The organism is Arthrobacter sp. TJ-238, assembly GCF_058269215.1.
In genome coordinates this window covers 1-107,960 of sequence record NZ_JBZCNH010000008.1, presented here as the reverse complement: position 1 = coordinate 107,960, position 107,960 = coordinate 1, and the positions used below count along the sequence as shown (strand labels likewise).

111 protein-coding genes, 1 tRNA gene and 1 pseudogene (1 of these 113 running past the window's edge) are annotated in these 107,960 nt (G+C 70.1%); 57 read left to right on the top strand and 56 right to left on the bottom strand.

Annotated elements, in window-relative coordinates:
• The 4 genes from AC4D2O_RS16560 to AC4D2O_RS16545 all read left to right on the top strand — a co-directional run.
• Window positions 1-745, top strand: partial view of an ABC transporter permease gene (locus tag AC4D2O_RS16560; protein WP_490908447.1) — the 3' portion only. The gene continues 344 nt to the left of window position 1, outside the view; 745 of the gene's 1,089 nt are visible here — the last part of the coding sequence; its start codon lies off the left edge, out of view; its stop codon occupies window positions 743-745.
• Between the two features lie 60 nt (window positions 746-805).
• Entirely contained in the window at window positions 806-1,873 is a 1,068-nt protein-coding gene (gene rhaS / locus AC4D2O_RS16555; protein ID WP_490908446.1) for a rhamnose ABC transporter substrate-binding protein, read from the top strand.
• Between the two features lie 112 nt (window positions 1,874-1,985).
• Window positions 1,986-3,452, top strand: a complete 1,467-nt coding sequence (locus AC4D2O_RS16550) for an arabinose isomerase (RefSeq protein WP_490908445.1) — start codon at window positions 1,986-1,988, stop codon at window positions 3,450-3,452.
• A gap of 10 nt (window positions 3,453-3,462) precedes the next feature.
• Entirely contained in the window at window positions 3,463-3,804 is a 342-nt protein-coding gene (locus tag AC4D2O_RS16545) for an L-rhamnose mutarotase (RefSeq protein WP_490908444.1), read from the top strand.
• On the opposite strand, the gene AC4D2O_RS16540 is transcribed toward AC4D2O_RS16545, so the two are convergent.
• The gene (locus tag AC4D2O_RS16540; protein WP_490908443.1) at window positions 3,764-4,216 is read right to left on the bottom strand and encodes a hypothetical protein; all 453 of its coding nucleotides are present in this window, start codon (window positions 4,214-4,216) and stop codon (window positions 3,764-3,766) included. The two genes, AC4D2O_RS16545 and AC4D2O_RS16540, sit on opposite strands and share 41 nt — an antisense overlap.
• Window positions 4,217-4,424: 208 nt before the next feature.
• On the opposite strand from AC4D2O_RS16540, the gene AC4D2O_RS16535 reads away from it, so the two are divergent.
• From AC4D2O_RS16535 to AC4D2O_RS16515, 5 genes are all read left to right on the top strand, one after another.
• A complete protein-coding gene (locus AC4D2O_RS16535) occupies window positions 4,425-4,754 on the top strand; it encodes a PadR family transcriptional regulator (RefSeq protein ID WP_490908442.1) in 330 nt (109 codons plus the stop codon).
• Between the two features lie 2 nt (window positions 4,755-4,756).
• Window positions 4,757-5,116 carry a DUF1048 domain-containing protein gene (locus tag AC4D2O_RS16530; protein WP_490908494.1) on the top strand — a complete coding sequence of 120 codons (360 nt, stop codon included), beginning with the start codon at window positions 4,757-4,759 and terminating at the stop codon, window positions 5,114-5,116.
• Window positions 5,113-5,910, top strand: a complete 798-nt coding sequence (locus AC4D2O_RS16525; RefSeq protein ID WP_490908441.1) for an ABC transporter ATP-binding protein — start codon at window positions 5,113-5,115, stop codon at window positions 5,908-5,910. Before AC4D2O_RS16530 ends, AC4D2O_RS16525 begins: the two co-directional genes overlap by 4 nt.
• Window positions 5,907-6,668: an ABC transporter permease gene (locus tag AC4D2O_RS16520; RefSeq protein WP_490908440.1), complete on the top strand. Its 762-nt coding sequence runs from the start codon at window positions 5,907-5,909 to the stop codon at window positions 6,666-6,668. The genes AC4D2O_RS16525 and AC4D2O_RS16520 overlap by 4 nt, the downstream gene beginning before the upstream one ends.
• 68 nt (window positions 6,669-6,736) lie before the next feature.
• Window positions 6,737-7,108, top strand: coding sequence for a helix-turn-helix domain-containing protein (locus tag AC4D2O_RS16515; RefSeq protein WP_490908439.1), 372 nt, complete (start codon window positions 6,737-6,739; stop codon window positions 7,106-7,108).
• 26 nt (window positions 7,109-7,134) lie between these two features.
• Here the strand turns inward: AC4D2O_RS16515 and AC4D2O_RS16510 are convergent, their stop codons facing one another.
• From AC4D2O_RS16510 to AC4D2O_RS16470, 9 genes are all read right to left on the bottom strand, one after another.
• Window positions 7,135-7,746 (bottom strand): ClpP family protease, encoded by a 612-nt coding sequence (locus AC4D2O_RS16510; protein WP_490908438.1) that lies wholly within the window; start codon window positions 7,744-7,746, stop codon window positions 7,135-7,137.
• Window positions 7,743-8,357: a ClpP family protease gene (locus AC4D2O_RS16505; protein WP_490908437.1), complete on the bottom strand. Its 615-nt coding sequence runs from the start codon at window positions 8,355-8,357 to the stop codon at window positions 7,743-7,745. The genes AC4D2O_RS16510 and AC4D2O_RS16505 overlap by 4 nt, the downstream gene beginning before the upstream one ends.
• A 131-nt stretch (window positions 8,358-8,488) precedes the next feature.
• Window positions 8,489-9,292, bottom strand: coding sequence for an HpcH/HpaI aldolase family protein (locus tag AC4D2O_RS16500; RefSeq protein ID WP_490908436.1), 804 nt, complete (start codon window positions 9,290-9,292; stop codon window positions 8,489-8,491).
• Window positions 9,277-10,062, bottom strand: a complete 786-nt coding sequence (gene hpaH, locus AC4D2O_RS16495; RefSeq protein WP_490908435.1) for a 2-oxo-hept-4-ene-1,7-dioate hydratase — start codon at window positions 10,060-10,062, stop codon at window positions 9,277-9,279. Before hpaH ends, AC4D2O_RS16500 begins: the two co-directional genes overlap by 16 nt.
• Window positions 10,063-10,081: 19 nt before the next feature.
• Complete coding sequence (hpaD, locus tag AC4D2O_RS16490) at window positions 10,082-11,161, bottom strand: 3,4-dihydroxyphenylacetate 2,3-dioxygenase (protein WP_490908434.1); 1,080 nt, start codon at window positions 11,159-11,161, stop codon at window positions 10,082-10,084.
• 32 nt (window positions 11,162-11,193) lie between these two features.
• Window positions 11,194-12,732 carry a 5-carboxymethyl-2-hydroxymuconate semialdehyde dehydrogenase gene (hpaE, locus tag AC4D2O_RS16485; RefSeq protein WP_490908433.1) on the bottom strand — a complete coding sequence of 513 codons (1,539 nt, stop codon included), beginning with the start codon at window positions 12,730-12,732 and terminating at the stop codon, window positions 11,194-11,196.
• Window positions 12,733-12,778: 46 nt separating this feature from the next.
• A complete protein-coding gene (locus AC4D2O_RS16480; RefSeq protein WP_490908432.1) occupies window positions 12,779-13,468 on the bottom strand; it encodes a GntR family transcriptional regulator in 690 nt (229 codons plus the stop codon).
• Window positions 13,461-14,927 carry a fumarylacetoacetate hydrolase family protein gene (locus AC4D2O_RS16475; protein WP_490908431.1) on the bottom strand — a complete coding sequence of 489 codons (1,467 nt, stop codon included), beginning with the start codon at window positions 14,925-14,927 and terminating at the stop codon, window positions 13,461-13,463. Before AC4D2O_RS16475 ends, AC4D2O_RS16480 begins: the two co-directional genes overlap by 8 nt.
• An 86-nt stretch (window positions 14,928-15,013) precedes the next feature.
• On the bottom strand, window positions 15,014-15,271 hold the full coding sequence (locus tag AC4D2O_RS16470; RefSeq protein ID WP_490908430.1) for a hypothetical protein: 258 nt from the start codon (window positions 15,269-15,271) through the stop codon (window positions 15,014-15,016).
• A 263-nt stretch (window positions 15,272-15,534) separates the two neighbouring features.
• Here AC4D2O_RS16470 and AC4D2O_RS16465 point away from each other — a divergent pair.
• Window positions 15,535-15,636: pseudogene (locus AC4D2O_RS16465) on the top strand (RidA family protein); the annotation flags it as partial.
• 40 nt (window positions 15,637-15,676) lie between these two features.
• Here AC4D2O_RS16465 and AC4D2O_RS16460 read toward each other — a convergent pair.
• Window positions 15,677-17,338 carry a catalase gene (locus tag AC4D2O_RS16460; protein ID WP_490908429.1) on the bottom strand — a complete coding sequence of 554 codons (1,662 nt, stop codon included), beginning with the start codon at window positions 17,336-17,338 and terminating at the stop codon, window positions 15,677-15,679.
• Window positions 17,339-17,606: 268 nt separating this feature from the next.
• Between AC4D2O_RS16460 and AC4D2O_RS16455 the strand changes: the two genes are divergently transcribed.
• A complete protein-coding gene (locus tag AC4D2O_RS16455) occupies window positions 17,607-19,253 on the top strand; it encodes an HNH endonuclease (protein ID WP_490908428.1) in 1,647 nt (548 codons plus the stop codon).
• A 243-nt stretch (window positions 19,254-19,496) separates the two neighbouring features.
• Here the strand turns inward: AC4D2O_RS16455 and AC4D2O_RS16450 are convergent, their stop codons facing one another.
• Window positions 19,497-19,883: a nuclear transport factor 2 family protein gene (locus AC4D2O_RS16450; RefSeq protein ID WP_490908493.1), complete on the bottom strand. Its 387-nt coding sequence runs from the start codon at window positions 19,881-19,883 to the stop codon at window positions 19,497-19,499.
• An 88-nt stretch (window positions 19,884-19,971) separates the two neighbouring features.
• Here AC4D2O_RS16450 and AC4D2O_RS16445 point away from each other — a divergent pair, with 88 nt between their 5' ends.
• Genes AC4D2O_RS16445 through paaK form a run of 3 tightly spaced genes read left to right on the top strand, consistent with a single transcriptional unit; the run spans window position 19,972 to window position 23,987 of the window.
• Window positions 19,972-21,885, top strand: coding sequence for an FAD-binding monooxygenase (locus AC4D2O_RS16445; protein WP_490908427.1), 1,914 nt, complete (start codon window positions 19,972-19,974; stop codon window positions 21,883-21,885).
• A 1-nt stretch (window position 21,886) separates the two neighbouring features.
• Window positions 21,887-22,603, top strand: coding sequence for an IclR family transcriptional regulator (locus AC4D2O_RS16440; protein WP_490908426.1), 717 nt, complete (start codon window positions 21,887-21,889; stop codon window positions 22,601-22,603).
• A gap of 52 nt (window positions 22,604-22,655) precedes the next feature.
• On the top strand, window positions 22,656-23,987 hold the full coding sequence (gene paaK, locus AC4D2O_RS16435) for a phenylacetate--CoA ligase PaaK (RefSeq protein WP_490908425.1): 1,332 nt from the start codon (window positions 22,656-22,658) through the stop codon (window positions 23,985-23,987).
• Window positions 23,988-24,006: 19 nt separating this feature from the next.
• On the opposite strand, the gene AC4D2O_RS16430 is transcribed toward paaK, so the two are convergent.
• On the bottom strand, window positions 24,007-25,197 hold the full coding sequence (locus tag AC4D2O_RS16430; RefSeq protein ID WP_490908424.1) for a glycosyltransferase: 1,191 nt from the start codon (window positions 25,195-25,197) through the stop codon (window positions 24,007-24,009).
• 168 nt (window positions 25,198-25,365) lie between these two features.
• Here AC4D2O_RS16430 and AC4D2O_RS16425 point away from each other — a divergent pair, with 168 nt between their 5' ends.
• The gene (locus tag AC4D2O_RS16425; protein WP_490908423.1) at window positions 25,366-26,049 is read left to right on the top strand and encodes an LmeA family phospholipid-binding protein; all 684 of its coding nucleotides are present in this window, start codon (window positions 25,366-25,368) and stop codon (window positions 26,047-26,049) included.
• Here AC4D2O_RS16425 and AC4D2O_RS16420 read toward each other — a convergent pair.
• Entirely contained in the window at window positions 26,033-26,509 is a 477-nt protein-coding gene (locus AC4D2O_RS16420) for a VOC family protein (protein WP_490908422.1), read from the bottom strand. The genes AC4D2O_RS16425 and AC4D2O_RS16420 overlap by 17 nt on opposite strands.
• Window positions 26,510-26,617: 108 nt before the next feature.
• Here AC4D2O_RS16420 and AC4D2O_RS16415 point away from each other — a divergent pair, with 108 nt between their 5' ends.
• A complete protein-coding gene (locus AC4D2O_RS16415; RefSeq protein ID WP_490908421.1) occupies window positions 26,618-27,571 on the top strand; it encodes a helix-turn-helix transcriptional regulator in 954 nt (317 codons plus the stop codon).
• A 101-nt stretch (window positions 27,572-27,672) separates the two neighbouring features.
• Here the strand turns inward: AC4D2O_RS16415 and AC4D2O_RS16410 are convergent, their stop codons facing one another.
• From AC4D2O_RS16410 to AC4D2O_RS16400, 3 genes are all read right to left on the bottom strand, one after another.
• Window positions 27,673-28,782 (bottom strand): SDR family oxidoreductase, encoded by a 1,110-nt coding sequence (locus tag AC4D2O_RS16410; protein WP_490908420.1) that lies wholly within the window; start codon window positions 28,780-28,782, stop codon window positions 27,673-27,675.
• Between the two features lie 149 nt (window positions 28,783-28,931).
• Complete coding sequence (locus AC4D2O_RS16405; RefSeq protein ID WP_490908419.1) at window positions 28,932-30,578, bottom strand: thiamine pyrophosphate-binding protein; 1,647 nt, start codon at window positions 30,576-30,578, stop codon at window positions 28,932-28,934.
• Between the two features lie 292 nt (window positions 30,579-30,870).
• Window positions 30,871-32,235, bottom strand: a complete 1,365-nt coding sequence (locus AC4D2O_RS16400) for an MFS transporter (RefSeq protein WP_490908418.1) — start codon at window positions 32,233-32,235, stop codon at window positions 30,871-30,873.
• A 229-nt stretch (window positions 32,236-32,464) separates the two neighbouring features.
• Between AC4D2O_RS16400 and AC4D2O_RS16395 the strand changes: the two genes are divergently transcribed.
• Window positions 32,465-33,313, top strand: a complete 849-nt coding sequence (locus AC4D2O_RS16395) for an HpcH/HpaI aldolase/citrate lyase family protein (protein ID WP_490908417.1) — start codon at window positions 32,465-32,467, stop codon at window positions 33,311-33,313.
• Window positions 33,314-33,331: 18 nt separating this feature from the next.
• Here AC4D2O_RS16395 and AC4D2O_RS16390 read toward each other — a convergent pair whose 3' ends face one another.
• The gene (locus AC4D2O_RS16390; protein ID WP_490908416.1) at window positions 33,332-33,562 is read right to left on the bottom strand and encodes a zinc-ribbon domain-containing protein; all 231 of its coding nucleotides are present in this window, start codon (window positions 33,560-33,562) and stop codon (window positions 33,332-33,334) included.
• A gap of 225 nt (window positions 33,563-33,787) precedes the next feature.
• On the opposite strand from AC4D2O_RS16390, the gene AC4D2O_RS16385 reads away from it, so the two are divergent.
• From AC4D2O_RS16385 to AC4D2O_RS16370, 4 genes are all read left to right on the top strand, one after another.
• A complete protein-coding gene (locus AC4D2O_RS16385) occupies window positions 33,788-34,606 on the top strand; it encodes a DUF4397 domain-containing protein (RefSeq protein WP_490908415.1) in 819 nt (272 codons plus the stop codon).
• Between the two features lie 91 nt (window positions 34,607-34,697).
• Window positions 34,698-35,411: a class F sortase gene (locus AC4D2O_RS16380; protein WP_490908414.1), complete on the top strand. Its 714-nt coding sequence runs from the start codon at window positions 34,698-34,700 to the stop codon at window positions 35,409-35,411.
• A 134-nt stretch (window positions 35,412-35,545) separates the two neighbouring features.
• Window positions 35,546-36,115 (top strand): RNA polymerase sigma factor, encoded by a 570-nt coding sequence (locus AC4D2O_RS16375; protein WP_490908413.1) that lies wholly within the window; start codon window positions 35,546-35,548, stop codon window positions 36,113-36,115.
• On the top strand, window positions 36,102-36,902 hold the full coding sequence (locus AC4D2O_RS16370) for an anti-sigma factor (protein WP_490908412.1): 801 nt from the start codon (window positions 36,102-36,104) through the stop codon (window positions 36,900-36,902). The genes AC4D2O_RS16375 and AC4D2O_RS16370 overlap by 14 nt, the downstream gene beginning before the upstream one ends.
• 51 nt (window positions 36,903-36,953) lie before the next feature.
• Here AC4D2O_RS16370 and AC4D2O_RS16365 read toward each other — a convergent pair whose 3' ends face one another.
• From AC4D2O_RS16365 to AC4D2O_RS16355, 3 genes are all read right to left on the bottom strand, one after another.
• Window positions 36,954-38,036, bottom strand: coding sequence for a fatty acid desaturase family protein (locus tag AC4D2O_RS16365; protein ID WP_490908411.1), 1,083 nt, complete (start codon window positions 38,034-38,036; stop codon window positions 36,954-36,956).
• 115 nt (window positions 38,037-38,151) lie between these two features.
• Window positions 38,152-38,781: a flavin reductase family protein gene (locus tag AC4D2O_RS16360; RefSeq protein WP_490908410.1), complete on the bottom strand. Its 630-nt coding sequence runs from the start codon at window positions 38,779-38,781 to the stop codon at window positions 38,152-38,154.
• The gene (locus AC4D2O_RS16355) at window positions 38,774-39,631 is read right to left on the bottom strand and encodes an SDR family oxidoreductase (RefSeq protein ID WP_490908409.1); all 858 of its coding nucleotides are present in this window, start codon (window positions 39,629-39,631) and stop codon (window positions 38,774-38,776) included. Before AC4D2O_RS16355 ends, AC4D2O_RS16360 begins: the two co-directional genes overlap by 8 nt.
• Window positions 39,632-39,746: 115 nt before the next feature.
• Between AC4D2O_RS16355 and AC4D2O_RS16350 the strand changes: the two genes are divergently transcribed.
• On the top strand, window positions 39,747-40,550 hold the full coding sequence (locus tag AC4D2O_RS16350) for an SGNH/GDSL hydrolase family protein (protein WP_490908408.1): 804 nt from the start codon (window positions 39,747-39,749) through the stop codon (window positions 40,548-40,550).
• 325 nt (window positions 40,551-40,875) lie between these two features.
• Window positions 40,876-41,793: an SDR family oxidoreductase gene (locus AC4D2O_RS16345; protein ID WP_490908407.1), complete on the top strand. Its 918-nt coding sequence runs from the start codon at window positions 40,876-40,878 to the stop codon at window positions 41,791-41,793.
• A 99-nt stretch (window positions 41,794-41,892) separates the two neighbouring features.
• Here the strand turns inward: AC4D2O_RS16345 and AC4D2O_RS16340 are convergent, their stop codons facing one another.
• The gene (locus AC4D2O_RS16340) at window positions 41,893-42,930 is read right to left on the bottom strand and encodes a YrzE family protein (RefSeq protein WP_490908406.1); all 1,038 of its coding nucleotides are present in this window, start codon (window positions 42,928-42,930) and stop codon (window positions 41,893-41,895) included.
• A 128-nt stretch (window positions 42,931-43,058) separates the two neighbouring features.
• Here AC4D2O_RS16340 and AC4D2O_RS16335 point away from each other — a divergent pair, with 128 nt between their 5' ends.
• Window positions 43,059-43,559: a DUF456 domain-containing protein gene (locus tag AC4D2O_RS16335; RefSeq protein WP_490908405.1), complete on the top strand. Its 501-nt coding sequence runs from the start codon at window positions 43,059-43,061 to the stop codon at window positions 43,557-43,559.
• A gap of 15 nt (window positions 43,560-43,574) precedes the next feature.
• Here AC4D2O_RS16335 and AC4D2O_RS16330 read toward each other — a convergent pair whose 3' ends face one another.
• From AC4D2O_RS16330 to AC4D2O_RS16315, 4 genes are read right to left on the bottom strand one after another with little or no spacing between them, the layout of a single operon-like run.
• The gene (locus AC4D2O_RS16330; RefSeq protein WP_490908404.1) at window positions 43,575-45,350 is read right to left on the bottom strand and encodes a glycoside hydrolase family 15 protein; all 1,776 of its coding nucleotides are present in this window, start codon (window positions 45,348-45,350) and stop codon (window positions 43,575-43,577) included.
• Window positions 45,351-45,378: 28 nt separating this feature from the next.
• Window positions 45,379-45,501, bottom strand: a complete 123-nt coding sequence (locus AC4D2O_RS16325) for a hypothetical protein (protein ID WP_490908403.1) — start codon at window positions 45,499-45,501, stop codon at window positions 45,379-45,381.
• A gap of 58 nt (window positions 45,502-45,559) precedes the next feature.
• The gene (locus AC4D2O_RS16320; protein WP_490908402.1) at window positions 45,560-47,047 is read right to left on the bottom strand and encodes a S10 family peptidase; all 1,488 of its coding nucleotides are present in this window, start codon (window positions 47,045-47,047) and stop codon (window positions 45,560-45,562) included.
• Window positions 47,048-47,083: 36 nt separating this feature from the next.
• Window positions 47,084-48,637 carry a DHA2 family efflux MFS transporter permease subunit gene (locus AC4D2O_RS16315; RefSeq protein ID WP_490908401.1) on the bottom strand — a complete coding sequence of 518 codons (1,554 nt, stop codon included), beginning with the start codon at window positions 48,635-48,637 and terminating at the stop codon, window positions 47,084-47,086.
• 112 nt (window positions 48,638-48,749) lie between these two features.
• Here AC4D2O_RS16315 and AC4D2O_RS16310 point away from each other — a divergent pair.
• Window positions 48,750-48,822, top strand: a tRNA-Ala gene (locus tag AC4D2O_RS16310).
• Between the two features lie 65 nt (window positions 48,823-48,887).
• On the opposite strand, the gene AC4D2O_RS16305 is transcribed toward AC4D2O_RS16310, so the two are convergent.
• The 6 genes from AC4D2O_RS16305 to AC4D2O_RS16280 form a co-directional block, all read right to left on the bottom strand.
• Entirely contained in the window at window positions 48,888-49,388 is a 501-nt protein-coding gene (locus AC4D2O_RS16305; protein ID WP_490908400.1) for a DUF5684 domain-containing protein, read from the bottom strand.
• Between the two features lie 62 nt (window positions 49,389-49,450).
• Window positions 49,451-49,711, bottom strand: coding sequence for a hypothetical protein (locus AC4D2O_RS16300; protein WP_490908399.1), 261 nt, complete (start codon window positions 49,709-49,711; stop codon window positions 49,451-49,453).
• A 94-nt stretch (window positions 49,712-49,805) separates the two neighbouring features.
• Complete coding sequence (locus AC4D2O_RS16295) at window positions 49,806-51,143, bottom strand: alpha-amylase family protein (protein WP_490908398.1); 1,338 nt, start codon at window positions 51,141-51,143, stop codon at window positions 49,806-49,808.
• Window positions 51,144-51,216: 73 nt separating this feature from the next.
• Entirely contained in the window at window positions 51,217-51,651 is a 435-nt protein-coding gene (locus tag AC4D2O_RS16290) for a hypothetical protein (RefSeq protein WP_490908397.1), read from the bottom strand.
• A 138-nt stretch (window positions 51,652-51,789) separates the two neighbouring features.
• Entirely contained in the window at window positions 51,790-52,623 is an 834-nt protein-coding gene (locus AC4D2O_RS16285; RefSeq protein ID WP_490908396.1) for a cytochrome c oxidase assembly protein, read from the bottom strand.
• Entirely contained in the window at window positions 52,616-53,050 is a 435-nt protein-coding gene (locus AC4D2O_RS16280; RefSeq protein WP_490908395.1) for a DUF2243 domain-containing protein, read from the bottom strand. The genes AC4D2O_RS16285 and AC4D2O_RS16280 overlap by 8 nt, the downstream gene beginning before the upstream one ends.
• A gap of 300 nt (window positions 53,051-53,350) precedes the next feature.
• Here AC4D2O_RS16280 and AC4D2O_RS16275 point away from each other — a divergent pair, with 300 nt between their 5' ends.
• Complete coding sequence (locus AC4D2O_RS16275) at window positions 53,351-53,656, top strand: DUF4193 domain-containing protein (protein WP_490908492.1); 306 nt, start codon at window positions 53,351-53,353, stop codon at window positions 53,654-53,656.
• Here the strand turns inward: AC4D2O_RS16275 and AC4D2O_RS16270 are convergent.
• Together AC4D2O_RS16270 and AC4D2O_RS16265 are read right to left on the bottom strand one after the other, a co-directional pair.
• Window positions 53,653-53,967: a hypothetical protein gene (locus AC4D2O_RS16270; protein WP_490908394.1), complete on the bottom strand. Its 315-nt coding sequence runs from the start codon at window positions 53,965-53,967 to the stop codon at window positions 53,653-53,655. The genes AC4D2O_RS16275 and AC4D2O_RS16270 overlap by 4 nt on opposite strands.
• Window positions 53,968-54,070: 103 nt before the next feature.
• A complete protein-coding gene (locus AC4D2O_RS16265; protein WP_490908393.1) occupies window positions 54,071-55,420 on the bottom strand; it encodes an alpha-hydroxy acid oxidase in 1,350 nt (449 codons plus the stop codon).
• Between the two features lie 258 nt (window positions 55,421-55,678).
• On the opposite strand from AC4D2O_RS16265, the gene AC4D2O_RS16260 reads away from it, so the two are divergent.
• The gene (locus tag AC4D2O_RS16260; protein WP_490908392.1) at window positions 55,679-56,173 is read left to right on the top strand and encodes a GNAT family N-acetyltransferase; all 495 of its coding nucleotides are present in this window, start codon (window positions 55,679-55,681) and stop codon (window positions 56,171-56,173) included.
• Window positions 56,170-56,676, top strand: coding sequence for a mycothiol transferase (locus AC4D2O_RS16255; protein WP_490908391.1), 507 nt, complete (start codon window positions 56,170-56,172; stop codon window positions 56,674-56,676). Before AC4D2O_RS16260 ends, AC4D2O_RS16255 begins: the two co-directional genes overlap by 4 nt.
• On the opposite strand, the gene AC4D2O_RS16250 is transcribed toward AC4D2O_RS16255, so the two are convergent.
• Window positions 56,673-57,335, bottom strand: coding sequence for an alpha-ketoglutarate-dependent dioxygenase AlkB family protein (locus AC4D2O_RS16250; RefSeq protein ID WP_490908390.1), 663 nt, complete (start codon window positions 57,333-57,335; stop codon window positions 56,673-56,675). The two genes, AC4D2O_RS16255 and AC4D2O_RS16250, sit on opposite strands and share 4 nt — an antisense overlap.
• 240 nt (window positions 57,336-57,575) lie before the next feature.
• Here AC4D2O_RS16250 and AC4D2O_RS16245 point away from each other — a divergent pair, with 240 nt between their 5' ends.
• Both AC4D2O_RS16245 and AC4D2O_RS16240 read left to right on the top strand, forming a co-directional pair.
• Window positions 57,576-59,090 (top strand): glycosyltransferase family 2 protein, encoded by a 1,515-nt coding sequence (locus AC4D2O_RS16245; RefSeq protein WP_490908389.1) that lies wholly within the window; start codon window positions 57,576-57,578, stop codon window positions 59,088-59,090.
• A gap of 3 nt (window positions 59,091-59,093) precedes the next feature.
• The gene (locus tag AC4D2O_RS16240; RefSeq protein WP_490908388.1) at window positions 59,094-59,324 is read left to right on the top strand and encodes a hypothetical protein; all 231 of its coding nucleotides are present in this window, start codon (window positions 59,094-59,096) and stop codon (window positions 59,322-59,324) included.
• Between the two features lie 72 nt (window positions 59,325-59,396).
• Here AC4D2O_RS16240 and AC4D2O_RS16235 read toward each other — a convergent pair whose 3' ends face one another.
• The gene (locus tag AC4D2O_RS16235; protein ID WP_490908387.1) at window positions 59,397-60,212 is read right to left on the bottom strand and encodes a DUF1684 domain-containing protein; all 816 of its coding nucleotides are present in this window, start codon (window positions 60,210-60,212) and stop codon (window positions 59,397-59,399) included.
• 220 nt (window positions 60,213-60,432) lie between these two features.
• On the opposite strand from AC4D2O_RS16235, the gene ppk2 reads away from it, so the two are divergent.
• Entirely contained in the window at window positions 60,433-61,569 is a 1,137-nt protein-coding gene (ppk2, locus tag AC4D2O_RS16230) for a polyphosphate kinase 2 (RefSeq protein ID WP_490908386.1), read from the top strand.
• A 40-nt stretch (window positions 61,570-61,609) separates the two neighbouring features.
• On the opposite strand, the gene AC4D2O_RS16225 is transcribed toward ppk2, so the two are convergent.
• The 5 genes from AC4D2O_RS16225 to AC4D2O_RS16205 form a co-directional block, all read right to left on the bottom strand.
• Window positions 61,610-62,095 carry a DUF4190 domain-containing protein gene (locus AC4D2O_RS16225; protein ID WP_490908385.1) on the bottom strand — a complete coding sequence of 162 codons (486 nt, stop codon included), beginning with the start codon at window positions 62,093-62,095 and terminating at the stop codon, window positions 61,610-61,612.
• Between the two features lie 132 nt (window positions 62,096-62,227).
• A complete protein-coding gene (locus AC4D2O_RS16220) occupies window positions 62,228-63,709 on the bottom strand; it encodes an APC family permease (protein ID WP_490908384.1) in 1,482 nt (493 codons plus the stop codon).
• 143 nt (window positions 63,710-63,852) lie between these two features.
• A complete protein-coding gene (locus AC4D2O_RS16215) occupies window positions 63,853-65,313 on the bottom strand; it encodes an amino acid permease (RefSeq protein WP_490908383.1) in 1,461 nt (486 codons plus the stop codon).
• Window positions 65,314-65,391: 78 nt separating this feature from the next.
• Window positions 65,392-66,039 (bottom strand): TetR/AcrR family transcriptional regulator, encoded by a 648-nt coding sequence (locus tag AC4D2O_RS16210; protein ID WP_490908382.1) that lies wholly within the window; start codon window positions 66,037-66,039, stop codon window positions 65,392-65,394.
• The gene (locus AC4D2O_RS16205; protein WP_490908381.1) at window positions 66,023-66,817 is read right to left on the bottom strand and encodes a phosphatase PAP2 family protein; all 795 of its coding nucleotides are present in this window, start codon (window positions 66,815-66,817) and stop codon (window positions 66,023-66,025) included. Before AC4D2O_RS16205 ends, AC4D2O_RS16210 begins: the two co-directional genes overlap by 17 nt.
• Window positions 66,818-66,925: 108 nt before the next feature.
• On the opposite strand from AC4D2O_RS16205, the gene AC4D2O_RS16200 reads away from it, so the two are divergent.
• Window positions 66,926-67,588, top strand: coding sequence for a pyridoxine/pyridoxamine 5'-phosphate oxidase (locus AC4D2O_RS16200; protein WP_490908380.1), 663 nt, complete (start codon window positions 66,926-66,928; stop codon window positions 67,586-67,588).
• Window positions 67,589-67,603: 15 nt separating this feature from the next.
• On the opposite strand, the gene AC4D2O_RS16195 is transcribed toward AC4D2O_RS16200, so the two are convergent.
• From AC4D2O_RS16195 to AC4D2O_RS16185, 3 genes are all read right to left on the bottom strand, one after another.
• On the bottom strand, window positions 67,604-68,623 hold the full coding sequence (locus tag AC4D2O_RS16195) for a zinc-binding metallopeptidase family protein (RefSeq protein ID WP_490908379.1): 1,020 nt from the start codon (window positions 68,621-68,623) through the stop codon (window positions 67,604-67,606).
• 50 nt (window positions 68,624-68,673) lie between these two features.
• Window positions 68,674-69,450 (bottom strand): sulfite exporter TauE/SafE family protein, encoded by a 777-nt coding sequence (locus AC4D2O_RS16190; RefSeq protein ID WP_490908378.1) that lies wholly within the window; start codon window positions 69,448-69,450, stop codon window positions 68,674-68,676.
• A gap of 102 nt (window positions 69,451-69,552) precedes the next feature.
• Complete coding sequence (locus AC4D2O_RS16185; RefSeq protein WP_490908377.1) at window positions 69,553-70,380, bottom strand: aldo/keto reductase; 828 nt, start codon at window positions 70,378-70,380, stop codon at window positions 69,553-69,555.
• A gap of 145 nt (window positions 70,381-70,525) precedes the next feature.
• Between AC4D2O_RS16185 and AC4D2O_RS16180 the strand changes: the two genes are divergently transcribed.
• Window positions 70,526-71,446: an alpha/beta hydrolase gene (locus AC4D2O_RS16180; RefSeq protein WP_490908376.1), complete on the top strand. Its 921-nt coding sequence runs from the start codon at window positions 70,526-70,528 to the stop codon at window positions 71,444-71,446.
• On the opposite strand, the gene AC4D2O_RS16175 is transcribed toward AC4D2O_RS16180, so the two are convergent.
• Complete coding sequence (locus AC4D2O_RS16175; RefSeq protein WP_490908375.1) at window positions 71,443-71,715, bottom strand: hypothetical protein; 273 nt, start codon at window positions 71,713-71,715, stop codon at window positions 71,443-71,445. The genes AC4D2O_RS16180 and AC4D2O_RS16175 overlap by 4 nt on opposite strands.
• Window positions 71,716-71,878: 163 nt before the next feature.
• Here AC4D2O_RS16175 and AC4D2O_RS16170 point away from each other — a divergent pair, with 163 nt between their 5' ends.
• Window positions 71,879-72,511, top strand: a complete 633-nt coding sequence (locus AC4D2O_RS16170; protein WP_490908374.1) for a GNAT family N-acetyltransferase — start codon at window positions 71,879-71,881, stop codon at window positions 72,509-72,511.
• Window positions 72,512-72,602: 91 nt separating this feature from the next.
• Here the strand turns inward: AC4D2O_RS16170 and AC4D2O_RS16165 are convergent, their stop codons facing one another.
• Complete coding sequence (locus tag AC4D2O_RS16165; RefSeq protein WP_490908373.1) at window positions 72,603-73,604, bottom strand: NADP-dependent oxidoreductase; 1,002 nt, start codon at window positions 73,602-73,604, stop codon at window positions 72,603-72,605.
• Between the two features lie 134 nt (window positions 73,605-73,738).
• Between AC4D2O_RS16165 and AC4D2O_RS16160 the strand changes: the two genes are divergently transcribed.
• Together AC4D2O_RS16160 and AC4D2O_RS16155 are read left to right on the top strand one after the other, a co-directional pair.
• Complete coding sequence (locus tag AC4D2O_RS16160) at window positions 73,739-74,281, top strand: acyl-CoA thioesterase (protein WP_490908372.1); 543 nt, start codon at window positions 73,739-73,741, stop codon at window positions 74,279-74,281.
• A gap of 46 nt (window positions 74,282-74,327) precedes the next feature.
• Window positions 74,328-74,543: an AsnC family protein gene (locus AC4D2O_RS16155; protein WP_490908371.1), complete on the top strand. Its 216-nt coding sequence runs from the start codon at window positions 74,328-74,330 to the stop codon at window positions 74,541-74,543.
• A 70-nt stretch (window positions 74,544-74,613) separates the two neighbouring features.
• On the opposite strand, the gene AC4D2O_RS16150 is transcribed toward AC4D2O_RS16155, so the two are convergent.
• Window positions 74,614-75,939 carry an APC family permease gene (locus AC4D2O_RS16150; protein ID WP_490908370.1) on the bottom strand — a complete coding sequence of 442 codons (1,326 nt, stop codon included), beginning with the start codon at window positions 75,937-75,939 and terminating at the stop codon, window positions 74,614-74,616.
• A gap of 178 nt (window positions 75,940-76,117) precedes the next feature.
• Here AC4D2O_RS16150 and AC4D2O_RS16145 point away from each other — a divergent pair, with 178 nt between their 5' ends.
• The 6 genes from AC4D2O_RS16145 (at window position 76,118) to AC4D2O_RS16120 (ending at window position 80,738) form a co-directional block, all read left to right on the top strand.
• Entirely contained in the window at window positions 76,118-77,506 is a 1,389-nt protein-coding gene (locus AC4D2O_RS16145; RefSeq protein WP_490908369.1) for an OFA family MFS transporter, read from the top strand.
• A 1-nt stretch (window position 77,507) separates the two neighbouring features.
• Window positions 77,508-77,612, top strand: coding sequence for an MFS transporter small subunit (locus tag AC4D2O_RS16140; RefSeq protein ID WP_490908368.1), 105 nt, complete (start codon window positions 77,508-77,510; stop codon window positions 77,610-77,612).
• A gap of 99 nt (window positions 77,613-77,711) precedes the next feature.
• Complete coding sequence (locus tag AC4D2O_RS16135) at window positions 77,712-78,548, top strand: alpha/beta fold hydrolase (protein ID WP_490908367.1); 837 nt, start codon at window positions 77,712-77,714, stop codon at window positions 78,546-78,548.
• Window positions 78,541-79,161, top strand: coding sequence for a TetR/AcrR family transcriptional regulator (locus AC4D2O_RS16130; protein ID WP_490908366.1), 621 nt, complete (start codon window positions 78,541-78,543; stop codon window positions 79,159-79,161). The genes AC4D2O_RS16135 and AC4D2O_RS16130 overlap by 8 nt, the downstream gene beginning before the upstream one ends.
• Window positions 79,158-80,195 (top strand): MBL fold metallo-hydrolase, encoded by a 1,038-nt coding sequence (locus tag AC4D2O_RS16125; protein ID WP_490908365.1) that lies wholly within the window; start codon window positions 79,158-79,160, stop codon window positions 80,193-80,195. The genes AC4D2O_RS16130 and AC4D2O_RS16125 overlap by 4 nt, the downstream gene beginning before the upstream one ends.
• A 69-nt stretch (window positions 80,196-80,264) precedes the next feature.
• Window positions 80,265-80,738: a MarR family winged helix-turn-helix transcriptional regulator gene (locus AC4D2O_RS16120; RefSeq protein WP_490908364.1), complete on the top strand. Its 474-nt coding sequence runs from the start codon at window positions 80,265-80,267 to the stop codon at window positions 80,736-80,738.
• A gap of 4 nt (window positions 80,739-80,742) precedes the next feature.
• Here the strand turns inward: AC4D2O_RS16120 and AC4D2O_RS16115 are convergent, their stop codons facing one another.
• The gene (locus AC4D2O_RS16115) at window positions 80,743-81,057 is read right to left on the bottom strand and encodes a hypothetical protein (protein WP_490908363.1); all 315 of its coding nucleotides are present in this window, start codon (window positions 81,055-81,057) and stop codon (window positions 80,743-80,745) included.
• 182 nt (window positions 81,058-81,239) lie between these two features.
• Here AC4D2O_RS16115 and malQ point away from each other — a divergent pair, with 182 nt between their 5' ends.
• Together malQ and AC4D2O_RS16105 are read left to right on the top strand one after the other, a co-directional pair.
• Window positions 81,240-83,408 carry a 4-alpha-glucanotransferase gene (gene malQ / locus AC4D2O_RS16110; protein WP_490908362.1) on the top strand — a complete coding sequence of 723 codons (2,169 nt, stop codon included), beginning with the start codon at window positions 81,240-81,242 and terminating at the stop codon, window positions 83,406-83,408.
• 55 nt (window positions 83,409-83,463) lie between these two features.
• On the top strand, window positions 83,464-84,429 hold the full coding sequence (locus AC4D2O_RS16105; RefSeq protein ID WP_490908361.1) for an NAD(P)/FAD-dependent oxidoreductase: 966 nt from the start codon (window positions 83,464-83,466) through the stop codon (window positions 84,427-84,429).
• Between the two features lie 103 nt (window positions 84,430-84,532).
• Here the strand turns inward: AC4D2O_RS16105 and AC4D2O_RS16100 are convergent, their stop codons facing one another.
• Together AC4D2O_RS16100 and AC4D2O_RS16095 are read right to left on the bottom strand one after the other, a co-directional pair.
• Window positions 84,533-84,979, bottom strand: a complete 447-nt coding sequence (locus AC4D2O_RS16100; RefSeq protein WP_490908360.1) for a YtxH domain-containing protein — start codon at window positions 84,977-84,979, stop codon at window positions 84,533-84,535.
• Window positions 84,980-85,078: 99 nt separating this feature from the next.
• Window positions 85,079-85,330: a hypothetical protein gene (locus AC4D2O_RS16095; protein WP_490908359.1), complete on the bottom strand. Its 252-nt coding sequence runs from the start codon at window positions 85,328-85,330 to the stop codon at window positions 85,079-85,081.
• 202 nt (window positions 85,331-85,532) lie between these two features.
• Between AC4D2O_RS16095 and AC4D2O_RS16090 the strand changes: the two genes are divergently transcribed.
• Window positions 85,533-86,333: a DNA-formamidopyrimidine glycosylase family protein gene (locus AC4D2O_RS16090; protein ID WP_490908358.1), complete on the top strand. Its 801-nt coding sequence runs from the start codon at window positions 85,533-85,535 to the stop codon at window positions 86,331-86,333.
• Between the two features lie 163 nt (window positions 86,334-86,496).
• The gene (locus AC4D2O_RS16085) at window positions 86,497-87,168 is read left to right on the top strand and encodes a peroxiredoxin-like family protein (RefSeq protein WP_490908357.1); all 672 of its coding nucleotides are present in this window, start codon (window positions 86,497-86,499) and stop codon (window positions 87,166-87,168) included.
• A gap of 4 nt (window positions 87,169-87,172) precedes the next feature.
• On the opposite strand, the gene AC4D2O_RS16080 is transcribed toward AC4D2O_RS16085, so the two are convergent.
• The 3 genes from AC4D2O_RS16080 to AC4D2O_RS16070 form a co-directional block, all read right to left on the bottom strand.
• Window positions 87,173-88,114 (bottom strand): glycoside hydrolase family 26 protein, encoded by a 942-nt coding sequence (locus AC4D2O_RS16080; RefSeq protein WP_490908356.1) that lies wholly within the window; start codon window positions 88,112-88,114, stop codon window positions 87,173-87,175.
• A gap of 48 nt (window positions 88,115-88,162) precedes the next feature.
• The gene (locus AC4D2O_RS16075) at window positions 88,163-89,377 is read right to left on the bottom strand and encodes an ROK family protein (RefSeq protein ID WP_490908355.1); all 1,215 of its coding nucleotides are present in this window, start codon (window positions 89,375-89,377) and stop codon (window positions 88,163-88,165) included.
• A gap of 74 nt (window positions 89,378-89,451) precedes the next feature.
• On the bottom strand, window positions 89,452-90,051 hold the full coding sequence (locus tag AC4D2O_RS16070) for an SGNH/GDSL hydrolase family protein (RefSeq protein WP_490908354.1): 600 nt from the start codon (window positions 90,049-90,051) through the stop codon (window positions 89,452-89,454).
• Between the two features lie 74 nt (window positions 90,052-90,125).
• On the opposite strand from AC4D2O_RS16070, the gene AC4D2O_RS16065 reads away from it, so the two are divergent.
• Together AC4D2O_RS16065 and AC4D2O_RS16060 are read left to right on the top strand one after the other, a co-directional pair.
• The gene (locus tag AC4D2O_RS16065) at window positions 90,126-92,255 is read left to right on the top strand and encodes an alpha-galactosidase (protein WP_490908353.1); all 2,130 of its coding nucleotides are present in this window, start codon (window positions 90,126-90,128) and stop codon (window positions 92,253-92,255) included.
• An 88-nt stretch (window positions 92,256-92,343) separates the two neighbouring features.
• Window positions 92,344-92,802, top strand: coding sequence for a GNAT family N-acetyltransferase (locus tag AC4D2O_RS16060; RefSeq protein ID WP_490908352.1), 459 nt, complete (start codon window positions 92,344-92,346; stop codon window positions 92,800-92,802).
• 79 nt (window positions 92,803-92,881) lie between these two features.
• Here the strand turns inward: AC4D2O_RS16060 and AC4D2O_RS16055 are convergent, their stop codons facing one another.
• Together AC4D2O_RS16055 and AC4D2O_RS16050 are read right to left on the bottom strand one after the other, a co-directional pair.
• On the bottom strand, window positions 92,882-93,349 hold the full coding sequence (locus AC4D2O_RS16055; protein ID WP_490908351.1) for an aminoacyl-tRNA deacylase: 468 nt from the start codon (window positions 93,347-93,349) through the stop codon (window positions 92,882-92,884).
• 56 nt (window positions 93,350-93,405) lie between these two features.
• Entirely contained in the window at window positions 93,406-95,487 is a 2,082-nt protein-coding gene (locus AC4D2O_RS16050) for a glycosyl hydrolase (protein WP_490908350.1), read from the bottom strand.
• 168 nt (window positions 95,488-95,655) lie between these two features.
• Between AC4D2O_RS16050 and AC4D2O_RS16045 the strand changes: the two genes are divergently transcribed.
• The 7 genes from AC4D2O_RS16045 (at window position 95,656) to AC4D2O_RS16015 (ending at window position 104,761) form a co-directional block, all read left to right on the top strand.
• On the top strand, window positions 95,656-97,356 hold the full coding sequence (locus tag AC4D2O_RS16045; protein WP_490908349.1) for an ABC transporter substrate-binding protein: 1,701 nt from the start codon (window positions 95,656-95,658) through the stop codon (window positions 97,354-97,356).
• 98 nt (window positions 97,357-97,454) lie between these two features.
• A complete protein-coding gene (locus AC4D2O_RS16040) occupies window positions 97,455-98,444 on the top strand; it encodes an ABC transporter permease (protein ID WP_490908348.1) in 990 nt (329 codons plus the stop codon).
• Between the two features lie 8 nt (window positions 98,445-98,452).
• On the top strand, window positions 98,453-99,412 hold the full coding sequence (locus tag AC4D2O_RS16035) for an ABC transporter permease (protein WP_490908347.1): 960 nt from the start codon (window positions 98,453-98,455) through the stop codon (window positions 99,410-99,412).
• Window positions 99,413-99,543: 131 nt separating this feature from the next.
• Complete coding sequence (locus AC4D2O_RS16030; RefSeq protein WP_490908491.1) at window positions 99,544-100,386, top strand: ABC transporter ATP-binding protein; 843 nt, start codon at window positions 99,544-99,546, stop codon at window positions 100,384-100,386.
• A complete protein-coding gene (locus tag AC4D2O_RS16025; protein ID WP_490908346.1) occupies window positions 100,383-101,174 on the top strand; it encodes an ABC transporter ATP-binding protein in 792 nt (263 codons plus the stop codon). The genes AC4D2O_RS16030 and AC4D2O_RS16025 overlap by 4 nt, the downstream gene beginning before the upstream one ends.
• A gap of 66 nt (window positions 101,175-101,240) precedes the next feature.
• Window positions 101,241-103,847 carry a glycoside hydrolase family 2 protein gene (locus tag AC4D2O_RS16020; RefSeq protein ID WP_490908345.1) on the top strand — a complete coding sequence of 869 codons (2,607 nt, stop codon included), beginning with the start codon at window positions 101,241-101,243 and terminating at the stop codon, window positions 103,845-103,847.
• Window positions 103,844-104,761 (top strand): ROK family protein, encoded by a 918-nt coding sequence (locus AC4D2O_RS16015; RefSeq protein WP_490908344.1) that lies wholly within the window; start codon window positions 103,844-103,846, stop codon window positions 104,759-104,761. Before AC4D2O_RS16020 ends, AC4D2O_RS16015 begins: the two co-directional genes overlap by 4 nt.
• A gap of 16 nt (window positions 104,762-104,777) precedes the next feature.
• Here the strand turns inward: AC4D2O_RS16015 and AC4D2O_RS16010 are convergent, their stop codons facing one another.
• Entirely contained in the window at window positions 104,778-105,800 is a 1,023-nt protein-coding gene (locus AC4D2O_RS16010; protein WP_490908343.1) for a LacI family DNA-binding transcriptional regulator, read from the bottom strand.
• 112 nt (window positions 105,801-105,912) lie between these two features.
• Here AC4D2O_RS16010 and AC4D2O_RS16005 point away from each other — a divergent pair, with 112 nt between their 5' ends.
• Together AC4D2O_RS16005 and AC4D2O_RS16000 are read left to right on the top strand one after the other, a co-directional pair.
• Window positions 105,913-106,647 carry a sugar phosphate isomerase/epimerase family protein gene (locus AC4D2O_RS16005; protein WP_490908342.1) on the top strand — a complete coding sequence of 245 codons (735 nt, stop codon included), beginning with the start codon at window positions 105,913-105,915 and terminating at the stop codon, window positions 106,645-106,647.
• Complete coding sequence (locus AC4D2O_RS16000) at window positions 106,644-107,771, top strand: Gfo/Idh/MocA family protein (protein WP_490908341.1); 1,128 nt, start codon at window positions 106,644-106,646, stop codon at window positions 107,769-107,771. Before AC4D2O_RS16005 ends, AC4D2O_RS16000 begins: the two co-directional genes overlap by 4 nt.
• The last annotated feature ends 189 nt before the right edge of the window (window positions 107,772-107,960 follow it).

Here is a 107,960-nt window from a genome sequence, read left to right as displayed (position 1 = left end):
GCTCTGGCAGGGTGGCATGCCGATCGCGCTGGTCCTCGTGATCTGCGTCCTCGCGGGCCTCGTGGCCGGCGCGTTCAACGGGGTGCTCATCGCCTACCTCGGGTTGCCGTCACTCGCCGTCACCATCGGCACGCTCGCCCTGTTCCGGGGCCTCGCCCTCGTGGTGATCGGAGACAACGCGGTGGCGAACTTCCCGCCGGGGCTCACGTCCTTCGTCACCTCGAAGATCGGCGGCACGGGCATCCCCACAGTGATGGTCGGCGTGGTGGCGCTCATCATCGCGTTCGCCGTCGTGCTGCACTTCACGCCGTTCGGGCGCGGGCTCTTCGCCCTCGGCTACAGCAGGGAGGCCGCCACCTTCGTGGGGATCGACGTCGCCCGCTCGAAGTTCCTGCTCTACCTGGCCACCGGGACCGTGTCGGCGCTCGCCGGCATCTACTGGACGCTCCGGTATTCGAGCGCCCGGAGCGACAACGCGAGCGGACTCGAACTCGCGGTCATCGCCGCTGTGCTGCTGGGCGGCGTCTCGATCTTCGGCGGCAAGGGATCGATCCCCGGCGTCCTCGCGGGCGTGCTGCTGATCGGCACCATCAACTACGCCCTGAAGCTGGACCGCGTCTCCGAAGTGGTCCTCATCATCGTGACGGGTTCCCTGCTCATCCTCTCCGTGGTGGCACCGACCATCGGTGCCGCCGTCCAGCGGGCCCGCCATGCGAGGCAGGTCCGCGCAGCACCACTTCCTTAGGCCGTCCCCCTGAGGTCGAACCCGGCGTCTGGTCTCCAGCGCCCTTCGAAAGGAAAAACAATGAGGTTCATTCATTCCGGATCCACCCGGCGCCGGGCGGCGTTCGCGGCTCTCGCGACGAGCGCCGCGCTGGTCCTCAGTGCATGCGGTGGCGGTGCGGCCACCGACGGCGGCGGCGGCGCTGAAGGCGGCAGCGGGTCGGACGGCGAGCAGACGATCACGTTCATCCCCAAGCAGCTCAACAACCCCTACACCGACGTGGTGCTGGGCGGTGGCGAGGACGGTGCAACGGAGGCCGGCTTCGCCTCGTCGGAGGTGGTCGGCCCGCTCGACGCCAGCGCGTCCAGCCAGGTGTCCTTCATCAACGCCGAGACGCAGCGCGGCACCAACGTGATCGTGATCGCCGCCAACGACCCCGATGCCGTCGGCCCCGCCCTCGAGGAGGCCCGCACCGCGGGCTCCAAGATCGTCGCGTTCGACTCCGACACCAACCCCGACTACCGCGATGTCTTCGTCAGCCAGGTCAACGCCAAGGACGTGGCCCTGATCCAGCTCGAGCTCATCTCGAAGCAGATCGGAGGGGAGGGCGAGGTCGCGATCCTCTCGGCCACCGCCAACGCCACCAACCAGAACGAGTGGATCAAGTTCATGGAGGAGGAGCTCGCCTCCAACCCCGAGTACGCGAACATCGAGCTCGTCGCGAAGGTCTACGGCGACGACGACGACACCAAGTCCTTCCAGGAGGCCCAGGGCCTGCTGCAGGCCTACCCGAACCTGAAGGGCATCATCTCGCCCACGACGGTCGGCATCGCCGCGACGGCGCGGTACCTCTCCACGTCGGAGTACAAGGGCAAGGTGGCACTGACGGGGCTCGGGCTGCCCAACGAGATGCGGCCGTTCGTGGAGGACGGCACCGTCACCGAGTTCGCCCTCTGGGACCCGGCACAGCTCGGCTACGTGGCGGCCTTCGCCGGCAAGGCACTGGCCGACGGCTCGATCACCGGCGAGGTCGGCGACACCTTCGAAGCCGGCGAGCTCGGCGAGCGCGAGGTGACGGAGGGCGGGATCGTGCTGGTCGGTCCGCCCACCGTGTTCAGCGCCGAGAACATCGGCGACTACGACTTCTAGTCACCCGGGCGGGGCGCTCCTGGCGGGCGCCCCGCCCGCGTGTGACCCCCGTCCTTGCTGCTCCTCCTTCATTCCTCCTTCATTCCCTGTTCCGACTGCCCCAGGAGCACCCATGACCACCGACTCCCCGGTCTCGTCCGCGCCGCTCGCCCTACCCGGCCTGCTCGAACCGGTCCGCCGGCGTCCCACGCGCCTCGGACTCGTCTCGGGCGGCCTCGGTGCGTACTGGCCGCAGTTCCCCGACCTCCTGCCGCAGCTGCAGGAATCGGCGCGGTACGTCACCTCCCGCTTCGACGCGCTCGACGCCGACGTGACCGACGTCGGGTTCGTGTCGGACGCCCGCGAGGCGGCACGGGCCGCCGAGGAGCTCCGGCGGGCGGACTGCGACCTGATCGTCATCTTCCTCACCACCTACCTGACCTCCTCGATGGTCCTGCCGATCGCTCAGCGCTCGCAGACGCCGGTCCTCGTGATCGATCTGCAGCCCACCGAGGCCATGGACCACGCGAACTTCGACACCGGCAAGTGGCTCGCGTACTGCGGGCAGTGCCCCGTGCCCGAGGTCGCCAATGTGTTCAAGCGGGCGGGCATCCCGTTCCGCTCGGTCTCCGGGTACCTCACGCAGGAGTCCGCGTGGGAGCGCATCAACCAGTGGGTCCACGCCGCCGGTGTCCGCGGCAGGCTGCGGCACGCCTGCCACGGCCTCATGGGGCACGTGTACCCGGGCATGCTCGACGTCTCGACCGACCTCACCACCGTCTCGACGACATTCGGCTCGCACGTGGAGGTGGTCGAGTTCGACGACCTGCGCGAGTTCGTCGGCGAGGTGACGGACGAGCAGGTCCGCGAACGCATGGCGCTCGCCCGGACCCTGTTCACCGTGGACCGCTCCGTGGACGACGACGACTTCGCGTGGGGCGCGAAGGTCTCCGTGGGGCTCGACCGGCTCGTCACCGAGTTCGACCTCGACTCCCTCGCCTACTACCACCGCGGGCTCGCGGGGGAACAGCACGAACGCCTCGGTGCGGGCATGATCCTCGGCGCCTCGATCCTCACGGCCCGCGGTGTCCCGATGGCGGGCGAGTACGAGCTGCGGACCTCGATCGCGATGGTCGCCGCGCAGGCGATGGGGGCCGGCGGCTCCTTCACCGAGATCCAGGCCCTCAACTTCCTCGACAACGTGGTGGAGATGGGCCACGACGGTCCGGCCCACCTCGCCGTGAGCGCCGCCGACCCGCTGCTGCGGGGACTCGGGGTCTACCACGGCAAGCGCGGCTGGGGCGTCTCGGTGGAGTTCGACGTCCGCCACGGTCCCGTCACCACCTTCGGCATCGGCCAGGACCCGGACGGCTCCTACGTCTTCGTCACCTCGGAGGGCACCGTGGTGCCCGGCCCGCTGCTCGCCATCGGCAACACGACGTCGCGCGTGGACTTCGGGGGCGACCCCGGGTTGTGGGTGGACGAGTGGAGCCAGACGGGCATCGGTCACCACTGGGCCCTCTGCGTCGGCCACCGCGCAGCAGATGTCAGGGCCGCGGCATCCCTCCTCGGCGTCGAGCACCGCCACGTGGCGCTCTGAGGCCCCGGACATGGAGAGGAGAACCATGGAACGCGTGTGCTTCCAGCTGCAGGTCCGGCCCGAGCGCATCCCCGAGTACCGCGAACGCCATGCGGCCATCTGGCCCGAGATGGCGCGGGCGCTCAAGGACACCGGGTGGACCAACTACTCGCTGTTCCTGCGCCCGGACGGCCTGCTGATCGGATACGTGGAGTGCGAGGATTTCGCCGCGGCCCAGGCCGCGATGGCGGACACGGAGGTCAATGCGCGGTGGCAGGCGGAGATGGCGCCGTTCTTCGTGGCCCTCGAGGGCCGTCCCGATGAGGGCATGCTCAGGCTCGACGAGGTCTTCCACCTCGAGGACCAGCTGTAGGGCGGGCATCCTCCGTCGGGGTGCTGCGTGCCGTCCGCAGCAGGGTGACGGCGAGCGTCCCTGCCACGGGCGTCCACAGCGCCCGTTCCAGGCGGGACCGTGACGCGAGGTTCATGGCGGTGCCGAGCATCATGAGGGCCGAGGCTCCCGAGAGGATCCGGCGCCTCGCCGTCGAGCCCGGCCCCCTGCCCAGCGTGATGAGGGTGAGCGCGCCGTAGGCCAGGGAGGCGACGGCGCTCGATGCGCGGTGCTTCGCCGGCAGCGCACCCCGGTGAGCGCCTCCGTACGCCGCTTCTCCCCACGGTGCGCCGAGGGCGAGGGCGGCCTGGAATGCTGCGACGACGGCGAGGAGGGCGGCCGCCAGGGTTGCCGGCCGCTGGTGGGTTGCCGGCGGGAGGTGGGTTCGGGTCATGGTCGGATCGTAGCGAGTCCCGCGACCCCGAGGCCAGGGTCGGAGCCGCGGAGCAGGCCGGACGGCCGAGGCCCCGGCCCGGACGGCTGTTATGCGTCCGCCCGGCAGCAGCCGCTGATCATCGCTCTACTACTCCCTCTTGCTAGCTACCGGTACCCAGTGTTACTTTGTACCAGTATCAAGCACCACTAGGTAGCGGGAGGGGCCCATGGGCAAGCAGGCGACGGAGATGCTGAAGGGCACCCTCGAAGGGATCGTCCTCGCCCTCCTGGCCGGCAGGGCGGCCTACGGCTATGAGATCACTGCGTGGCTGAGGGATCAGGGCTTCACGGACATCGCCGAGGGCACCATCTATGCACTCCTGATCCGCGCGGAACAGCGCGGACTCGTCGATGTCGAGAAGGTCCCCTCCGAGAAGGGGCCTCCGCGCAAGGTCTACTCCCTCAATGCGCGGGGGCAGGAATACCTCGACGAGTTCTGGAGGACCTGGAGCTTCCTCTCCGAACGGCTCGAACAGCTCCGCGAAGGAGGACGGTGACCATGTGGATCGAGAAGATCGTCGGGGATCTCGGCGACAAGAAGCGGTACCGGGAGTACAGGGAGCGCGTGCGGCAGTTGCCCGACGGCTACCGGGAGGCGGCCCTCGCGCTGGAGCGCTACCTGCTCCACCTCGGACCGAGCAGTGACGGCAACAGCCTCATCGCGATGGTCACCGACCTCGCGGACCTCTTCGAGCAGAGCGTCGCCGCAGGCATCCCGCTGCGCGACGTCGTCGGGACCGACCCCGTGGAGTTCGCCGAGGAGTTCATGCAGAATTACGGCGGCGGGAGCTGGATCCGGAAGGAACGGGACCGGCTCGCGAAGGCCATCGACCGCGCCGAGGCGGAGGAACGGGGATGACCGCCGAGGCTCCGGCGATCCGCGTGACGGCCCTCGCCAAGTCCTACAAGGACCTGCACGTCCTCCGCGGCGTCGACTTCGAGGTGGCCCGCGGCAGCATCTTCGCGCTGCTCGGCTCGAACGGCGCCGGCAAGACGACCCTGGTGAGGATCCTGTCCACGCTGCTCGCCCCGGACACCGGGACGGCCGCCGTCAACGGCTTCGACGTCGCCGCCCAGGCGCCGGACGTCCGGGAATCCGTCAGCCTCACGGGACAGTTCGCCGCCGTCGACGAGATCCTCAGCGGCCGCGAGAACCTCGTGCTCGTCGCGAGGCTACGGCACCTGGAGGATCCGCGGCAGATCGCGGAGGACCTGCTGCGGCGCTTCGCCCTCACCGACGCGGGGGACCGGAAGGCGGCCACCTACTCGGGCGGGATGCGCCGCCGCCTGGACATCGCCATGAGCCTCATCGGCCGCCCGCCGGTCGTCTTCCTCGACGAACCGACCACGGGCCTCGACCCGGAGGCCCGGCTGGAGGTGTGGCGTGCCGTCCGGGAACTGGCAGGGCAGGGCACCACCGTGCTGCTGACCACGCAGTACCTGGACGAGGCCGAGCAGCTCGCCGATCGCATCGCCATCCTCCACGAGGGCCGGATCATCGCGAACGGTACGCTCGCGGAGCTCCGGCAGGTCCTCCCGCCCGCCCGGGTGGAGTACGTCGAGAAGCAGCCGACCCTCGAGGACGTGTTCCTCGCGATCATCGGCACCACCCCGGCGGGCAGGGACGAGCAGGCCGGAGGGGGATCCCGATGAGCACCCACATGGTCCGCGACACCGCGGCGCTGACCGGCCGGTCGCTGCGCCACATCACCCGGAGCTTCGACACCGTCGTCACGACGGCGGTCATGCCCGTCGCCATCATGGTCCTGTTCGTCGTCGTGTTCGGCGGGGCGATCGACACGGGCACGTCCTCCTACGTCGACTACATGCTGCCGGGCGTCCTGCTCATCACGGTCGCCTCCGGCGTGGCATACACGGCGTACCGGCTGTTCCTGGACCTGCAGAGCGGCATCTTCGAGCGCTTCCAGTCCATGCCCATCGCCCGGTCCAGCATGCTGTGGGCGCACGTGCTGACCTCGCTCGTCGCGAACCTCGTCTCCCTCGTGATCGTCGTCGGCGTCGCCCTCCTCATGGGCTTCCGGACGTCGGCGGGTCCCGTCGCCTGGCTGGGTGTGCTCGGGATGCTGGTGCTCTTCACCCTCGCCCTGACCTGGATGGCGGTGATCGCGGGTCTGTCAGCGAAGACCGTGGACGGCGCGAGCGCGTTCTCCTACCCGCTGATCTTCCTCCCGTTCGTCAGCTCGGCCTTCGCCCCGACGGAGACCATGCCCGGCCCCGTCCGCTGGTTCGCCGAGAACCAGCCGGTCACGTCGATCGTGAACTCGATCAGGGACCTGTTCGCGGGCCGGCCGGTCGACGGCGACCTCTGGACGGCGCTCGCGTGGTGCGCCGCGCTCCTCGCCGCGGCCTACGCCGTCGCCATCGCGACGTACCGGCGGAGGACGAGCTAGTACCCGGCCGCTCTGCTCTGAGCAGAGCGGCCCCCACCCGGCCCTGCGCCCGGCTACAGTCAGGCTGCATGGGCGAGATTCTGTATTTTCCGTCACCTGCGACCCCCGGACGACGCCGGCAGGCCCCACCGCGGACGGACCGCCCGGGCGAGGCCCCGGAGGACACTCGCCCGGGGCGCGAGCCCCTGCTGCGCGAGGCCTACGGCGATGTGCTGCGCGACCTCCGGCTCGACCGCGGCGAGCGGCTCACGGACGTCGCCGGCCGGGCGGCCATCTCGCCGCAGTACCTCTCCGAGATCGAACGGGGCCGCAAGGACGCCTCGTCGGAGATCCTCGCGGCCATCGCCCGCTCGCTCGGAGTGACGGTGCGGACCCTGAGTTCCCACGCCACCACCCGGATGGCCCGGGGCGGAGGGCCGCAGGTCCACCTCGCCGCCTGAGCCGGCCTGGAGGGGACTGCTCGTCCCTACCCGGGCGGGTCCGTCTTGCGGTACTCCACCACGGTGTCGACCACCCCGTAGCCGACGGCCTGCCGGGCGTCGAGGACGAGGTTCCGGTCCGTGTCCCGCCGGATCTCCTCCACCGTCTTCCCGGTGTGCCGGGCGAGGAGCTCGTCGAGGAGCGCCGTGATCCGTTCCACCTCGTCGGCCTCGAGGATGAGGTCGGGGATGGTGCCCCTGCCCGTGTCGATCGTCGGCTGGTGCAGCACCACGCGTCCCCGCGGCAGGATGGAGCGCGCGCCGCGCTCACCCCCGGCCAGGAGCACCGCCGCGGTGAAGGTCGCCTGGCCGATGCAGGTGGTGCGGACCGGGGGCGTGACGTACTGCATCGCGTCGTACACGGCGAGCATGGCGCTGATGGACCCGCCGGGCGAGTTGATGTACAGGTCGATCGGCAGCGACGCGCTCGCGGACTCCAGGTGGAGCAGCTGCGCGATGAGCGCGTTGGCCACGCCGTCGTCCAGGGGGGTGCCGAGGTAGATGATGCGCTCGGTCAGCAGGCTGCTGTAGATGTCGAGGGTCTGCTGCGATCCGTTGCCGTGGCGCACCGTGACGTAGGGGATGGTGTAGCTGCTCATCGCACGCCGCCCAGGCTGACCGCGGGGCGCCGGCCCGGCCGGATGTCGTCCAGGTGGTCGATGATCCGGTCCACGAACCCGTACTCCTGCGCCTCGGCCGCCGTGAACCACCGGTCGCGCAGCGAGTCGGCTGTGACGCGCCCGATCGGCTGACCGGTGTCCGCGGCGATGAGCCCGAGCACGGTGTCCCGCGTGTGCCGCAGGTCCTCCGCCTGGATGGCGATGTCCATCGCGGTGCCGCCGATACCGCCGGAGCCCTGATGCAGCAGCACGCGGGCGTGCGGCAGGGCGAACCGCTTGCCGTGCGTCCCGGCGCTGAGGAGGAACTGCCCGGCACTGAGGGCCAGGCCCAGGACCACGGTGGAGACGTCGTTCGGGATGAGGCGCATGATGTCGCGGATCGCGAGCATCGCGGGCACGGACCCGCCGGGGGAGTTGATCCACAGGCTGATGTCCCGCTGCGGGTCCTCGGCGGAGAGCAGCATCAGCTGCGTGCACAGCCGGTTGCCGCCCTCCTGGTCCAGTTCGGTGCCGAGCAGCAGGATCCGGTGGCTCATGAGCTGCTGGGTCAGGGTGTCGTCGAGGGACGTGGGTCTGCGTTCGTCGGTCATGACCCCACCCTCGTCCCGGCACCGTGGCCGGACAAGGGCGTGCTGCCGGAGGCAGATCTGCTGTGCGCTGCGCGGGACTGAGGCTCAGCGGCGGAGGTCCACCGCGGGCTGAGGGAGGGGTTCCCGTCGGATCAGTAGCTCCCCGGGGCTCCGCCGTCGGCCGCGGGGACGAAGGCTGCGGCCAGGTTCTCGGAGCCGCGGGCGAGGAGGGCGACGTCGGCCCCGACGAGGATGAACCGGGCGCCTGCGTCGAGGTAGTACCGTGCCGTGTCCGGGTTGAAGGCGTTGACGCCTGCAGGTCTCCCGGTGCGCTGTGCTGCTGCGAGGCAGTGCACGACGGCGGCGCGGACGTCAGGGTGTTCCTGCCGGCCGAGGAGTCCCATGGAGGCGGCGAGGTCGGAGGGTCCGACGAAGATCGCGTCGACGCCGTCGACCGCGAGGATGTCCTCCACGGCCCCGACGGCGGCCGTGGACTCGATCTGTACCGTCACGCTGATCGTCGACCCCGCGGTGCCGAGGTAGTCGGGGATTCGGTTCCAGCGGGCGGCCCGGGCCAGCGCGGACCCGACGCCGCGGACGCCCTCGGGCGGGTAGCGGGTCGCCGCGACGGCGGCCCGCGCGTCGGCCGCCGAGTGCACCATGGGGATCAGCAGGTTCTGCACACCCAGGTCGAGGTACTGCTTGATGAGCACGGTGTCGTTGACGGGTGGCCGGACGAGCACCTGCACCGGGTACCCGTGGACCGCCTGGAGCTGGGCGAGGATGGACTCGAGGCCGTTGGGGCTGTGTTCGGCGTCGACCAGCAGCCAGTCCAGCCCGGACCCGGCGCAGATCTCGGCCACCAGCGGGCTGCCCGAGCACACCCACATCCCGGCAAGAGGACGCCCGGATGCGGCCAGTGCGTCGGCGAACGTTGGGGCTAGATGAAGCGGCATGTCACGGCTCCCAGCGGTCCGTAGTCGGCATGGACGGTGTCGCCCCGGTCCACCCAGAGCGGGCGCGTGAAGGAACCGGCGAGGATGATGTCCCCGGCCTTCAGGCCGTCACCGTGGGCGGCGATCTTGTTCGCGAGCCAGTGCACGCCGGCCGCGGGATGGCCCAGGACCCCGGCGGCCACGCCCGTCTCCTCCACCACCTGGTTCTTGTAGAGGATCGCGGCGACCCACCGCAGGTCCACGGCGTCGGGCTTCACGGGCCTGCCGCCCACCACCATGGCGCCCATCGCCGCGTTGTCGGAGATGGTGTCCACGATGGTGCGGCCCTGCATCTCGATGCGCGAGTCCAGGATCTCCAGCGCCGGCACCACGTAGTCGGTGGCGTTGAGGACATCGAAGATCGTGCAGCCCGGTCCGGCGAGATCCTCCTTGAGCACGAAGGCGAGTTCCACCTCGACCCGGGGCTTCGTGTAGCGCTCCCACTCCACCGAGCAGCCGGTCTCGAGGACCATGTCGTCGAAGATCGCCCCGTAGTCCGGTTCGGTGATCCCCGTGGCGGCCTGCATGGCCCGCGAGGTGAGCCCGATCTTCCGGCCCACCAGGGTGCGGCCGGCGTCCTCGTTGCGCTGCCGCCACAGCCGCTGCACGGCGTAGGAATCCTCCACCGTCATCTCCGGGTACCGCGCGGTCAACAACGGCACCGGGGTGCGGGTCCGGGCGGCGTCGACGAGTTCGTCGGTGATCCGGCTGATGGTCAGTGGGTCGAGCATCGGTGTCCTCCTGCGGGTCTCAGAGCTGGGTGCCGAGCTTGAAGCCCTCGGCCGCGCCGTCGTCGTCCCTGCGCGTGTAGGAGAAGCCGTCGGCACCGACGGTCACGGCCATCTCGCTCCTGTCCTCGCGGGCCACGACGGGCTGGGGGTTGCCGTCGAGGTCGAGCACGAGGGAGGCCTCCGAGTACCAGGAGGGCACGACGGCGTTGCCCCACCAGTCGCGGCGCTGGTTGTCGTGGACGTCCCACGTGATGGTCGGATTGTCCGGGTCGCCCGTGTAGTAGTCCTGGCAGTAGATCTCGATGCGGTGCCCGTCCGGGTCGAGGATGTAGAGGTAGAAGGCGTTGGAGACGCCGTGGCGCCCGGGGCCGCGCTCGATGCGGTCGCTGATGCGCAGGGCGCCCATCTTGTCGCAGATCTGGATGATGTTGTGCTTCTCATGGGTCGCGAACGCGACGTGGTGCATGCGGGGACCGTTGCCGCCGGTCAGGGCGGTGTCGTGGACGGTCTGCTTGCGGTGCATCCACACGGCGTAGGTGACACCGTCGGAGTCCTGGATGTCCTCGGAGACACGGAAGCCGAGGTCCTCGAGGTACGCCCGCCCGCGCGGTACGTCGGGGGTGACCTGGTTGAAGTGGTCCAGGCGCACCAGTTCACCGGCGGAGTAGAGGTCGTAGCGCTGGGTAAGGCGTTCGACATGCTGGACGTCGTAGAAGAACTCGTAGGGGAAGCCCAGCGGATCCTCGACGCGGACGGAGTCCCCGACGCCCTTCGTGAAGCCGCCTGCGCGGCGTTCGGTGCGGCAGCCGAGTTCGCGGTAGTAGGCCTCGGCGGCGTCGACCTCGGCGGGGGACTTCACGCGGTAGGCGAAGGCCGCGACGGCGGCGATAGGTCCCTTGCGGAGTACGAGGTTGTGGTGGATGAACTCCTCGAAGGAACGCAGGTAGATCGCCTCGTCGTCCTCCTCGGTGACGTGCAGGCCCAGGACGTCGACGTAGAACTCGCGGGACTTCGCGAGGTCGGTGACAACGATCTCCATGTAGGCGCAGCGCACGATGTCCGGGGCGGGAACCGAGGGCGTGGGAATGGGCTGGGCCATGGTGGTTCTCTCTTCGTCGAGCGGGCGGGGTGTCAGCCTTCGTTGGCGGCGGAGTCTTCGATGCTGCCGAACTTCGGCGTGTGGACGGTGCCGAGCGTGATGTGCACGGCCTGCTGGTCGGTGTAGAAGTCGATGGAGCGGTAGCCGCCCTCGTGGCCCAGGCCCGAGGACTTCACGCCGCCGAAAGGCGTGCGGAGATCGCGGACGTTGTGGCTGTTGAGCCACACCATGCCTGCCTCGACGCTCTGGGCGAAGGTGTGGGCCCGGGTGAGGTTCTGCGTCCAGATGTAGGCAGCGAGCCCGTACTTCGTGTTGTTCGCGAGTTCCAGGGCTTCGGCGTCGGTGTCGAAGGGGGTGATGGCGACGACGGGGCCGAAGATCTCCTCCTGGAAGATCCGGGCGTCGGGGGAGACGTCGGCGAAGACGGTGGGGGCGATGTAGTTGCCGTGCGGGAGGTGCTCGGGGCGGCCGCCGCCGGCGAGGAGCCGGCCCTCGGTCTTGCCGATCTCGACGTAGGAGGCCACTTTCTCGAAGTGCTCGGGGTGCACGAGGGCGCCGACCTCGGTCTTCGGGTCGTGGGGGTCGCCGACGACGATGGTCTTCGCGCGGGCGGCGTACTTCTGGCAGAACTCGGCGTACACGGGGCGCTCGACGAGGATGCGGGAGCCCGCGGTGCAGCGTTCGCCGTTGAGGGAGAACACGCCGAAGAGGGCCGAGTCGATGGCGGCGTCGATGTCCGCGTCCGCGAAGACGATGCAGGGCGACTTCCCTCCGAGCTCCATGGAGAGTCCCTTGAGGTTGGCCGCGGCGTTCCGGAAGATCGTCTGGCCCGTGGTGGTCTCGCCGGTGAAGGAGATCAGCGGCACGTCCGGGTGCTTCACGAGGGCGTCGCCGGCCTCCTCGCCGAGTCCGTTGACGAGGTTGAACACGCCGTCGGGCAGGCCCGCGTCCTTGAAGATCTGCGCCCAGAGCGATGCGGAGAGGGGCGTGAACTCGGCCGGCTTCAGGACCACGGTGTTGCCCGTCGCCAGTGCGGGCGCGAGCTTCCAGGACTCGAGCATGAAGGGCGTGTTCCACGGCGTGATGAGTCCTGCCACGCCGATGGGCTTGCGGTTCACGTAGTTGATCTGCGAACCCGGGACCTTCATGGCGTCGTCGAACTGCGCCACGATGAGGTCCGCGAAGAAGCGGAAGTTCTCCGCGGCGCGCAGCGCCTGGCCCTTCGCCTGCGTGATGGGCAGACCGGTGTCGAAGGTCTCGAGTTCCGCGAGGCGTGCCTCCTGGGCCTCGACGGCGTCGGCGATCCGGTTGAGGATCCGGGCGCGTTCACGGGGCTTCATGCGGGGCCAGGGCCCGTTCGTGAAGGCCTCCCGTGCAGCGGCGACCGCGAGATCGATGTCCTCCTGCTGCCCGGCCGCTGCGGTGGCGTACGGGGTGTTGGACACGGGGTCGAGCACGTCGAAGGTGGCACCGTTCACGGAGTCCACGAAGCGCCCTGCGATGTAGTGCTGGATGGAGGAGGGCAGGCCCTGGGGGACGTACTGCTCGGTCACGGCGCCGGTCGTGGTCATCGGTGGGTCCTCACGGTGGTTCTGGGCGGGATCGGGGGCTGGGACGTCATGCGCGGGTGTCCTGGGCGTGCGCCAGGTAGGCGTCGAGGGTGGCACTGCGGTGGGAGCGGGCCGCCCGTTCGATCGCGTCGGCGTCGGCCCCCTCCTCGATCAGGCGGAGCAGTCCCTCGTGTTCCGCCACGGAGTCGCGTGCACGGCCCGGGACGAAGCGGAAGGTCGAGGACCGCAGCGATGCCAGGCGGTTCCAGCCGCGGTGCACGAGGTCGAGGATGTGCGGGTTCGGGCAGTGCTCGAAGAGGATGGCATGGAAGTCCTGGTTGAGCCGTGTGAAGCGCACCGGGTCGAAGCGCTCCAGGCAGGCGCGCATCTCCTCGTTGACCGAGCGCGCGCGGGCCACGTCCCCCGCGCCGATGAAGGGGGCGGACAGGGCCGTCGCGGCGCCTTCGACGAGGCTCAGGGTCTGCATCGTGTAGAGGTACTCGGTGGGGTCGATCCCCGCGACCGTGGCGCCGACGTTGCGCTGGAAGGTCACCAGGCCCTCGGCTTCGAGGCGCCGGATCGCCTCCCGCACGGGCACCACGCTCACGCCGAGGTCCTGCGCGATCGCGGCGAGGACGAGGCGGTGCCCGGGTGGATAGGTGCCGTCGACGATCCGCGCCGTGACGGCGGCATAGGCCTGCTGCGACTTGCTGCCCTCCGCGGCCGCGTTGTGCGTGGTCCCGGTCACCTCAGTCATCGCGCTGCCCCGCCTCCCATTCCTCGTACCGCGCCCGCCAGGCGGCGTTCAGCGGGTACAGTCCGTCGACGCCGTGCCCCTCGGCGACCATCCGGGCGATGAACGTCTCCTCGCGCTCCTGCGCGATCGCGTCCTCGGCCAGTTCGACGGCGAGAGCCGGCGGGATCACGAGGATGCCGTCGGCGTCGGCGACGATGATGTCGCCCGGCTGGACGGTGGTGCCGCCGCAGGCGATGGTGATGTCGGTGTCCCACGGGATGTGGCGCCGCCCCAGCACTGCGGGGTGCGGGTTGGCGTAGTAGGTGGGCATGTCCATCGCGGCGACCGTCGCGAAGTCCCGGACACCGCCGTCCGTGATGATCGCCGCGGCGCCACGCACCTCGGCCCGGAGGGCGAGGATGTCCCCGATGGTGCCGGTGCCCTTCTCGCCGCGGGCCTCCATCACGAGGATCTCGCCCTCGTTCACGGTGTCGATGGCCCGTTTCTGCGCGTTGTAGCCTCCGCCGTGCTGCTTGAACAGGTCCTCGCGGTTCGGCACGTAGCGCAGTGTACGGGCGAGCCCGACCACGCGCCGTCCCGGCCGCGTGGAGGTGAGTCCGTCGATGCTGACGTTGTCCAGGCCGCGTTTGCGCAGCTGGGAGGAGAGGGTGGCGGTGGAGACGCTCTCGAGTTTCACCTTCAGATCCGGGGTGAGCGCGGTCGCCGGCTCGGGTGCGGGTAGTCCGGCCGCCTCGCGCGACCCGTAGGCCTCCTCACGCTGGACGTCGTCGACCCTCGGCCGGGCACCGAACCCGGCCAGCGACGTCGTGCCCTCGCTCACGCGGGTGGTGAGGCGTCCGGTGGACAGGGCGCCGGCGCCGACCTCGACCTCGAGCACGTCTCCGGGGACGGCGACGGACGCTCCGGCCGGCGTGCCCGTGAGGATGATGTCGCCGGGTTCGAGGGTCAGCAGCTGCGACAGGTCGGCGATGAGCCGGGTGAACGGGAAGAGGAGGTCGGCCGTCGTGTCGTCCTGGACGAGGGCGCCGTTGTGCCAGGTGCGGAGGGTGAGGGCGGCGGGGTCGAGGGAGTCCGCGGGCAGGAGGCCTGGACCTACGGGTGTGAAGCCGTCACCGCCCTTGGAGCGCAGGTTCGAGCCCTTGTCGGCATGGCGGAGGTCGTACACGCCGAGATCGTTGCCGGCGGTGACCCAGCCGATGTGGCTCCACGCCTCACTGGGGGAGACCCTGCGGGCAGGGGTGCCGATGATGAGCGCGATCTCACCCTCGAACCCGAGCAGTTCGCAGCCGGCGGGGCGCTCGACGGCGGAGCCGGACAGTGCGAGGGACGACGACGGCTTCAGGAAGTACGAGGGCTGCTCGGGGGTACGGCCCCGTTGGGCGGCCCGGCTGGGGTAGTTGATGTGCACCGCGATGACCTTGCGGGCGGCGGCCAGAATGCCCTCGTCGACCTGTTCCACCCGCGGCTCCTCGTCGAGTACGAAATCGTATACGAAGCCTAGGCAGGGGTGGGAGGGCCCGTCAAGGGCGTGGCGGGGTCCGGGACCTATACGAAGTGGAGCACAGTCAAGATGATGGAGATGATGCCGAAGATCGTGCAGATCATGCCGAGCACCTTCCCTGCTGTTGCGCGTGCACCGAGCCGCTCGGCCTTGTTCGCCTGCATGATGGCGAGAGGGCCGAGGATGATCCCGAAGATGAACAGGCCGATGATGCCGAGCACCAGGGATGTGGTCCTGGCCTTGCCGGCCTCGGGCGAGACGCCATCGGCGCTCTGCAGGGTGCTGTAGGGCTGCTGAGTCATGGTGATTCCTTCTGCGTGATGTCTTCCGCGCGTGCAAAGGCGCGCGGGAAGCGTGGAGTGGTGCGAGCACGAAAGGGCGGGATGCAGGCTGAGTGCCCGGCCCCGAAGAATGATCCCCCGCCGTGACTCTACCGTTCGATCTCTCCGGAAGTGAGGGCCGTGCGCACGTTCCCCGGGGGAAGCTCGCGGCACGGCCATCGACGCCGGTGCCGACGACGTCATCGGCACCGGCGTCGGCCGGCTGCCCATCCGAGGACGTGGACCATGACGCGCAGAGCACGCTGCTGGGTGTGACGGTCCTCGGGTACGACCACCAGCTCGTCGGGATCGAGGCCGTGGCAGCGGTGCTCGATCACGACACCTGAGATCCTTTCGTCTGCGGAGACCGGAGGTACCGAGGCGGGATCAGCGGGTGACGACCACGTGCTCGTTGGGCACGCAGTGCGTCATGGTGAGTCCTTCGACATCGCGCGGGCCGTTGTTGCCCAGGTTCTTCAGGCGATCCAACTCGTCGTCGGACAGGGTCTGGCTGGCGAGGGGCGGCAGGTCCTTGATCTCGTCGACGCCGATGCCCAGGTTTTCACCGACGCGGGCTCCGAGTTCGTCGTCGACGAGGTAGAAGTGCCAGACCATGCGTTCCTGCACGGCGCGCGCGGCCTGCCCGATCAGCGTGACGAAGTTGCCCACGAGGTCGTCCTTCTCCCACTGCTCGAGCAGCTGGTACCGCTGGCCCGCCTGCAGGTAGTCCTGGGTGAGCGGAATGCGCTTGCGGGTCAGGCGTCCGGAGATCTCCGGCCCCTGCTCGTCATGTGTGGGGTACTGGCCCTCGCGGAGCCCGCCCGTGATGGAGGGCTCGTAGTTGACGTGGGGGTTCTGCCCCGGCGCGAGGTCGGTCCCGAAGGACATCTGCCCGCCGCGCTGGTTCGTGTGCACGGGGGCGTTCTTCGCCGAGTTCACGGGCAACTGCAGGTAGTTGGGGCCCACCCGGTAGCGCTGCGTGTCGCTGTAGCTGAAGGTGCGGCCCACCAGCATCTTGTCGTCGGAGAAATCCAGTCCGTCGACCAGGACGCCGGTGCCGAAGGAGATCTGCTCGTTCTCGTTGTGGTGGTCCGAGACGTTGCGGTTCAGTGTCATGGTGCCGACGAGCTTGGGCTCGAAGTCCTGCTCGGGCCACGTCTTGGTGTCGTCGAGCGGGTCGAAGTCGAGTTCCGGGTGATCATTGTCGTCCATGAGCTGCACGTACAGGTCCCACCTGGGGTACTCGCCGCGCTCGATGGCCTCATGCAGGTCCTTCGAGGCGTGGCCGAGGTCCGTGGCCTGGATGTTCGCGGCATCCTGTTCGGTCAGGCTCTTCACGCCCTGGTGCGGCTGCCACGTGTACTTGACCAGCTTGGTGTCGCCGTCCGCATTGACCCACTTGTAGGTGTTCACGCCGAAACCCTGCATGTGGCGGTAATCGGCCGGGAGCCCACGGGGGCTGAAGAGGTTCACGAGCATGTGCATGGACTCGGGTGTCTGCGACATGAAGTCGAAGATGCGGGCCGGCTCCTGCCGGAAGGTGATGGGATCCGGCTTCAGCGAGTGGATGACGTCGGGGAACTTGATGGCATCGCGGATGAAGAAGACGGCGAGGTTGTTCCCCACGAGGTCCCAGTTGCCGTCCTCGGTGTAGAACTTGACGGCGAAGCCGCGGGGATCGCGGGCGGCCTCGGACGAGTCACGGCCGCCGATCACGGTCGAGAAGCGGATGGCGACATCGGTCTTCTTGCCCGCTTCGGAGAAGAGCTTCGCGCGGGTGTAACGGGAGATGGGCTCGTCGCCCCACATGCCAGTCGCCTCGAACTCACCGAAGGCGACGAATCCGCGGGCGTGCACGACACGCTCCGGGATGCGCTCGCGGTCGAAGTGGCTGATCTTCTCGAGGAACTGGTAGTTCTCCAGGGTGGCCGGGCCTCGGGCGCCGACGGTCCGCGAGTTCTGGTTGTCGTAGACCTGGTGGCCCTGGCGGTTCGTCAGGACGGCGCGGTCGTCCCCTTCGGCAGGCGGCTGGCTGGCGACGTCGGTCATGGGTGTGCTCCTCACGGCGGGCTCTCAAGGACGGTTTTTTTCGAGCAGTTCACAACAACGCTACGCCTGTACATCCGCCGGTGGCATCAACTTCCTGCCCGGACAGGACTTGCTAGAGCGGGTGATCCGTGGCCCGGACTGGAGGCGATTCTCGATCGTCGAGGCGGGAGGATCCGGATGCGGGGTGAGTTCTGATCTGTCGAGAATCCGCGTCCGACAACGGGACATGCGGACCTCATAGTGTCGGTGGTGGGCGGGATCATGGGGTATGGACAGCAGCAAGGATGCTCCGTGTGAACCCGCCGGTTTCGGTGTTGTTTCGCGGCGTGCTGCTGCGTCTTCCACCCTTGGCTCCCGTGCCGCTGCTGTCTCTGTCCCGTCGGTTGGTGAACGGGATGCCGCTGTCCCGCCGGGTTTCGTGAGGATCACATCGGTGCGGGATCTGATCGGCGCGTTGGCGTCTCTTGCGCCTGGGTCCGGTGGTGCGGAGTCGATCGAGGAGATCAGGGCGTGTGAGGATCTGAAGTCCCTGGTCTCTGCCCGCCAGGCACGGACCACGGTCGCCTTCGACCTGGCCGAGCGCACGGCCCAGGCGGCGGCCGGTGTGCCGGCCGCCGAGCGGGGCAAGGGGGTGGCGGCGCAGGTGGGATTGGCCCGGCGGGAATCCCCGGCCCGGGGCGGGATGCTGGTGGGGTTGGCGCGGGCGCTGGTGACGGAGATGCCGCATACGCTCACGGCCCTGGAATCGGGACAGGTCAGTGAGTGGCGGGCGGCGCTGCTGGTGCGGGAGACCGCGTGCCTGTCGGCGGCGGATCGGTGCGCGGTCGATGAGGACCTCAGCGCTGAGACGGGAGTGTTCGAGGGGGCCGGGACCCGGCGGATCGTCGCTGCCGCGCGGGCGGCGGCGTATCGCAGGGATCCCCGCTCGGTCGTCGGGCGGGCGGCCCGTGCGGCGAGGGACCGGTGCGTGAGCCTGCGCCCGGCACCGGACACCATGACCTATCTGACGGCCCTGCTGCCTGTGACCGAGGGGGTGGCGGTGCATGCCGAGCTCACGCGGTACGCCGACACGTGCCGGGCTCAGGGCGATGAGCGGGATCGGGGCCAGGTGATGGCCGATGCCCTGGTCGAGCGGGTCACCGGGGTGCCGGGCGGGGTGTCGCGGGTCGAGGTGCAGCTGATCATGACCGACCGGGCCCTGTTCCAGGGCGACACTGAGCCGGCCCGGGTGCCCGGGTACGGGATCGTGCCCGCCGCATGGGCACGGACGATCCTCACCGAACAGCCCACCGAACAGCCCACCGGGCACGCAGCCGGACTCCCGGTCGGAGTCTCTGCCGGAGCCGAGCCCGGATCGGGATCAGGACAGGAGCCGCGCTCCGTCCGCCGGGAGGACTCCCGACAGGGGTTCGAGGTGTGGCTCCGAAGGCTGTACACCGCTCCGGTCGCCGGGGAGTTGGTGGCGGTCGATTCGAAGGCCCGGCTGTTCACGCCGGGGCAGCGTCTCTTCATTCGGGCCCGGGATGATGCGTGTCGGACGCCGTACTGTGATGCGCCGATCCGGCATTACGACCACATCGTGCCCTGGCACGATGACGGGCCCACGAGTCTGTCCAACGGGGCAGGGCTCTGCGAGGCGTGCAACCACACCAAGGAACTCCCCGGCTGGAAAACCACCCCGACCGCGAGGGCTGGACCCGGCGCCCGGCACACCATCGAGCTCCGCACGCCCACCGGCCACACCTACCGATCCACTGCACCACCCCTGACCGGCAGTCACCACGAGAACCGGGAGCAGCAAGGCGCTGGAACCGTTCGCCCGCGGGGCTCGACGCGCCACGGGCCGGACCATCAAGCATCACCTGTTCCTCACCCGGCCCGCTACTCCCGACGGGTCGACCTCGTTTTCGCCTGATCCACCCCGCAGAGTGGCCGGGGATCCCCTTGTGACCGTGGACCTCGACCCCGCATGGACGGGCTGCCGGTTCCGGTCAGCTCGAGCTGCCCGGCCTACATGGCCCCGCCGAAGTACACCTCGACGACAGGGCGAGCGCCTCGTCCTGCTCCCGGAAGGCACGCGAGAATTCGAGGACGGTCTCCTGCGGCGACAGAGGCATACGCCGGTCCTGGCGCGTGGCGTCATCCGCAGTCCACCCCGTCAGTCAGTGCTGCGCTGAGGGACCGCCCGATCCGGCTCGTCCTCAGGGCGGCCGGCGTACCACTCATGGAACTCGGAGCAGCGCCCCGGGTGGTCGAACCGCAGGAACCAGATGTTGTCGTACGCCGTGACGACGCGGTCACTACCCGGGTGATGGAACACGGTCCGTCCGTGTGCGACCACCCGGTCGCCCTCGACGGCAACCGGGTGGTACCTGGCGTCGAAGGACTCCCCGATGAGGGCATCACGCTCACTCATCCACTGGGCGACGATCTCCCCGCGTCGGCGTGCGCGTATCTGGAACGGGTAGTGCCATACGGCATCCTCGGACCAGAGTCGGCGTCGTCGATCCGCACCCTTGAGTCCTGCTCCTGCCCGGGCTAGCATCGGCGTCACGATAGTAGAACTCGGCGTTCGATTATCGAACGCAGTAGTTGTATGCAGCGGCACCACCACGACGAAGTGAGGACAGCCCGTGCAATTCCACCACCACGGTTACGTCTCGGGCGACCCCCGGATCCAGCCCGCAGCGGGTGTCGGTCTCGACCGTCCGCAGGAGCTCTCCGACGAGGTCGACGTCCTGATCATCGGCACCGGACCCGCCGGCATGATCACCGCTGCGCAGCTCTCGCAGTTCCCGGGCATCACCACGCGGATCGTGGAGCGCCGCCCGGGCAGGCTGCCCATCGGCCAGGCCGACGGCATCCAGGCCCGCAGCGTCGAGACGTTCCAGGCGTTCGGCTTCGCCCAGCGCATCACCGAGGAGGCCTACCGGATCGTCGAGATGGCCTTCTGGAAGCCGGACCCGGCCGATTCCTCCCGCATCATCCGCACGGCACGCCCCGAGGACGACGAGACCGGCATCAGCGAGTTCCCCCACCTGATCGTCAACCAGGCGCGCGTCCTCGACTACTTCGCCGAGTTCATGAAGAACTCGCCCACGCGGATGGAGCCCGACTACGGCTTCGAGTTCGCCGGACTCGAGGTCGACGACGCGCAGGAGTACCCCGTCGCAGTCACCCTCGTGCGTACCACCGGAGATCACGAGGGCGAGGAGCGCACCGTCCGCGCCAGGTACGTGGTGGGGGCCGACGGCGCCCGCAGCAGGGTTCGCCAGGCCATCGGCTGCAGCCTCACCGGTGACCAGGCCAACCACGCGTGGGGCGTCATGGACGCGGTCGCCGTCACCGACTTCCCCGACATCCGCCGCAAGTGCGCCATCCAGTCGGGGTCCGGCGGCAGCATCCTCCTCATCCCGCGGGAGGGCGGCCACCTGTTCCGCATGTACGTGGACCTCGGCGAGGTGGACCCGGCGACGAAGGGGACCATCCGCAGCACCACGATCGGGCAGATCATCGCGAAGGCCAACACGATCCTCAGCCCCTATACCCTCGACGTGAGGAACGTCGCCTGGCACAGCGTGTACGAGGTGGGCCACCGCCTCACCGACCGGTTCGACGACGTCCTGCCGGAACACCTCGGCACCCGGACACCGCGCGTCTTCATCACGGGCGACGCCTGCCATACCCACAGCGCCAAGGCCGGCCAGGGCATGAACGTCTCCATGCAGGACGGCTTCAACCTCGGCTGGAAGCTCGGCCACGTGCTCGAGGGGCGAAGCCCCGAGGCCCTGCTGGCCACGTACTCCGCCGAGCGCCAGGTGGTGGCGAAGGACCTCATCGAGTTCGACAAGGAGTGGTCGGCGCTCATGGCCCGGAAGCCCGAGGACTTCGCCGACCCGTCCGAACTCGAGGACTTCTACGTCAGCACCGCCGAGTTCCCCGCCGGCTTCCGGACCCAGTACGCACCGTCCCTGCTCGTCGCCGAGCCCGCGCACCAGGACCTGGCCGGCGGGTTCCCGATCGGCAAGCGCTTCAAGTCCGCGCCGGTGGTCAGGGTGTGCGACGGTGTCCCCCTGCACCTCGGCCATCATGCGACGGCCGACGGGCGCTGGCGCATCTACGTCTTCGCCGACCCCAAGGAGCCGGGGGAGGCGTCGGGCGTCGCGGACTTCGCCGCGTGGATCGGAGGGTCCCCGGACTCGCCGCTCGCCGCGATGCCGGACGGCGCCGACCGGGACGCCTGGTTCGACGTGAAGGTCGTCTACCAGCAGGACCACACCCGGGTGGACATCGGGAGCGTGCCGCCGGAGTTCAAGCCCGCCACCGGGCCCTTCGGGCTCACCGACTACGAGAAGGTGTACGCCGCGGATCCCTCCGCCGACATCTTCGACCTGCGCGGCATCGCCCGGGCCGGGGCCGTCGTCGTCGTCCGCCCGGACCAGTACGTGGCGCACGTGCTGCCCCTGGCGGACACCACGGGCCTTGCTGCCTTCTTCGCCCCGCTGCTGGCGGGGTCCGGTCGGGCCGCCGGGCGGGCGTTCGCCTGATATGGGGACGGCGGAGGGAACGACGACGGCGGCTCCCGCCTCCCAGACGCTCTCGCGCGGGCTCCGCACCCTGGAGATCCTCGCCGAGGCGCCGGAGGGACGGACGACGGCGGAGATCGCCGAATCGCTGGGCGTCCACCGATCGATCGCCTACCGGATCCTGCGGACGCTCGAGGAGCACTCCCTCGTGGTTCGGGACGCGGGCGGGCGTTTCCAGCCCGGTCCCGGCCTCGCGAGCCTGGCCCGGGGAGTGGCGCCGAGGCTGCAGACGGCGGCCCTGCCGGTCCTCACGGCGGTCGCGGCCGAGCTGCAGATGACCGCCTTCATCGCCGTGTGGGACCGGAGCCACTGTGTCACCCTCGTGGCCGTGGAGCCGCCGCACGGCGAGGGGACGCTCGTGCAGCGGCCGGGCTCCCGTCACCGGTTCGACGCCGGAGCGCCGGGCATCGCCATCCAGTCCGCCCTGACCGAGGCGCGCTGGGAACGTCTCGCTCCGGGGGAGCCGTACCGGGAGGCGTCGAGGGCCGCGGCCGCCGCCGGGTACGCGGTGAGTCGGGACGAGGTCATCCCGGGCGTCGGCTCCGTGGCGGCCCCCATCGCCGTGCGCGGACAGCTGCCCGCAGCCCTCGCCGTCGTCTACCTCCGCAGCGACCGGCCCGTCGAGGAGATCGGCGCCCGCGTGGCCGAGGCGGCCCGCGCCGTCGGCTCCGTCCTCTGATGCCGGCCCGCGGCGTCACCCGTCCCCCGATCCACCCTGCGAAGGAGCAGCCATGACCACCCTTCCCCTCCGGGCCTCGGCCGCGGACCCCGCCACGCTCGACGCGGAGGAGACGTGGTCGCGCGACCACCTCGAATCGGTGCAGCTCGAGCGGCTGCGGGCCACGCTCGCGCACGCCTACGCGAACGTGCCCCTGTACCGGCGGAAGTTCGACGACGTCGGTGTGCACCCCGACGACCTCCGCGAGCTGACGGACCTGGCGAAGTTCCCCTTCACCACCAAGGAGGACCTGCGCAGCACCTACCCGTTCGGCATGTTCGCGGTGCCGCAGTCGCAGGTGGCGCGCGTCCACGCGTCATCGGGCACCACGGGCCAGCCGACCGTCGTCGGGTACACCGCCGGTGACCTCGACCGGTGGGCGTCGCTGGTGGCCCGCTCGCTGCGCGCCTCCGGCGTGAAGGCCGGGTGGAAGGTCCACAACGCCTACGGGTACGGCCTGTTCACGGGTGGCCTCGGCGCGCACGCCGGCGCGGAACGCCTCGGCTGCACCGTCATCCCGATCTCCGGAGGCCAGACCGAGCGGCAGGTCCAGCTCATCCGGGACTTCGAGCCCGACGCCATCCTCGCCACGCCCACGTACCTGCTGACCATCCTCGACACCATGGCCGCGGCCGGCATCGACCCGTCCTCCACCACGCTGAAGACCGGCGTGCTCGGCGCCGAGCCGTGGACGGAAGGCATGCGGCAGGAACTCGAGGGGCGCATGGGCTTCGACGCGTGCGACATCTACGGCCTGTCCGAGGTGATGGGCCCAGGCGTCGCGGGCGAGTGCGTGGAGTCCAAGGACGGATTGCACGTCTGGGAGGACCACTTCCGCCCCGAGATCATCGACCCGTTCACGGAGAAGGTGCAGGACGACGGCACGGCGGGCGAGCTCGTCTTCACGTCCCTGACGAAGGAGGCGCTGCCCATCATCCGGTACCGCACCCACGACCTCACGCGCCTGCTGCCCGGCACCGCCCGCCCCGGCATGCGCCGTATGGAGCGCATCACCGGTCGCAGTGATGACATGGTGATCGTGCGCGGCGTGAACCTCTTCCCCACGCAGGTGGAGGAGCTGGCACTGGGCATCCCGGCCCTCAGCCCGCACTTCCAGCTCGAACTGACCCGCCCGGACGGGCAGCGGATGGACCAGCTGACCGTCCGGGTGGAGCCGCGGGAGGGCGTCAGCGCGGCCGACGCCGCCGCGGCCGCCGAGGAGCTCCGGCACCTGATCAAGACGCACATCGGCTCCACGTGCGCCGTCGCCGTCGTGGAGCAGGGATCGCTGGTGCGCTCCAGCGGGAAGCTCCGGCGGATCTACGACCTGCGGCCCCGCGGCTGAGGTGCGGCGCAGCAGGTCGTCAGCGGTGCAGGTCCTCCAGGACGGCCAGCGCGTTGGCCGGCCCGTCCTCGGCCGCCATGGCATGGGCCGCGTCGCGTACGGCCGGGCGGTACTGATCGACCTGCCTGAGAGCGTCCGCAAGACGGGGTGACGTCAGTGCGCGCCGCCGGATCGGCGCGGGACCCAGACCGCTGTCGTGCAGTCTCGCGCCCCAGAAGGGCTGGTCCGCGATGAATGGCACCACCACCGAGACGGTGCCGGCCGCCGTCGCCGCCTGGACCGTCCCGATGCCCCCGTGGTGGACGGCCGCTGCGGCCCGCGGCAGGACGGCGTCGTGGGGTACCGACGTCGTGACCAGCACATCGGCTCCGGCGACGTCGGGAGGTAGTGCCAGCCCGCCGAGGCCCGTGGCGAGCAGCGCGCGGGACCCGGTGGCGCGGATACCGTTGACCACCGCCCGTGCTCGGGCGAGCGGGTCGCCGGCCACCATGGAACCGAACCCCGCGTACACGAAACCGCCGGCCGAGATGAAGTCGGACACCTCGTGGGGGATCGCCGCCGGTGCCGCCGCACGCCACGGACCGGTCAGGTGGACGCCCGGCGGCCAGTCCGCGGGCCGCGGCAGGATCGCGGGACTGATGGGCATGAGTGTCGCCGAGGCCGGGGGACGAGCCGACGCCTGCCCGCCGACCAGCCTCGCCACGTCCGACAGGTCCTGCCGGAACATGGCCGCGCCACCGGCCGCGGCCTGGTAGGTGAGCCGGTTGAACGGGCCCAGGCTCCGCGTGACGGTCCCCGCCGCCGGGAACGCCGCCGTCGGCGTCATCGCGGGGACCAGCTCGACCCAGACGAACGGGATGCCGAGGCCGTCCGCGATCAGCGGAGCGGACAGGATCTTCGGGTGGGCGACGAGCACGTCCGGAACGGCGTCGAGTGCGGCCCGCGCAGATCCGACGAGGACCTGGCGCATGGCCGGCCGCACCACCGAGCGGTACGAGCGGAGCACCGCCGCAAGGGAGACGCCCTGCTGCTGGATCAGTCCCGAGTAGTCGACCCCGAGGCTCACCGCATCCAGCCCGGAGACATCGACCCCGGAGTTGTCCGGAAGCACCAGACGCACGGCATGACCGGCGGCCTGCGCACGCCGCGCGAGGACTGCGAACGGCTCCACATCTCCCCGGGATCCCGCGGTCACGAGCAGTATCCTCATGGCATCCCCTCCCGGACGGCCGCCAGGGCCCTGCGGCCCCGGACGAACGACGATAGCCGCCGGGACGACCGGTGACCAGAGTGACCGGACCGCCGGGACAGGGATACCAGGCCGACGGTGCCGGTGTCGGCGCGCCGGCCCGGGGCGGTGAGCCATCAGACTGTTCTGATGAGGTGGACGCGCGCGAAGGACTGGCTGATCGGTGCTCTGGGGATGCTCCTCCTCCTGGCGGTCGCGGTGGTGATCCTCTGGTGGGTGGTGAGCGACCCGGCCGACGGTGGCGACGCCGGGCCCGAGCCGTCATCGCCCGGCGCCGCGCCGGACACGGAGGCTCCAGCGGATCTGCGCGCGGACGAGGTGTGGCTGGGTGATCTGACGCTGGACGCCGGCACGGTGGTGTCCGAGGGCTCCACGCTCCGCGACGTCCGGGCCGTCGGACAGGACGTGGTCACGGGGCCCGACGGGTTGGTTGCTGCCCGGCTCTCCGTGGACGCGACCGTGCCGTTCGACGTCGTGGCCGGCGAACTCGGCGGCGGCGCGGAAGTGCGGGCCGCCGACGGCGGCCAGGCGACCGTGGTCCGCACCGTCGAGACGCTCGGCCGCGACGTGCGCGTCACCGCCACGGGCACGGTCGAGGTCGAGGCGGGACGGCTCGTGATGGAGCCGCAGTCGATCGACGTCGGCGGGCCGGACTTCCTGTCCGGGCCCACCGCCGCCATCGTGCGGAGCCTCGTGACCATCGAGCACGAGATCGAGGGTCTGCCGGAGGGCCTGGTGCTCCGGGACGTCACCGTGGAGGGCGACGGTTTCCGGGCCGACCTCCAGGGCGACGACGTCAGACTCGGTCCGTGACCCCGCCTGCGGGTTCGACGTCGAGGACCCATGTCACGCCGAAGCGGTCGGTGAGCATCCCGAACCCCGGCGTCCAGGCCGAGGCGGCGAGCGGTTCGACGACCGTGGCGCCGTCGGCGAGGGCGTCCCAGTAGGCGGTGACCTCCTCGAGGGTCCCGGCCCGCACGGACTGGAAGAAGGTGCGGTCGGTGACGGTGGTCCCGTGCTCGCGGCGGGTGGTGCCCGCGGTCGCCGCCGGGTCGGCGTCCTGCCCCGGCACGTCGTAGGCCATGACACGGAACCCGTCCTCGTTCTCGAGCTGCCCGAAGACCACCCTGTCGGATCCGGGCGCGTCCTGCGGCATCCCGAAGTCCCCGTAGGTGGCCAGATCGAGGTGGCCGCCGAACACGCCCTGGTAGAAGTGGAGGGCCGGGCGTGCGGTGCCGCGGAAGTTCAGGTGCGTAGTGGTCTTGATGCTCATGAGGTGTGCTCTTTCCCTGGTGATCGACCGGCGGGGATGCCGACCGGGAACCACTATGGCGGGAGAAGAGGTCAGGCGCGGTCCTCTACTGCACGCATACTGATGGACATGACCGGAAGTTCCGCACGGCTGTTGGCGCTGCTCTCCGTCCTGCAGGCGCAGCGTGTCTGGCCCGGGAACGTCCTCGCAGAGCGCCTGGGCGTGACGCCGCGGACGGTCCGCCGTGATGTCGACCGGCTGCGGGAGCTCGGCTACCGCATCCGCGCCATCAAGGGGCCCGACGGCGGCTACCGGATGGCGGCGGGATCGGACCTGCCACCCCTGCTGTTCGACGACGACCAGGCCGTCGCGGTCGCCGTCGCGCTGCAGAACGCGCCGGCCTCCGGCGTCGACCTCGACGTGGCGGCGGAGCGGGCGCTCGCCACGATCCGCCAGGTCATGCCCTCCCGGCTGCGGCACCGCATCGACGGCATCCGGTTCAGCGGAGCGGACACGCCAGGCGTCCGCGTGGATCCGGCCGTGCTCGAAGCGGTCACCGCCGCTGTCCGGGAGCACAGGACACTGCGGTTCGATGACCGCGAGGGCGAGCCGCGGCGGTGCCAGCCGCACGCGATCGTGGCCCGGAACGGCCGCTGGTACGTCATCGGGTGGGACCTCGACCGCGACGGCTGGCGTGTCTACCGCCTCGACCGGATGTCCCCCCGCACCCCGGCCGGCGCAGTGTTCACGCCGCGAGACCTCCCGGCCGCCGACGCGAGTACGTATCTGTCCGCCCGGCTCAAGGGCTCGGACACCGTCGATCAGTGGCCGTGCGTGGGTGAGGTGGTCATCGACCTGCCGCTGCGGGAGGTTGCGCCGTTCGCCGGCGACGGCATGGTCGAGGAGCTCACCGAGGGCTCCTGCCGGGTGAGCATCGGCTCCTGGTCGTGGGACGGGGTCCTCGCGTCCGTGGTCCGCTTCGGTGCGCCGTTCACCGTCGTGGGCCCCGAGGCGCTCCACGCGGCGGCGCGGGATCTCGGTGCCCGGCTCGAAGCGGCGGACCGGAGCCGGAGTGGAGGGTGAGCTGCCAGAGCGACCGACCGACGCCCGCCCGGCCCCGGCCCTGAGGGGCAGTCCCTGCAGCGAACCGACCGGGAGAGGCCGGGCCCACGGCTGCCACACCCTCAGCCCAGCGGCGGGATGATCCTCGCGGCTGCGAGCTGGTCGAACAGCTCGCGGAACCGGTCCTCCGTGTCCAGGCAGTCGCTGAAGCCGTGCTGCCGGGCCTTGATGGTGGAGGTGACGTTGTCGAAGCCCGAGCGGAAGAGGAAATCGCCGAAGGCCCAGCCGGCCAGGTCCTCGAAGGGGGTAGGCACGAGGCCGTATTTCGTCACCATGCCCTGCCAGAGCTCCTCGTGGTGCGGCATCGCCTCGGCCAGTGGCACAGGCTGCGGCTCGGCGTAGTCCATCCCGAAATGGCGGGCGAACACCGGCCACAGGTGCCGCCAGCGGATCTGGTCCCCGTTGGTGATGTTGTAGACCTCGCCGGCCGCGCGCGGCTCCGCTCCGGCCCAGACCGTGGCGCGGGCCAGCAGCGAGGCGTCGGTCACCTGGTACAGGGCGTCGTAGGCGGCATGGGTGCCGGGGAAGCGCAGCGGCTGGCCCAGCTCACGGCAGATGCTCGCGTAGACGGCGATGACCATGAGGATGTTCATGGGATTGCCGATGGCGTAGCCGACCACGCCCTCGGGGCGCAGCATCGTGGCGTGGAAACCGCGCTCGGCGCCGGCAGCCCGGAGGATGTCCTCCTGGTCGTAGTAGAAGTTCGGCTGGATCAGCCGCGCGTCGCGCTCCTTGGCGGGGGTGTTGAAGTAGCCCAGGTGCGCCCCGTAGGCCTTGCCGCCCTGGTAGAGGGTGACGTGGCGCAACGGCGCGCCGGCGTCGGCGAGGCCGTCCAGCGTGTTCGTCAGCAGGGCGGAGTTGACCTCGATCTGCTCGGCGGTGGTGTCCCGTTCGATGTACGCGGCGAACACCAGGTGCGTGGTGTCACGGGCGGCCTCGAGCCCGGCACGCGCTGCCTCCCGGTCGAGCAGGTCCACGGGCAGGTGATCCCACCCGGCGCCCGTGACGGGGCGTCGGCTCAGCCCCCGCACGTGCGCGCCGCGCCGGGCGTACTCGTCCGCGGCATGGCGGCCGATGACCCCGCCGGCTCCGGCGACCAGGACGGTCTTCGCCGCGTCGTCCGACGGCTGCGCGCCGGTGGTCGGGGTGGTCGGGGTGGTCTCGTGGGTCATGGGGCTCCTCGGGAGCGGTTCGTGAGCGCAGCCGGCAGCCGCTGTCGGCTCCTGGTCCGGCCACTATAACGTCGGGGCACGCTGCAGGGCCTTCGGCGGAGGGCGCCCCGGCGTCGCGGGGTCCCCCTTGACGGAGACGGTTCTCCGCCTCACTGTCCGCCGGTCGCCACCGCCACGATCTCCTGCATGTAGGGCGCCACGACCTGCTGCGAGATCTTGCAGTCGAGCAGCAGGACGCCGTCGTCGTCGGAGTCCAGCCAGACCTCGACGGCGGTGAGGTCCTCGAGCGCGGCGATCGTGGCGGATCGGGCGCCGAAGGCCGCCGCGACGGCGGCGAAGTCCACCTCGTCGATCATCATGGGGCCGGAGTCGATGCCGCGGACGGCGTACTGGTGGATCTCTGCGCCGTAGGCGGCGTCGTTGAAGACCACGATGACGGCCCGACGTGCCGTCCTGATGAACGAGTCGAGGTCAGCGAGGGCCATGAGTGCGCCGCCGTCGCCCGTGCACAGGACCACGGTGGAGTCCGGCAGGGCGCGGGCGGCACCGACCGCGCTGGGGAAGCCGAGGCCGATGGTCTGGTACGCGGTGCCGACCATGATCAGCCGGTTCGGTGCGGGGACACGGAGGTAGCCGGGGGCCCAGCCGATGAAGTGGCCGCCGTCCTGCACGATCGTGCGGTCGGTGGGCAGCATCCGGTCGAGCGCCCGGCACAGGCTCCTCGGGTCGAGGCGGCCGTCGGGGGCGGCGGCGTCGCCGTCCTCGCGGGCATCGTGGGCGTTCAGGGCGGCATCGGCGGCCGTGTCGCTCCACCTCAGTGCTTCCTCGCGGGGGCCGACGGCGGCGAGGAGGGCCTCCGCGGTGAGCCGCGCATCGGCGTGGAGGAAGTCGGTGACCGCGGGCGAGGTGGGGCCGGCGGTGATGTCGGCCTGGATGACGCGGGCCTCGGGATGGAAGGAGTGGCCGAAGCGCATCGTGAACTGGTTGAGCCGCGCACCGAGCACCAGGACGACGTCGGCCTGTCCGATCAGCTGCGCCGTGCGCTCGGACGCCCAACCGCCGGCGATCCCGAGGGCGGCCGGATCGTCGCCGAAGAGTCCCGCGCCGAGGCCGGAGGTGGCGGCGAGGGCGCCGAGGTGGTCGGCGAGGCGTGCCGCTGCCTCGCCGGCACCGCTCAGCCAGGCGCCGCGGCCGGCCAGGATCAGGGGCCGCTCGGCGGTGGAGAGCAGGGCTGCAGCACGCTGGATGTCCGCCGCGGAGGGTTGCACGAGCGGAGCAGGGGCGGGTGTCACGGCGGGGTCCTCGTCCGGAGCGTCGGCCGCGGCGAGGTCGTAGGGGATCGCGAGGACCACGGCTTCCCGATAGCGGAGGGCGTGCTCGATCGCCGCCGTCGTCGCCGCCCCGGGCTGCGCCGCGGAGACCGTGAAGGTCGTGGCGCCGAGCCCTTTGGCCACGAGGCACTGGTCCACGTCGAAGGGGCGCATGCCGGTGGTGGGGGCGTCACCGACCACCAGCACCAGGGGGATGTCCGCCTGCACGGCCTCGGCCAGCGGGGTCAGGGCGTTCGTGAACCCGGCGCCGTACGTGGTGGTGGCGACGGCGAGTCGGCCGCTGGCCCGATGGTAGGCGTCCGCTGCGGCGACCGCGCCTGCCTCGTGCCGCACGGCGGTGAAGTGGAGCGACGGCGCCGCCATGACGGCGTCGAGGAAGTGCGCGTTGCCGTTACCCATGACGCCGAAGACCTCGGTGGTGGCGGGCAGGAGCGCGGAGACGATTCGGGCGGAGACAGTGGGCATCGGGAAGTCCTTGCAGGCGAAGTCCCCGGTGGCTGTGGCACACGGTCGACCCGGAGGACTGGATGGGTGGGTTCCGTATGTGCCTCGGGCGATGCCCTTATTGCCTCTTTTTCAGGCACGGCGCCCTGGTGCGCCCGACGTCAGTCACTATAGCGGGCACCGCGGGGAGGCGGCGGTGCCGCAGCGGCCGCCCGAAGCCGCCCACCGTACCGGCCTGCTCGGTGGGCGGCCGCGAGGATGCCCACCGGCCCGGTGCGGCCGGCCGGTGGGCATCCTTCGAGCCTGCGAACGGTCAGGAGTGGCGCCCCACCCCGGAGCCGACGGCGTCCTTCCCCGCCTCCAGGGGCGCGCCCCTGGTCTCCTTGACCAGGGTGACGCCGATGAAGGAGATGACGCAGAGGCCCATGATGTAGAGGCCGATGGACCCGGACCACCCCGTCTGCGCGAGCAGGGCCTCGGCGATCAGCGGGGCGAAGGCGCCGCCGAGGATCGCGCCGAGGGCGTAGCCGATGCCGATGCCGGAGTAGCGGACGTTGGCGGGGAACATCTCGGCGTACATCGCGGACATGGGGCCGTAGGACAGCCCGAGTCCGATGGTGAGGACGAAGATGGCGATGCCGTAGGCCCAGATGCTGCGGGTGTCGATCAGCATGAACATCGGGATCATCCAGACGAAGATGAGGGCGTAGCCGATCTGGAAGGTGCGTACGCGGCCGATGCGGTCGGACAGGATGCCGCCGTAGAGCGTGAAGATGAGCCAGCCGAAGGACGCCAGGAGCGTCGCGAGGAGCACGGGTGCGGGCGGCATGCCGAGGGCCCGCTGGGCGTAGGAGGAGAGGAACGCGATCACGAGGTAGCCGGCGGCGTTGTTGCCGATGAAGATGACCGCCGCGAGGACGACCTGCTTCTTATTGGTCTTCAGGAGGTTGCGCAGGGGCGTGGCGGTGTCGCGCTTGCGCTCGATCATGCGCTTGAACACAGGGCTCTCGGCGACGGCGGCGCGGATGAAGTAGCCGACGACGATCAGCACCACGCTGAGCAGGAACGGGATGCGCCAGCCCCAGGCGAGGAAGTCCTCCTGGGACATGGAGCTGCGCAGCAGGAACAGCACGAGGGTGGCGAGGATCATGCCGACCGGGACGCCGATCTGCGGGTACGCGCCCCAGAAGCCGCGCTTGTCCACGGGGGCGTGCTCGACGGCCATGAGCGCCGCGCCGCCCCACTCGCCACCGGCGGAGAAGCCCTGCAGGATGCGCAGGAGCATGAGCAGGATCGGAGCCCAGATGCCGATCTGGGCGTAGGTGGGCAGGAGCCCGATCAGGGCGGTGGCGGATCCCATCAGGATCAGGGTGAACACCAGCATCTTCTTCCGGCCGACCTTGTCGCCGAGCCGTCCGGCGATCACGGCGCCGAGGGGCCGGAAGAAGAAGCTGATGCCGATCGTGGCCCAGGAGACGAGCTGGGCGAGGCCCGGGCTCTCACCCTCGAGTGGCCCGAAGTACAGGGCCGCGAAGACGATGCCGGCGGCCTGGGCGAAGATGAAGAAGTCGTACCACTCGATCGTGGTGCCGACCATCGTGCCGGCGAGGACTTTCCGGTCCGCGGCGCTCATGCCGTCCCGGGACTCGGCGTCCGGACGCTCTGACGCTAGTGCCATGAAAAACTCCCTTGTTTTTGCAGTGCGTGGCTACTCGTGTGCCCTACTCCCGGGGGAGGACGCCGCAGTCCTCCCCGCCGGGCACGAAATCGTATACGAATGCTAGGCCGCGCTCGGGTGGAGGGTCAAGGGTTCCGGAGCCCGCCGTAGGTCCTTTTGGTCGTAGTGTTCACACGATGCCTCGAATGTCCGTTGGATAACCCGCGACGATCCTCAGTAGTGTTTGGGCATGGCCACCTTCCTCAGAAACAGCCGCGCTGCAGCGCTTCCCGCCAAGCTCTCACGATCCTGGTTGCTGGCCTCTGCGGCTTCCGAGGACACCTTCATCCCCGCCCTCACGTCCGAGGCCGACTCCGTGGTGTTCGACATGGAGGACGCCGTCCCCGCGGCGGGCAAGTCCGAGGCACGTGAGCGCGTGGTCGAGGCCCTGTCCACCGGCATGACGGCATGGGTGCGGGTCAACGGCATCGAGACGGAGTACTGGGCCGACGACCTCGCGGCCCTGTCCAAGGCGCCCGGTCTGCGCGGCGTCATGCTGGCCATGACGGAGAAGCCCGAGCAGGTGACGCACACGGCCATGCGCCTGCAGGCGGGCACGCCCGTGCTCGCGCTGATCGAATCGGCGCTCGGCATCGAGAACGCGACGGCGATCGCCAGCGCGCCGGGCACGTTCCGACTCGCGTTCGGCGTCGGCGATTTCCGGCGCGACACCGGAGCCTCGGATGATCCGATGGCGCTCGCCTATGCCCGCTCGAAGCTCGTGGTCGCTTCGCGCGTGGGGCAGCTTCCCGGCCCGATCGACGGTCCCACCGTCGGCGCCCTCGGCGATGAGCTGCTCGAGGCGTGCAAGGTCACGGCGTCCATGGGCATGACCGGCAAGCTGTGCCTCCTGACCGACGCCACCGACACCATCAACCGGGGCCTGTCGCCGAGCGAGTCGGAGATCAACTGGGCCGCCGAGCTCCTGCGCGAACACGCCGCCGGTGCCGTGGTGGGTGACGGCTCCTACCTGCCGCGGCTGGCGCGGGCACAGAAGATCTCCTCGCTCGCGGATTCGTACGGACTCTGGAACGCCTAGTCCCCGCAGGGAGCGGGCTCAGTAGGCGAGGGCCCGTTGCTCGGCGCCGCTGATGCCCGACGTGCCACCGCAGTTGGTGCAGACCTGGAGACGGGTCTTCTTGAGGGTGATGAGCGGGATGAAGAACACCGAGAGCTTCGTCCTGCGCTGGATGACCTGCTGCGGTGCGTGCCGGCCGCAGTAGCGGCAGTCGGCGGATCGGGTGAACTGCAGGTGCTCACGCGTGGTGAGGCCGAAGAGGAAGAACATCCTGCCACCATATCCAGTCCGGCCGCTGCCCGCGCCTCCCTCCGGCGCCCTCCGGCGGGCTTGTAATTCGGGGCCGGGAATGCCGTGCGGTACGCGGCGTCCGGGCGGCACCCGGACAACAGTCAGGAAAAATCCTGCATTCGTGCATCCAACCCGCCCTGCTTCCCGGTAATACAGGTGTCAGCGAAAAAGCGCCCCGTCAGGGGACGACACAAAGGAGTTGTCATGCGAAGAAGCCTGTACACCGTCGGAGCCGTGCTGGTCGTGGGAGCGGCGGCTGTCGCCGCCCCGGCCACGGCCGCCGAATCGTCCGATGCATCGCTGTCCGTGCTGCACGGAGTCCCCGACCTCACGGTCGACGTCTACGTCAACGGAGCCCTCACCCTCGACAATTTCACGCCGGGTACGCTCGCGGGTCCGCTCTCGCTGCCCGCCGGCGACTACCAGCTGGCCATCACCGCGGCGGACGCGACCGATGCGAGCGCTCCGGTGATCGGCCCCGTGGACGTCACCCTGGCCGCCGGTGGCAACTACACCGCCACGGCCAACCTCGACGCTGCGGGAACCCCGACGGCAAACTTCTACACCAATGACGTCTCCGCGGTCGAGGCCGGCAAGTCGCGCCTGACCGTGCGCCACGTGGCCGCCGCGCCGGCCGTCGACGTCCTCGCGGGCGGCACGCCGATCGTGCCGAACCTCAGCAACCCCGGCGAGGCGACGCTGACCACGGATCCCGGCACGGTCTCCGCGGCGGTCGCGGCGGCGGGTACCACCGAGCCCGTGATCGGCCCGGCGGACCTGACACTCGGCGAGGGCACCTCGACCATCGTCTACGCGTGGGGAAGCCTCGAGGCGGGCAACCTCGCGCTGGCCACCCAGGTCATCGAGGGCTTGCACTCGTCGCCGGGCGCGGTCCCGGGCGGACAGTCCGGCCTGGCCGCCGGGACGGACGACACCGGCGCAGCGGTCGGGATCGGCGCGGGCCTGCTCGCGCTGCTCGGCGGCGTGGTCGCCGTGAGCCGGAGGCGCGCAGCCCGGGCATGACGGAGCGCGGGGTGCGCGGACGCCGTCGGGCTCCGCGCACCCCGCCCTACCCGTCCCCGGAGCCGCGAGAACCAGGAACCAGGACGAACAAGTGCACCCACCCCGCCCAGTACGCCGCCCCGCAGCCCGCCTGACTGCGCTCACGATCGCGACCGCCGCCGTCATCAGTGGTTGCTCCCTGCCGTCGGCCGAGCCGGAAGCGCCCGTCGCTCCCATCCTCGCTCCCACCCCGCCTCCGCAGGGCGTACCGGGCACCCCGGATCCGGGGCCCCGGGGGGACGCGGTTGCGGGCACCGGGATCCCCTCCGGGATCCCCTCCGCCATCCCCGTGCAGCCGGCGGACGCTGCCCTCCGGCCGGCACCGCCTCCTCCCGTGTCCCTGGACGTCCCGGGTACCGACATCTCCGTCCGCGTGGTCGAGGTGGGGATCGCCGAGAACGACGCCATGGAGATCCCGGACAGCTTCTGGGAGGCGGGGTGGTACCGGTACGGCCCGGCGCCCGGCGCCGATGCGGGTAACGCCGTGATCGCCGCCCACGTGGACAGCCAGACGGAGGTGATGCCCTTCGCCCAGCTGAAGGAGGTGGACCCCGGTACCGTGATCGCGGTGGGCCTCGCGGACGGCCGGACGCTTCAGTACAGCGTCGATGACGTCCGGAACGTTCCGAAGGCCACACTCGACGGATCGGAGGTCTTCCGGCGCGATGGACCCCATCAGCTCAAGATCATCACGTGCGGAGGCCGATGGCTGCTGGACAAGGGCGACTACGAGGATAATGTTGTCCTCACAGCCTCACCGCTCTGAACGCACGGCCCGCGCGGTCGGCCTGCCTCGCATCCCCCGCCTCACGGGATCTTCCCGGCGGGGCGCGGAAGTGCAGGTGTGCCGCGTGGTCCTGGCGCGGTGCTGGGCCCGGCACCGCGGTGAAGGAGTAGGGCGTGACACCTCCAAGCACCGAGTGGACGAGACAACTCGACGCGGAGTTCTCCGCCGGCGACGAGGACGCCCTGACCGTCGCGTACCGGCGTCTCGCGCCCCTCGTGTTCACGGTCGCGCTGCGGTCAATGGGTGATCGCGCGGTGGCTGCGGACATCACCCAGGACGTGTTCGTGCGGGCCTGGCGTTTCCGGGACAGCTTCGACCCCCAGTCGGGCACCGTTCCCGGCTGGGTCCTCGGGATCAGCAGGAACGTCATCCTGGACACGTTGGCGGCCAGGAGCAGGCAGAATCAGATGGTGGCCCGTTCCGGTGCGATCGCCGAACCGGAGAGCCCCAGGCAGCACGCGCGGGAGGTGGATGCTGTGACGGACCGTGTGGTCCTCGATGCGGAGCTCGACCTGCTGGGCGAACCCCAGCAGTCCATCCTTCGTCTCGCCTTCTACGAAGACCTCACACACCAGCAGATAGCACAACGGCTCGATCTGCCGCTGGGAACCGTCAAGAGTCACATCCGAAGGAGCCTCGCGCATCTGCGCGGTCGATTGGGGGCCTGGAATGCGACACCTTGATCCGGACAGCATCGGCATCGCCGCGCTGGACGAACCGCTGGACCGGTGGTCCCGCGACCACCTCGATGCGTGCAGCGCCTGCGGCGACGAGGTTGCGGCCCTGCAGGAGGTCGTCGTCCTCGCACGCTCGGGAGGAGGCCCCGGGCGGCTCGAGCAGCCCGACCCCGCGGTCTGGGATGCCGTGGCGCGGGAGCTCGGCCTCGCGGGTACGACGACGACGGCCCGCCTGCATCCGGTCGTCACCGTTGAGCCCGCCGGCAGCCACGCCGCCCCTGCGCGGCAGGGCGCAGCAGCACCGGACCCTGCGTCCGGCGCGACCCCGCTGCGCCCCGCGCGCACCAGGCGCAATCGGACCGTTCCCGCCTGGTGGCTGGCCGCGGCCGCCGTCGTCGGGATCGCCTTCGGGGGAGGCGTGCTGTGGGCCGCGCAGTCCCCGGACGGCGGGGAGCGCACCCTGGCGAGCACGGAGCTGGCTCCGCTGCCCGATTTCAACGGGTCCGGGGAGGCCGTCCTCACCGAGACCGGCGAAGGCCTGCGGCGACTCGACGTCACCGTCTCGGGTACCGCACCCGCCGGCTTCCGTGAGGTGTGGCTCCTGGCGCCGGATGCCACGCGGATGTACAGCATCGGGATCCTGGACGGCGACCACGGAACGTTCGACGTGCCCGATGTCATCGACCTGCGGCAGTTCCCGGTGGTCGATGTCTCCGACGAACCGCTGGACGGCAACCCGGAGCACTCGGGGGTCAGCGTGGTGCGGGGCTCCATCGACGCCTCGGCCACCTAGGCGGCCCGCTGCCCGGGCCGGAAGCGTGACCCGGCAGGGCCTGCCAGGAGCTCAGGGACGGCGGAAGCGGTTCACCATCGGGCAGTCGAACGGGTCGCGGGCGGCGAGGCCCACACGGTTGAGGTAGGACACGACGGCGCCGTACGACGCCGCGACGCCCACCTCGGTGTACGGCACGCGCAGGCGCTCGCAGTGCTCGCGGACGATCACGGCGGCGCGGCGCAGGTGCGGGCGGGGCATGTCAGGGAAGAGGTGGTGCTCGATCTGGAAGTTGAGCCCGCCGAACGCGTTGTTGACGAAGGATCCGCCGCGGATGTTGCGCGAGGTCAGCACCTGCTTCTGGAAGAAGTCGAGCGTGCTGTCCTTCGGCACCACGGGCATGCCCTTGTGGTTGGGCGCGAAGCTCGCCCCCATGTAGATGCCGAAGACGGCCAGCTGAACGCCGAGGAACGCGAACGCCATGCCCACGGGCAGGAACCAGAAGAGGACGCCGAGGTACGCACCGAAGCGGGCGCCCAGCAGTGCGAGCTCGACCCATCGACCCTTGATGGTGCGGCGGGCGAAGAGTGTGCTGATGGAGCGGGCATGGAGGTTGATGCCCTCCATGGTGAGCAGCGGGAAGAAGAGGTAGCCCTGGCGGCGCGTGATCCAGGCCTGGACGCCCCTGGCCTTCGCCGCGTCCTCCTCGAGGAACGAGATGGTGTCCACCTCGATGTCCGGGTCCTTGCCGCGGGTGTTCGGGTCGTTGTGGTGGCGCGTGTGCTTGTCCATCCACCACGCGTAGCTGATGCCGACCACCCCGGCGGCGAGGATGCGTCCGGACCAGTCGTTGGCCCCGCGGGTCCTGAAGATCTGGCGGTGGGAGGCCTCGTGGGCGAGGAACGCGACCTGCGTGAGCACGACGCCGAGCACGGCGGCGACGAGGAGCTGGAACCAGGTGTCCCCGAGGAGCGCGAACCCGGTCCACGCCGCACCCATCGCGAGGACGAGGATCGCGAACACCGAGACGTAGAACCGGCGACGACGTGTCAGGAGGCCTTCCTTGCGGACCTGCTTCAGCAGCACGGAGTACGAGGCGACGACGTCGTTCGGCCTGGAGATGCGGACGGTGCGCGGGGTGGCGGTAACGCTCATGGGGGTCCCTGGGGTCTCGGTCGGCTTCCCAGCCCGGGGGTGGGGTGCTAACCCGCAGATCCTCCCACTCTATGTCAGTACCCTGAGCAACAGCTGTACAGAAGTAACAGTCAGGTCACGGAGCCGCGGTGGCAGGGGTGTAGTGTCCCGGCCAGTCCTCGAGCGGGATGCGCGTGATGGCGCGGATCGTCCCGGCGGTTCCCCACTCGTTCCTGCCGAGCCGCGAGAGCGGCTTGAGGGCTCCGATCGCGGGGAGTGCGCCGTCGAGCACCTCGTCCGACACCACCGCGTGCACCACTTCCCCGAAGACCAGCGTGCAGTCGCCCATGTCCTGGATCCGGTGCAGCCTGCATTCGAGGGCCACGGGGGATTCGAGGACGCGCGGCGGGCGCACGGTCTCGCTCGGCTCCCGCGTGAGGCCGGCCGCGTCGAACTCGCTGACCTCGGGCGGGAAGGCGGTGCCGGTCGCGTTGACCGCCTCGAAGAGATGCTCCGGCGTGAAGGCGACCACGAACTCGCCCGTCGCCTCGATGTTGCGCACGGAGTCCTTGCGGCCCACGGAGGTGAACTGGACGATCGGCGGGTTGACCGAGGCGATGGTGAAGAACGAGTGGGGCGCGAGGTTGTCGACGCCGTCCGCGGACGTCGACGAGATCCATGCGATGGGACGCGGGACCACGACGGAGGTCAGGAACCTGTAGAACGCACGGCTGTTCGCGGGGTCGGGGACCACGTCCTTACGCACGGGCACCTCCCCCGTGCTGCGCCGAGAGCACATCGCGGAGGCCGACGGGTGGCCGCCCGGTGAGGCGCTCGACGTCGGGCGAGACCTCGGCCATCTCGCCCTGCGCGATGGCCGTGTAGGTGCTGACCCACGCCTCCACCTGCCATCGCGGCGCGCCGTGGTGGGCCCGCGACGCCATCGCCTCCTCGTGGGTCTGGTCCTCGAAGCGCACCGTCGCGGGGGTCACCTCGCTGATGGTGGCCGCCGCCTCGGCCAGGGTGAAGGACTCCGGCCCGGTCAGGTGGTAGGTCTTCCCCACGTGCTCGTCCGGTGCCCGCAGGACGGCGGCGGCGGAGCGGGCGACGTCGGCCTGCGCGACGGCGGAGAGCCGGCCGTCACCCGCGGGGCCGCGGATGACGCCGTCCTCCGCGAGGGCCGGCACGAAGTCGAGGTAGAGGTTGTCGCGCAGGAACGTCCAGGCGAGGCCGGACCGGCGGATGTGCTCCTCGGTGTACCAGTGGTCGCGGCCGAGGAGGAACGCAGCCTCGGGTGCGGCGCCGAGGAACGAGGTGTAGACGATGTGCCGGACACCCGCCGCCTGTGCGGCGTCGACGAACGTGCGGTGGCTCGCGAGGCGGTCCGCCGCCTCGGCGGCGGACACCATGAACAGGACGTCCACGCCGGCGAGGGCCTCCCGTGCCGCCCCGGCGTCCCCGTACGAGGCCTGCCGGACCACGGACTCGGGGAGGTGCTGCGCCCGGTCGATCGATCGCACCGGCAGGACGAGAGGCACCTCCTCGGCGGCGAGGATCCTGGCGACGCTGCCGCCCACGACACCGGTCGACCCTGTGACTGCGATGCTGTGTTCCATGTCCCTGTCAGCCACGGAGGTACGCAGATTATTTCCACCCCTCCAGGCACAGCGTTCACCGGGCGTTGGCCCCACCGCCGTCCCCGGGTCGCCCGGCGGGGCTAGGCTCCCTCGAATGGCTGGACGGTTCGTGGCGATCGGCGATTCCTTCACCGAGGGGGTCGGCGACTGGAACGCCCGCTTCCCGAACGGGGTGCGGGGGTGGGCGGACCGCGTGGCGAAGCAGCTCGGCCGGCAGGACCCGGCATGGGAGTACGCCAACCTCGCCATCCGTAGCAAGCGTCTGCACCACGTCCGCGACGAGCAGGTGGAACGGGCGCTGGCCCTCGAGCCCACGCTCGTGAGCCTCTACGCCGGCGGCAACGACATCCTCGAACTACGCACCGACATGGGGGCCCTCATGCGGGAGTACGAGAGGATCGTCGCGCGCATCGCGGACGCCGGGGCGCAGCCCCTGCTCTTCACCGGCTTCGACATCCCGCTGAGCCCTGTCTTCGAGCCCATGAAGCGTCGCAACTGGCTGTTCAACGACCACGTGCGGCGCATCGCCCGCACCTACGACGCCGTCCTGGTGGACTACTGGTGCTTCGAGGAGTACTCGGACCCGGGGCTGTGGGACGCGGACCGGCTGCACATGTCGCCGGCCGGGCACCGGAACCTCGCCGCCCACGTGCTGCGCATCCTCGGCGTGGAGCATTCCCTGACACCCCGCCTGCCCGAGCGTGAAGGCTATGCGGGGTTCATGGCGGGGTTCCGCCGGGAGACGGCCTGGCTGGGGGAGTGGGTGGTCCCGATGTTCGGGCGGCGCCTGCGCAACATCACCCTCGGGGACGACCTGCAGCCTCGATGGCCGGAGCCCGTCCGCCCGGCCGACGGCCTGAAGCGCCTGGCGCGTGAACGCCTGGCGGCCTCGGCCTGATACCCGCCCGGCGGCTAGACTGGGCGCACCATGGACTCCATACGCAAGCTCCGCACCCCGATCGTCTGGCTCCTGATCGTCGCGATGGTCCTCTCCGTCGGCGCCGGGTTCTTCTCCGTCGTCTTCTGACCGCACAGGGCCGCCCCTAGACGGCTTCGCCGCGCCGCGCCACCCTTTCCCGATCCGCCCCGGCGGAGCGGCCGGGCTTTCCCGCGCCCGGGATAATAAGTAGGCTTAGCTTTACCGGCGCCGCCGATCATCCATCCGCGTGTGTGCTGCGGCTGCGAGCCGCAGCGCACACACCCTCTGTACAGGGAGAATACGTATGACCTCCGAGAGCGCAGCAGGATCGACCGACCAGTACACCTTCCAGAACCCCGTGACGAGGTTCGAGAGCATCACCCCGCCCGCCGAGCACACGGCCGAGCCCGGCCTCGAGTCGGACCTGGAGATCAAGGCCGACCGCGGCGAGACCTCCTATCGCGGCACCGGCAGGCTCACGGGACGCAAGGCGCTCATCACGGGCTCCGACTCCGGCATCGGCGCGGCCGTCGCCATCGCCTACGCCCGGGAGGGCGCCGACGTCGCTTTGTCCTACCTCCCCGAGGAGGAGGAGGACGCGCAGGTCGTCAAGGGCATCATCGAGGCCGAGGGCCGGACGGCCGTGTGCATCCCCGGTGACCTGAAGGACCCCGAGTACTGCATCTCGCTTGTGCAGCAGGCCGTCGACGGTCTGGGCGGACTCGACATCCTCGTCAACAACGCCGGCAAGCAGGTGGCCGTCGAATCCCTGGAGGAGTTGAGCGACGAGCAGCTCGACCACACCTACAAGACGAACATCTATTCGTTCTTCCGGGTGACCAGGGAAGCGCTGAAGCACCTGCAGCCCGGATCGGCGATCATCAACTCCACGTCCATACAGGCGTACGAGCCGTCGCCCACCCTCGTGGACTACGCGAGCACCAAGGCCGCGATCAACAACTTCACCAAGGGACTCGCGCAGCAGCTCGCCCCCAAGGGCATCCGCGTCAACGCCGTGGCGCCGGGACCCATCTGGACGCCACTGCAGCCTTCGGGCGGCCAGCCCGCCGAGGCGCTCCCCGAGTTCGGCAAGGACACCCCGCTCGGCCGCGCGGGGCAGCCCACCGAGCTGGCGCCTGCCTATGTCTTCCTGGCGTCCTCGGAGTCGAGCTACGTGCTCGGCGAGACCCTCAACGTCAACGGCGGGATGCCCTCGCCCTGAGCCGCAGTGCCCGACACCACGACAGCCCCGGACTCCTGCGAGTCCGGGGCTGTCGTGTCCTGCGGGTCTGCTGCTGACCGGTGTTCCTGACCGGCGCCCTTACCCGGCGCTGTCGAGGGCGTCGAAGTCCGTGCGGTCGATCTTCCGGTGGTAGCGCATGCCGGCGAGTCCGCCGAGGATCGCGCCGAGGAGTGCCACGGCGGCCACCACGAGGAGTCCGATCAGGCCGGGTCCCGTGAGGTCCTGTACGGATGGCACGCCGAGCCCCTGGAAGCGCTCGGTGACGTTGGCCTGGTTGCCGACGATGACGCCGACGATGGTCAGTACGACGGCGATGATGAGGGCCCAGAGCCAGACCGCGACGCCCTGCTTGACGCCGCTGAAGCGGGCCATCCGCCCGGCGACGTACCCGCCGGCGAAGTAGGAGACCAGCAGGATCACGCCGAGGAGGACGGCAGCCGTGATGCCCGTGGTCTGCGCCTCTCCCGAGCCGCTCGCCACGTCCGCCACCGACAGGTTGGCTCCGGCGCCGAAGAGTGCTGCCAGCGCGCCGACGAGTGCGGAGAGGAGCACGAACAACCCGGTGGCGGTGAGCCAGCCGAAGAACGCCGACCCGAACTTCATGCCCCCGAAATGTTCCTTCTCGCGCTGGTGGAGGACTTTGCGGTCCTCCAGGCTGGGGACACCCGTACCCGCGACGGCTGCGCGCGGCACGTCGCGGCCCCGGGCCTCGTCGCGGGACTCGGTGTGTGGCTTGCTGGCGGTCACGGGGACCACCTTCGTGTGCTCCTGTGTCCTGGGCTCGGGATCGCGCGTGGGCGAGGCGTCCCTGGACGCGGAGATCGGAGCCTGCGCCTGCTGGCGCGTCGGGGCGTCCGACGTGTCCGAGTACATGCCGGGCACGTAGTCACCGCTGGTGTCGTCGTCGGCGGAGTAGCCGCCCGGCACGTAGTCGCCCTGGCCGCCGCCGGTGCTGGTGGCACCGGTGGGCGTGCTCCCGACCCCGCCGGTGTCGGCGCGTCCCACGCTGCTCGCCCCGGTGTTCGAGCGGCCGGTGTCCAGCAGTTCGGTCGGATCGGCGCCGTCGCCCGCTTTCCTGCCGTCGCCGTCGGTGTTCCCTGTTGCCGAGGTGCTCATCGGTCCTCCTGGTGGTCCGGGCCCGCAGGCTCGCTAAGGTGGCTTACTATTCCCTCCAGTATCCCACGCGGGGCCACGCCGGGCGCGCCCGGGACACGCCTCGCGTGGCGGAATGCGAGACTGGGGCCATGGAGCTACAGGTGTTCATGACAGTGGTGTGCGGTGCGCTCATCGCCGTCGGTATCGCAGGAGTGGTGGTCCCGGTGCTGCCGGGAAGCGTCCTGATCATCGTGTCATTGCTCGTCTGGGCGCTCACCGTGACCAGCGCGGAGGGGTGGGTGGTCTTCGCGATCGGCACCACCCTCGCCGGCGCGGGCCTCGCTTCCGGGCTGGTCCTCACGGGACGCACGCTGAAGCAGCGAAGCATCCCGGGCCGGTCCGTGACCATCGGCGTGCTCGCCGGGATCGCCGGGATGTTCCTGATCCCCGTCGTCGGCCTGTTCGTCGGCTTCGCGCTCGGCCTGTTCGCGAGCGAGTACGTACGGCATCGGGAGGCCCGTGCCGCGCTGACCTCGAGCCTGCACGCCCTGAAGGCGACGGGCCTCGGGATCCTCGCGGAGCTGGCGCTGGCGTGCCTCGCGGGCACCACCTGGGTCATCGGCGTCTGGGTCTACTTCGCGACACCCTGAGCCGTTGCCGGAGTCCTAGGACTTGCCCGCGATGGACAGGGCCGCGACGATCAGCGCGAGGTGGCTCAGCCCCTGCGGGACGTTGCCCATGAACGAGTTGTCCGACGGCTCGATCATCTCGGACATGATGCCGACGTCGTTGGCGAGGGGCAGCAGCTCCTCCATGAGGTCAACGGCCTCGTCGCGGCGGCCCACGGACACGAGCGCCGCCACCATCCAGTAGGCGCAGGCCACGAAAGTGGCCTCCTCCTCCTGCATCCCGCTGTAGCGGTAGAGGAGAGGGCCGGCGCCGAGCTCCTCGCGCAGGGCATCGATGGTCGAGGACATGCGTGGCCCGGTGTCGAACCCGCTCATCGCATGCAGCAGGATCGAGGCGTCCAGTTCTGTGGAACCCGGGTACCAGATGTAGCTCCGTCGCTCCTCGGACCAGCCGTGCTCGTGCACCCAGTCGCGGATGCGGTCCCGCTCGGCGGCCCATCGCTCCACCGGCCCCTGCAGCTGTCCGCGCTCGGCGAGCAGGACGGCGCAGCGGAGCGCGTTCCAGCACCCGAGCTTCGACGTGACGTAGTGGCGTTCCTCGGGCAGCTCCCACATGCCGGCGTCGCGCCGCCGCCAGATGTCGCACGTCAGGTCCGCGAGGTCCGCGAGCTGCCGCATCGTAGCGGGGTCGAGCACATGGCCCGCCTGGACGTACTGCCAGACGATGTCGAACACGTCGCCGAAAACACCCAGCTGGAGCTGGCCCGCCGCAGGATTCCCGTCCACCACGGGCCCGATGTTGCGCCAGCCGGTGAGCTCGGGACGGGATGTCCCTTCGGGGGTCCCGCCGTTCAGCCGGGTGAACACCTCGAGGTCCGACCCCTGGGTCCGCAGGTTCTTGAGCATCCACGACACCGCGGCGTGGACTTCCTCGCGGAGCCCTGCCCGCGTGAGGGAGTGCAGCGTGTACGCGGTGTCCCGCACCCATGCATAGCGGTAGTCCCAGTTCTTGCCGCCCGCGGCGCTCTCCGGGAGGGAGGTCGTGGCGGCCGCCGCGATCGATCCGGACGGGCTGTGCAGCAGCAGCTTCAGCGTGAGCGCGCTGCGCAGGACGGCGTGGCGGTAGTCGCCGTCGTAGGCGAACTCGTCGGACCACGACTGCCAGTTGCGGATGGTGCGGTCCACGCCGTCGTCGATGGTCCGGGGGTCCTGCAGGGGGAGCGGCTCGCCGTGCGTCGAGATGACCGCCACGAGGTGGCGGGACCCCGCCGACGTGGTGAACGCCCCGTCGACCGACTGTCCCTGCGACGGTACCGGTCCATGATTGAGCCCGCGGATGCCGAGCCCGACGGCGTCGATCCGCAGCACCGGGTCATCCGGCCCGTTGTCGAGCCACGGCGATGCGGAACCGAAGCACGTGCCGGGCATGATCGACCACGCCATGTCCACGGATCCGGTGAGGCCGTCGACACGGCGGGCGAGTTCCCCCCACGGCAGCCTCCCTGCGACGCCCGTGTTGAGGGAATCCGTCACGCGGACACTGCCGGAGGCCGTGGTGTACGTCGTCTCGAGGACGTTCGTGCCGTCCACGTAGCGCCGCTCCACGGAGAACTCGTCGGTGGGAGCCAGGGACATGAAGCCTTCGTCCACATCCAGCAGCCGCGCGAAGGCCGGCGTCGAGTCGAGATCCGGCGTCGGGTACCAGTCGATGGAACCGTCGAGCGCCACCAGCGCGACCGTGCGTCCGTCACCGATCGCGGCGTAGGAGCGGATGTCGGCGAAACCGTCCTCGTCCCTGAAGTCGGTGGTCATCGGGCCCTGTTCCCGGCGCCGGGGGCTGCTACCTGCCGTACTTGCTGTTGTAATGGGTCTTGTTGGCGCGGGGCGGCTGCCCGGAACGGTTCCTGTTCATCAGGCGGGCTGCGATGACAGGGACCAGAGCCCAGAGGATCTTCTTCAGCATGATGCGTCCTTACGGTCGGGCCGGCGGCAGTCACTGCCGGACATATTCATCATCCTACTTACTGTTCCTGGCCGTCCCGGCCCTCGCGGACGAAGGCCCTCAGCGCGCGCAGCTGCGTCGTCCGTGCTATCGGGTTGAGGTACATCATGTGGCCGGCCTCGTGGTAGTGGTGCGTGAAGCGGGCACGGGCGGCGTCGTCGAGGTCCATGTGGGCCCATACGTACTCGGCCGCGAAGTGGGGTGTGGCGCCGTCGTGGTAGCCGTAGTCGACGTGCACGCGGAGGGCGGGGTTGTGGACGAGGAGCCGTTCGAGGACTCCCGAGACGTCCACGGGCGCACCCTCGAAGGTGCGGTAGCTCCAGGGCTGCACGCGGGCGGTGAGGATCTCGTAGGGGAGATCGTTCTCGTACCCGAGCTCGGCGCGGACATAGTGGTTCATGGCTGCGGAGTACGGTCCCGTGATGGCCCTGATGCTCGGATCGTCGGTGGAGTCCGAGGACTGCAGGTGCTCGGGCCGTGCGGCGAACCGCCCGTCGATGCGCCCGACGGCGAGTCCTTCCGCGCGCAGGAGCTCCGCAGCGAACTCGTGGTACGCCCAGCGGAGATCGGTGCGGCGGATGAATGCCTCGTCCAGTGTGGTGATGGCGTGGAGCCGCGCGACGGCGTCCGCCCGCTCCTGGGGAGTCAGCCGGTTGCCCTGCGTCAGGGCGTAACCGAAGTCCCGCGCCGCGTACTCCTCCGCCTCGCGGACCACCTCGGCGAGCTCCCGGTCACCGTGGCGGCCGTGGTAGTGCGCGATCGCAGCGTAGGTGGGCAGGTGCAGGGCGTAGGGGAGATCGCTGCCGGGGAAGAAGCGCAGGGTGGACATGTTGAGGACCGTGGAGATGAGACCGAGCCCGTTGACCGCCATCCCGTACGCGTCGAAAAGGCGCCCGGCCACCGCGACGGCGCGCAGCGTCCCGTAGGACTCCCCGACGATGTACTTGGGGGAGAGCCAGCGGTTGTTGCGCGTCGTCCAGAGGCGGATGACCTCCGCCACCAGGTCCCTGTCCTGGACGAAGGCGTGGAACTCGTCGGTCTTCTCGCCCTCCACCACGCGGGAGTACCCGGTGCTGACGGGATCGATCATCACCAGGTCGCTGGACTCGAGCAGCGACTCGGGGTTGTCGACGAGCCCGAACGGTGCGGCGGTCATGGCTCCGACGTCACCGGAATCGACGAGGCGGGGGCCGAGAAGCCCCAGGTGCAGCCACACCGAGGCCGACCCCGGGCCGCCGTTGAAGGCGAAGGTCACGGGACGGCCCGGCTCGGCGTCCTGCTTCGTGTAGGCGACGATGAAGATCTCGGCCTTCGGCTTGAAGCCGTCGGACCTGCCGTCCTTCGTCTCCTCGCGCCGGAGGACCAGCCGCCCGGTGGTGGTCGTGTACTCCAGGCCGGACGGGGAGGTGTGGTGACGGACGGCGAAGTCGTCCGACGCGTCCTTCACCGGGTCCTTCCCGGCGTCCTTCGGGGCATCCTCGGGCGTGTCCTTCATCTCATCAGCCATGGCACGAGACTACCGGCGGTTCACCGGGGCAACGGGTTACGTATCAGCGGGTGTCGCTGCTTCCCGGCGGTCCGACGGCGCCACGCCCACGGCGCCCGCATCCCGGTCCCACACGCGGTTCTGCTGGGGCCGTGCGAAGAACAGGGCTGCAGCGAAGCCGATGACGATGACGATCGCGGGCAGGTAGAGCGACTGGCCCATCGACAGGGCGTACCCGGCCTTCGCCTCGTCCGGCAGGGCTGCGGACGGGGTGGCGCTCATCCCGCCGCCGTCGAGGTTGGCCATCAGGCGTGACTGCATCATGGCCGCGATGGCGGCGCTGCCGAGGACCGCGCCCATCTGGCGCGTGGTGTTGTAGACGCCGGAGCCTGCCCCGGCGAGCGACGGGGCGAGGTTGCGGGTAGCCGTCAGCGACACCGGCGCCCAGATGCCGGCGCTGGAGAGGCCGAGCAGCGAGACCGGCAGCAGGAGCTGCCAGATCGGGACGTCGGGGGTGAGGATGGAGCCCAGCCAGAACAGGGACACCGACAGGCCGGCGAACCCGGCGATGGCGATGTACTTCGGGTTGCTGCGCTGCACGTACCTGCCGACGAACGGAGCGAGGACGCCCGAGATGACGGCCATGGGGGTCAGCAGGAGCGCGGCCTGGGTCGGTGAGAGCCCGCGGACGGTCTGCGCGTAGAGCATCAGCGGCAGCGTCATGGTGGTGATCGCGAAGCCCATGGCGGTGATCGAGATGTTGGCGAGCGAGAAGTTGCGGTCGCGGAAGAGCTTCAGCGGCACCAGCGGCTCACCGCGGTTGACCTTCTGCCACACCACGAAGGCCACGAGCAGCACGAGGCCGGTGATGATCAGCGACCACACGGACAGGGGACCGGCGATGGTGCCCCAGTCGTAGCTCTCAGCCTCCTGGATGCCGAACACCAGGCAGAACAGGCCGGCCGCGCTGAGGAACACGCCGAGCATGTCGAAGCGGTGCGACGTCGTCGGCAGGGTGGGGACGAGGCGGGAGGCGAGGATGAAACCCACGACGCCGACCGGCACGTTGATGAAGAAGATCCACTCCCACCCGGCGGTGTCGACGAGCACGCCGCCGAGGACCGGTCCCACGAGGGTGGCGATGCCGGCGACGGATCCCCACAGGCCCATCGCGGCGCCGCGGCGCTCGGGCGGGAAGATGCGGGTGATGACGGACATGGTCTGCGGTGTCATGAGCGCGGCGCCGAGGCCCTGCAGGACGCGGGCGACGATGAGCGCCTCCACCGTGCCGGACAGGCCGCACCAGGCGCTGGAGAGGGTGAAGACCACGAGGCCCACCAGGTAGACGCGCTTCGGCCCGAACCGGTCGCCCAGCCGCCCTGCGACGAGCAGCGGCACGGCGTAGGCCAGCAGGTACGCACTGGTCACCCAGATGACGCTGTCGATGCCGGCCCCGAGGCCCTCCATGATGGCGGGGGTGGCGACCGAGACGATCGTCGAATCGACGAGGATCATGAAGAAGCCGATGACGAGCGACCACAGCGCCGGCCAGGGCCTCACGTCGTCGTTCCGGGGCAGGGCAGCGGCTGCCTTGGAGGGGTGGGTGGACATGGGGAAAGACTACGCCGGGCTCCTGACACTCCCGGTCCGGAGGTCCGCACCGGATCGCTTTGGGCCAAGCGGGCTCCCGCAGGTACAGTGTTGGTGTTCGGAAGTGGTGTACGGGGCTTTAGCTCAGTTGGTAGAGCGTTTCGTTCGCAATGAAAAGGTCAGGGGTTCGATTCCCCTAAGCTCCACGGTTTCCGGAAGAAGAAGCGAGGCCCCCGTCGCCGGGGGCCTCGCTTCTTCGTTGTCGGAGGGATCAGGACTGGTACTGACCCGCCGTGAAGGACTGGTCGACGCCGGCCTGCTGCGGGGCCTGGCCGAGCGGGTGGCGGGCGGCGTCGCGGCCGAGGTAGCGCGCGTCCCCGTACGAGAGGACGAAGTACACGATGGTGCTGAAGAAGAAGAGCAGCACAGCCGTGCCGACACCCTTGCCGAAGACCTTCGCCGTGTTGATGGACAGCAGGACGGCGAGCACGATGTTCGCGACGGGGATGAACGCGAGGAGGACCAGCCACGGCGAGAGGCCGGAGATCCTCAGCAGGACGATGATGTTGTAGAGCGGGATGAAGGCGGCCCACTTGGGCTCCCCGGCCTTCCTGAACATTCCCATCAGGGCGAAGCCCATGATCAGGAAGCCGATCACGAAGACGAGAAGGCTGCCCGTCATGGCGCCCGCGGCGGCCGCGGGGTCGGTGGTGGTGGTCGTGCTGGTCATTGCGGGGAGCATCCCGGAGGCAAGCACGCTTGTGAGTGTCATGATGCGAACAGTACCGCTGTTTAATGAATTCGGGACGAACCGCGCGGACCGGGACGCGCTCCCTACTCCTCGGGGGCCTTCCGCACCCATGGCCGCGCCGCGAGGATCCGCGCGAGGGGACTGAGCCAGGACATCACCACGAGGAGGGTGAAGGTGCTGCTCAGGGACGAGCCGAGGCTCGTTGCAGGGAACAGCTGGTGCAGGCCCACGAGGATCGCGGTGACGAGCAGCAGCTTCTTGACGCCGCCGAGCACGTGCGACGGCACGGGCCGCGGCCAGGGCGTGAAGTCGACCGTCGTGGTGTCCTGGTCCTGTGCGTGCATGTCGTCCTCCTCCGCTGTGCCCGACACCATTATCCCTCCGCTCGTCCCCCACTGTCAGGTCAGGGGCCGTGGATGCCTGAGCCGGGTCGCGGCTTCACCCCCGGGCGGCCAGGACTGCCCAGCCCCGCGCGGGCAGTCGGATCCGGCTCGCCGCGGTATCCACCGAGGCCTCCCCCGCGAGGACCGAGCCGGCGGTGACGTCCAGGGATCGGGGTTCGTGCGCGAGGTTGAGCGCCACGACGAGCGCGTCCGTGGTGTCAGTGGTGTCGGAGACGCGGTAGACGAGGGCCTCGTTGGACAGGTGCAGCACCTCCGTGGTGGCGCGGTGCAGCCACGGGTGGCGCCGTCGGACGCCGATGAGCTCCTGGTGCACCTCGTACGCGGGCCGTCCGACCCCGGAGAGCTCCCCGGGCCCGGCCGGGAAGAGCGGCCGCACGTCGTCGTCGCCCCCGGCCCGGTCCTCCTTGACGCCGCGGTAGCCCTGCTCGTCCCCGTAGTAGACGGACGGGGTGCCGCCGACCGTCAGCAGGACGACGACGGCGTGCGCCAGCAGGCCGGGATCGGCGAGCCTGCTCGCGATCCGCGTGACGTCGTGGTTCCCGATGAAGGTGAGCGGGGCGAAGGATTCCAGGAGCGCATTGTGCCGGTCGAGTGCGGCGGCGAGCTCGAAGAGGTTGGCGTCGTTCAGCGAGCTCCACACGGCCTTCCACAGCTCGTACTGGGTCACGGAATCGAGCCCGCCGTCGCGGACCGCTGCCGCGTAGTCGCCGTGGATGTACTCGCCCACGAAGTAGGCGTCGGGGTACGAGGCGCGCACCCGTGCCGTCACGGTGGCCCAGAACGGCGACGGCACGGCGTAGGCGGCATCGAGACGCCAGCCGTCGGCGCCCCGGCCGAGCCAGTACTCCATGACGTCGACGACGAAGTCCGCCACGGCGGGCTCTTCGTGGTTGAGCGCCACCAGATGGTGATGGCCCTCGAAGTCGCGGTACGCCGGTTCGGCGCCGGCGCCCGCACCCGGGGGCCACTCCAGCGAGAACCAGGGCGCCGTAGCGGCACCGGGCCCGTGCGCCAGCACGTCCTGGAACGGGCCGAACGAGCGCCCGGCATGGTTGAAGACGCCGTCGAGCAGGACGCGCAGCCCGCGACGGTGCGCCTCCGCGACGAGCGTGTCGAAATCCGCGAGGGTCCCGAGGCGGGGGTCGATCCGGAAGTAGTCCGTGGTGTCGTACCCGTGTGTCTCCGAGGCGAAGACGGGGCCCAGGGCGAGCCCGGACGCCCCGAGGTCCACCACGTAGTCCAGCCACGGCACCAGTGCCATCAGCCGGTGGGTGTCGGCCGGGTCGGGGGTGGCGGTCTTCTCGGCGCCGGTGAAACCCAGGGGATACACCTGCCACCAGAGGGCGTGCTCCACCCATCGGGGTTCGTTCATGACGATGCTGCCCTTCCCTCGCGCGGGGCCCGTTGCGGGCAGGAGACCGGCCCGCGGGGGGCCTGCGTGCCGTCTAGCCTACGTCGGCGAGCAGGTGACCGCCTGCAGCGAGCTGCTGGACGTCGGCCGGACGGAGCTGCGCTGCCTCGGCGATGTCGATGATCGCCGCGCCGGCGCCGGCGGCCTGCAGCACCGCGGACTCCAGCACGTCCGTCCGCTGGTCGAGCTGCCACTGGAGGTATTCGACATCCGCTGCAGCTGCGGCGACGCGGAGCAGGACGGGGGAGAGGGGGTGGGCGAGTTCCTTCGGCTCCTCGGGGGAGAGCTGGAACCCGCACGCGCAGGCCCAGACGAGTTCGACGTCGAACCCGGAGGCCGGCTGCGGCACCAGGCCGTACGACGATCCCCGGTAGGAGGTCTCGCGCAGTGTCATCGGTTCGCCGCAGTGGAGGGGTGACCCGATGGCGACATCTCCGGCGCCGATAGCATCACTGATGGTCTGCGTCATGGCTGTCTCACCTTTCGATCAGAAACAGGAACCACATCTGATTAGTTCGGTAAACTAGTTATATGCGGACTGAGCTTCCTCTGTCCACTCCGGAGCGGGGAGCCGGATCCCTGATCGGAACAACCCCTGCCGGCAGGGCTACGCACTGCGCCCCGGCGAGCCGGACGGGGCCGTGCGCCGCAGGCCTCGTCCGGTCTCCCGGTAGACCTGGGCGCAGAACACGCCGAGCAGCAGGACGTGCACGGCGTCCCCGCCGTAGTACATGAGCTGCGCCGCCTGCTCCGCGCCGGCCGGCCAGGAGCCGGAGCCCGCTGCGGCATAGAGGTGTTTCGCCACCACGGCGTGCACCGCGATGGTCCCGGCGATCGCGCCACCCCTGACCCATGCCGCAGCCCGGTGCGGATTCGGGTCCACGCCCACGACGGCGTAGGCGAAGAGGGCGCCCGCCGCCACGAAGTGTACGTGCAGCAGGGGGCCGATCACGGGGTGATGGAGCAGGGCGAGAGCAGCGGCATCCCAGTACAGGGCCATGGGCACCGTGACGATCAGCGCGGCGACCACCGGATGGGCGGCCAGCCGCAGAGGTGCCGACCGCGCGAGCCGCGTGAAGCGCCGTCCGGTCCGTGCCGGGACCGCGCGGAGCAGGAGGGTCCCGGGTGCGCCGAGGACCAGCAGCAGTGGTACGAGCATCCCGAGAAGGAGATGGGCCGCCGTATGCGCGGTGAAACTGCTCTCGGCCGCCCGGGCGAGCGGGCCGGCGCCGGCGGCGAGGCCCAGTCCGCAGCCGGCCAGCCAGGCTGCGTTCCGCCGGGCCGGCCAGTCGATGCGTCCGCGCAGGGCGGCCGCGCGACCGGCGAGCAGGTAGGCGACGGCGAGCCCGAGCCATACGAGCACGACGGCGGTGTCCAGCGCGAAGGCGCCGAGAGTGTCCGCGCCCGCCGCGACGCCCGGATGGTGGGGGACGTCAGCCATCGTCGGGGCGGACACCCCGGCGTTCGGCCCTCCGGACGGCGAGGAGCAGGAGTACCCCCGCCACCAGGATCACGACGGCCGCGCCGTTCCACGCAAGGTCGTAGGGGAGGAGGTCCACCCCGTAGCGGATCTGGTGGAGGTCGAGGAGCTTGTGCTGCACCAGGCCGTCGAACAGCTGGAACGCACCGATACCCATCAGGATCCCTGCCAGCCACCGCCGGGTGGAGAGGGCACCGCGCCGTCTCAGGTCCGCGAAGAGGAAGAGCGAGGCCACCGTGGCGAACCAGCTGAAGGCGTGGAACACGCCGTCGGACACGAGCCCCGCGGCCTGCGTGGAGCGGTCGTAGAAGTGGTGCCAGTGGAGGAGCTGGTGGAACACGGCCTCGTCGACGAAGGCGATGATGCCGCACCCGAAGAGGACCCCCACCAGCACGTTGCGCCGCCGGAGCGGGGCGCCGTGCTGCTCGGCAGGGGCCGGTGGTCTGGTGGACGAAGCGATGGGGTTCCCCGTCGTCGGAGGGTGGGACGCTCCCAGCCTGCCAGCGGTGCGCCCACGCCGTCCACCTCTTTCGCCGGGCGGGCGCCGGTTCCGCGGCGCGTACCGGGAGGTATGGCGAGCATCACGACGAAGAGCCCGAGAACCGGCATCCGCACCGGATCCAGCCGCTAGACTCGGTTGCTGCACGAGCCCCAGAGGCACCTGACCCCCACCAAGAACGGCATCGGCATGGCAACGGACTACGACGCACCGCGCAACAACGACGAGGACAAGGAAGCGGAATCGCTCGAGGTGCTCCAGGCCAACCGCGGCGGCGCAGGAGCGCAGTCGGCGTCGGTCGACATCGAGGACGGCGACACCGCCGAGGGCATCGACCTGCCGGGCGCGGACCTCTCCGGCGAGGAGCTCCTCATCCAGGTGGTCCCGCCGCAGGAGGACGAGTTCACCTGCGCCTCGTGCTTCCTGGTCCGGCACCGCAGCCAGATCGCGCTCGAGAAGAACGGCCGGCAGTACTGCACGGACTGCGAGGGCTAGGACGCCTTCTCGCCGTACCACCAGTGGGCCGAATCCCCCGGCTGACCGGGGTTCAGCGGCACGACGACGCCGCTGCGGCGCGGGTGCGTGAGGACCATCCGGATCGCAGCGAGCAGGGCCGCGGGGATCGAGACCAGGACGACGACGGCGAGCGCGTACGTCACGAGGACGGCGTGCACCGGTGACTGGTGGAGGGCGCCGATCAGCGCCGCGCTGCCGAGCCAGAGCCACAGCCAGAACAGGCCGATCACGTACAGCAGTGATCGCGCGCGTCGATAACGCAACGGATAGTGGATCCGCTTACGCTCCATATTCGTCTCCCCGGACTTGGACGGGCCCGCCCCCAGGCAGTACCACTGGATGAATGATAGCGCCCTGACCAGGCATTCGGTGTGTCCGGAGTGGTGTGCGACGTCAGCGCGGGAGAGCGGCGCCGGGGCGGCCCGCACTGCCCGACGCACTGCCCGACGCACTGCCCGACGCACTGCCCGACGCACTGCCCGCCGCACTGCCCGCCGCACTGCCCAGGAGCCGCACATGGTCGGGGGTCAGGTCGCCGATGCGGTTCACGCCGAGGAGCTGCAGGGTGCGGGCGGTCTGCGTGCCGAGGATCTCGATGGTGCGGTCCACTCCGGCGCGGCCGCCCGCCATGAGCCCGTACAGGTAGGCGCGGCCGATCAGGGTGAAATCCGCGCCGAGCGCCAGGGCCGCGACGATGTCCCCGCCGCTCATGATGCCCGTGTCGAGGATGATGTCCGTCCTGCCCTTGAGCTCCGCCGCTACCCGCGGCAGCAGGTGCAGGGGGACGGGAGCCCGGTCGAGCTGCCGTCCGCCGTGGTTGGACAGCACGATGCCGTCGGCGCCGTGGTCCACGGCCTTCTTCGCGTCGTCGAGCGTCTGGATGCCCTTGACCACGAGATTGCCCTTCCACACGCCCCGCAGCCAGTCGAGGTCGTCGAACGTGAGGGTGGGGTCGAACATCGAGTTGATGAGGTCCGCGACGGTGCCCGAGTAGCGGGAGAGCGACGCGAACGAGAGCGGCTCGCGCGTGAGGAAGTCGAACCACCACGCAGGCCGGTACGAGGCGTCCAGGACGGTCTTCAGCGTGAGGGCCGGAGGGATGGTCATCCCGTTGCGGACGTCCCGCAGGCGGGCGCCGGCGACTGCCGTGTCCACGGTGACCATGAGCGTGTCGTTCCCGGCGGCGGCCGCACGGCCGATGAGCTCCATGGAGCGGTCCCGGTCCGTCCACAGGTACAGCTGGAACCAGTTGCGCCCGCCCGGGGCGGCCTGCGCCACGTCCTCGATGGACGCGGTGCCCATGGTGGACAGGGTGTAGGGGATGCCCGCGGCCGCGGCGGCCTGCGATCCGGCGTACTCGCCCTCCGACTGCATCATGCGTGTGAAGCCGGTGGGTGCGATCCCGAAGGGCAGCGCGGAATCCCTGCCGAGGACCGGCGTCACCGTGCTGACGGTCCGGACGTCGCGGAGGATCCCCGGCCGGAACTCGAGGTCGAGGAACGCGTCGCGGGCACGGCCGAGGGAGATCTCCGCCTCGGCAGCGCCGTCGGTGTAGTCGAAGGGCGCCGTGGGCGTGCGCCGTTTCGCGAGGTCGCGGAGGTCCCAGACGGTGTTCGCCCGGCGGAGCCGCGCGGCGGCGCCGAACTCCGGCCGCTTGAACTGCATGAGCGGGGCGAGGTCCGCGACCTTCGGGATCCGGCGCCTGAGGGCCGGGGGGACAGCGGGGCCGGAGGATTGCTGCATGATGTGCCTTTGCTCGTCGTCGGACCGTGCCGGTCCACCCGTGCGGTGCGCGGACGGACTCCACTGCACCGCCCGGTTGATCCCAGATCCTACGGCCTGTGGTCGCGAACGTGCTGTCGACGCCGTCCTACAGCGAGTCCGGGATCCCCGCCAGAGGACCTCCGTCACGGTGCGCCCTGTTCCCGGACCGGCCGGGACGCCTAGACTTCAAGGACTGGTCGAGCAGGAGGCCATGGACCCGTCCGACGTGGAGCCACCATGGAGCACATCCCGGAGATACGCGAACCGCTCGCCAGGCGACACGGCGCACTGCACTCCCTCGAGACGCGGGAACAGTACGGCACCCTCGTCGAGGAGCTCGAACGGCGAGACCGGAAGGCCTCGGGTCACGCGGGCGGGGACGAAGCTCGCGAGAAGTTCCGCGACAACGCCCTGTTCTCCCGCTTCGAGCTCCACCGCGACGGCGCCATGGCCGGCTACGTGCAGTACGAGCTGCGCGGAGGGCAGGTGCTGCTGCTGCACGCCGTCGTGGACCCGCGGTTCCGGCACGCCGGTCTCGAACCCGCCCTGATGCGGGCCGTGTTCCTCGATGCGCACCGCCGGAGGCTCGCCGTGCTGCCCTGCTGCGCCGAGGCACAGGAGTTCCTGGCCGAGCATCCGCAGTTCCTCTCACTCATCCCCGCCCGGCAGCGGCGCCGGTTCCGGCTGCTCATGGCCTCCCGCGCCGCGGCAACGGGACAGGACGCCCGGTGACGCCGGCCGAGGTGCTCTCCGAGGCCTACGGGCGCCTGCCGGACCTGGTGCGCACCGCCGTCGACGGCCTCGACGCCGACCAGCTGGCACTCCGCCCGGGCGGATCGGCGAACCCGATCGGCTGGCTCGTCTGGCATCTCACGCGCGTGGAGGACAGCCACTTCGCCGAGGCCTTCGGCCACGACGAGCTGTGGCTCGCGGACGGCTTCGCCGAGCGGTGGGGGCTGTCCCTGGAACCCGCCGACACCGGGTACGGCCACTCGTCCGATCAGGTGGACGCCGTCCGGGTCGGGTCGGCGCAGCAGCTGCTGGACTACTTCGACGCCGTCCACGCCCTGGCTCAGGACCTGGTGGCAGGGCTCGACGACGAGGACCTCGCCCGCGTGGTCGACGAACGCTGGGATCCGCCCGTGACCCTGCTCGTCCGGCTCGTGAGCGTGGTCGACGACGCCGTGCAGCACGCCGGGCAGGCGGCCTACGCACGGGGCATCATCCTCGCCTAGGTCAGGCCCGTCTGCCGTAGCGTGATGTTGAGCCGGCCCTCGAAGCCGATCCCCGCCGGCGCCGTGCCCGGCAGGATCCTCTGCACCCCGTGGTAGGCGAACCGCGACGGACCGCCGAACACGAACAGGTCGCCCGAGGCGAGCTCGAGGTCCTGCCAGGGGCGGTTGCGGTTCTCCGTGTTGCCGAACCGGAAGATGCACGAGGAGCCGAGGCTGAGCGAGACCACGGGCGCGTCCGTGCGCTCCTCCCGGTCCTGGTGCATGCCCATCCTCGCGGCGTCGTTGTAGTAGTTGACCAGCGCGGCGTCGGGCTCGTAGTCCGCCCCCGCTTCCGGGCCGCACGCGGCGGCGACCGCATCCCGTCCGAGGGAGCGGAGTGCTTCCGGGAACGGGGCCACGGGGCCACCGCCGACGTCGTCGGCCGTCCGGCTGTAGCGGTAGGGGAGCCAGTGCCACCCCAGGCTCATGCTCTTCACGGACATCACGCCGCCGTTCGGCATCGTCACCGCGCGCATGGGGACCGGCCCGCTCGCCCAGGTACGGCACAGCCGCACGAGCTCGCGCTGGTGGTCGGGGCCGAGCCAGCCGGGCAGGTGCACGGCGCCGGGCGCCAACTCCCGGCGCGGACGGGGGATCAGGGCGTCGGTCGGTTCGCTCACCGTCCCATTGTGCGCCGGGGGCCACGGTTGAGCTCCGCTACGGGGTGGACGCAGGGCCACGGCGTACCCGCGCCGTTCGTTGAAGCATTCTTCGGTCTCAGCACAGGGCAGCGTCGAGGTTGCAGCGGAAGACTCGTTCGGGAAGAGCGCGGGCCCTGCTGGAAGGACCTGCGCCGAACCATGTGAATGCCGCTGCTCCCGGGAGCGGTCCGGCACCAGGTCTCAGGAGACGACGCAGCAATGACCATGACACTCGATGCGACCCAAAGGCAGGACTCCGCGGCGGTACCGGGGGAGGAGCAGACGTCCCGCCGAGCGATCGTACGGCTGGACCGCATCGTCGGCGTGGTGATCGCCGGCATCGTGACCGCCGCCGCCGGGCTCCTGTGGCTCGCCGTCGCGGCCAAAGGGCCGGACACGACGATCGCGGAGTCGAACGACGCAGTCATCGGCATCTGGCGCGTCCTCTACAACGCGGACGCCCCGGACGTGAGCACCATCCTCACGGCCATCGCGCTCGCGCTGCTCGCCGCCGCGGGTCTCGCGCTCGTGGAACGGCACATTGCGACGAAGGCACGCCGGTCCATGAACCCGGGCCGCCGGCCCCTGGCACCGAAGGTGATCATGGCCGCCAACCGTGGCCAGTTCGCCGGCGAGGTGACCGTCACGGTGCTCATCCCCGCGCACAACGAGGAGGCGTCGCTCCCGCAGACCATCGCGTCCCTCAAGAGCCAGTCCCACCGCCCCGAGCGCATCATCGTGGTCGCCGACAACTGCACGGATGCCACCGTGCGGCTGGCCCGCGAGGCCGGCGTCGAGGTCATCGAGTCGGTGGGCAACACGAAGAAGAAGGCGGGCGCGCTCAACCAGGCGCTGAGGGGGGTCCTGCCCGGGCAGGGCGACAACGACGTGGTCATGATCATGGACGCCGACACCCGACTCGACGACGGCTTCCTCGCCAACGCGGTGGTGCGCTTCGCCCAGGACCGCGCGCTGATGGCGGTGGGCGGCCTCTTCTACGGTGAGGGCGGCCACGGCCTGATCGGCCAGTTCCAGCGCAACGAGTACATCCGCTACTCCCGCCAGATGCGCCGGCGCCGGGGCCGCGTGTTCGTGCTCACCGGTACGGCATCGCTCTTCCGGCCCGTGGCACTGCGCACCATCGCCGACCACCGCGGCAGGACCCTCCCGGGGCGGCACGGGGACGTGTACGACACCGCCGCGCTGACCGAGGACAACGAGCTGACGATCGCCCTGAAATCCCTCGGAGGCCTCATGATCTCGCCCCAGGACTGCACCGTGGTGACCGAACTCATGCCCTCCTGGGGCACGCTGTGGAACCAGCGCCTGCGCTGGCAGCGGGGCGCACTCGAGAACATCGGCGCCTACGGCGTCACGGCCCCCACCATGCGCTACTGGGCGCAGCAGCTGGGTATCGGCTACGGCGTGATCGCCCTCAGCGCCTACCTGGCACTCATCATCCTCACCATCGTGTCCCTCGAGACATGGATCTGGTTCCCGTTCTGGCTGGGGCTGGGCCTGCTGTTCACCCTCGAGCGGCTCGTCACGGTGTGGAAGGGAGGCTGGAAGGCCCGCATCCTGGCCCTCACGCTGTTCCCCGAGCTGTTCTTCGACATGTTCCTCAACCTCGTCTACGTCAAGGGCATCATCGATCTCTCCTCCGGCCGCCAGGCCAACTGGAAGCACCTCACCCATGCCGCTCCAGCGTCCCGACTCTCGTCCCAGGAGGCCTAGGCCATGATCAGCAGCGCAGCAGGACCCGTCATCCGCACCGGCATCCTCCTCCCCGAGGCCGTGCTCCACACCAGCGTGTTCGCCATCCTGGCGGCCTTCGTCGCGATCAACACGGTCATCTACGCCTCATTGGCACTGGCCAACGTCCTGCCCAAGATCTACCCCACCGACTGGGTGACCAACCGCAACCGACGGACCGAGACACGGAGCATCTACCCCGAAGCGGATGTCTGAGGCCACGGCTGCGGCGAGCACCGGAGAGCCCGAGGCATGACCGCGCAGGAGACCCGGCCGCTGCTCTGAACGTCAGGGCACGGGCCGCTTCTCCCCGCCCTCGATCAGGGCGTCGACGACGTTGGCGGCCACCGGCCGGGGGCAGGTGCCGTACGGGGTGAAGGCGCTCGGGTAGTTGATGGTCCTGTTGAGATCGAGGACCACGGACCCGTCGGGGCGGGGGCGGCGCAGGGAGACCTTGCGCCAGGCCGCCGTCGACGTGCCGTTGGTGGCGTCGTGGAACGTGACGGCGAGCGCTCCCGTCTCGTCCTGCGATGCCCGGAGCCGGTGCTCGCGGGGATCTCCGGGGAGTGTGAAGACGACGTCACCGACGGACGTGTGCGTCCCGGGCACGTCGGGATGTGACGTGGAGATCCGCTCGTGCCGTGGCTCCGGGAACGGTTCGAACCGTCCCTCGACCACGAGGTCGGGCCGGTAGTCGAAGACGGGAGTCCCGCTGAAGTTCGCCAGGGTGGGTGCCTCGGCGTCCCTGGTCCGGATGGCGTAGCGGCCGGCGCGGCGTGCCAGTTCCACCACCACGCGGTGCCCGTCCGGCCCGCCGTAGGCCACCCACATGAGCGAGTCCTCGTCGTCGAGCGCGGCGGTGATGGTGCCGTCCACGAGGCGGCCGGTCGTCAGGTCGGTCAGGCCGTCGGACGGCCGTGCCGTCAGGGTCGCGGTGCCGCCGGCTGCGGACCAGAGGCCCGGCACCTTCCCAACGTCGGCGGGCTGGTCCGGGAGCCAGTGGAAGGACGTCAGGGACAGCCAGCCGTGCCTCTCCGCGAGTGCGGCGTCGCGTGCTGCGCGGAAGCGGATCCAGCGGTCTTCGGCGGTCTGGGTGGGGCTCATGCATCGTCTCCTGGTTCGGGTGCTGCACGGGCTAGAACCCTCACCATCCGTCCGGCATTCCCCGTGCGGGGATGCCTGCGTCGGGACCTGCGCCGTACCAAGCCCGCGGTGAAGCCGTCCAGCCCGGACGGGTCGGTCTGCGCGCGTGTACCCCCGGGGCGCTGTCTGGAACCATGAAGAACCGGCGGAACCGGCGGAACCGAGGAACCGAGGACCCGAGATGACCGAGATGACCGAGATGACGGACGAACCCAGGCAGGGAGCGTCCGGGACTGCTGCCGATACTGCCACCGCCCGATCGGCGGACGAGGCGACCGGCGGATCGACCGACGATCCGGGGGACGGAACGACCGATGATGCGGCAGCGCTCGGCGTCGAGCCGACGGACGCGCTGACCGACGAGCCGACGGACGCTCCTGCCGACAGGACCGGCACGGCAGGCACCGACGGCGCGGGCGTCGGGGCGCCGCCCGACATCCCGGTGCCCACGCCGCACGCGGAGGGCGAGGACCACGTGCTCCTGCCGCATCCGGACCAGCCGACCTGGCGCGAGGACTACCCGTACGACAGGCGGATGACCGAACGCGAGTACCAGGAGGCCAAGCGCGCTCTGCAGATCGAGCTGCTCAAGATGCAGGGATGGGTCAAGAAGAACCAGGCCAAGGTGGCGGTGCTGTTCGAGGGGCGTGATGCCGCCGGCAAGGGCGGGACCATCAAGCGTTTCACGGAGAACCTGAACCCCCGAGGCGCACGCATCATCGCCCTCGACAAGCCGAGCGAGAAGGAACAGACGCAGTGGTACTTCCAGCGCTACGTGTCGGTGCTCCCCTCGGGCGGCGAGATCGTCCTGTTCGACCGGTCCTGGTACAACCGGGCCGGCGTGGAGCGCGTCATGGGGTTCTGCACCCCCACGGAGTACCTCGAGTTCATGCGGCAGGCCCCCGAGCTCGAGCGCATGCTCGTCCGTTCCGACACGCATCTGATCAAGTTCTGGTTCTCGGTGTCCCGGGCGGAACAGCGCCGCCGCTTCGCCCAGCGCCACACCGACCCTGTGCGCCGCTGGAAGCTGAGCCCCATGGACCTGCAGTCCCTCGACAAGTGGGACGACTACACGGCGGCCAAGGAGGCCATGTTCTTCTACACGAACACGGCCGATGCCCCGTGGACCGTCATCAAGAGCAACGACAAGAAAAGGGCCCGCATCGAGGCGCTGCGCTACGTCCTGTCCGTCCTCGACTACGACGAGAAGGACCACGACGTCGTCGGTACGCCGGATCCGCTGATCGTCGGCACGGGACCGCACTCGCGCCTGTTCGAGGCCGACGAGCAGTCCACGCGCCTGTTCCCCAGGCTCTGACTGCTCCGGCTGCTCCGGCCGGCGCGGCGCCGGGGCAGGATCAGCTGCTGTAGGTGGACGTCGCACCCAGCCCGACGACGAGGATCACGAAGAAGATGATCCCCGCGAGGATCGCCAGTGCGTAGAGGATGGTGGTGATCCAGCCGAGCACCTTCCCCGCCGTCGCGGGCACGCCGAGCCGTTCGGCCTTCCGTGCCTGCCAGATCGCGAGCGGCCCGAGGACGATGCCCGCCACGAACAGCCCCACGATCCCGAGGATCAGGGAGAGCTGCGCGGCCTTCTCGCCCTCCATCGATGCGTAGGAGGGCTGGTAGGACCGGTAGGGCCCTGTCTGGTAGTCGCCCGCCTGGTATCCACCCGCCTGGTATCCACCGGGCTGGTAGTCGCCCGCGGTCGAGGACTGCTGGTACGGCTGCTGGTACGGCTGGGTGGGCTGGTAGGGCCGGCTGCCGTAGGCGCCGCCGTCGGACTGGTTCTCGGAGCCCTCTGTGGAGGGGCGCTCGCCGGGATACGGATCCTGGGACATCGTGGTTCTCCTGGTTCAGCTGGGCAGGGGCCCCGAAGCAGCCGCTCCGGGGCACCATCATCTCCTGTTCCGGGCGTCGGCGCACCCCGGCCGACGCGACCTGCCAGGGCCTGGCGGCGAGCTCCAGGCGAACTACACAGTGACCCGCTGCTCCGTGCGGAGGCGGGAGTGACGGTAGCCGTAGGCGAAATAGATGACGAAACCCACCACGAGCCAGCCGGCGAAGAACACCCACGTGATGGTGGCCAGGTTGAACATCAGGTACAGGCACAGTGCGGCCGATGCGAGCGGGATGACCTTGCCGAACGGGACGCGGAACGCGGGCGTGAGGTCCGGGCGCCTGCTGCGCAGCACGATGATCCCGAGGCTCACCGTGATGAACGCGGTCAGGGTGCCGATATTGATCATCTCGGCGAGTACCTCCACCTGGGTGAACCCGGCCAGGAGCGCGACCACGACGCCGCAGAGGACCTGCGTGCGCGCCGGCGTGGCGTGCTTGTCCGAGGTGCGGCTCAGCCCGCGGGGCAGGAGGCCGTCACGGCTCAGGGCGAAGATCACGCGGGCGAGGCCCATGAGCAGCACCATGATGACGGTGGTCAGGCCGATCAGGCTGCCGAGGGAGATGATGCCGGCCGCCCAGTCGGCGCCGACGAGTTGGAAGGCGGTCGCGAGCGACGGCGACCCCGAGGCCCCGAGCTCCGTGTACGACACCATGCCGGTGACCACGAGGGTCACCAGGATGTAGAGGACGCTCACCACGGCGAGCCCGGCGAAGATGCCGCGCGGGAGGGTGCGGCTCGGGTTCTTGACCTCCTCCGCGGAAGTGGCGACGACGTCGAACCCGATGAAGGCGAAGAACACGAGCGCCGCACCCGAGATGATCCCGGTGAAACCGAAGGCGGCGGGGGAGGCTCCGCTCAGGAAGGAGAGGAAGGGCTGGTCGGCCCAGCCGGCGCCGCTGTCCGCCGCGGGCTGGGAGGCGGGGATGAACGGTGTGTAGTTCTCGGGACGGACGTATAAGAACCCGACCACGATCACGAACAGCACGATCGCGATCTTGATGACGGTGAAGACGCTGTTGACCCGGGCCGAGAGCTTGGTGCCGTAGATCAGCACGGCGGTGAACACCGCGACGATCAGCAGCGGCCCCCACGTCAGGTCGAGGCCCAGGAGGCTGATCTCGGCGGGGATGTCGAGGTCCAGGGCGGTGAAGAAATCGCTGAGGTAGACGCCCCAGAACTTCGCGATGACGGCGGCCGCCATCAGCAGTTCGAGGATCAGGTTCCAGCCGATGATCCAGGCGAGCAGCTCGCCCATGGTGGCGTAGGTGAAGACATAGGCACTGCCGGCCACCGGGATCGCGGTGGCGAACTCGGCGTAGCACATGATCGCGAGGGCGCACGTGATGGCTGCCAGCACGAAGGAGATGGTCACGGCCGGGCCGGCATTGAAGGCGGCGGCCTGTGCGCCCACCGAGAAGATCCCCGCCCCGACTGCGACGGCGACGCCCATGATCATGAGGTCCCAGGTGGTGAGGGAACGCTTGAGACCGTGTCCCTTCTCATCGGAGTCCTTGATCGACTGTTCGACGGACTTGGTCCGGAAGAGGTCCATGGAGGTGCTGGTCCTTAGCTGGGTAGGCATCGGTGGGAGACCGGTGATGCGTCGCCGGTCCCTGTCGAGGATAGGGACACGGCGGGGCCCGCCGCACCTTCGTTACGGTGCGGCGGGCCCGTTCCCTCCTGCATCCGGAGCGGTCAGGCCTCCCGCTTCGACAGTGCGTGGCGTGGGCTGTCAGGGTTCATGAGCGAGTGCTTGCGGCCGTAGAAGAAGTAGATGAGCAGGCCGATCACGAGCCAGATGCCGAACCGCACCCAGGTCTCCCAGTGCAGTTGCAGCATCAGGAACAGGGACGAGAGGACGCCGAAGGCGGGCACGATCGGCATGAGCGGCAATTTGAAGGTGCGCGGGACCTCGGGCCGGGTGCGGCGCAGCACGATCACCGCGATGCAGACGACGACGAACGCCGCGAGGATGCCGATGTTGGTGAGGTCCGCGACGGCCCGGATGGGGAACACCCCGGCGAGCAGGGCCGAGGCGATACCGGCGATCCAGGTGACCCGCTGCGGGGTGCCGTGGCGGTCCGTCGTGGAGAACCAGGCCGGCAGCAGGCCGTCGCGGCTCATCGAGAACCAGACGCGGGTCACGCCGAGGAGGAAGGTCAGCATGACGGTCAGGATCGAGATCACGGCGAAGGCCGAGATGACGGTCGCGACGACGGGAAGGCCCACGGACTGGAAGGCCGAGGCGAAGCCTGCCGTCGGGCTGATGTCCTCGTAGTTCTGCATGCCCGTGAGCACGAGGGTCGCCAGCACGTAGAGGGTCATCGCGATCGCCAGGGACAGGAGGATGGCTTTCGGCATGTGCTTCTTGCCGTCCGTCGCCTCCTCGGCCGCGGTGCTCATGGCGTCGTAGCCGAAGACCGCGAAGAACACGGTGGCGGCACCCGTGAACACGGCGCCGAAGCCCGACGGGAGGAACGGCGAGTAGTTCTCCGCGTTGACGTAGAAGAAGCCGAGGCCCACGATCCCGAGGATGAGCAGGATCTTGAGGCCCACGGCGATGAGCTCGAACCGGCCGAAGGTCTTGGTTCCGCGGCTGAGGATGAACGTGATGATCAGGCACACCACGATCGCCGGCACGTTGACCAGGCCGCCCTCGATGGTGTCCGGGGTGCCTTGCATCCAGGTGGGGACGGTGATCCCGATCCCGGACATGAACTCGGTGAAGTACCCCGAGATGCCGATCGCGACGACCGCCACGATCGCGATGTACTCGAGCAGGAGGTCCCAGCCGATGAACCAGCCGATGATCTCACCCAGGGCCACGTAACCGTAGGTGTAGGCGGAGCCGGCACGCGGGATCATCCCGGCGAACTCCGCGTAGGACAGCGCGGCGGCGGCGCTCGCGAGGCCGGCGATGAGGAACGAGATCAGCACGGCCGGGCCCACCGGCTCGCCGTCCTCCCCGCCGTTGGCCACGAGGCCGGCGAGCGTGAAGATGCCCACGCCGATGATGCCGCCCACGCCGATCGCGGTCAGCTGCCACAGTCCGAGGCTCTTGAACAGGCCGGTGCGGCCCGTCTCGTCCTCGACGTAGTCGATGGGCTTGCGCCGCATCACCGACCGGGTGGCCTGTACGCCTGAGGTCTTCGACATCATCGTCCTTTCCGGGGAGGGGGTGCGCTGTCCTCCCGGCAAGTATGAAGCCGGCTGCCGATCAGCGGAACCCGGTTCTCAGGGTCGGGCCGGGCGTTCGCGACGCAGTGCGTCCAGGACGAGATCCAGGTATCGTTCGAACCCGGTCGGCTGCTCGGCCGGGTCGGCGGACTCGGCGGACTCGGCAGGCCCTGGCGGTCCGGGGGCGAGCGAACCGAGCATGCGGATGAGCGCCACCAGGTCCTGTCCCGTGAGATCCGTCCGCGCGGCGCCGTCGTCCCTGAGCCGGCGCGCCAGTTCCTCGGCGGCGGGCGTGATGCGCCGGCGGAGCAGGGCGAGCCCGGCCGAGATGAAGCGGTGGTCGTGCAGGAGTTCCCGCAGCCCCCGGTCCTCCACCTGCATGCGGGCGGCGGCTCCGACGAAGAGCCGCGCGGCCGCCCACGGGTCGTCGAGCCGGAGCGCGGCCGCGGCGGCGGCGTCGACGTCCACGATGCGCTGCTCCAGGATCGCCTCGATCAGCGTGCGACGGTCCGGGAACCTGCGGTACACCGTGCCGACCCCCACACCGGCCGCCCGGGCGATGTCCTCGAAGCTGCAGTCCGCACCGTGCTGGGCGAACATCTGCCGTGCCGCCGCGAGGACCACCTCACGGTTGCGCCGGGCGTCCCGCCGCAGGGGTCGCCCGGAGGCCTCCGCTCCGGCGGTGGCCTCAGCTGGCTGCGGCACGCGGGGCCGCCCGGTGCAGCCGGAAGGTCAGGAAGAGCCGGTGGACGGTGATGACGACGGCGAGCCAGGCGATCCCGAGGGTCCACGCCACCAGGACATCGGTGAGCCAGTGGTGGCCGAGGTAGACGCGGCTGAGCCCCATGGTCACCGCGAACAGGATGGCGAGCGCGACCGTGAGCGCACGGGTGCGCTTGCGGTGCTGCCGCAGCACGAGCAGGTACGCGACGACACCGGCGATGACGAGGGCGTTCAGCGAATGCCCGCTCGGGAACGACGGCGACGACTCGTAGGGCGGGACGGCGAGCTCGATCGGGGGGCGCAGCCGGCCGATGGCGTCCTTGCCCGCGACGGTCATCAGCAGGGACCCGAAGGCGGCCGCCGGCAGGAGGATCACGGGGGACCACGATCTGCGGCTCACCGCGAGGAGCACCATGATCGAAACGGCGAGGATGGGCATGCCGATCGGCCCGCCGATGTTCGTGTAGCCCGTGATGAAGGCGTTGAGCCAGTCCTGGCGCAGCGAGACGGCGAGGTCCAGCGCCGGGCGGTCGAGGGCGGCGACGCCGTCCGACTCCACGACCGCCTCGTACACCTCGGCCGAGACGGCCGTCAGGGCGGCGGCGATCCCTCCGCCGATCCCGATGAGCAGCAGCAGGGCCCCGTGCGGTCCCGCCCAGCGGGCGAGTGGTCGGACGAACCGCACGAGGAGGCGGCCGATCGGCGACTCCCAGCGGGTGAGGTCCCGTGGTCCTACGTACTGGTCCTGGTGGGCTGGCATCCATCGACTCTATGCCGCCGGCCCGCGCGGCAGCACACCCAGGGCGCAGCGGGAGGCGGTTTGCGCCGATCGCACACGCGTGTCCTCCCCGGCCACTAGGCTGACGGCATGACCGAGCCAGGCCTCATCCGCGACCTCGTGCGCGGCGTCCCCGTGTTCCCCGACGACATGCCGCCCTTCGACCCGCAGGCGGCACCGGACTCCCCGGTGGACCTGTTCGTCGAGTGGCTGACCCGCGCCGTCGAGGACGGGATCGCGGCGCCGCACGCGGTGACACTCTCCACCGTGGGCGACGACGGCCTGCCCGATGCACGCGTGGTGATCCTCAAGGACCTCACCCGGTCCGGCTGGCAGGTGGCCTCCAGCGCGGACAGCCCCAAGGGGCGGCAGCTGGCGGCGCACCCCTCCGCCGCGCTCTCGTTCTTCTGGCCCGCAGCGGGCCGGCAGGTGCGGATCCGAGGGGCGGTCTCGATCGGCACCACCGAGGAGAACGACGCCGATTTCCGGCGCCGGCACCCCGTGGCCCGGGCCCTCGTGCTGGCAGGGTCGCAGAGCTCCGTGCTGCGCAGCAGGGATGAGCTCGACGCCGCCGTCGCGGACCAGGTGGCGCGCATCGAGGCCACGGACGGCCTCGCGTCGACCACGTGGACGGTCTTCACCGTGGCGCCGGACGCCGTCGAGTTCTGGCAGGCGGACCAGGAACGGCGCCACACCCGCCTGTTGTACACGCGGTTGGGCGAGGGCTGGCGCCGGGAGATGCTCTGGCCGTAGGCGACCCGGGCGCCGTCAGGCGGCCTCGTCGACCACCGGCTCCCCGACGCGGACGCGCAGCGCGTGCACGAAGTCGAGCTTCGCGATGACGGCGGGCGGCAGGACGAACGGGTACAGGTCGTTGGCGCCCATGCTGCGGTTGACCTGGTTCAGGGCCACCGAGAGCGGGATCCAGGTCTCGCGGACCACCTCGCCGAAGTCCTCGGAGCTGTTCGGTCCGGGGCCTTCGGCGAGCCCGTACTGCAGGGCCGTGTCCACGGTGTCGCAGATGTGCAGGTAGTGGGCGAACGTCTCGGCGAAGTCCTCGTAGGGATGCATGGTGGCGTAGGTCGAGATGTGCTCCCGGCGCCAGTCCTCGGGCGCGCCCTCCGCGTAGTGCCGCTTGAGAGCGTCCTGGTAGCTGGCGCGGTCGTCGCCGAAGATGCTGCGGGCCCGTTCCGTCAGGGCCGGATCGGAGAAGACGAGCGTGCCCTCGAAGTAGTGGCCGGTCTCGTGGCGGAAGTGCCCCAGCATGGTGCGGTAGGGCTCCTCGAGCTTGGCCCGCATCTTCTCGCGGTGCGAGTCGACGGTCTCCGCCAGATCGATGGTGATCAGGCCGTTCTGGTGCCCGATGATCACCTTCTCCTCGACGCTGGAGAGCAGGTCGAAGGCGAGTCCGCGCTCGGGGTTCTGGTTGCGGTCCTCGATCGGCAGGCCGAGCACGTCCAGCTCGTGGACGAGGTGCCGCTTGGACCGCTCGGCGTCGAGGAACTGCGCCAGCCCGGTGGTGTCGTGGTCGTCCGGGCGGCTGCGGGTGAGGTTGCAGCTGAAGCACTCGTCGCCCTCCTCCCGCACCAGCCACGTGCACCCCGAGAGTGTGAGGTTGACGCAGCGGCGCAGGGACAGGCCCTCGAGGTCCCGGTACACGCCGTCGTCGTCCAGCGGCGCGATGACGCGCTCGCCGCGGTGGAACCCGAGCTGCGTGCCGCAGGCGAGGCAGCGGGAGTTCTCGAAGAACAGGGGCGCCGAGCAGACGGCGCAGGTGAAGCGTTGCATGGGTTCCTGGTTCTGTGTGGTGTCGGGGTGGTGTCCGGGGACGGCGGCGGTCAGCCGAAGAATACGATGCGGATCAGCGCCGCGGTGCCGATGACGAGGATGGTGGCGCGCAGCGCGAGGGGGGAGAGCCGCCTGCCCACCCGGGCGCCGAGGAACCCGCCGAGGGTGGCCCCGACGGCGATGATGAGCACCAGCGCCCAGTTGATCGAGCTCCACGCGAACACCATGAACGTGAGAGCCGCGACCCCGTTGACGGCGGTGGTCAGGACGTTCTTGATGGCGTTGATGCGCTGGAGGCTCTCGATGGTGACCATGCTCATCAGGCCGACGATGAGGATGCCCTGCGCGGCCCCGAAGTAGCCGCCGTAGACCCCGAGGACGCCGATGCCGGCGAGCAGGATCAGCGAACGGCGCCGGGAGGGCGCAGCATCGGCGGCGTCGTCGCCCGCCTTCGCGGCAGCCGCGCGCTGCACGCGCGGCGCCAGCGCGACCATGGCGAGGCCGATGATGATGAGGACGGGCACTATCGCCTGGAAGGCCGCCGCCGGGAGCACGAGCAGCAGCAGTGCGCCGGCCAGCCCGCCGAGCACCGACAGCGGCAGCAGCTTCAGGAGGAGCCGCCTGTTGGCGGCGATCTCCCGGCGGTACCCCCACGAACCGGACAGCCCGCCGCCCACGAGGCCGATGTTGTTCGAGATGTTGGCGACGATCGGCGGGTAGCCGAACAGCAGGAGGGTCGGGAAGGTCACGAGCGTCCCGGAGCCCACCACGACGTTGATCATGCCTGCCCAGAAACCGGCGGCGAGGATCACAGCGATCTCGAGCAAGCGGGGGTCCTCTCACATCCGGCGAGGGCGCGCAGCGCTCCGGCGGAAGGGGCGCCCCCGGCAAGGATATGCCCGAACGGCCTCGGGTCGGGACCGGTCGCGTCAGTGCCCGAACTCGTCCGAGTCCACGATCTCCGCGTCGCCGGTGTCCAGGGTGTAGAGGCGGGCGAGTTCCGCGCCCGAGAGCTCGAAGTCGAAGATGTCGAGGTTCTCCGCCAGGCGCCGGGGATCGGAGGACTTCGGGATGGCGACCATGCCCTGCTGCACGTGCCAGCGCAGCACCACCTGCGCCGGCGTCCGGCCGTGCGCCTCGGCGATCGCCACCAGTCCGGGCTGGTCGAGGAGTCCGCCGCCCTGGCCCAGAGGGCTCCAGGATTCGGTCACGATGCCGTGCTCGTTGTGGAAGGCGCGTTCCTCGATGCGGGGCCGCTGGGGGTCCAGCTGGATCTGGTTCACGTCGGGTACGATCCCGGCAGCGATGACCTGCTGCAGGTGTGCAGGCTTGTAGTTGGAGGTACCCACGGCGCGGACGAGCCCTTCCTCCAGCAGCGCGGCGATGCCCTGCACGGCCTCCACATGGCGGCCCTGGCCCGGGTTGGGCCAGTGCACGAGCAGGAGGTCGATGTAGTCGAGGCCCAGTAGCGCGGTGCTCGCCTCGAAGGCGCGCCGGGCGCCGTCCCTGCCGTGGTGTTCGCGGTTGAACTTGGTGGTGACGAACAGTTCCTCGCGGGGCACGCCGGAGCGGCGGATCCCCTCGCCCACGCCCTTCTCGTTGCGGTAGTTCTCGGCGGTGTCGATCAGCCGGTAGCCGGTCCCGATCGCGCGTTCCACGGTGTCCGCTGCGCCGGCGTCGTCCAGCGGCCAGGTTCCGAGCCCGAGGAGGGGGAGGTGGGCGCCGCTGCGCAGCTGGACGGTGGGGGCCGTTGCCATGGGGGAACTCCTGCTCGGGGGACGGTGTCCGCACCAGCCTTTCCCGCCGGCACCTGCGGCGTCAACCGATCAGGCCCTGTATCTCCGTGATGGAGATATATTCTTGGCGTGTCCCAGGGCGCCGAGCGCCGGAAAGAGGCATGCCATGCTGCACCGCGTCCCCGCCGCGTGCGCCGCCGTCGCGCTCATCGCCACGCCCCTGTGGCTCTTCGCCACGAACCCCGCGGTAGCGAGGTCGCACCCGCTGCTGCCCTCGCTCCTGATCGCGGCGCTCGTCGTCGGACTCGGCGTGGCGGCGCTGACGCTCCGCGCAGCGAGGAAGCCTCCGCCGGCCCGACGGCGCCCGGTACGGGCGGGGCTCGGCGCGCTGGCGGCCATCGGACTCATGGCGGCACTCGCATGGCTCGAGCCCTTCGCCGTGACGGGCGGACAGAGCGCTGCGGTGGACCTGTCAGCGACGGCCGGCTCCCCGGTCGGGGTGGAACTCGTCGAGGACGCCACGTCCATCACGCTGACGCCCTCCGAAGGTGCCTCGCGCGGTCTCGTCTTCTATCCCGGGGCGCGCGTCGAGGCTCTCGCCTACGTGCCGCTCCTGGCTCGTGTGGCGCAGGAGGGGACCACCGTCGTCATCCTGAAGGAGCCGCTCGGCATCGCCCTGCTCCAGACGGGGCAGGCGCGCTCCGCCCTGGACGCGCATCCGGAGATCACCGAGTGGGCGGTGGGCGGCCATTCCCTCGGCGGCGTCTCGGCCTCCGTCGTCGCGGCCGGGGACGACGACGTGGACCGGCTGCTGCTCTGGGCGTCCTACCCACTGGACGACCTGTCCGGCAGCGGCCTGGACGTCCTGTCCGTCAGCGGGTCGGAGGACGGTCTCACGACCCCGTCCGACATCGACGCCTCGCGGCGGCTGCTGCCGGCCGACGCCCGCTTCGAGGAGATCAGCGGGGGAGTGCATGCCTTCTTCGGCGACTACGGGGACCAGCCCGGCGACGGGGTCGCCACGACGGACCGGCGGACGGCGCAGGACGAGATCGTCGCGGTGACGAACGAGTTCCTCGGGGACTAGCCGACGAGGCCTCGGTGGTGGAGATCCAGCCGGGCGGCGCGGGCCACGGTCGTGCCGCTGTAGGTGGCCCGGGGCGGACGGCCGGTGGTGCCGCTCGCGAGCAGATCGTCGATCAGTTCGTTGACGGCGCCCGCGATGCAGTCGCGTTCCCCGCGCGTCAGCGGGATGAGCCCATGGAGGTAGGCGTCGACCTCCAGTTCGTCGAAGAAGCCGCCGGAGTTGAGGTAGTGCAGGTACACCTCGCCGAGGGGCAGGGAGGACGCCGTCAAGGCGACCTGATCGCGGCATCAAGATCCGTTCAAGCCGAAGGGCCGGGAAACGCTTCGGCGGACATATAGTAAGGCTACTTAATTTCCCATCGGGAAAGAATGCGCCTATAGTTTCGACAAGGGCCTAGCAGCGGGCCATTGAACCACCATCGTGGAGCTGACCATGGAAACAACCTCTTTCGTCGATTACCGTCCCCAGTCCGCGCAGCCGACCGACGTGGACCAGGCGGGGTGGGGTGCCATTCCCCGGATCTCGCCCAGCCCTCTCGCTCGCACGGAGGACGCGGAATTCCCCGAGGACCTGTCTGTCGTCTCGACACGCCAGCTGCGCGTCCTGTGCAACCAGACCTACCGCCTGCTCGATCGGGATTTCCCGCCGATGGAGGCAGTGCACCACTACGAACTGCTGGTCGAGGAGATCGAGCGGCGCGAGGTGCAGGCGGAGATCCGTTCCGCTCCCGTGAGGACCCGCAGCGGATTCCGCGACAACTCCCTGTTCGCCCGCTTCGAGCTGTTCAGCGACGGCACGATGGTCGGGCACGTGAAGTACGAGATGAAGGGTTCGCACGCGGTCCTGATCCAGTCCGTCGTGGACCCGCGCTTCGACGCCGTCGACGTCGAGCCGGCCCTCATCCGCCAGGTCCTGCTCAACGCCCACAAGCGCCGCATCGCCGTGGTCCCCTACTGCCCGCGCGTCCGCGAGTTCCTCACGGAGTTCCCGCAGTACCGTGCGCTCCTTCCGGTGGACCAGCGCAGGCGACTCGAAGCGACACTGCGCGCAGTGGAGGCCCACTAGCCGGCACCTGGCGGCGCCGTCGGGAATCGCCGTCCTGCAGGGGCCGCCGCCGGTCCGACCGGTAGCGGCCCCTGCTGCGGGTGCGGAGCGGTCAGGGGCGCACGAGCATCTTGCCGGTGTTCGCGCCGTTCATCATGTCCAAAAAGGCGTGGACGGCGTTCCCGATGCCGTCGACGACCGTCTCGTCGAACACCACGCTCCCGTCGGCGAGCCAACCCGTCATCCTCTCCGCGAACTCGCCCTGCAGGTCCTGGTGCTGGCCGACGATGAATCCCTCGAGCTTCAGGGAGTTCTTCACGAGGTTGGCCAGGTTGTCGGGGCCCGGGGTGCGCTCCGTGGCGTTGTACTGGGAGATGGCGCCGCAGAGTGCGGCACGGCCGCCGCGATTGAGCCGGTCCAGGGCCGCCTCGAGGTGATCCCCGCCCACGTTGTCGAAGTAGACGTCGATGCCGTCGGGTGTGACGCTCCGCAGCTGCTTCCGGACGGGAGCGTCCTTGTAGTTGAACGCGTCGTCGTACCCGTACTTCTCCTTGAGGAGTGCCACCTTCTCGTCCGACCCGGCCGAGCCGATGACCCGTGATGCGCCGAGCTTGCGGGCCACCTGTCCCGCGATGGAGCCGACGGCACCGGCTGCTCCGGAGATGAAGACGATCTCCCCCTCCTTCAGCCCGGCCACGCGCTTCAGTCCGGCGTACGCGGTGAGCCCGGTCATGCCGGCGGCGCCGAGGAAGACCGACAGGGGCAGGTCCGTCTCCGGGAGGGCGGAGAAGTGGTCGGCGGGTCCCTGCGCGAGATCGCGCCAGCCGAAGCTGTGGAGGACCGCGCTGCCCACGGGAAGGGCGTCGGAGGTCGACTCCACGACCCTGCCCACCGCACCTCCCGTCATGGTCTCGCCCAGCTCGAACGGCGGGATGTAGGACTTGGAGTCGCTCATCCGGCCACGCATGTAGGGGTCGACGGACACGTACTCGTTGCGGACGCGCACCTCGTTGGTCCCGAGCGCGGCGAGTTCCACCTCCACCGTGGCGAAGTCCTCGACGGTGGGAACGCCGACGGGGCGCGAGACGAGCTGGATCTGGGTGCTGGTGGTCATGACTGCTCCTGGTGCTGGATCGATTCCTCGTGGATTGTGTCCTGCCCACCACAACGGTTGAAACGGAGGGGATATTCCGTTTCGACCCCCGAGGATCCGCCGACGTCCATGTTACCGATGAGTAATATAGCGGCATGCACCTGATCTTCCGCACGATGCTGCAACTGTTCGTCTCCGGCAGGCGACCCGCCCTCGGTATCTGGGATTCCGGCAGCATCCCGCTGCGCGTCCTCCTGACGGACATCGACATCGCGATGCACATGAACAACGGCATGTACTTCTCGGTGTTCGACCTCGGGCGTTTCGACCTCATGGTCCGCAGTGGTGTCTGGCGGATGATGCGTGCCCACCGATGGAGTCCCGTCGCGGCGGGAGAGACGATCAGCTTCCGCAAGTCGCTCCAGCTCGGCCAGCGGTACTCCGTCGAGACCCGTATTCTCGGCCTCGACGAGCGCGCCATCTACTTCGAGCAGCGTGCCGTGTCCGACGGCGAGATCTACGCCCGCGCCGTGATCGCCACGCGACTCGTCTCCGGTGAAGGTCCGGTCAGCAATGAGGACATCATCTCGGCCTTCGGTGCGCCGCCCGAGGGTCTCGTGCTGCCCGAGTGGATCCATGAGTGGCGCCTCAACAACACGCTTCCGAGTACGCGCAGGCCCGCACCGCATTCCTGGTGAGCGCGCACCCTTGCCTCGACCGCGCTTCGTCAACTAATGTTGACGCATGGAGGTGGAGCGCATGAAGACACTCGTCGGCTCGATGGACGGGAAGGGGCCCGCGGAATCGCTGCGGGCGATCGCCGAGCTGCACCGGGAGGTGGGCAGGGCGGAGGCCGGCCTCGTGCGCGGTGCGCGCCAGGCCGGGCTGTCGTGGGAGGCCATCGCCCAGAGCCTGGGCGTGAGCAAGCAGGCGGTGCACCGCAAGTACGGCAAGCGGTAGGAGCGCCGGGACACGACAGGGGGAGCGGCCCGCCTCCCCCTGTCCTGTCGTGTCCTGTGCCGGCCGCGCGTTACCGGGCGGTCTTCGTCGTCCGGCCGCGGATCAGGTGCTGGATCCCGTAGAGGGCGAGCCCGAGGGCCAGGAGGATCCCGGCGCGGAGCCAGATCTCGCCGGTCTGCTGCGTGAGCAGCAGGAGGCAGGACGCGATCGCGAGGTACGGGAAGATGGCCGGGATGCGGAAATGTGGATGGTCCACCGTGTCCTTCCGCAGGACGATCACTGCGATGTTGGTGCTGAGGAACACGAACAGCAGGAGCAGGACGACCGTCTGCGAGAGCGACTCGAGCCCGCCCGTGAGCGTCAGCGCCATGGCCACGAGGGTGGTGGCGATGATCGCGACCCAGGGGGTGCGGCGGTTGGGGAGCACGCGGGCGAACACCGACGGGAACAGCCCCTGCTCCGCCATCCCGTAGGTCAGACGGCTGGACATGATCATGGTGAGCAGGGCGCCGTTGGCGACGGCGATGAGGGCCACGAGGCTGAAGAGCCAGGGAGGGATCCCCGCGCCGGTCGCCGCGACGACGTCGAGCAGGGGTGAGCTCGAGCCGGCGAGCTGCTCGGGGGCGAGCGCCGCGGAGGACGCGAGGCCGATCAGGAGGTACACCACGCCGGCCGTCAGGAGGGCGCCGAAGAGGGCGCGGGGGTAGACGCGGCTCACGTCCTTGACCTCCTCGGCGACGTTCGCCGACACCTCGAAGCCGACGAAGGAGTAGTAGGCGATCAGGGCTGCGGACAGCGTCGCCGACGCCGCGCCCACGCCGGGCGGGAACTCGGTGACGCGGGAGATGTCGCCGTTGCCGCCGCCCACGAAGATGCCGACGACGACGATGACCAGTACCAGGCCGGACACCTCGATGACGGTCATGACCACGTTGCTGCGGACCGATTCCTTGATGCCGCGCATGTTCAGCAGGGCCAGCAGGACGAGGAACACCAGTGCCGCGGGCACGGCCGGGACGTCGATGAAGGTGGTGAGGTACCCGCCGGCGAAGGCCTGGGCGAGACCCGCCGCGCTCGTCACGCCGGCGGCGAGCATGCAGAACCCGACGAGGAACGAGATGAGCGGCTTCCTGAACGCGCGTTCGGCGAAGACGGCGGCACCACCGGCCTTCGGGTACTTCGTGACGAGTTCGGCGTACGAGCCGGCGGTCAGCAGGGCCAGGGCCAGGGCCACCAGGAGGGGAACCCAGATGGCACCGCCCACCTGCTCGGAGATCACGCCGACGAGCGCGTAGACGCCCGCGCCCAGGACGTCGCCGAGGATGAAGAGGTACAGCAGCGGCCCCGAGATGCCGCGCTTCAATCTGGTGTCGGGAACCTGCTCAGTGGTGGCCATAGGGGTCATTCTAGGCGAGAACACTAAGCCTGCTGGCTATTCGGGTCCGGCCCCTACCACTCGGCGCGCCAGGAACGCCACCTGCCGCGGAAGAGTGTCCGACCGGTGTGATCCAAAGCATACTTGCCTGTATCAACCATGGCCGGGATCGGCCGATCATGCTATGGAGAGGGCATCGATGAGCTGGCTGGACCGCGAGAACACCATCGCACCACCGGGATACAACCGCTGGCTCATCCCGCCGGCAGCGCTCGCCGTCCACCTGTGCATCGGTCAGGCGTATGCCACCAGCGTGTACAAGACCGCGCTGACGGCCCACTTCGACGCCACCCTCACCCAGATCGGCATCATCTTCTCGATCGCGATCGTGATGCTGGGCCTGTCCGCGGCCGTGCTCGGCACCTGGGTGGACCGCAACGGCCCCCGCAAGGCGATGGCCGCCTCCGCCGTGTTCTGGACCTCGGGCTTCCTCGTCGGCGCGCTCGGCATCTTCACCGACCAGTTGTGGCTCGTCTACATCGGGTACGGCTTCATCGGCGGGATCGGCCTCGGCATCGGCTACATCTCGCCGGTGTCCACGCTGATCAAGTGGTTCCCCGACCGCCCCGGCCTCGCCACCGGCATGGCCATCATGGGCTTCGGTGGCGGTGCCCTCATCGCCAGCCCGCTGTCCACGCAGCTGCTGCGCATGTACGACCCGAACTCCGGGGCCGAGGGCTGGGTGGCCAGCGGCGATGCCGTCGGGAAGCTGTTCCTCACGCTCGCCGTCGTCTACTTCGTCTACATGATGTTCGGCGCCCTCACCATCAAGGTGCCGGCCGACGGCTGGAAGCCCGAGGGCTTCGACCCCTCGCAGCTGAAGTCCAAACCGCTCGTCACCACCGACAACGTGTCCGCCGCCAATGCGATCAGGACCCGCCAGTTCTGGCTCGTCTGGGTCGTCCTGTTCTGCAACGTCACGGCCGGCATCGGCATCCTCGAGCAGGCGTCCCCGATGATCCAGGACTTCTTCCGCGGCGCGGACGGCACCACGGCGGTGACCGTCGCCATTGCCGGCGGGTTCGTGGGCCTGCTCTCGATCGGCAACATGGGCGGGCGATTCGTGTGGTCCACGACGTCGGACATCATCGGGCGCAAGCGCATCTACATGGTGTACCTCGGCGGGGGCGCCGCTCTCTACCTGGTACTGGCGCTGGCCGGATCCTCGACGACGCTCCTGTTCGTCGTCCTGGCCTTCGTGATCATCTCCTTCTACGGCGGCGGGTTCGCCACCGTCCCCGCCTACCTGCGCGACCTGTTCGGGACGTACCAGGTCGGTGCGATCCACGGCCGGCTGCTCACCGCGTGGTCTGCCGCCGGCATCGCAGGTCCACTGATCGTCAATGCGTTCCTCGACGCCCAGGGCACGCCGGGCGAGCTGACCGCCGGCGCCTACCAGCCCGCGCTGCTCACCATGGTGGGACTGCTGATCGTCGGCTTCATCGCCAACCTGCTCATCAAGCCCGTCGACCCCCGCTTCCACGAGCCGGTCAAGGGCGCACAGCGCGAATCCGTGAAGGAGGCCTGACATGACCGGAGTTCGCATCGCCGTCGCCTGGGCACTTGTAGGAGTGCCCCTCGCCTACGGTATCTTCCAGACCCTGACCCGCGTCGCGGCCCTGTTCGGCGGCTGAGCCGGGCGGGTCGGGCCGGGCCGGGCCGGGCCGGAGCGCCGAGGGGAAGGGGTACATATGGCTATTTACTATAGCCATATGGAGATACATACTAGCTACATGACCTCCCCCTCCGCCCCCGCCCCCGCCCCTACGACCCGATACCTCGCCCGCCCCGACGGACGCGTCGCGTACGACCTCCGGGGCTCCGGCCCGCTCCTCGTCCTCGTGCCCGGGATGGGGGAACTGCGCTCGTCGTACCGCTTCCTGGCGCCGGCGCTCGTCGCGGCCGGTTACTCGGTCGCCAGCAGCGATCTCCGCGGGCACGGTGACAGCGATACCACCTTCTCCGCCTACGGTGACGTCGAGACGGCAGGCGACATCCGGGCGCTGATCGCCCACCTCGGGGGGCCGGCGGTCGTCGTCGGCAACTCCATGGCCGCCGGAGCGGCGGTCATCGTCGCCGCCGACCATCCCGACCTGATCGACGGACTGGTGCTGGTCGGCCCGTTCGTGCGGAACCCGCCCACGAATGCCGTCGTCCGCGGGATGTTCCGCGCCATGATGGCCCCGGCGTGGATCGCGACCGTATGGAAGGCCTACATGCCCACCCTCTACGCCGGCCGCAAGCCCGATGACTTCCAGGAGTATCGGAAGGCGGTCGTGGCGAGCCTCAGGCGCAAGCCCTACGGCAGGGCGTTCTCGTTCACCACCCGGCAGACCGACCACGATCCCGTCGAGGCCAAGCTCGGTGCGGTGACCGCCCGCACGATGGTGATCATGGGTGAGAAGGACCCCGACTTCAAGGACCCCGCTGCCGAGGCCCGCTTCGTCGGCGACGCCCTTCGGGCGGAGGTCGTCATGGTCGCCGAGGCCGGCCACTACCCCCAGGCCCAGCAGCCCGACGTGACCGCGGACGCCGTCCTGCGCTTCCTCAGGACCGTGCAGCATGCCTAGGGCCGGTCTCTCCCGCGACCGGGTGGTGGAGGAAGCGGAACTGATGGTCGACGAGGTGGGCCTCCACCGGTTGACGCTCGCGGCCCTGGCCGGACGGCTCGGCATCCGCCAGCCCTCGCTCTACAAGCACATCGACTCGATCGCGGGACTGCACCGCGACATCTCGGTCCGCGCGAAGCGCGACCTCGGCGGGGTCCTGGCCCGCGCCGCGGTCGGCCGCTCCGGCGCGGCCGCCATCCACGCCATGTCCCATGCCTACCGGGACTGGGCGCGGGAGCACCCCGCCCGCTACGAATCCTCGCAGCGGCCGCCCTCACCGGGCGACCTCGAGGACGAGGCCGTGTCGCTCGCAGGTATCCAGGTCATCGCCGACGTCCTCTCCGGGTACGACCTGGCGGGCGACGACGCCGTCGACGCGATCCGGGCCTTCCGCTCCTCCCTGCACGGCTTCGTCCTCCTCGAGACCACGGGATCGTTCGCCATGAGCGCGGACATCGACCGCAGTTTCGAACGCCTCGTCCACGGTTTCACCGTCGCCCTCACGCAGTGGACCGACCCGACCGGCCCGGAAGCCGTCCCGACACCCGATCGGCGAGGAACGGCTACCCCATGAGCGAAGATGACCACCCGGGCCCGCACCCCACGAGCACCCAGCAGATGGACGCGGTCGAGCGGGGCGAGCTCCCCCCACTGGACCGGGTACGCGACGACGTCTGGGCCCTGGCTCAACCCATGCCCGGCGGCCACCTCGCCTACTCCTTCACCTATCTGCTGCGGGGCACGGACGGCGGCGTCCACGTCGTCGACCCCGGCTGGGATTCCGACGACAACTGGAGCCGCCTCACCACGGCCCTCGCGGAGATCGCCCCCGCCGCGCCCGGGAACGGCACATCCCGGACCGGCGCCGTCACCGGCATCACGGGCACGCACCTCCATCCGGACCACGTGGGCATGGCCGCCCGCCTGCGGGCCGCATCCGGCGCGCCGCTCGCGATGCACGCGCTGGAGCGCCGGGCGCTCGAGCGGCGCAGCGTCCGCCGCGTCGATACCGCCGCGCACCTCGGACGCCTGGCGGACTGGGGTGTACCGGAGGAGCGCCGCGGGGAGCTGGCCCAGGACGTGGACCGGTCACCCGAGGGGCTGGTGCTCGCCGTCGATCGGGAGCTCGACGACGGGGACCTCCTGCCCGTTCCCGGCTTCCGGGTCACCGTGATGTCCACTCCCGGCCATACCGCCGGGCACCTCTGCCTGCGTGACGACGACCGCGGCCTCCTCTTCACCGGCGACCACGTGCTGCCGACGGTGTTCCCCGGCCTCGGACTCGGGGGAGCGACGCCGTCGAACCCGCTGGCCGACTACCTCGCGTCCGTGGAGCGGATCCTGCCCTATGGCCGGTACGAGGCGGCACCCGGGCACGGCTACCGGTTCACGGGCCTCCGCCGGCGGGCCATCCGGTGCGCCGGGCACCAGCTGGAGCGCGCCCGGGAGGTGGCCGCCGTCATCGAGGAGGAGCCGACCGTGTGGGGCATCGCCTCGCGCCTGACCTGGACCGCGGGCTGGGACGGTCTGCACGGGTTCCAGCTGCTCTCCGCGCTGTCCCAGACCGAGATGCACCGGGATTTCGTCCGCCGGCACGGGCCGCCCTGAGCCTCGACATCTTCGAACTTTTCCGGCCAGGACCTCCCTGAGTGCCTCCGGCATCTATACGCTTCCTCCATGGACGCAGCAGCAGATACGGACGGGGTGGACTTCGACCGCGCCATCGAGGTGCTGGAGGAGCAGACGAGCGTGCTGTGGCGCCGCGAACGGACCACGTCCCACGCGCTCGCCAAGAACGTGCACCCGGAGATGGAGCCGGCAGCCTACGGCGTCCTGACCCTGCTGCAGCGGGAGGGGTCGCTGCGGGCCACCGACATCGCCACGAGCATCGGGGTGGGCAAGCCGTCGGTGAGCCGCCAGCTCGGCGCGCTGGAACGGCTCGGCCTGGTCAGCCGCCAGCTCGACCCGTCGGACGCCCGCTCCCAGCGTGTCCTGCTGACCGCCCGGGGGCAGCAGCAGCTGGCCGCCGCCCAGGCGGGCCGCCGCACGGCCTTCACCGCGCTGATGCGCAGCTGGGACAGGGGCGACGTCGAGACGCTCGGACTGCTGATCGCCCGGCTGAACAGCGCCTACAAGAAGGACACCTGGTAGCGGATCAGCCCTCGGTCCACCCCGCCCCTTCGCGGAAGACCCCCACGCGCTGCCCCGAGCCGGCATCGAGGGAGTCGGCGGGATCATCGAACAGTTCACCGGCGTCCGCCTTGCTGTGCCGGAGGAGCTGCTCGGCCTCGACCCGCGCGTCCTCGACCGTTCCGGCGGCGATCCGGCTGCGTGCGGGCAGCGTGTCGAGATGCACCACCCGCTCGGCGGTCTCACCCAGCGGGATCGTGACGCCGTCACCATCGTCGTCGAGCGGCACGTCCGCCCCGCCGCTCTCCGCAGGGACGATGTACTCCAGGAAATAGGCCATGTCCCACGGTCGCACCGTGGTCCGTGCCGCTGCCAGCCGGCCCTCCCGGGCGCGCGCAGGCTTGCCGGACCCTCCCCGGACTGGTATCCGCGGCGGGCACGGGGTCCGGCCGGTGCCGTCAAATCGGCGGAGGCGGTGCGGGGCGGATGCACCGGCTGCTCCCGCGCGCCTAGATTGGAGCCATGGCAGATACGACGCAGCATGAAGAAGACGCCCCGGTGGCGTCCACACCCCTCGAGCAACTCGCCGACGCCCACCGGGTGGGCACCACCTTCAAGGGGTGGGACGGCCGGCCGGCGCGCGTCACGCCGGAGACGCTCGTCACCGTCCTCGCCGCGCTCGGCGTCGACGCCTCGTCCGACGCCGCGATCGGGCAGGCGCTGACGGACGTCGAGGACGGCCCGTGGCGCTCGGTGCTCCCCGCCGTCGTCGTGGTGCGTCGGAGCGATATCGACCCGGTGGTCCTGCACGTGCCGGTGGGCGCCGAGGTGGAGTTCTGGGCCGTCGACGAGGACGGGGTCCACTACACCGGCACCGTCGGCGACGCGACAGGGGGCCGGACGGTCGACGGGCAGGCCCTCGAACAGCGCGAGGGCACACTGCCGCACGCCCTGCCGCTCGGCTGGCACACCCTCCACGCAAGGGTGGACGGGCGGGAGACCTCCTCCACCTTCGTGGTCACGCCGGACCGGCTGAGCACGACGGCGGCGCTCAGGAAGCACCGCACGTGGGGCCTCATGGCGCAGCTCTACTCCGTCCGCTCCTCCGAGTCGTGGGGCATCGGGGACCTCTCCGACCTCGGACGGCTGGCCCGGGCCGCAGCGGCACACGGCGGCGGTTTCGTCCTGGTCAACCCCCTGCATGCCGCCGAGCCCGTGCCTCCCGTGGAACCATCCCCGTACCTGCCCACCACGCGGCGCTACTTCCATCCCCTCTACCTGCGTATCGAGGACATCCCCGAGTACGCGAGGCTCGACGACGCCGCCCGGGCGAGGATCAGCGCCCTCGCCGCCGGATTCGCCGCGGCGAACACCGCCACGGACCTGCTCGACCGCGACTCCTCCTACACCGCGAAGCTCGAGGCACTGGAACTCGTCTTCGCCCACCCGCGCCCCGAGCAGCGCCAGCACGATTTCGACGCGTACCGCGCACACCAGGGGCAGGGCCTTGCCGACTTCGCCCTCTGGTCCGCGCTCGCCGAGACCTACCCTCCGGGCGCGCCGGAGTGGGACGACGTCGGCCGGCCGGGATCGGCGAGCGCGCGGGAGTACGCGGAGCGCCACGCCGCCCGGATCGAGTTCCACGAGTGGCTGCAGTGGCTCCTCGACGAGCAGCTGCAGGAGGCCCAGCTCGAGGCCACGGGTGCGGGGATGCGGATCGGCGTGGTGCACGACCTCGCCGTGGGCGTCCATCCGAGCGGCGCCGACGCGTGGTCGCTGCAGGACGTGCTCGCGTCGGGCATCAGCGTGGGTGCGCCGCCGGACATGTTCAACCAGCACGGTCAGGACTGGAGCCAGCCGCCGTGGCACCCCGAGCGCCTCGCAGCGTCCGGGTACGCGGCGTTCCGCGACATGCTCCGCAACATCCTCCGCCATGCGGGCGGCATCCGGGTGGACCACATTTTGGGCCTGTTCCGTCTCTGGTGGATCCCGCAGGGCGCGGCGCCGGGCGCCGGAGCGTACGTCTACTACGACCACAGGGCGCTGATCGGCATCCTGGTGCTGGAGGCCGAGCGGGCCGGGGCGGTCGTGGTGGGCGAGGACCTCGGCGTCTTCGAGCCCGGCGTGCAGGAGTACCTCGGCGAGCGAGGCGTCTTCGGCACCTCGATCCTCTGGTTCGAGCAGGACGAGGACGGCCCCCGGCCGCCCGAGGCCTACCGCGAGGGCTGCCTGACCACGGTGACGGTGCACGACCTCCCGCCGAGCGCGGGCTACCTCGCCGGCGAGCACGTGGCGCTGCGCGAGAAGCTCGGGCTGCTCAGCCGCCCCGTGGCGGAGGAACAGGCCGAGGACCGCGCCGTGCAGGAGAAGTTCCTCGCGCTCCTGCGGCAGCGCGGCTTCCTGGAGGGCGCGTCTCCGGACGTCCGGCAGACCGTCGAGGCGCTCCATGCCTTCATAGCGCAGACCCCCTCGGTGTTGCTGGGCGTGGCACTCGCCGACGCCGTCGGTGAACGCCGCACCCAGAACCAGCCGGGCACCAACGACGAGTACCCCAACTGGCGCATCCCCCTCGCCGACGCCGACGGCAAGGCGGTCCTCGTCGAGGACCTCGCCGGGAACGAGCGGTTCGCCTCGCTCGTCGCGTCGCTGGGTGTCCCGGCGGACGGGGAGGTCGCAGAGCCAGTCACCTGATGGCAAGCACAATCTGATGCCGCGGGCCGTCCGCGCTGCATGATCGGATGGAAGGATGGACAGGCTGGGAACGTACGACGTCGTCATCGTGGGTGGAGGGGTGTCCGGACTGAGTGCCGCACTCGTCCTCGGGCGGGCCAGGCGGAGTGTTCTGGTGGTCGATGCGGGAACGCCGCGCAACGCCCCGGCCGGGGCTGCCTACGGATTCATCACGCGGGACGGGGCGGCACCCGATCAACTCGTCGCGCTGGGGCGGCAGGACCTCGCGCCGTACGGTGTGGGGTTCCTCGAGGGCACCGCCGAGGGCGCCCGGAAGGTCCGGGAGGCGTGGTCCGTCACCACCTCGGACGGCGTATCGGCCGAGGGGCGGCACCTCGTGCTCGCCACGGGGCTGCGTGACGTCCTCCCCGAGGTCGCGGGTGCGCGGGAGGCGTGGGGCCGCGGCCTGCTGCAGTGTCCGTACTGCCACGGCTGGGAGGTCAGGGACCAGCCTCTCGGTGTCCTGGGATCCTCGTCGAGCTCGCTCCACCAGGCGTTGCTGGTGCGGCAGTGGTCCGAGGACGTCACCTTCTTCCCCCACACCCTCGACCCCCTGACGGAGGACGACGAGCGGCGCCTGCGTTCTCGCGGTGTGAGGATCGCCGAGGGGCGCGTCGAGGCCCTCGTGCTGGCGGACGGGGACGACGGCGCGCCGCGGGCCCTGCGCGGCGTCCGGCTGGAGGACGGTTCCGTCCACCCCTGTTCGGCGGTCTTCTGCGAGCCCGGGTCCGACGCCGGTCTACCACTGATCGACGCACTGGGGTGCGCCCTGCGCGACGACGGCTGCGTGGTCACCGACGACATCGGGCGCACCTCGGTGGAGGGGGTCTGGGCCGTCGGCAACGCGGCGGACCCGGCCGCGCAGCTGGCACCCGCCGCGGGAGACGCCTACCGGACCGCCGTCGCCATCAACGCCCTGCTCGTCGAGGCCGACTGCGCCGCGTGCCTCGACGCGGAGGAAGCAGTGAGCGAGGGCGTCTGACACCCGTCGGCGTCGGACCTGCATCGGTGTCGGACCTGCATCGGTGTCGGACATGCAGCAGGGGAGGTCCGCGCGAGCGGGCCTCCCCTGATGTGCGGAGGTACTACCCCTTCAGGTCGGGGCGTGTGTCCCCGTCCTGCGCCTCGAACGGGGTGTCCTCGACGTGTCGCGGGTCACCACCGCTCGGGCCGGTGGTACCCGGGGTCCCTGCAGCACCTGCCGTTCCGGTGTCCATGACGGTGACCACCGGTGGGACGTCGAGGGGGAGGTCCCCACTCGCGCCGATGTCCTTGCCCGGGGCGCCCGGATCCTTCGCGCCGTCCCCGGAGTCCGAACCGCCCTTCTTCAGCACGCCCTTGAGGGAGTCCTGGACCGAGGGTGCCTTGCTCTTGAGGGTGTCGGTGGTCGACGACACCTTCTCCTGCACCTTCGGGTCGTTCCACAGCTTCTGCGCCTTCGACCGGAGCTGCTCGTAACTCTCCCGACCGGCCCGCGTGCCGAGGACGTAACCGGCAGCCATGCCCGCCGCGAATACGAGTTTGTTCTTCATGCCCTTCTCCCTTCGATGGATTGCATTGCCTTCGAATCTAGACCACAGCAGGGACGGGAGCGAGGGGAGTTTTCCGCATCGGGCGGCTCCCGGGGCAGGTCAGGACAATCGGCGCTCCGAGTCGGCGTTCCCGGCGGGGAGGGCTGCGGACCCGGACTGCTCGTCGCGCCGGTCCAGCTCCTCGGTGAGTTCCTCGTGCCGGAACTCGGTCTCCGGCGCGGTCTCGCCGTCGTGGGCGTACTCGTGGTCGAGTTCGCGGTGGATCCTGCTGTTCAGGACCTCGGCCTCGGGGAGGTCGAGTGCGGTGAGGTCTTCCGGGAAGTCCTCGGAGGGCGACAGTCTGGTGGTCATGGCGGCCTGTTCGGTGATTCGGAGTGGATGGTGGAACCGGGCCTGCTGGTGGACCACGCGCGCCGGGCAGTCCGGGCACGGGATCACAGTAGCCGCCGGTCGCAGGGAACGGAAGTCACGGCATCGTCGGCCGGCGGCGGCGGATGTGTCCGTGGCGGGAGTTAGTCTTCCTACCGGCAGAGCACCGACCGGAGGAGGCGCCATGCCCGAGGGTGACAGCGTCTTCCGCCTCGCCGTGCGCCTGCGGCGGTCGCTCGATGGCCGACCCCTCCGGCGCGGGGACCTGCGCGTCCCCGCGCATGCCACCGACGCCCTGGACGGACAGCGGGTGACACAGCACGTCACGCACGGAAAGCACCTGCTGACCAGGTTCGACGGTGGGCTCACCCTGCACACGCACCTGCGGATGCAGGGTTCCTGGACCGTCACGGGACCGGGCAGGAGGCTCCCGCACCGGCTGCTGCCGGAGGCGCGCGTGATCCTCGAGGTCGCCGACGGACCGACGGCGTACGGGCTGAACCTCCCCGTCGTCGACCTGCTGCCCACGCGCGCCGAGCACGACGTCGTCGGGCACCTCGGGCCGGACCCGCTACGGGACGACTGGTCCGCGGGTGAGGCGGTCCGGCGGCTCCGCCGCTCCCCGGGCGAACGCGTGGCCGCGGCCCTGCTGGACCAGCGCAATGTCGCCGGCTTCGGCAATCTCTGGGCGAACGAACTCTGCTTCCTGCGCGGCCTCCATCCCGACACGGCCATCGCCGACGTCGACGTCCCGGCCCTCGTGGCCCTCGGCGCGCGCTGCCTCCGCTTCTCCGCCACGCGGCCCGGCGCCCACCAGGTCACCACGGGGAACACACGCAGGGGCGAGCAGCACTGGGTGGCAGGCCGGGCCGGGAGGCCGTGCCTGCGGTGCGGGACCACAGTGCTCGTGCGGGCCGAGGTGCCCGGCGACCCGGGCCGTCGTCGCACCTGGTGGTGTCCGCGCTGCCAGCCGTCCTCCGGTTGACGGCGTCGCGGGTGGGGGCGCAGGCGAGGCGCGGGCGAGGCGCGGGTGCTGCGGGCGGGATCCGGCAGTGACGCCTGCCTGCTGGGCATTTGCTGTGAAGTGGACCACAATTGGTCCTGCCGCAGGTTTGAGGCTCCTGCGGCGGGTGTGTCGAGGGGAACAGATGAAGCAGAGAACGGCATTCACGGAGACCATCGCATCGCAGGTCGAGGAGTTCACGCCGACGTTCGAGGCGCAGGTCGGGCCGGAGCTGGCCGCGGTGTTCGCCCGCGAGCAGGAGGACCTGCGCCGGGCGGGCACGCCGCAGGGCATCGCCCGGGTCGGTGACCGGCTTCCCGATACCCACCTGTACGACGCGGAAGGGCACCGGACCGGGCTGGGGGAGGTGCTCGGGGCGGCGGCGGCGATCCTCATCTTCTACCGCGGCTCGTGGTGCCCCTACTGCAGTATCGCCCTGAAGACCTACCAGCGGGAGCTGCAGCCCGTCGTCGAGGCCTTCGGCACACGGCTCGTCGCGATCAGCCCGCAGGCGCCCCACCACTCGGTGAGGGCCGCCCGCGAGGCGGGGCTGTACGTCTCGATGTACTCGGACAAGGGCAATGCCCTGGCCGCGCAGCTGGGCATCGTCACGGTGCCGAGCCGTGAGTCGATCCGCGCGAGGGCGGCCCTCGGCATCGACGTGGCCGGTTGCAACATGGACCGCACCGCGGCGATCCCGTTCCCCACGGTGGTCGTCGCCGACGCCACCGGCACGATCCGTCTCATCGACGTGCGGGTCGACTACACCACGCGGACCGAGGCGTGCGACATCATCGACGCGCTCGTGGCGCTGTAGTCCTTCACGGGCCCGGGCGGTTCAGTACGCGCGGGCTGGTCATCAGGGCGCGGACGTCGTCCGCCGTGTTGTGCTCGGTGAGGAAGTCCGTCCACGTCATGTACCAGCTCCACAGGGGCTGCGCCTCCAGGATCGACGGCGTCGGAAGGACGCCCACCTCGCCCAGTGCCACCGGCCGTCCCTCGGCGAGCGCGACGAGCTCGTCGTAGCTCTCCTGCCCGTACATGTTCTCGTACACGTCGAACGCGAGGATGTCGACGACGTCGTGCCCCGGGTAGCAGTCGGCGTACGGAGCCACGTTCTCGCGGCGCGCATTCGCGTTCCACACCCAGAGGAGGTTGGTGAGCCCGTGCAGCTCGGTCAACCGGGTGTACAGCTGACGGTAGAGCGCCTCGTAACCCCCGGTACCCGGGCGTGTGCCCCACCAGAACCACTCACCGTTCATCTCGTGGTACGGCCGCCAGAGGACGGGGATCGCCGCATCGCGCAACTGCGCGAGGAACCCGGCGACCACGTCGACCTGCGCCTTCCAGCGTTCGTGGGTCGCCGTGCCGGGAGTGAGGAGATCCTGCCAGTCCTGGTCGGAGAGCCTCCCGTTGCAGATGCTGTCCTCGAACGTGACCGGTTCGTCCTCGGTGGGTCGGACCGCATGCCACATGAGGGTGATGACCGACCCTGCGGCGTGCTGGCGCTTCGCCTCGTCGATGATGCCCTGGCGGAAGTCGACCCCGTCCATGGTGCCGTCCGCGGCGAAGCCGAAGTCCTGTCCCCAGACCGCCGGGTAGGCGCCGCCGATCGACGCCGCCTGGTCGCTGTAGTCGGACATCTCGCGCGGCGTGTTGTGCTGCCCGGAGAGCGTCCTGCTGCCCTGCAGGGCGTAGATCCGTTCGAGCAGCCGTGCGGCTTCGGGTGAGGTGTGGGGTGCGACGGACAGGCGGGGTGGCATGGTCTTCTCCTCGGAGGAAGGCGTTGGTCCGGTGGTCCCGTCCGCCGGTCAGGCGAACGAGACGGAGCGGAGGGTGCGCGGCGACAACCGGTCCTGCAGCACCAGCGTCGCAGCGCCGAGGGCTGCGGCGTCGTTGCCGTTCACGGACAGGCGGACCTCCACGGGGTGGATCGCCCGCGCCATCGCCCGGCGAGCCAGGGCGTCGCTGATGATGTCCACATAGAACCCACCGGCCGTCGAGAAGGCGCTTCCCGCGAGGACGATGAGTTGGAGATCGAGGAGGTTCACCATTGAGATCACCGCACTCGCCACGTACTCGGCGGAATCCTGCATCAGGCGCAGCGCTGTCGCGTCCCCGTTCGTCGCGGCCGTCCCCACGGCGGCGAAGTCCTCCGAGATCACGCCCGTCAGGGGGATGGCGAGCTCCCCCCGCGCGGCGGCGTCGGCGGCCTGCGCCACGACGATCCTCGGGCTCGCGTACAGCTCCAGGCACCCGATGTTGCCGCAGGGGCACTGGAGTCCCCGGGCGTCGACCGTCACGTGGCCGATCTCGCCGACGTTGGAACTGACGCCCTGGTAGATGGTGCCGTCCATGACGATGCCGGAGCCGATGCCCGAGCCCATGTAGACGGAGGCGTAGCTCGAGTACCCCTCCGTGGCGCCGAGCCAGTACTCGCCGATGGCTGCCGCCGTGGCGTCGTTGTCGAACTCGCAGTGGAAGCCCGTGGTGGACGTCAGCGCGCGGCGGATGGGGAAGTCGCTCCAGGTCTCGAGGGACGGTGCGTTGCGGACCGTGCCCGTGGCGCGGTCGAGGGGCCCGGGCGTCGCGATGCCCATGCCCACGATGCTGCCGCGGTTGACGCCCGACTCGATGATCAGCGCCTCGATGTCCCTCGTCATCCGGCTGACCACGGTCAGGGGGGAGGTGTCGCCCGGGCCGTCGACGCGTCGCCGGCCCACCACATGGCCGCGGAGGTCCGCGATGATGTAGGTGATGTAGTCCTGACCGATATGGACGCCGACTCCGAGGCGCGAGGCCGGGTTGAGTTCGAGGAACATCCGGGGCTTGCCGCCCGTCGATTCGCCGCGGCCGGATTCGAGGATGATGTCCTCGGTCAGCAGAGTGCGCACGAGAGTGGAGATGGTGGCCTGGGTCAGGCCCGTCTTCTCGGCGAGTTCCACGCGACTGATAGGTCCGCTGGAGCGAATGAGGTCGATGACCTTCCCTCGGGAAGACTCGCGGCGGCGGGTCTTTTCGATCACGGTCAATGGTAGCCCCGAGGGTGGAGCAGTTGAAGGGGCAACCTTCTCTCCAGGAGGATTCCGGGGCGCGGCCGTCATGCCGCGTCCACGGCCCGGCGCCAGGCCGCCGCGATCTCCCGGTGGCCCTGCGCCGTGGGATGGACGCCGTCGTCGGCGAGACCGGCGGCTCCCGTGCGCTGCGCCAGATCGTTGAGGATGCCGTCCACGGGGACGATCACCGCGCCGAACTCCTCGGCGAGCAGGTGCACGGCGTCGATCCGCGGATCGAGGTCCTCGCGCCAGGACACCTGGTCCTGATGCACCGGTAGCACGAATGGTTCCTGCAGGACGATCCGCACATCGGGGGCGAGAGTGCCGAGCAGGCGGCGGTAGCGGTCCGTGAAGGCAGCGGGATCGGAGGCGATCCCGCTGTCGAAACGGCGCCAGGTGTCGTTGATGCCGATCATCACGGACACGGCGTCGGGCCGCACGGCGAGTACATCCGTCTCCCAGCGCCGCTCGAGGTCTTCGAGCCGGTCGCCGCCGACACCCGCGTTGAGGACCCGGCACCCCGACAGTGAGCCGGACGACGCGAGCTCGCGGACGTACCCGAAGCCCAGGTGGTCCGGGTCCTCGCGTCGGCCGCAGTCCGTGACGCTGTCACCGGCGAAAACAAGGCACCCCTCGAGGTTCACGGCGCTTCCTTCCATTGGTCACTATATTTAGTAGATTAACTTAGTACAGGTACACACCTCGGCGATAGGGACCCATGCCACGTCCGGAACCGACCATCCGACATCTCCAGGCAGGAGGCGTCAGCGTCGTCCTCGGCTGCCCGGTGGACCGCCTCCCCGAGGTGCTGTACTGGGGTGCCGCCCTCGGCGACCTGGGGCCGGAGGATCTCGCGGCCGTCGCCGCCCTCGGGGAACCCCTCCTCGAGAACACGACCGACCTCCCGGTCCGGCTGGGCGTCCTGCCCGAGCACGGCGCCGGCTGGATGGGGACGCCCGGGCTGTCCGGGCACCGGGGCGGGCAGGACTGGTCACCCCTCTTCACGGCCGTGCAGCACGACGTCGAGGGCAACCGGCTGCTGGTCCACGCCGAGGATCCGCTTACCCGGCTCGCCCTGGACTACACCCTGGAACTCCTGGCTTCCGGCCTGCTCCGGGCACGCGCCACGATCACCAACCGCGCTCCGGAGGACTACGAGCTGCAGGACCTCGTCGTCGTCCTCCCTCTCGCCCCCGAGGCCCACGAGATCCTCGATCTCGCGGGACGCTGGGCCAAGGAGCGCGTGCCGCAACGCCACCGCGTCACGGTGGGCACGTACCGGCGCGAGGTGCGGCGGGGCCGTACGGGCGCCGATTCACCGACCGTGCTGAGCGCGGGTGTCCCCGGCTTCGGTTTCCGGGACGGCGAGAACTGGGGAGTGCACGTCGCCTGGAGCGGCAACCACCAGTCCTTCGTGGAGCGGATGACGAGCGGGCGGACCGTGATCGGGGGCGGAGAACTCCTCCTGCCCGGCGAGGTGGTCCTCGCCGAGGGGGAGACCTACGCCTCGCCCTGGCTGTACGCCTCCTACGGCCGGGGGCTGGACGACCAGGCCGTGCGATTCCACCGGTGGCTGCGCTCGCGGCCGCAGCACCCGGCGTCCGACCGCCCCGTCACGCTCAACGTCTGGGAAGCCGTGTACTTCGACCACCGCCTCGAGCCGCTGCTCGAACTGGCGGAGCGCGCCGCCCGCGTGGGTGTGGAGCGCTACGTGCTCGACGACGGCTGGTTCCGGGGGCGCCGCGATGACTCCGCCGGGCTGGGTGACTGGTTCGAGGATCCGGAGGTGTGGCCCGAGGGCCTGCACCCGCTCGTGGACCGGGTGCGGGCGCTCGGCATGCAGTTCGGGCTCTGGTTCGAACCCGAGATGGTGAACCCCGACTCCGACCTGGCCCGGAACCACCCGGACTGGATCCTCCAGGTCAACGGCCGCCTGCCGCTCGAAGCCCGGAGGCAGCAGGTCCTCGACCTCACCGTCCCGGAGGCGTCCGCCTATCTCCTCGACCGCATCTCGGCCCTCGTCACCGACTACGGCCTGGAGTACCTCAAGTGGGACCACAACCGGGATCTCGTCGACGCCGGATCGGCCGCCACCGGGCGCCCCCGGGTCCACGGCCAGACCCACGCCGTCTATGCGCTCCTCGACGAGCTGCGCCGCCGGCACCCCGGACTCGAGATCGAATCCTGTTCCTCCGGCGGCGCCCGCGTGGACCTCGGCATCCTCGAGCGGACGGACAGGGTGTGGGCCAGCGACTGCATCGACCCGCTCGAGCGGCAGCAGATCCTCCGGTGGACCGCGCAGCTGCTCCCCGCCGAGCTCGTCGGCAGCCACATCGGCAGCGCCGTCTCCCACACCACGGGCCGGGCCTCCTCCCTGGACTTCCGGGCCATCACGGCCATGTTCGGGCACTTCGGCATCGAGTGGGACATCAACGGGCTCGACGACGGCGAACTCGCCGCCGTCGCCGGCTGGGTGGCTCTCCACAAGCGCTTCCGGTCACTGCTCCACTCCGGCACGACGGTGCGCGGTGATACCGCGCTCCGCGAGGTCGCGGTCACGGGGGTCGTCGCTGCGGACGCCTCGGAGGCCCTCTTCTCCCTCTCGCTGCTCGCCCGTCCGTCCACCTGGCCGCCCGGGCTCGTGAAGCTCCCGGGCCTCGACCTCGACGCCCGTTACGCCATCACGCAGGTCGGCGGTCCCGGGCCGTCCGGGCAGCCCTTCACGGCACCTGCCTGGCAGGGCGGGGACCTGGTGGTCAGCGGCCGCGTCCTCGGGTCGATTGGCCTCCAGGTGCCCCTGCTGCACCCCGAACAGGCCGTGCTCGTGCACCTCCGGGTGCTGCACTGAGGCACCTGCGGCTCACCGGGACGCCCGACCGGTGATCCCCGGGTGCAAGGATGGAAGGCCCCGACACCCCGCGAGGAGCGACGCCCCGATGCACCTGATTCTTGACCGCGTGCCCTACGACGCCCCCGATGCCACAGCGCTGCGCGACGCCCAGCAGGCCGAGCTGCACGTGCGCTACGGCAGCGAGGACCACGAGCCCGGCGAGCCGCCCACGGCGGACAACGTGCCGTTCTTCCTCGTCGCGCGGACCGCGGACGGGACCGCAGTGGGCTGTGGCGGGCTGCGGCCGCTCGGGGCCGGGGGCCTCGAGATCAAGCGCATGTTCGTGCTGCCGGCCCTCCGCGGCCAGGGCGTCGCGACGGCGATCCTGCGGCGCATCGAGGAGGAGGCGCGGACCCTGGGGTGCCCGGAGCTGCTCCTCGAGACCGGAACGGAACAGCCGGACGCGATGCGCTTCTACGAGCGCGAGGGCTACCGCCGCATCGACAACTTCGGCCACTACGCCGGCGAGGCGCACTCGGTCTGCTACGCGCGCACCCTCGCCTGACCGTCTCCGACCGCGGTCGCCCGGCACGACCGCGCCCGGCCCGCGCCCGTCCGGCCCGCCTGGCGGTTCCCGGTCCGGCTCAGGACGTGATGTCACCCATCGTGGCGCCGAGGGACGTCAGGAGCGGATCGGCATCGGTGAAGAGCAGGAAGTCCCGCGCACCGGAACCCATCCCGATCCGGCGTCCGGCGATGCGCTCGTCGGCGTAGACGGGCAGGTCGCTGCTGCTGCCGAGGGGCGTGATGGTGCCCGGTGCGTAGCCCGTGATCTCAAGGGCCGCCTCGGGCTCCACGAGGGACGCCCGGTTGGCGCCGAGCAGGGCACGCAGCTTGGACCAGTCCAGGCGCCGCGTGCCGGGGATCAGGACGAACACCGCGGCGCCACCGACCTTGGCCACCATCGTCTTCACGCCGTCGTCGCGTGTGAGGCCCTGGGCGGCGGCCGCGTCGTCGAAGGTGCCCGTATCGTCCCGGCGCACGAGGGTGACGGCGAGTCCGCGCGCCTCGGCGTCACGTTCGGCGGGCAGCGGGCGTCCGGGGTGGTCCATGGTGCTCATCGTAGGGGCGGTCGAGCGTGTCCGGCACGCCCGACCGCCCGGGCGCGCTACTTCGCGATGATGTCGTCGACGTAGATGGTGCCCCTGGTGACGCCCGCATTGCCCTGGCCCAGGTACAGGCTGAACTGCGTGACCTTCGCGAGCTTCGCCGCGTCGAGTACGGCGCCCGCGTGGGCGGTGTCCCAGGAGGCCGGTTCGAACGCCGAGAACGGGGCCGAGACCTGCAGCGGCGCGGTGCCGGTCAGCGGCACGTTGTACTCGAAGTAGATGCCGTCCGCCACGACCTGAAGCGTGGCACCCGTCCCCGAACCATCGGGCAGCATCCACGCGCCGAGCGAGGTGAGGCCGGACCAGTCCTGGTCCACCGTCTTGCCGATGCCGGTGTAGTTCTGCGACGCGAAGTCGTAGCTGTAGGACAGGCCGTAGTTGCCCGAGGCCTTCCTGTCGGCGGAGTGCGCGATCGTATTGACGCCGGCGCTCGTGTAGGCCTCGTCGAGGGTCACGTCGTCGCCGGAGTAGCCCTCGAAGGTGTCCACGACGCCGCGCACGGCGGTCGGCGCGGGGCCGAGGAGCAGGAGGGCCTCATCGGTGAAGGCGGCCTTCGAGCCGCGGCCGTTGCCCTCCGTCACGGTGGCCGTCACGGTGGCGGTGCGGGCCTCCGTGTTGCCGTCGGGGATCGTGTAGGTGCCGGACCAGTAGCCCTGCGCGTCGAGGGTCAGGGGCTGCGCGGGGCCGCCGTCCACCGAGTAGGTGGCGTTCACCTTCTTCACGCCCTGCACGCTGACGCGGATGGTCGTCGTCGGACCCGTGACTCGCTGGCGGTCGGTCGGCGTGACGATGTGCACGGTCGCCTCCTGTGCGGCGGGCATCGTGCGGCGGGTCAACACGTTCTTCAGGTCGCCCGCGAAGTAGCTGGCGCGGTCCGCGTGGAACGCGCGGAAGTCCGGCATCAGTTCGTGCTCGGGGGTGGACCCGAACGCCGGGTACGGTACGAAGAACTGCTCGAGCGCGAAGTTCGCCCAGGTCTGCGCGTATGCGATCCTCGCCGAATCGGGGTTGCTGCGCAGCGCGTTCAGGATGCTTGTGTACCACTGCAGGTCCGGGTTCTGGCCGTTGGGCTTGAGGGCGCCGCTCATGCCGAACTCGGTGAGCGCGGAGATCTTGCCCTTCTCGTCCGCCATGCGCGAGATCATCGCGGTGTCGGCCACGAGGGAATCGAGCCACTGCTGGCTGCCGTTCGTGCCGTCGTAGAGGTCGTAGCCGAGCACGTCCACGAAGTCGTCGCCCGGGTAGGTCTTGAGGTACGTCTCCGGTGTGCCGCCGAAGGAACCGTTCGGGGAGTAGGCGTAGAGGAAGTTGTGCACTCCCCTGACATCGCGCAGGTACTCCACGGTGTAGCGGAAGATCTCCTGGTACTCGGCGCTCGTGGTGTGGCCGGCGCCCCACCAGAACCAGCCGCCGTTGTTCTCGTGCCACGGCCGGAAGATGATCGGGATGTGCTTGCCGGACTCGTTCACGGACTCCTCGGCGACGTCCGCGAAGGCGTCCAGGTACTCGAGGAATGCAGCATTGTCCGGACCGCCGGGCAGGATCTGGCGGACGGCGTTGCCGCCGGTGTCGTTGTAGCGGCCGCCCGTCGCGAAGTTGGGGAAGTGCGCACTGATCGTATTGATGCCGCCGAGGGCGTCGGCCTTCCGGATGCCGTCGACGAGTTCGTCCACGTTCCGGTCGAGGGAGGCGCCGGGGATGCCGGGGCGCTCGTCACCGGTGAGGATCAGCGAGTCCCAGCCGAAGATCGCCGGGTAGTCGCCCACGCCGTTCTTCACGTCGGAGGCCAGCCCCGCGGGTGCGGTGTCGGTGACGGCGTAGTCGGTGGTGTGCTGGTGGCCGAAGAGGATGCCCGTGCCGCGCACCGACTGCAGGTATGCGAAGAGGGAGCGCGTCTCGTGCGTGGCGTCGCCGTCCACGAGATCGACGGCGACGGGAGGTCCGGCGCGCTGCACATCGGGTGACGGCGGTGCCGCGGCGGCCGGCCCGGCGGAGACGAGGGCGGCGGCGAGGGCCCCGACGGCTGCGAGCGTGGTCAGCGCTCTCCCGGGCAGGGTGGAGGGGGTGTCACGACGGAGCAATGCGGTTCTCCTTTGAAGGCATTCCGGCTGGAGTTCATCCTGAGACGTAAGTCACAGACTTACTTGACTTAGATAATAAAGTGGCCTAAGAAAGTAGTCAACGGTTCGCCCTCGGGTGGTGGAACCGGCCGGCGGCACCGCAGCCGCCCACAGATGAAAGGTACAAAGATGTCCTCAACACTCTCGGGTTCCCGGCGACTGGGCCTGGCTGCCGCCTCGCTGCTCAGCGTCGCAACCCTCGCCCTCACCGGCTGCGCCGGCGGCGGGGGAGCGTCCAACGAAGGCGCCGGCTCGGACTCCACCTCCGTCACGGTCTTCAACGGAGCCACCGGAACCATCTCCGAGAACTTCAACCCGTTCTCGTCCACCGCGCTCCAGCCCACCCTCGGCGTGATCTTCGAGCCGCTCTTCTGGTACAACGCGGCATCCGACGAGGCGCCCACCCCGCTGCTCGCCGAATCGTTCGAATGGAACGAGGACGGCACGCAGCTCACCATCAAGACCCGTGAGGGCGTCAAGTGGTCCGACGGCGAACCGTTCACCGCGAAGGACGTGGCCTTCACCTTCAACCTCGTGAACGAGACTCCCGAGCTGAACACCACGGGCCTCGCGGCCACCGCGGAGGCCACGGACGACACCACCGCGGTGCTCACCTTCACCGAGAACTCGTTCATGCAGGAGCCGAGCGTGCTCGGCAACCGCGGCATCGTCCCCGAGCACATCTGGAAGGACGTCGCGGATCCCATCACGGAGACCAACCCGAACCCCGTCGGCACCGGCCCCTTCAAGGTCAAGGACTTCACCGCGCAGAGCTACCTCCTCGAGAAGAACGATGTCTACTGGGAGGAAGGCAAGCCGGCGATCGACGAGGTCCGCTACATCTCGCTCGAAAGTGCCGATGCCGCCACCGGTGCGCTCCTGGCCGGCGAGGTGGACTGGATGAGCTCCTTCCTGCCCGGTCTCGAGCAGATTCTCTCCGACAACGAGAACCTCTCCTACGTCAACACACCCGCGCTGACGGCCTCGATCTTCACCTGCTCCAACGAGGAGCTGGGCTGCGAGGGGCCGCAGACCGATCCCGCGGTGCGCCAGGCCATCTACCAGGGCATCGACCGTGAGCAGCTCAATGCGCTGGCCGGCGGCGGATTCGCTGAAACCGCATCGCCCACCCTGGTGCTGCCGGAGCGCGACGCGGCCTGGATCGCTGACCCCGAGAACACCGAGACACCCGCCAACGCGAACGTCGAGGAGGCCAAGAAGGTCCTCGAGGACGCGGGCTGGGTTGAGGGTAGCGACGGCATCCGTGAGAAGGACGGCGAGCGGCTCTCCCTCGGCATCCAGACGGTCACGGGCTACAGCGACTTCATCTCGCTGAACGACGCCATGTCCCAGCAACTCCGCGAGGTCGGCATCGAACTCAAGCCGACGCAGATCACCTACAACGAGTGGATCAACAACCTCAACATCGGCTCGTACCAGCTGACGCTCGAGTCCATCGGGCTCCAGCCGTCGAACAACCCGTACTACGCCTATGAGAAGTGGTACAACTCCGCGAACACGACGCCGGTCGGCGAGTCCGCGCTGAACAACAACACCGCGCGCTACAGCAACCCCAAGGTCGACGAGGCACTGGCCGTCGCACGGTCGACCAATGACGAGGCCGTGCAGAAGGAGCAGTACGGCATCATCCAGGACGAGATCGTCCGGGACATGCCCTACATCCCGATCTACGTGAACTCGCTCCTGACGGAGTTCAACACGGAGCGCGCCACCGGCTGGCCCACGAACGAGGACCCGTACGCCCTCGCAGCGACGTGGAAGGCCTGGGACAACGGCATCGTGCTGAAGAACATCACACCTTCCGAGTAACCAGCCCTCCACCCGTGCCACGGACGGGAGGGACCATCCTCGTGATGATCCCTCCCGTCCGTGGCCGGGCCTCGACCTGCCGTGGAAAGTCGATTCCCATGAAATACATCCTTCAGAAGCTCGGGTTCTACCTGATTGCGTTCTGGGCCGCACTGACGGTCAATTTCTTCCTTCCACGGCTCCTCCCGGGAAACCCCGTGGACATCATGCTGGCGAAGCTCGCCCAGCGCGGGCCGGTGACGCCGGAAGCGCGGGAAGCGGTCGAACTTCTCCTCGGTACCAATACGGACGCACCGTTGATCGTGCAGTACTGGCAGTACCTCGGGAAGCTCTTCACCCTCGACCTCGGAACCTCCGTCGCCTTCTTCCCTGCATCGGTGACGGACATCATCGGGCAGACCCTGCCCTGGACCATCGGCCTCATCGGGATCGCCACGATCATCTCCTTCGTCCTCGGTGTGACGCTCGGCATGCTCGCCGGATGGAAGCGGGGCTCGTGGCTGGACAACCTCATCCCGGTCACCACCATGCTGCAGTCGGTGCCCTACTTCTGGCTCGCGCTGATCCTCCTCTTCGTCCTGGGCGGTATGTGGGGCCTGTTCCCGCTGAACGGCGGCTACAACGTCTACGAGGTGAGCCCGGGCTGGAACTGGCCCTTCATCGGCAGCGTCATCTACTACGGCACTCTCCCTGCACTGACGATCGTCATCTCCTCGGTGGGCGGCTGGATGCTCGGCATGCGCAACATGATGGTGTCCACCCTCTCCGACGACTACATCCTGACGGCGGAAGCCAAGGGACTTCGGCCAAGGCGCATCATGACCACCTACGCCGCGCGCAACGCCGTCCTGCCGTCGGTCGCGGGCTTCGCCATCTCGCTCGGGTTCGTGGTGGCCGGTTCGATCGTCACGGAGGCGGTCTTCTCCTACCCCGGCATCGGCTCGGCGCTCCTCAACGCGGTGGGCAGTAACGATTACTCCCTCATGCAGGGTCTCTTCCTCGTGATCACACTGTCCGTCCTCGGCGCGAACCTGATCGTCGACCTCCTCTACTCGTTCATCGATCCCCGCACCCGGGCCCGAAGCTAGGACTCGCCATGACCGCCACCACCCAGGACCCGGGAATCGCTGCGGCGAGTGCCCGCTCCACCCGGCCCAAACGCGCATTCCCGCCCCTCACACCGAAGCTCGTCATCGGGCTCGTCATCGCCGGCAGCATCACCCTCTTCGGGATCCTCGGTCCGTTCTTCGTCGGTGACCCGTCGACGGTCGACAACGTGGGCCTCGCCGGTCCCGCCGACGGATTCATCCTCGGCACCACGCAGACCGGTCAGGACGTCTTCGCACAGCTCGCCTATGCCACCCGTGGATCCCTCACGGTCGGCCTGATCGTCGGCGTCCTGACCCTCTTCCTGTCCGCCTTCTTCGGCATCATCGGTGCCTACTTCGGCGGGTGGCTCGACGAGTCCTTCTCGCTCTTCAGCAACGTCATGCTCGTCATCCCCGGGCTGCCCCTGGTCATCATCATCTCCAGCTACGTACCCGAGAAGAGCATCCTGCTCGTCGCCGTGGTCCTCGCGATCACCGGCTGGGCAGGCTCCGCCCGGGTCCTGCGCGGCTTCACCCTCAGCGTGCGCAACCGCGACTACGTGGCCGCCGCCCGCGTGTCCGGCGAGAGGTCCTGGCGCATCCTGGGCGTCGAGATCCTCCCGAACCTGATCCCCCTGCTCGCCTCGCAGATGGTGTTCGCCATCATCTTCGCGATCCTCGGTGAAGCAGGACTCTCCTTCCTCGGGCTCGGGGCGTCGGACTCCTTCACCTGGGGCACCATGCTCTACTTCGCCCAGAACGGGCTCGCCCTGCGGCTCGGGGCCTGGTGGTGGTTCGTGCCACCGGGACTGCTGATCGCCCTGTTCGGCGCGGCGCTGGCCCTCATCAACTTCTCCATCGACGAGATCATCAATCCCAAGCTGCGCTCCCAGACCCGTGCCACCCGGCGCTCCTGGAAGCTCTCCAAGTCCGAACTGCGCACCGCCACGAAGGAGGATGTCCTGTGAGCAGCAGCACCAACCAGGGAGCCCACTCCGTCAGCATCACGGACCTCGGCGCACTCGACACCACGGACGAGGGCCGGCCCGGACGCGAGCAGCGCAGCGGCCGGGCCGCGGAGGCGCGCGAACACCCGGTCCTGACCATCGACGACTTCAGTGTCGAGTACAAGGGCGAACGCGTGGTCAAGGCCGTGAAGAACGTGAGCCTCACCCTCGGCCGCGGAGAGATCCTCGGCCTCGCGGGGGAGAGCGGCTGCGGCAAATCCACCCTCGCCTACGGCATCAACCGGCTCCTGAAGCCGCCGGCCGTCATCACCGGCGGCAGCGCCCATTTCCACTCGCGCGAAGGCTACGTGATCGACCTCAATGAACTCAGCGGCGAGGAGCTTCGCGCTTTCCGCTGGGACAAGATCGCAATGGTCTTCCAGGGTGCCATGAATTCGCTCAACCCGGTCATCACCATCCAGAGCCAGATCGAGGACATCTTCTCCACCCACCGGCCGGACATGTCGAAGAAGGAGCGCCGCGCGAGATGCGGGGACCTCCTCGAACGCGTGGGCGTCGACCGGAGCCGGCTTCGCTCCTACCCGCATGAACTCTCGGGCGGCATGCGCCAGCGCGTCATGATCGCCATGGCCATGGCGCTGGACCCGCAGGTCATGATCATGGACGAACCCACCACGGCCCTCGACGTCGTGGTACAGCGTGACATCCTGCGCGAGATCACCCGGTTGCGGGCCGACCTCGGTTTCGCGGTCGTCTTCATCACGCACGACCTCCCGCTCCTGCTGGAGATCAGCGACCGCATCGCGGTGATGCGCGAGGGGGAGATCGTCGAACTCGGTGACGCCGTCGAGCTGTACACCAACCCGCAGCACGAGTACACCAAGAAACTCCTCGCGTCCTTCCCCAGCCTGACCGGAGCACGCGGCGATTTCATCCGCGGTGGATCGCGGACCCAGAACGGAGACCAGGCATGAGCTCGCTGGAAGTCAAGGACCTCGTCAAGGAGTACAGGCTGCGCAACGGGCGCCACTCCAGCACCCTGAAGGCGGTGAACAACGTCAGCTTCTCGATCGACAGCGGGCGCACCGTGGCCCTCGTGGGGCAGAGCGGCAGCGGCAAGTCCACCCTGGCGAAGCTGCTCATGCAGCTCGAGAAGCCCACGTCCGGCAGCATCCTGCTCGACGGCGCCCCCGTCAGCCGACGCGGCGCGGGCCTGCGGCAGTACCGCAGCGACGTGCAGATGGTGTTCCAGGACCCGTTCGCCTCGCTGAACCCGTACCACACCATCGCCCACCACATCGGGCGCCCCCTGATCCTGCACGGCAAGGCCAAGGGCCACGAGGAGGTGATGGCCGGCGTCACCAAGCTGCTCGAACGCGTGCGGCTCGACCCGGACATGGCGCAGCGCAAACCGCACGAACTCTCCGGCGGCCAGCGCCAGCGCATCGCCATCGCCCGCGCGCTCGCCCCCGAACCGAAGATCCTCGTCGCGGACGAACCCGTCTCGATGCTCGACGTCTCGATCCGCCTCGGTGTCCTGAACCTCCTCGCCGACCTGCAGCGCGAGGAGAACCTCGGGGTCTTCTACATCACCCACGACCTCGCCACGGCACGCCACTTCTCGGACGACATCCTCGTCATGTTCAAGGGCGAGATCGTGGAGCGCGGCCCGGCCGACGACGTGATCCTGAACCCGCAGCACGAGTACACGCAGCTGCTCGCCGAGGCCGCGCCGAACCCGGAGAAGCGCCTCAGCGCCTGATCCCCGCAGGTCCCCGAACCACCGGCAGCCCCCGCGGCGCCGCAGACCCACCACTGGAGTATGTGCATGAACCACACGACCACCGCCCCGCAGACCCTCGACCTGGGCGGCACCTGGCACCTCGCCTGGACCGCCGGACCGGACGATTCGCCGTCGTACGCCACGGGGGGCGCGGCCATCCCCGCCACCGTGCCCGGACAGGTCCACACCGACCTGCTGGCCGCCGGGCTGCTGGAGGATCCGGACGTCGGCCTGCGCGAGGCGGACCAGATGTGGATCGGGCACTCGCAGTGGACCTACTCGCGGACCTTCACGTGGGACGGCACGTCGGAGGATCGGACCGAGCTCGTCGCCGACGGCCTCGACACCTTCGCGACCGTGCGCCTGAACGGGCACGACGTCGCCGTCACGGCGGACCAGCACATCGGGCACCGCTGGGACGTCGCCCACCTGCTCACCCGCGGCGGGAACCTCCTCGAGATCACGTTCGGCTCCGCCTGGGACGCGGCCCACGAGTGCGAGGTCCAGCTCGGCGGCGAACTGCCGCGCCCCTACGACGAGCCCTACCCCTACGTGCGCAAGAGCGCCTGCAACTTCGGCTGGGACTGGGGGCCGCACTACGTCACGGCCGGGATCTGGCAGCCGATCCGCCTCGAGTCCTGGTCGCGCGGGCGCATCGCCTCGATCCGGCCCGACACCGCGCTCCACGAAGGACCCGGCGGCACGACGGCGACCGTCGGCGTCAGCGTCGGTATCGAGCGTCCCGACCCGGCGTCGGCGCTGACCCTGACCGCGGTCCTCACCGCACCGGACGGCTCCGAGGCCGCACGGGTGAGCGTCCCCGCCGACGCCGACGACGTCGTGCTCGCACTCGACGTCGCCGCTCCCGAGCTGTGGTGGCCCGTGGGGCTCGGCGCCCAGCCGCTCTACGGCCTGTCCGTGGTCCTCCACGACGACAGCGAGGACGACGCACTGTCCACCGGCACGCGCCGCATCGGCCTGCGCACCGTGACGGTGCAGGAGGAGCCCGACGCGATCGGCACCACCTGGGCCCTGGCGGTCAACGGCCGCCGCGTCCGCGTCCGCGGCTACAACTGGATCCCGGACGACCCCTTCATCGCCGAGGTCACCGACGAGCGGCTCGGGCAGCGCCTCGACCAGGCGGTCGACGGCGGCGCGAACCTCCTGCGCGTCTGGGGCGGCGGCTACTTCTCGACCGAGGAGTTCATGGCCGGCTGCGACGAACGCGGCCTCATGGTCTGGCACGACTTCCTGTTCGCGTGCGCGGCCTACGACGAGTCCGAGGCCATGATCGAGGCCGTGACCACCGAGGCCGAGCAGGCGGTGGCCCGCCTGTCCTCGCACCCGAGCCTCGTGATCTGGTGCGGCGGCAACGAGTGCGTGTGGGGCATGTACGACTGGGGCTGGCCCGAGGTCCTCGACGGACGCCCGTACGGTGCCGCCTTCTACACGGAGGTCCTCCCGGGCGTCATCGACCGCCTCGACCCCTCCCGCCCCTACGTGCCCAACAGCCCGTGGTCCGGGTCCCTGGACAAGCACCCGAACGATCGCGACGCGGGGCCCGTGCACATCTGGGAGGTCTGGAACAACGTGGACTACGTCCACTACCGCGACGTCGACCCGCCCTTCGTCTCCGAGATGGGCTGGTGCGCACCCCCGGCCTGGTCCACCCTGCAGCGCGTCGTGACCGAGGGGGACCTCGTCCCGGGGAACCCGCAGGTGGCCCACCACATGCGGGCCGCCGACGGCATGGAGAAGCTCGCCCGGGGCCTCGAGCCCTACTTCGGCGCCCCCGAGGCGGCCGAGGACTGGCACTACCTGACCCAGATGGTCCAGGCCCGCTCGCAGGCCGCCGGCGCCGAGTGGCTGCGGACGCGCGAGCGCTGCGCGGGCGTGGTCATCTGGCAGCTCAACGACTGCTGGCCCGTGCTCAGCTGGTCCGCCGTGGACGGCGACGGCATCGAGAAGCCCGTCTGGTACGCGCTGCGCCGCTCCTTCGCCGACCACCTGCTGGCGATCGTCCCCGTCACGGCCGGCGGGACGGACGACCCCACGGGCCCGGACGGGCTCGAAGTGGTGCTCGTCAACGACGGCCTGTCCGCCTGGGTGGCCGACGTCGTCGTGCGCCGCCTCGCGCTGGACGGGACGGAGCTCGCCCGCGAGACCCTTCCGCTCACCGCCGCGGCGGACGGAACGGCGCGTGCCCCCCTCCCCGAGGGCCTCACCGCCGTCAGCGACTCCGCGTTCCTCGTGGCCGACGCGGACGGGTTGCGTTCCACGTGGTTCTTCGCGCCCGACGCCGCGCTCGCACCCACGGCACCGCGCTTCACGGCGGAGGCCTCGGCCGACGGCGGCACCGTTCGCGTCAGCGTGCACGCGGAGACGCTGCTGCGCGACCTCTGCGTCTTCGCGGACCGCCTCGCCGACCTGCTCGGCGTGAGTGCCCCGGAACTGGCGGTGGACGACATGATGCTCACCGTGCTGCCCGGGGAGACCGCGGTCTTCACGATCAGCCGGCGCGACGCCGGTCCGCTCGACGCGCCCGCCGATCTCTCGGCCGCCACGCTGTTCCCCGTGGTCCGGTGCATCGGCGACAGCCCGTCCCTCGTGCCTGCCGGTCCGGGCGGGGCCGCAGGGGACGCGACGCGATGATCGCCGGCATCGAGACCGGCGGCACCAAGGTGATCTGCGCGGTCGCCGACCCGCAGGATCCCGGCGTCCTCGTGGATCAGGCGCGGATCGACACGACCTCCCCGGCGGAGACCCTGGCGGCGGTGCGGGACTTCCTCGCCCCGCACGCAGCCGGCGGCCGGTTCGACGCGGTGGGCATCGCGTCCTTCGGGCCGGTGGAGGTCGACGCCGCGGCGGCCCGCTTCGGCTGGATCACCTCCACCCCGAAACCCGGGTGGCGGAACACGGACCTCGTCGCGGGCCTCGACCTCGCCCCCGGGACCCCGGTCCGTCTCGTGACGGACGTGACGGGCGCGGCACTCGGCGAGCACCGGTTCGGTGCGGGCCGCGGCGTCAGCGACCTCGTCTACGTGACGGTGGGCACCGGCGTCGGCGCCGGGATCGTGGTCAACGGGGTGCCCTTCACCCTCCGCAGCCACCCCGAACTCGGGCACCTGATCATCCGGCGGCACGCGGACGACTCCTTCGCGGGCGTCTGCCCGTTCCACGGGGACTGCCTCGAGGGGCTCGCCTCCGGGCCCTCGGTCACGGCCCGGTGGGGGAGGCCGGGCACCGACCTCGGGACCCTGCACCAGGACGCCGTCGCCCTGTCCGCCTACTACATCGCACAGCTGCTCGCGACGGTCACGTACGCGGTGGCCCCGCAGCGGATCGTCGTCGGCGGCGGGGTGCTGAAGACGGCGGGACTGCTCGACGCCGTGCGGGAGCAGCTCGCGCTGCTCGTCGGCGGGGCGCTGGCCGAGCACCCGCTCATGGATCCGGGCAGCGGGTACGTCGTCCGGCCCGCGCTGGGCGACGAGTCCGGGGTCCGCGGCGCCCTGTCGCTCGCCGGCGACGCCCTGCCCCTCGGTGCGGTGCTGGCGACGGCCGGCTAGCGCCCGGGCCGCGTCCTCAGGCCGCGGCGGCGGTGCTGGACCTCACCACGAGTTCGCTGACGGGCATGGAACGGGTCTGGATGCTGCCGGCGTCGAGCAGGGCGAGCAGCAGTTCCGCCGCCACCCGTCCCTGCATCCCCGGGTTGCGGGACAGCGCCGTGACGGCGGGCGATGCGAGCTGGCAGTGGAGCGAATCGTCCCAGCTGACGATCGCGACGTCCCCCGGGCAGCGCAGTCCGAGCTCGCGGAGGGCGAGGAGCCCGCCCATGGACATGAGGTCGTTCCCGAAGACCATCGCGGTCGGCCGGTCCGCGGGCGCGTGCAGGAGGGACACGACGGCGTCGTGCCCGGCCTCGAGCGCATAGTTCGCCTCGTACGGGACCACATCGATGCCGTGCGCGGACGCGCACTCCGCCACGCCGCGGATCCGCTCCTCCTCGTGCAGGAACGTGCGGGGGCCGGAGACGTGGGCGATCCGCCGGTGCCCGCGGTCGTGGAGGTGGCGGACGATCGTGGCGGCGTCCATGGCGTGGTCCGTCGTCGTCCCGGAGAACGCGGGCGGCGCCACCGACTCCGGTGCCCCGTGCAGCACGAACGGCAGGCCCAGCCGGTCCAGGAGGGCGGGACGGGGATCGTCGTGCAGGTGGTCGAACACCAGGACGCCGTCCACCTTCCGCTCGCCCGCCCAGCGCTCGTAGGTGGCGCGCTCCTGCGCCGGGTCCTTCCCCACCATCCGCAGCATGAGGGCCATGTCCCCTTCGGCGAGGGCGGTCTCGATGCCCGCGAGCATCGCCATGTAGTACGGCTCGGTGCCGATCAGGACGGGATCGGCGGACAGCACCATCCCCACGGCCCCCGCCCGCGACCGGGAGAGGGCGCGCGCGGACGAGCTCGGGTACCACTCGAGTTCCTCCGCGAGGTCCAGGACGCGGCGCCGGGTCAGCTCGCTGACGCCCGGCTGGCCGTTGAGGGCGTAGGACACGGATGCCTTCGAAATGCCCAGCCTCTTCGCCAGACCCGCAATGGTTTCCTTGGCCATGGCTTACACAATAGCCCCAGGAATTGCTTGACCCGCCCCGGCATATCCCCTAGGTTCAGGTAGTACCTGAACCGGTTCAGTAATCCCATTTTCTCAGCGAGGAGAATTCTCCGTGACGTATTCACTCCAGCTCTACACACTGCGGACGGCACTGGGGGAGGACCTGCCGGGCACCATCAAGCGCGTGGCCGCACTCGGCTACACCGCCGTCGAGCCCTACAACTTCGTGGCCACCGCCGACGAGCTCGCGGCCGCACTCTCGGAGAGCGGACTCGCCGCCCCGTCCGGCCACGCGCCGCTCCTCCGCGCCGACCAGGACGAGATCTTCGAGGCGGCCCGCAAGCTGGGCATCGGCACCGTGATCGACCCCCACGTGGAACGCTCCCACTGGACCACGGACGAGGACATCAGGGCCACCGCCGAGGCCCTGAACGCCGCGGCGAAGAAGGGTGCCGAGTACGGCATCACCGTCGGCTACCACAACCACGAGTTCGAGCTCGAGGAGCGCATCGACGGCACCTCCGCGCTGGAGGTGCTCGCCGGCTACCTCGATCCCGCCGTGGTCCTCGAGGTGGACACCTACTGGGCCGCCGTGGGCGGTGAGGACCCCGTGGAACTGCTCCGCCGCCTCGGTGACCGCGTGCGCTTCGTCCACATCAAGGACGGCCCGCTCACCAAGAACGACAAGGAGCAGGTGGCCGTCGGATCCGGGAAGATGCGCGTCTGGGACGTGCTCGACGCCGTTCCCGGCCTGGAGGCCGCCGTCGTCGAACTCGACGATTTCGAGGGCGACATCTTCACCGCCGTCACCGACAGCCTCACGTACCTGAACGAGGGAAGGAAATGAGCGTCCCCATGAACACCGAGCGCACGGGCCCCGTCGGCGTCGCCGTCATCGGCGCCGGGGTCATCAGCAAGGAATACCTGACCAACCTGACCAGCTTCCCGGACGTGAAGGTGCACATCGTCGCCGACATGTTCGAGGAGGTCGCGGCCGCCCGCGCCGCCGAGTTCGGTGTCCCGGCCTCCGGCGGTGTCCAGGACGCCCTGGACCACCCCGACGTCGAGATCGTGGTCAACCTGACCATCCCCGCCGCGCATGTCGAGGTGGCGACCGCCGCCGTCAACGCCGGCAAGCACGTGTGGAGCGAAAAGCCCTTCTCACTGGACCGCGAGAGCGGCATCGGCCTGCTGAAGACCGCCGACGCCGCCGGTGTGCGCCTCGGCTGCGCCCCCGACACCTTCCTGGGTGCGGGCCTGCAGACCGCGCTGCGGCTCGTGGCGCGCGGCGACATCGGGGTCCCCCTGACGGCGCTGACCCTGATGCAGTCCCCGGGCCCCGAGTCGTGGCACCCGAACCCCGCCTTCCTCTTCCAGGAGGGGGCCGGTCCGCTGTTCGACATCGGTCCCTACTACCTGACCACCCTCGTGCAGACCTTCGGCGCCATCACGAAGGTGGCCGGGTTCGGCTCGAAGTCCCGGGAGACCCGGACCATCGGATCGGGTCCGAAGGCCGGCGAGGTCTTCGAGGTCACCGTCCCCTCGCACGTCAGCGCGATCGCCCAGTTCGCGAACGGCGAGTCCTCGCAGAGCATCTTCAGCTTCGACTCACCGCTCAAGCGGGCCGGGTTCGTCGAGGTCACCGGCACGGAGGGCACGCTCGCGTTCCCCGACCCGAACAACTTCACCGGCGACCTCACGCTCACGCGCCGGGGGAGTGACGAGCCGGAGACCATCCCCGCGATCGGTGCGACGTCCACGCGTGGCAGCGGCGTGCTCGAGATGGCACGCGCCCTGCGCGAGGGCCGTCCGCACCGCGCCCAGGGCGAGACGGCCTACCACGTGCTCGATGCCATGGTCTCGATCTCCGAGAGCGTCGAGACCGGCGAGTTCGTGTCGCTCTCCAGCACGGCGACCGCCGCCGAGCCGCTGCCCGAGGACTGGGACCCGTACGCGTCCACCCTCTCCTGATCCCGGTGGGCGCCACGGAGTTGCTCCGTGGTGCCCACCGTCCAGGCCCGACGGCGGCCACCCTGCCGTCCCCACCCCACGAACGGAAGAACGCCCCATGACTTTTGTGCCTGTTGAGAATCGTTATGCTTCGATGCCGTATCGGCGGGTGGGGGCCAGCGGGCTGCTGCTGCCGGCGGTGTCGTTGGG

Excerpts from the sequence above, each read along its gene's own strand:
- rhaS (WP_490908446.1), top strand. The coding sequence starts at position 806 with ATGAGGTTCATTCATTCCGGATCCACCCGGCGCCGGGCGGCGTTCGCG.
- AC4D2O_RS16550 (WP_490908445.1), top strand. The coding sequence starts at position 1,986 with ATGACCACCGACTCCCCGGTCTCGTCCGCGCCGCTCGCCCTACCCGGC.
- AC4D2O_RS16545 (WP_490908444.1), top strand. The coding sequence starts at position 3,463 with ATGGAGAGGAGAACCATGGAACGCGTGTGCTTCCAGCTGCAGGTCCGG.
- AC4D2O_RS16540 (WP_490908443.1), bottom strand. The coding sequence starts at position 4,216 with ATGACCCGAACCCACCTCCCGCCGGCAACCCACCAGCGGCCGGCAACC.
- AC4D2O_RS16535 (WP_490908442.1), top strand. The coding sequence starts at position 4,425 with ATGGGCAAGCAGGCGACGGAGATGCTGAAGGGCACCCTCGAAGGGATC.
- AC4D2O_RS16530 (WP_490908494.1), top strand. The coding sequence starts at position 4,757 with ATGTGGATCGAGAAGATCGTCGGGGATCTCGGCGACAAGAAGCGGTAC.
- AC4D2O_RS16525 (WP_490908441.1), top strand. The coding sequence starts at position 5,113 with ATGACCGCCGAGGCTCCGGCGATCCGCGTGACGGCCCTCGCCAAGTCC.
- AC4D2O_RS16520 (WP_490908440.1), top strand. The coding sequence starts at position 5,907 with ATGAGCACCCACATGGTCCGCGACACCGCGGCGCTGACCGGCCGGTCG.
- AC4D2O_RS16515 (WP_490908439.1), top strand. The coding sequence starts at position 6,737 with ATGGGCGAGATTCTGTATTTTCCGTCACCTGCGACCCCCGGACGACGC.
- AC4D2O_RS16510 (WP_490908438.1), bottom strand. The coding sequence starts at position 7,746 with ATGAGCAGCTACACCATCCCCTACGTCACGGTGCGCCACGGCAACGGA.
- AC4D2O_RS16505 (WP_490908437.1), bottom strand. The coding sequence starts at position 8,357 with ATGACCGACGAACGCAGACCCACGTCCCTCGACGACACCCTGACCCAG.
- AC4D2O_RS16500 (WP_490908436.1), bottom strand. The coding sequence starts at position 9,292 with ATGCCGCTTCATCTAGCCCCAACGTTCGCCGACGCACTGGCCGCATCC.
- hpaH (WP_490908435.1), bottom strand. The coding sequence starts at position 10,062 with ATGCTCGACCCACTGACCATCAGCCGGATCACCGACGAACTCGTCGAC.
- hpaD (WP_490908434.1), bottom strand. The coding sequence starts at position 11,161 with ATGGCCCAGCCCATTCCCACGCCCTCGGTTCCCGCCCCGGACATCGTG.
- hpaE (WP_490908433.1), bottom strand. The coding sequence starts at position 12,732 with ATGACCACGACCGGCGCCGTGACCGAGCAGTACGTCCCCCAGGGCCTG.
- AC4D2O_RS16480 (WP_490908432.1), bottom strand. The coding sequence starts at position 13,468 with ATGACTGAGGTGACCGGGACCACGCACAACGCGGCCGCGGAGGGCAGC.
- AC4D2O_RS16470 (WP_490908430.1), bottom strand. The coding sequence starts at position 15,271 with ATGACTCAGCAGCCCTACAGCACCCTGCAGAGCGCCGATGGCGTCTCG.
- AC4D2O_RS16460 (WP_490908429.1), bottom strand. The coding sequence starts at position 17,338 with ATGACCGACGTCGCCAGCCAGCCGCCTGCCGAAGGGGACGACCGCGCC.
- AC4D2O_RS16455 (WP_490908428.1), top strand. The coding sequence starts at position 17,607 with ATGGACAGCAGCAAGGATGCTCCGTGTGAACCCGCCGGTTTCGGTGTT.
- AC4D2O_RS16450 (WP_490908493.1), bottom strand. The coding sequence starts at position 19,883 with ATGCTAGCCCGGGCAGGAGCAGGACTCAAGGGTGCGGATCGACGACGC.
- AC4D2O_RS16440 (WP_490908426.1), top strand. The coding sequence starts at position 21,887 with ATGGGGACGGCGGAGGGAACGACGACGGCGGCTCCCGCCTCCCAGACG.
- paaK (WP_490908425.1), top strand. The coding sequence starts at position 22,656 with ATGACCACCCTTCCCCTCCGGGCCTCGGCCGCGGACCCCGCCACGCTC.
- AC4D2O_RS16430 (WP_490908424.1), bottom strand. The coding sequence starts at position 25,197 with ATGAGGATACTGCTCGTGACCGCGGGATCCCGGGGAGATGTGGAGCCG.
- AC4D2O_RS16425 (WP_490908423.1), top strand. The coding sequence starts at position 25,366 with ATGAGGTGGACGCGCGCGAAGGACTGGCTGATCGGTGCTCTGGGGATG.
- AC4D2O_RS16420 (WP_490908422.1), bottom strand. The coding sequence starts at position 26,509 with ATGAGCATCAAGACCACTACGCACCTGAACTTCCGCGGCACCGCACGC.
- AC4D2O_RS16415 (WP_490908421.1), top strand. The coding sequence starts at position 26,618 with ATGACCGGAAGTTCCGCACGGCTGTTGGCGCTGCTCTCCGTCCTGCAG.
- AC4D2O_RS16410 (WP_490908420.1), bottom strand. The coding sequence starts at position 28,782 with ATGACCCACGAGACCACCCCGACCACCCCGACCACCGGCGCGCAGCCG.
- AC4D2O_RS16405 (WP_490908419.1), bottom strand. The coding sequence starts at position 30,578 with ATGCCCACTGTCTCCGCCCGAATCGTCTCCGCGCTCCTGCCCGCCACC.
- AC4D2O_RS16400 (WP_490908418.1), bottom strand. The coding sequence starts at position 32,235 with ATGGCACTAGCGTCAGAGCGTCCGGACGCCGAGTCCCGGGACGGCATG.
- AC4D2O_RS16395 (WP_490908417.1), top strand. The coding sequence starts at position 32,465 with ATGGCCACCTTCCTCAGAAACAGCCGCGCTGCAGCGCTTCCCGCCAAG.
- AC4D2O_RS16390 (WP_490908416.1), bottom strand. The coding sequence starts at position 33,562 with ATGTTCTTCCTCTTCGGCCTCACCACGCGTGAGCACCTGCAGTTCACC.
- AC4D2O_RS16385 (WP_490908415.1), top strand. The coding sequence starts at position 33,788 with ATGCGAAGAAGCCTGTACACCGTCGGAGCCGTGCTGGTCGTGGGAGCG.
- AC4D2O_RS16370 (WP_490908412.1), top strand. The coding sequence starts at position 36,102 with ATGCGACACCTTGATCCGGACAGCATCGGCATCGCCGCGCTGGACGAA.
- AC4D2O_RS16365 (WP_490908411.1), bottom strand. The coding sequence starts at position 38,036 with ATGAGCGTTACCGCCACCCCGCGCACCGTCCGCATCTCCAGGCCGAAC.
- AC4D2O_RS16355 (WP_490908409.1), bottom strand. The coding sequence starts at position 39,631 with ATGGAACACAGCATCGCAGTCACAGGGTCGACCGGTGTCGTGGGCGGC.
- AC4D2O_RS16350 (WP_490908408.1), top strand. The coding sequence starts at position 39,747 with ATGGCTGGACGGTTCGTGGCGATCGGCGATTCCTTCACCGAGGGGGTC.
- AC4D2O_RS16345 (WP_490908407.1), top strand. The coding sequence starts at position 40,876 with ATGACCTCCGAGAGCGCAGCAGGATCGACCGACCAGTACACCTTCCAG.
- AC4D2O_RS16340 (WP_490908406.1), bottom strand. The coding sequence starts at position 42,930 with ATGAGCACCTCGGCAACAGGGAACACCGACGGCGACGGCAGGAAAGCG.
- AC4D2O_RS16335 (WP_490908405.1), top strand. The coding sequence starts at position 43,059 with ATGGAGCTACAGGTGTTCATGACAGTGGTGTGCGGTGCGCTCATCGCC.
- AC4D2O_RS16330 (WP_490908404.1), bottom strand. The coding sequence starts at position 45,350 with ATGACCACCGACTTCAGGGACGAGGACGGTTTCGCCGACATCCGCTCC.
- AC4D2O_RS16325 (WP_490908403.1), bottom strand. The coding sequence starts at position 45,501 with ATGCTGAAGAAGATCCTCTGGGCTCTGGTCCCTGTCATCGCAGCCCGC.
- AC4D2O_RS16320 (WP_490908402.1), bottom strand. The coding sequence starts at position 47,047 with ATGGCTGATGAGATGAAGGACACGCCCGAGGATGCCCCGAAGGACGCC.
- AC4D2O_RS16315 (WP_490908401.1), bottom strand. The coding sequence starts at position 48,637 with ATGTCCACCCACCCCTCCAAGGCAGCCGCTGCCCTGCCCCGGAACGAC.
- AC4D2O_RS16305 (WP_490908400.1), bottom strand. The coding sequence starts at position 49,388 with ATGACACTCACAAGCGTGCTTGCCTCCGGGATGCTCCCCGCAATGACC.
- AC4D2O_RS16300 (WP_490908399.1), bottom strand. The coding sequence starts at position 49,711 with ATGCACGCACAGGACCAGGACACCACGACGGTCGACTTCACGCCCTGG.
- AC4D2O_RS16295 (WP_490908398.1), bottom strand. The coding sequence starts at position 51,143 with ATGAACGAACCCCGATGGGTGGAGCACGCCCTCTGGTGGCAGGTGTAT.
- AC4D2O_RS16290 (WP_490908397.1), bottom strand. The coding sequence starts at position 51,651 with ATGACGCAGACCATCAGTGATGCTATCGGCGCCGGAGATGTCGCCATC.
- AC4D2O_RS16285 (WP_490908396.1), bottom strand. The coding sequence starts at position 52,623 with ATGGCTGACGTCCCCCACCATCCGGGCGTCGCGGCGGGCGCGGACACT.
- AC4D2O_RS16275 (WP_490908492.1), top strand. The coding sequence starts at position 53,351 with ATGGCAACGGACTACGACGCACCGCGCAACAACGACGAGGACAAGGAA.
- AC4D2O_RS16270 (WP_490908394.1), bottom strand. The coding sequence starts at position 53,967 with ATGGAGCGTAAGCGGATCCACTATCCGTTGCGTTATCGACGCGCGCGA.
- AC4D2O_RS16265 (WP_490908393.1), bottom strand. The coding sequence starts at position 55,420 with ATGCAGCAATCCTCCGGCCCCGCTGTCCCCCCGGCCCTCAGGCGCCGG.
- AC4D2O_RS16260 (WP_490908392.1), top strand. The coding sequence starts at position 55,679 with ATGGAGCACATCCCGGAGATACGCGAACCGCTCGCCAGGCGACACGGC.
- AC4D2O_RS16245 (WP_490908389.1), top strand. The coding sequence starts at position 57,576 with ATGACCATGACACTCGATGCGACCCAAAGGCAGGACTCCGCGGCGGTA.
- AC4D2O_RS16240 (WP_490908388.1), top strand. The coding sequence starts at position 59,094 with ATGATCAGCAGCGCAGCAGGACCCGTCATCCGCACCGGCATCCTCCTC.
- AC4D2O_RS16235 (WP_490908387.1), bottom strand. The coding sequence starts at position 60,212 with ATGAGCCCCACCCAGACCGCCGAAGACCGCTGGATCCGCTTCCGCGCA.
- ppk2 (WP_490908386.1), top strand. The coding sequence starts at position 60,433 with ATGACCGAGATGACCGAGATGACGGACGAACCCAGGCAGGGAGCGTCC.
- AC4D2O_RS16225 (WP_490908385.1), bottom strand. The coding sequence starts at position 62,095 with ATGTCCCAGGATCCGTATCCCGGCGAGCGCCCCTCCACAGAGGGCTCC.
- AC4D2O_RS16220 (WP_490908384.1), bottom strand. The coding sequence starts at position 63,709 with ATGGACCTCTTCCGGACCAAGTCCGTCGAACAGTCGATCAAGGACTCC.
- AC4D2O_RS16215 (WP_490908383.1), bottom strand. The coding sequence starts at position 65,313 with ATGTCGAAGACCTCAGGCGTACAGGCCACCCGGTCGGTGATGCGGCGC.
- AC4D2O_RS16205 (WP_490908381.1), bottom strand. The coding sequence starts at position 66,817 with ATGCCAGCCCACCAGGACCAGTACGTAGGACCACGGGACCTCACCCGC.
- AC4D2O_RS16200 (WP_490908380.1), top strand. The coding sequence starts at position 66,926 with ATGACCGAGCCAGGCCTCATCCGCGACCTCGTGCGCGGCGTCCCCGTG.
- AC4D2O_RS16195 (WP_490908379.1), bottom strand. The coding sequence starts at position 68,623 with ATGCAACGCTTCACCTGCGCCGTCTGCTCGGCGCCCCTGTTCTTCGAG.
- AC4D2O_RS16185 (WP_490908377.1), bottom strand. The coding sequence starts at position 70,380 with ATGGCAACGGCCCCCACCGTCCAGCTGCGCAGCGGCGCCCACCTCCCC.
- AC4D2O_RS16180 (WP_490908376.1), top strand. The coding sequence starts at position 70,526 with ATGCTGCACCGCGTCCCCGCCGCGTGCGCCGCCGTCGCGCTCATCGCC.
- AC4D2O_RS16170 (WP_490908374.1), top strand. The coding sequence starts at position 71,879 with ATGGAAACAACCTCTTTCGTCGATTACCGTCCCCAGTCCGCGCAGCCG.
- AC4D2O_RS16165 (WP_490908373.1), bottom strand. The coding sequence starts at position 73,604 with ATGACCACCAGCACCCAGATCCAGCTCGTCTCGCGCCCCGTCGGCGTT.
- AC4D2O_RS16160 (WP_490908372.1), top strand. The coding sequence starts at position 73,739 with ATGCACCTGATCTTCCGCACGATGCTGCAACTGTTCGTCTCCGGCAGG.
- AC4D2O_RS16155 (WP_490908371.1), top strand. The coding sequence starts at position 74,328 with ATGGAGGTGGAGCGCATGAAGACACTCGTCGGCTCGATGGACGGGAAG.
- AC4D2O_RS16150 (WP_490908370.1), bottom strand. The coding sequence starts at position 75,939 with ATGGCCACCACTGAGCAGGTTCCCGACACCAGATTGAAGCGCGGCATC.
- AC4D2O_RS16145 (WP_490908369.1), top strand. The coding sequence starts at position 76,118 with ATGAGCTGGCTGGACCGCGAGAACACCATCGCACCACCGGGATACAAC.
- AC4D2O_RS16140 (WP_490908368.1), top strand. The coding sequence starts at position 77,508 with ATGACCGGAGTTCGCATCGCCGTCGCCTGGGCACTTGTAGGAGTGCCC.
- AC4D2O_RS16135 (WP_490908367.1), top strand. The coding sequence starts at position 77,712 with ATGACCTCCCCCTCCGCCCCCGCCCCCGCCCCTACGACCCGATACCTC.
- AC4D2O_RS16130 (WP_490908366.1), top strand. The coding sequence starts at position 78,541 with ATGCCTAGGGCCGGTCTCTCCCGCGACCGGGTGGTGGAGGAAGCGGAA.
- AC4D2O_RS16125 (WP_490908365.1), top strand. The coding sequence starts at position 79,158 with ATGAGCGAAGATGACCACCCGGGCCCGCACCCCACGAGCACCCAGCAG.
- AC4D2O_RS16120 (WP_490908364.1), top strand. The coding sequence starts at position 80,265 with ATGGACGCAGCAGCAGATACGGACGGGGTGGACTTCGACCGCGCCATC.
- AC4D2O_RS16115 (WP_490908363.1), bottom strand. The coding sequence starts at position 81,057 with ATGGCCTATTTCCTGGAGTACATCGTCCCTGCGGAGAGCGGCGGGGCG.
- malQ (WP_490908362.1), top strand. The coding sequence starts at position 81,240 with ATGGCAGATACGACGCAGCATGAAGAAGACGCCCCGGTGGCGTCCACA.
- AC4D2O_RS16105 (WP_490908361.1), top strand. The coding sequence starts at position 83,464 with ATGGACAGGCTGGGAACGTACGACGTCGTCATCGTGGGTGGAGGGGTG.
- AC4D2O_RS16100 (WP_490908360.1), bottom strand. The coding sequence starts at position 84,979 with ATGAAGAACAAACTCGTATTCGCGGCGGGCATGGCTGCCGGTTACGTC.
- AC4D2O_RS16095 (WP_490908359.1), bottom strand. The coding sequence starts at position 85,330 with ATGACCACCAGACTGTCGCCCTCCGAGGACTTCCCGGAAGACCTCACC.
- AC4D2O_RS16090 (WP_490908358.1), top strand. The coding sequence starts at position 85,533 with ATGCCCGAGGGTGACAGCGTCTTCCGCCTCGCCGTGCGCCTGCGGCGG.
- AC4D2O_RS16085 (WP_490908357.1), top strand. The coding sequence starts at position 86,497 with ATGAAGCAGAGAACGGCATTCACGGAGACCATCGCATCGCAGGTCGAG.
- AC4D2O_RS16080 (WP_490908356.1), bottom strand. The coding sequence starts at position 88,114 with ATGCCACCCCGCCTGTCCGTCGCACCCCACACCTCACCCGAAGCCGCA.
- AC4D2O_RS16065 (WP_490908353.1), top strand. The coding sequence starts at position 90,126 with ATGCCACGTCCGGAACCGACCATCCGACATCTCCAGGCAGGAGGCGTC.
- AC4D2O_RS16060 (WP_490908352.1), top strand. The coding sequence starts at position 92,344 with ATGCACCTGATTCTTGACCGCGTGCCCTACGACGCCCCCGATGCCACA.
- AC4D2O_RS16055 (WP_490908351.1), bottom strand. The coding sequence starts at position 93,349 with ATGGACCACCCCGGACGCCCGCTGCCCGCCGAACGTGACGCCGAGGCG.
- AC4D2O_RS16045 (WP_490908349.1), top strand. The coding sequence starts at position 95,656 with ATGTCCTCAACACTCTCGGGTTCCCGGCGACTGGGCCTGGCTGCCGCC.
- AC4D2O_RS16040 (WP_490908348.1), top strand. The coding sequence starts at position 97,455 with ATGAAATACATCCTTCAGAAGCTCGGGTTCTACCTGATTGCGTTCTGG.
- AC4D2O_RS16035 (WP_490908347.1), top strand. The coding sequence starts at position 98,453 with ATGACCGCCACCACCCAGGACCCGGGAATCGCTGCGGCGAGTGCCCGC.
- AC4D2O_RS16025 (WP_490908346.1), top strand. The coding sequence starts at position 100,383 with ATGAGCTCGCTGGAAGTCAAGGACCTCGTCAAGGAGTACAGGCTGCGC.
- AC4D2O_RS16020 (WP_490908345.1), top strand. The coding sequence starts at position 101,241 with ATGAACCACACGACCACCGCCCCGCAGACCCTCGACCTGGGCGGCACC.
- AC4D2O_RS16015 (WP_490908344.1), top strand. The coding sequence starts at position 103,844 with ATGATCGCCGGCATCGAGACCGGCGGCACCAAGGTGATCTGCGCGGTC.
- AC4D2O_RS16010 (WP_490908343.1), bottom strand. The coding sequence starts at position 105,800 with ATGGCCAAGGAAACCATTGCGGGTCTGGCGAAGAGGCTGGGCATTTCG.
- AC4D2O_RS16000 (WP_490908341.1), top strand. The coding sequence starts at position 106,644 with ATGAGCGTCCCCATGAACACCGAGCGCACGGGCCCCGTCGGCGTCGCC.